Raw genomic sequence first — 115343 nt, 5'->3', positions numbered from 1 at the left:
TGGGCGAACGCTGGGGTGATCTTGGATTTGCCGAAGCGCTTGCGTTCTTTAGCCAACCCGAAGCCAAGACGCTTCAATTTGTAGCGCTGGCGCTGGACGGCGATGATGAAGACAACCTGACACTGATGGGTGAGATCATCACTCAGGCCAAGGAAAAAGGCATCAAAGTTGTCTTGATCGCCGAGGATGTCACCCCTGCCGCATTGCATCAACTGCTACGCAGAGGTGCGGACGAGTTTGTCCCCTACCCGCTTCCCGAAAATGAACTTCAGGAAGCAATCGATCGTATGCAACAACCCGATCCGGTTGTGGCACCACAAGCAGCGCCTACTGCGACGAACGGCTCCTCGAAAGAAGGGGCGCTTTTTGTCGTACAGGGTCTGGCAGGTGGTGTCGGTTCTACAACCATGGCGGTCAATCTGGCATGGGAACTTGTAACGGTTTCAGCCAAAGAAGCCCCGAAAGTGTGCCTGATCGACCTGGATCTGCAATACGGCACTGTTTCGACCTATTTGGATCTGCCTCGTCATGAAGCCGTGTTCGAAATGCTCTCAGACACGGATTCGATGGACGAAGACTCCTTTGGACAAGCGCTCCAGACGTTTGAAGAGAAGCTGCAAGTTCTAACGGCACCATCTGACATGGTGCCGCTGGACATCATCACGCCTGAGGACATTCAGCGTGTGATCGACACCGCACGCGCGAATTTTGATTATGTCGTCATAGACATGCCAAAAACACTTGTTCACTGGTCAGAAACGGTTCTGCAGGCCGCCCATGTCTATTTTGCGTTGCTTGAGCTGGATATGCGCTCGGCCCAGAACGCATTGCGTCTGAAACGGGCACTGCAGGCCGAAGAATTACCCTTCAACAAACTGCGGTTTGCTATGAACCGGGCTCCTAAATTTACCGATCTCAACGGTAAAAGCCGGGTTAAACGTATGGGTGAAAGTCTGGGTATTTCCATTGATCTGCTTCTGCCCGATGGCGGCAAACCCGTCATGCAAAGCGGCGACCACGGTTTACCGCTGGCAAATTCAGCGGCCAAGAACCCGCTGCGCCGGGAAATCGCCAAATTGGCTCAATCGCTTCATAGCCTTGGCAGTAGTGACGCCGAAGCCGCATAACTCAAAGGGGAGCTGCCGTGTTTTCAAGATACAAAAAACAGCCTTCGGCACAGCCGGTTGAAACCCAGGCGTCGAAAGTCGAGGCCCCGGCAGCAGCAGCTGCGGCACCAGCTGCCAACGCAATTGCGCGCAAGCCGGTCAAGAAAAAGGCGGCAGAAGTTGTTGGAAACGACAAGGAACGCAAGCGCAAGGAACGGCTGGGCGAAATCAAGCTTGAGCTGCACCGCGAGCTTCTTGAAAACCTGAACCTCGCAGCCCTTGAAAAAGCTGAAGAATCAGAACTGCGGACAGAAATCAGCGCGATTGCCAGCGAAGTTCTGGAAGCCCGCAACATCGTTCTGAACCGTGAAGACCGCAGCCAGCTAAACAAAGAGCTTTATGACGAGGTCACCGGTCTCGGGCCGCTGGAAGCGCTGCTACAAGACGACTCGGTCAACGATATTCTGGTCAACGGCCCCCAGCAGATTTTTGTCGAACGGGCCGGTAAGCTTGAGATCAGCGACATCACGTTCAAAGACGAAAAGCACCTGATGCGGATCATCGACAAGATCGTTTCTGCCGTTGGTCGCCGTGTCGATGAATCCAACCCGTATGTTGACGCCCGCTTGGCTGATGGCTCACGTTTCAATGCGATGGTGCCGCCGATCGCGGTGGATGGTTCGCTTGTTTCCATTCGTAAGTTTAAGAAAGACAAGCTCGGCATCGACGATCTGGTCAATTTCGGTGCGTTTACCGAAGAAATGGCAGCCTATCTGCAAGCCGCCGTGTCGACTCGTCTGAATATCATTGTTTCGGGCGGTACCGGTTCCGGTAAAACGACAACGCTGAACGCGCTGTCGAGCTTTATCGACGACGCCGAGCGCATTCTGACCATTGAGGATACCGCGGAACTTCAGCTGCAGCAGACCCATGTGGGTCGGATGGAAAGCCGTCCGCCCAACGTTGAAGGCAAAGGCGAGGTCAGTCCACGCGATTGTTTGAAAAACGCCCTGCGGATGCGCCCCGACCGCATCATCGTGGGCGAGACCCGTGGCGCCGAAGTGATCGATATGCTGCAGGCCATGAATACCGGCCACGACGGATCAATGACCACGATCCACGCGAACTCGGCCCGTGACGGTATCTCGCGTCTTGAAAACATGATCGCCATGGCGGGGATCGAAATGCCGATCAAAGCGGTCCGCAGCCAGATCTCGTCGGCTGTGAATCTGATCGTTCAGGCCAGCCGTCTGCAGGATGGTTCGCGCCGGATGACATCAATCACCGAAATTACCGGCATGGAAGGTGACGTCATCTCGATGCAGGAAATATTTAAATTTCAACGTGTTGGCCTGACCCCCGACAACAAGATCATCGGTCATTTCACCGCCACAGGTGTGCGCAGCCACTATTCCGAGCGCTTCCGTCTGTGGGGCTTCGATCTGCCCGCCTCGATCTACGATCCAACCACGATGTAGGAGAACCAAGATATGCAACTGCCTGTCGAGGCGCTCATCTACATCGTGATTTTCGTCGGGGTCTTTGCCCTGGTCGAAGGTATCTATCTCGTCGCATTCGGAAAATCGATCAGCCTGAACAGCCGCGTCAATCGCAGGCTGGACATGATCGATAAGGGCGTCGGGCGCGAGCAAGTACTGGAGCAGCTGCGCAAGGAAATGCAGCAGCACATGAAATCGCAGAGCATACCGCTCTACTCGCTATTGGCAGACAAGGCGCAGAAGGCGGCGATCGCCTTCTCTCCTCGGCAGTTGATTGTGATCATGGCACTGGTTTCAGGGCTGGCTTTTGTAGGTTTGAGCGTAGGAACAGCGACCGAACCGACGCTTCGGGCGGCTCTATCGGTCGCGATCGGGGTCGGAGCGGTGTACGCTTGGGTCAATAACAAAGCCAATAAACGTATGGCCTTGATTGAAGAACAATTGCCCGACGCGGTGGAACTGATGGTTCGGTCACTTCGCGTCGGAAACCCATTTGTTTCCTCGATCCAAATCGTTGCTAACGAGGTCGAGGACCCCCTTGCGACAGAGTTCGGTGTTATCTCGGATGAATCCGCTTATGGCCGGGATGTCGGTGAAGCACTCAAAGATATGGCAGAGCGGCTGGACATGCAGGATTTACGGTTTTTGGCCGTCGCCGTTTCGATCCAGCAGCAATCGGGGGGTAACCTTGCCGATATTTTGGCTGGATTGGCCAAGGTGATCCGCGCGCGTTTCCGACTGTTCCGCCGGGTGAACGCTATCACCGCCGAAGCCAAATGGTCAGGTAAATTCCTGTCGGGTTTCCCGGTCGCCTGTCTTTTGTTCATCATGGTTAAGGACCCGAACTACTACGACGCCGTAATCGACGATCCGCTTTTCATTCCGGCATGTTTCTTTGTCGGCATCACGCTGACCCTGAACCTGATCGTCATGCGTATCCTGACCGACATTAAGGTTTAAGAGGCCCAAAGATGGAATTTTTGAACCAGATCAATGAGCTGTTGAAGCAGAACTTGGGTGAATTCGGTCCGCTGATTGTCGTGGGCGTTTTGGGATTGTTCATGATCCTGGTCACAATCCCGCTGATGCTGAACCAGCCGGAAGACCCACTAAAGAAGTTGCAGCGGTCAAATTCACCGCCAAAAAACAACAAGAAAGAAAAGAAAGAGCGTCTCAGAACAGCCAGCCGGAACGAACAGCTTGAGAAATTCGCCAACTTTCTAGAACCAAAGAACGAAGAAGAGTATACCGCCGTTCAACTCAAGTTGAGGCAAGCCGGCTATCAGTCCAAGGACGCGGTTCGTTTCTATCACTTCGCTCAGTTCGCATTGGGCATAATCGGGATCCTGATCGGCGTCTCGCTGGTTACCGTGTTTGCGGGCGATCAGGAATTTGACTCGACACAAATCCTCATTCGCGTTCTGGGACCTGGTATTGCGGGTTACTTCGTGCCCAAATACTGGATCACGCGGCGCGTAGAGGAACGCAAGGAAGCGATCGTAAATGGTTTCCCTGATACGCTCGATCTGATGTTGGTATGCGTCGAGGCCGGGCAGTCCTTGGATCAGGCCATTGTACGGGTCGCGTCTGAGATGAAAGCATCTTACCCAGACATCGCGCTTGAGTTCGAGGTTGTCGCCTACGAAATGAAAGCCGGTAAAGAAAAGGACACCGTTTTGCGCGACTTCGCGACGCGATGCGGCGTTCAGGACGTTAGTGCGTTCGTCACCGTGATGATCCAATCAGCGACATTCGGGACATCCATTGCCGAAGCGTTGCGGGTTTATGCCGATGAAATGCGTGACAAACGCGTGATGCGCGCCGAAGAGGCAGCGAATAAGTTGCCAACCAAAATGACGCTTGCGACAATGATGTTGACCGTCCCTCCTCTGCTGGTCATCCTTGTTGGACCTTCGGCAAAAGGTATTATGGAGTTTGGAAACCGATAACGCCTTCCCGCTTCTTCGCTGGGTTGCCAAATCAGGTTGTTGGCACCTTCGTATGACAATTCAGGCCGCCATGGTTTTCACCATGGTGGCCTCTTGCACTGAAACAGGCGCGACAGACGATCCGTTTGCCCCTGGCGTCGACCCTGATGGGCCTGCGGTAGATGAGGTGACGGTCGGAAACCGATTGATGGCGGCGGGCGAATATGAGCTTGCACTTGAATCCTTCACTCGTGCCGCGTTGCAACAGGGTATGACCCCGCAAATCCTGACTTCGCTTGGGACAGCTAATTTGGGATTGCGCCGGATTGGCCAAGCTGAACCGCTATTGCGTCGTGCTGTCGAGGACGATCCCGAGTGGCCTGTGGCATGGAACAACCTGGGTGTTTTCTTGGTGGAAACGGGCGAATATGCCGAAGCCGCGCAGATGTTCCGCAGAGCCTATGCGCTGGACAATGGCGAAAGTGACGCAATCCGCGACAATCTGCGGTTAGCACTCGCAAAAATGGAAAATCCTGTTAATAATACCCCACAAGAACAAGAATTTGAACTGGAGCAGCGCGGCAACGGGCAATTTGTTCTGCGTAAAATCCAGTAATAGAGGCAGAGCAGTAAAGGACGCACAAAAATGCGCCAACCCTTCTTGATTCCGACGATGCTGGCGTGCGGGCTGGTTTTGGCCGCCTGCGCAAAGGAAACCGAAGAGGAAAAGGTTGAACGTACTTTTCAGGAAGTGAACGTCATCGACGAGACCAACCTGAATGACGTGATGCTGAATGCGGCCGATCCCAATGAGGCGGTGACCTATTTCCAAAGTGCGGCCGCCAAGAACCCTGACCGCATCGACCTGCAACGAGGACTAGCGATCACGCTGACCCGTGCCAAGCGCAGCACTGAAGCTTCCGCCGCGTGGAAACGAGTGCTGAGCATGAAAGGGGCCAACAACGCCGACCGTGTCGAATACGCTGATGCGCAGATTCGCAGCGGCAACTGGGACGGCGCAAAGGCGACATTGGACAAGATCCCCCCTACATATGAAACCTTTAAACGGTATCGGCTTGAAGCGCTGGTGGCAGATGCCAAAAAAGACTGGAATCGCGCCGACCATTACTACGAAACCGCGGTGGGCCTGACGACCCGCCCTGCCGGAGTCATGAACAACTGGGGCTATTCCAAACTAACGCGCGGGCAATATGCGGAAGCCGAGCGGCTGTTTACCGACGCCATTAGGCAGGACAATTCTATGTTCACCGCCAAAAACAACCTTGTTCTGGCGCGCAGCGCACAGGGCAACTACAGCGTTCCTGTTGTCCCAATGACGCAGACCGAACGGGCGAAACTGTTGAACACCATGGCCATTTCAGCCGTGAAACAGGGGAATATCAACCTGGCCAAGAACCTCTATCGCGAGGCGATTTCCACCCACCCGCAGCATTATGACGAGGCGGTCCGCTCGCTTCGGGCCCTTGAGGACGCCTGATCCATGATCATACCAGCGGCAGCGGCGGCGTGGTTTCTACCTTTTGTTCTGCCGATCTGTTTCTACGTTGCCTTTACGGATATGCGTGAGATGCGGATCAAGAACCACGCTGTCGTCGCGCTGGCGGTTGTTTATCTCATCGTCGGGCTTATCGCATTGCCACCGTGGTCCGGTCCGTGGATCCCCGGCAACATCGGGCCGTTAACCCTGACCCTGCCTGTCTACGGATGGCAGCTGCTTCACATGGTTGTCGTTCTTGTTATCGGCATCGTGCTAAATGCAGCTGGTGTGATGGGGGCCGGAGACGCGAAGTTCTGTGCCGCAGCCGCAGCGTTTGTCTGGGTCGGTGACCTGATGTGGGTCATGGTGATTCTGACGGCAACTCTGCTGGGAGCGTTCTTTGCCCACCGGTTGGCGAAATACACCCGGCTGCGCCAGATCGCACCACATTGGGAAAGCTGGGATCGCGGCAAACAGTTCCCTATGGGTCTGACGCTGGCTGGCAGCCTCGTTGTTTATTTGATTTTGGGCATAATCCACGGATCGTGAACAATCATCAGCGCGCCTTGCCCGCGCCTTTGTCCTGCCACAAATCCGCGCCAAATTCTTCCAAAGCGGCCCCGCAAGGGCCTTTTGCGTGATTTTTGGATGGACGAGCCCCGCTCATGAATATGCAGACCTCCTCTGTGATTGCCCCCCCCGCCCCTAAAGGCCTGGGAGAAATGCAACTTCCGCTGGTGATGATGCGGGACATTCTGTTGAAGACCGTCTTTCGCAAGAACGTGGATACGGTCAGCGAAATCGCGGGTGCCATCTGTCTGCCCGGGTCCGTGACACAGGAATTAGTTGATATCGCACGCGAGCAGAAACTGCTTGAAGCGACCGGGACTCTGAACGCCAACTCCGGCAATGAAATGGGCTATCAGCTGACCGATGCAGGCAAGGCCCGGGCGCTGGACGCGTTGAGCCAGTCTGAGTATTTCGGCGCGATGCCCGTGCCGCTCGATGTTTACCGCGAGCAGGTCAAGCGCCAGTCGATCCGCAACATTCAAGTCACCCGCGACCAGCTAACCGGCGCGATGGGCCATCTTGTTCTGCCCGACAGCCTGCTGGATCATCTGGGCCCGGCGGTCAGCGCCGGTCGCTCAATTCTGATGTATGGCCCTCCGGGCAATGGTAAATCCTCGATCTCGAACGGCATTCGTGATGCTTTGGGGGACAACGTCTATGTTCCGCGTGCAATCGAATATGCCGGTCAGGTGATTACGGTCTACGACCCGATCGTGCACACCGCGATCGAGCAAGAAGAGGACGATCCCAACAGTCTGCGCCGTCGCAAGCGGTTCGACACTCGCTATGTTCAATGCGAACGTCCCACCGTTGTGACTGGTGGTGAACTGTCACTGAGCATGCTGGATTTGGTCTACAACCCCACTGCGCGTACTTATCAGGCGCCTCTGCAGCTGAAATCCACCGGCGGCATCTTCATCGTGGACGACCTTGGACGTCAGGCAGAGCCCCCTCAGGCCCTGATCAACCGCTGGATTGTTCCGCTTGAAGAAAGCAAGGATATCCTTGGCCTGCAATCGGGTGAGAAGTTCGAAGTACCATTCGACACGCTGGTTATTTTTTCGACCAACTTCCACCCGAATGAGATTTTCGACCAAGCGGCCCTGCGCCGGATTTTCTTCAAGATCAAAATCGACGGCCCGAACCAAGAGAACTTCCTGAAGATCTTTGCCATGGTCGCCCGCAAGCGCGGTATGCCACTAGACGAGGCGGCGCTAGTGCATTTGCTGAAGGTCAAATACCCGACCATTAACAACATCTACGCAAACTATCAGCCGATCTTCCTGATCGACCAGATGATCTCAATCTGCGAGTTTGAGGGTATCCCGTATCAGATGAGTCCGGACCTGATCGACCGAGCCTGGGCCAACATGTTCGTGAAGGAAGAAAAGATCATTCACTGATCCCCTTGTCCTGGTTTCCATGGCCTGAGGGCTGCGCTAGGTTTGCCGGATGGTGCAGATTCCCCCGGCAATCCAAAACTGGTTTTCGAACAAAGGCTGGTCGATTCATCCGCATCAGCAGGAAATGTTTGAGCGGGCGAATGATCCCGCGACCCTTCTTATCGCTCCAACTGGTGGCGGCAAAACCATGGCCGGTTTTCTGCCTTCCTTGGCCGAGTTGGCGCAGGGGCAGCATGACGGATTGCACACGCTTTATGTGTCTCCTCTCAAGGCGCTGGCAGCGGATATCAGGCGCAATCTGCGCGTTCCCGTCGAGGAAATCGGCCTGCCAATTCGGATCGAAGATCGCACCGGCGACACATCGGCCACGCAGAAGAAACGCCAGCGCGCCGATCCTCCACATATCCTGCTGACCACGCCCGAAAGTCTGGCGTTACTTACTTCATACGAAGATGCTCCGCGCATGTTTGCTGGGGTCCAGCGCATTGTTGTCGACGAAATACATGCACTTGCAGAAAGCAAACGGGGTGATCAATTGATGCTGGCGCTCGCACGATTGCAGACACTCTGCCCCAATCTGCGCCGCGTAGGCTTGTCCGCCACGGTTGAAGACCCCGAAGGCATCGCACGATTTCTAGCCCGCAATCCCGATCCTTGCCGAGTTATTCAGGCTTATCCCGGCCCTGACCCCGATATCTCGATGCTGCAAACACAAGAGATGCCGCCATGGTCGGGCGGTGGCGCAGCCTATTCCATCCCCGCTGTGATGGAGCAGATCAAAAAGCACAAGACGACACTTATCTTTCACAATACTCGGGCGCAGGCCGAGATTTTCTTTCACAACCTCTGGCTCGCCAACGACGACGCTCTGCCCATCGGCATTCACCACGGCAGCCTGGATCGGCAACAACGCGAACGGGTCGAGGCTGCGATGGTCAGGGGTGATCTGAGGGCAATTGTCTGCACCGGCAGCCTCGATCTGGGGATCGACTGGGGCGATGTGGATCTGGTGATCCAGATCGGCGCGCCGAAGAACGTCAAGCGGCTGGTGCAGCGGATCGGGCGCGCAAATCACCGCTACAATGCCCCTTCCAAAGCTATTCTCGTCCCAGCCAACCGGTTCGAAGTGGTCGAATGTGTTGCTGCACTGGAAGCTGTGCAAGAACATGATCTGGATGGCGACCCCCGCGGGCCAGGACCCAGGGACGTTTTGTGCCAGCATATTCTGATCGCCGCCGCAGCGGGACCGTTTGATGCAGATGCACTCTACGCCGAAATGACGGCTGCCGGGCCTTATGCGCAGATCACCCGTGCTGAATTCGATGCCTGTTTGGAATTCTGCGCCACCGGTGGATATGCCCTGCGAGCCTATGATCGGTGGCAGAGGCTACAGCAGCGCCCGGATGGAGCCTGGCAATTGCGCGACCCGAGGGCGGCACAACGTATCCGCATGAACCTTGGCACGATTCAGGACACCGACACGCTGAAGGTTCGGCTTAAGCGCAATCGCGGGGGCAAGCCACTGGGTGAGGTAGAGGAGGGATTCGCGGCCTCGCTAACCCCTGGTGATACCTTCCTGATCGGTGGTCAGATCGTCCGCTATGAGGGTCTGCGAGAGATGGTGGTCGAAGTCAGCCGCCGCGCTGACCGCAAGCCCAAGATCGCGACCTTTTCGGGTACTAAGTTCGCCACGTCCACCCAGCTGAGCGACCGAATCCTACGGATGTTCGCACAGCCGGATTGGCCTCAACTGCCCGGACATACTGCCGAATGGCTGGGTCTTCAGCGCGAGATATCACGCCTGCCGCAAAGTGACCGCCTGTTGATTGAGAGCTTCCCTGACAGGGGGCGCGAGCATATATGCGTCTACGGATTTGCCGGCCGCAATGCGCAACAGACGCTGGGCTTGCTGTTGACCAAACGCATGGAGGAAACCGGCCTTGCGCCGCTGGGATTTGTAGCCACTGACTATGCCACCTTAATCTGGGGGCTGGATGCGGTGACCGATCCGCGCCCACTATTTCAGTTGGACGCGCTACGAGAAGGATTGGAGACTTGGCTGGCGGGTAACGCCGTGATGAAACGCACATTTCGTGCTTCGGCCACAATCGCGGGGTTGATCGAACGCAACACTGGTGGGCAGCGCAAGAGTGGTCGGCAGGCGACATTTTCGTCAGATATCCTCTACGACACCTTGCTGAAATACGATCCTGAACATCTGCTGATGCAAATCACCCGCGAAGAGGCCATGCGCGGGTTGGTCGATTTCGGACGGATCGAAGCCATGGTCGCCCGGATCGGAGACCGGATTGACCTGCTGCGGCTAGACCGCGTCTCACCCCTGGCGGCGCCTCTGTTCCTCGAAGTTGGCAAAGTCCCCGTCAAGGGTGAAGGCGAGGAACGCCTGCTTGCGGAAGAAAGTGCCCGGTTACTGCAGGCCGCCGGATTGCAACCGGCATAAACCACTTGCGCAATCCGCAAAATCGTATGAAGAACGGATCATGAACAAGATCGCGTTTTCATTTGCTGGCCAAGACCTGACTGCGCTTGGGTCGGGCGCACTATGGTGGCCGGAACAGGGCTTGCTCTGTGTTTCCGATCTGCATTTAGGAAAATCCGAACGGATCGCCCGCAGGGGCGGCCCGACCTTGCCGCCGTATGACAGCCGCGAAACATTGACCCGATTGGCAAGTGATCTTGCCCGTACCGGTGCCACGAAGGTCATCTGTTTGGGGGACAGCTTTGACGATCTCGATGCCTCGGGCGCGTTGGCTGCTGAGGATAGGCAACAGATCACCGCAATGCAGGCTGGTCGACGTTGGATCTGGATCGAGGGGAACCATGACCCCGGCCCGGTAGAAATGGGCGGCACACATCTGTCCGAGTGGGCTTGCCACGATCTGATTTTTCGCCATATCGCCCAGCAAAACAGCGCAGGTGAAATCTCGGGCCACTACCACCCCAAAGTTAACCTGAATGCCCGAGGGCGCTCGATCACCCGCCCGGCTTTTTTGCTGGATCAATCACGTCTGATCCTTCCAGCTTATGGCGCTTACACTGGGGGGTTGCGCAGTTCAGCAGAGGCTCTGAGCGGGATCATGGCGCCGGATGCGCGGGCAATTCTGACCGGTGCGCAACCTCAACTCATCCCGATGCCCAGATAGGTTCTAGAGCAACCCGTCGTCCACGAGCTGTTGCTTGTATTTCCTGCTGACAGGAACCAGATCGCCGTTGCTGAGGTGCAAAAAGGATTTTCCCTTTTCTTTTTCGACCCCAACAATCGCTGTATCCACGACCCAGTGTGAACGGTGCGTACAATGGCCGTGTACCGGCTCCATCTCGGCAATCGCGTCGGTAAAGCGCGAGCGGATTGTAAACGTGCCATCGGACGTGACCACGTCGACATAGTGATCGCGCACGGTCAACCGATAAACCTGCCCCTCGAACTTGGCAGGCAAACGATTGAAAAGACGTGGTCTGGGTTCGTATAGCGGTGCTGCGGTTTCTTCCCGCTGACGCACCAGCAAAAGTCCGGTGGCGAAGAGAAGACCATAAGGGGCGACTTTCAATATGCCCGGTGCCATCAATCCATTCAGCGTGAACAGAATCCAGGTCAGCAACCACAGTGATGGTGCAAACAATGTCAGGATCAACAGGACGAAGGCAAAATCACGGACCAGCAATCCGGATCGATTTAGCCGTTCGCGTACCAGCTTTCCAGCCGACCAAGTCGCTGCAAGCGCGAGCAGCATAACACCTGTCCAGAACACCATCCGCTGACTGAATGGCAGTGTCATATCCCGAAAGGGGGCAAAGGAATACGCCAATAAAGGAATAAAAACGAGGCCCGCCACTACCCGTTGAAGGCTTATTAACGAGAAGATCGGACTCAGCTTCATCATACCAGGTAACGCACCCCGCCAAAGGTAAAACCATGAAACACGAACAGACAGGATTATAACCCCTTAAACGGCTGGAATAGAAGGATTATCACCGACCGACGCTAGGTCAAGTCAAGATGTAGTTATATAAATATCCTAATCTAATGAAAAAGGCCGGAGAGCTTTTCGCTCTCCGGCCAATTCAATCATGGAGGTTGCGCCCGGATTGAACAGCGAGGCTGCTATTAAGCAGTCAGACCTTCGGGTTCAGGCAAGCCGTTTGCGCGGCAAGCCGCGGTGAGCGTGTTCGCAAGGAGGCAGGCGATCGTCATAGGGCCAACTCCACCGGGAACAGGGGTAATCGCACCAGCGCGTTCTGCCGCAGTGGCGTAGTCAACGTCGCCAACCAGCTTGTTCTTGCCGTCGCGTTCGATCCGGTTGATGCCGACATCGATCACAGTTGCGCCTTCCTTGATCCAGTCACCCGGAACCATCTCGGGGCGACCAACTGCGGCGACCACAATATCAGCACGGCGTACAACATCGGGAAGATCTTTGGTGCGGCTATGCGCGATGGTCACGGTGCAGCTGTCGCCCAGAAGCAACTGCGCCATCGGCTTACCCACGATGTTCGACCGACCGATCACTACAGCATCCATGCCGGACAAAGAGCCGTGGTGATCGCGCAACATCATCAGACAGCCCAGCGGAGTGCACGGCACCATTGACTTCTGACCTGTTCCCAGCAGGCCCACATTCGAGATGTGGAACCCGTCCACATCCTTTGCCGGATCGATCGAGTTGATCACCAGATCTTCGTTCAGATGCTTGGGCAGCGGCAGTTGCACCAGAATGCCGTGCACCGCAGGGTCATTGTTCAGTTTGTCAATCAGCGCAAGCAGGTCCTCTTCGGAGGTCTCTGCATCCAGCTTGTGCTCGTACGAGTTCATGCCGACCTCGACGGTCATCTTGCCCTTAGAACGGACATAGACCTGGCTGGCCGGGTCTTCGCCCACCAGAACCACCGCCAGACCCGGGGTGATGCCGTTCTCTTCTTTCAGCTTTGCAACCTGGTCAGCCACCTGCGCGCGCACTTTGGCGGCAAAGGCCTTTCCGTCGATAACCTGCGCTACCATTCTTTGATCCCTTCTTTCACAAAACGGATCGGGCGCACTAGGCGCCCGTTTCTTCAGTCTGGGCCGAGCACGCGTTCTTCGCGGGCAATCGACCAATCAATCAGTATACGCCAGAGCTTTTCGGCAAGATCGGGGTCCATACCCAACTCATCCGAGCTCTTGCGGACGCGCTGCACCACATCTTCGACACGTTCCGGGATGCGGGCTGGCAGGCCCTCGCCGGGTTTCAGCTGCGACGCGCGGTCGATATAGGTTGCGCGCGTTACCAGCAATCCAATCAATTGGCGGTCCAGCTTGTCGATCTGAGGCCGCAATTCCTGCATCGAATGACAGTCTTGCGGAGGTATCAGAGTGGGCATTTTGGTCTCCTGCGGCCCGGGGATATCCCCGGACCACGAGATGTCTTATTTGAGCGCTTAGAACAAGCCCTCGATCTCACCTGCGTCGTTAAGGCAGATGGTTTCGGCGGCCGGTTTGCGCGGCAGACCGGGCATGGTCATGATCTCACCGCAGACAACGACGATGAAACCGGCACCAGCGGAAAGGCGAACCTCACGCACCGGAACCGAGTGTCCGGTAGGCGCGCCGCGCAGGGTTGGGTCGGTCGAGAACGAATACTGGGTTTTCGCCATGCAGACCGGCAGATTGCCATAGCCTGCTTCTTCCCATTCGCGCAGCTGGTTGCGGATCTTGTTGTCGGCCAGAACTTCGTCGGCGCGATAGATACGCTTGGCGATGGTTTCGATCTTCTCGAACAGCGACATGTCGTCTGGGTAGATCGGTGAGAAGTTCGCGGCACCATTTTCGACGATTTCGACAACTTTTTCGGCCAGAGGCGCAGAGCCATCCGAACCCAGCTCCCAGTGACGCGACAGGATTGCCTCAACACCATGCTCGCCGCAGTAGTCCTTGACCGCCTGAACTTCGTCATCGGTGTCGGTGACGAAGTGGTTGATCGCGACGACAACCGGAACACCGAAGGATTTGACGTTTTCGATGTGGCGACCCAGGTTGGCACAACCTGACTTCACAGCGTCAACGTTTTCCGCACCCAAGTCAGCCTTGGCCACTCCGCCATTCATTTTCATCGCGCGCACGGTGGCCACCAGCACCACTGCCGACGGAGCAATACCCGCCTTGCGGCACTTAATGTTCATGAACTTCTCGGCACCGAGGTCAGCACCAAAGCCCGCTTCGGTGACAACATAGTCGGCCACTTTCAGAGCGGTTTTGGTTGCGATGACTGAGTTACAGCCGTGCGCGATGTTCGCGAACGGGCCGCCGTGGACGAAGGCCGGGTTGTTTTCCAGCGTCTGCACCAGGTTCGGCTGCATAGCGTCTTTCAGCAGAACGGTCATAGCGCCTTCTGCCTTGATGTCGCGGCAGTAAACCGGGGTCTTGTCGCGGCGGTAAGCAACGATGATATCGCCCAGACGCTTTTCCAGATCTTTCAAGTCGTTTGCCAAGCAGAGGATTGCCATGACTTCGGACGCCACAGTGATGTCAAAACCTGCCTCACGCGGGAAACCATTCGACACGCCGCCCAGAGACGCCGTGATCTGACGCAGAGCACGGTCATTCATGTCGACGACGCGGCGCCATGCAACGCGGCGTGTGTCGATTTCTTGCTCGTTGCCCCAATAGATGTGGTTATCGATCATCGCCGACAGCAGCGAGTGGGCCGAGGTGATGGCGTGGAAGTCACCTGTGAAGTGCAGGTTCATCTCTTCCATCGGAACAACCTGCGCGTAACCGCCACCCGCGGCGCCGCCCTTCATGCCGAAGTTCGGGCCAAGCGAAGCTTCGCGGATACAGATCATCGCGTTCTTTCCGATGCGGTTCAAGCCGTCGCCCAGACCTACTGTGGTGGTGGTCTTGCCTTCACCTGCGGGGGTTGGGTTGATCGCGGTCACCAGGATCAGCTTGCCGTCTTCGCGGTCCTGTACCGAGTTGATGAAGTCCTGGCTGACTTTGGCCTTGTCATGGCCGTAAGGCAGCAGATCATCGCTGGAGATACCCAGCTTCGCGCCGATTTCCTGAATCGGCTTTTTGTTCGCCTCGCGGGCAATCTCAATGTCGGATTTGTAGCTCATTGGGCAGGGTCCCTGATTGAATTCCGTGCAAAACCGACGCACGGGCGTCGGCGCTGCGCAACATATACTGATGTACACAACACTGATGGCTAAGGATTCCGACATTTTCATGCCGCGAAACGGCGTTGCGAGAAATCGTAATGCGCAAATCGGAAACGGATTGAACCTATGGGTTCCAAAGGGGCTGATCCGGCACAAACAATTGCATCTTGTCGCCGCGTTTCAGAGCCCCCGGGCGTTCGACCCAAGCCGTTATCCCGCGTCGCCCTTTGGCCGCAGGTTTGAATGCCGCCCCGTATCCAGTGTGATCCGCCTCGATCTCACGGCCCGGAAGAACGCAGGGGGCATTTTCCATGTCCACAGTGATCGTTAAACCGCTCTCGGCCTGCAACCGCGAAGATGGAGGGATATGAGAGAAATCGGGAATGCCCTTCAGGACAATCGAAGCCCCAAGGTAAGACGGATCAAGCGTTGCCAACTCCATCTCAGCCGCAATATCACCCAATTCCTCTGCCGACAGCACTGACAGTTGCCGCACATTCCGGATCTCGGTGCCCTTTGGATAGAGATTCGCTACCCGAACACAGGACGCCCTATTGAGCCCCTGATGCCGTTCCCCCTGAACGCCATCGAAGCTCAGGTCCAAAACATTGACAGGCTTGGCCCGCAAAGACTGGCCTGCTGGCACATGGCCCAGCCATACTACCTCGGCCGAATATTCAGTTTCACATAAGAACGGCATGAGATGCCCCCATTCATCTGCAGGTTTGTAGGCATAATGCCCGGCAACGCCCTGATGAAAAGAGAAAACCCGGAGGCTGGCTCCGGGTTTTGCAATTATGCGGTGGGTTCTGGTTCCATCCCGCCATCTGGCGGCGATTTCTTGGACTTGGTCTTCGGGATGGCAGTTACGCTGGGAGCGTTGCCCTCATCGGGGCTGTCACCCTCATCATCGCTTTCGGTGGGCGGTTCGCCATTCATGACGCGCTTGATCTCATCGCCGGTCAGGGTCTCATACTCAAGCAGGCCTTGCGCCAGTCGCTCCCATTCCTCGTTCTTGTCGGTCAGGATCTTGTGCGCGCGTTCATAGCCTTGCTGGATCAGGCGCTTTACCTCTTCTTCGATCAGCTCTTTGGTATGAGCCGATACCGAGAACCCGGCGGTGTTGCCCTGATAGCCTTCATGCGCCTCGGCATAGTCGATGTTGCCGACCTTGTCCGACATGCCCCAGCGCATCACCATGGCGCGGGCCAACTGGCTGGCCTGCATGATATCGCCCGCAGGGCCGTTCGACACGTGATCTTCGCCGTATTTAATCACCTCGGCGGCCTTGCCTGCCATAGTCATGGCCAGCTTCTGCTCACACTCATCGCGGTGATAGTTCAGACGATCCATTTCGGGCAGTGACACAACCATACCCAGCGCACCACCGCGCGGAATGATGGTCGCCTTATAGACCGGATCGCACAGCGGCAGTTCCAGACCCACAACGGCATGGCCGGCCTCGTGATAGGCGGTTTTCTCCTTCTGGTCCTGCGTCAGCACCATCGAACGGCGCTCGGCCCCCATCATCACCTTGTCTTTGGCGTTTTCAAAGTCCTCCATGGTGACAAAGCGACGACCGACGCGAGCGGCCATCAATGCGGCCTCGTTCACGAGGTTCGCCAGATCAGCACCCGAAAAGCCCGGCGTGCCGCGCGCGATGATGCGCAGATCGACATCGGGACCCAGAGGCGTCTTGCGCGCGTGAACGCCCAGAATTTTTTCACGGCCTTTGATGTCGGGGTTGCCGACGGTCACGTTACGGTCAAACCGGCCCGGACGCAGCAGCGCGGGGTCCAGAACGTCCTTCCGGTTGGTGGCAGCCAGAATGATCACGCCTTCATTGGCCTCGAAACCGTCCATCTCAACCAGCAGCTGGTTGAGGGTCTGTTCGCGTTCGTCGTTTCCGCCGCCATAGCCAGCACCACGATGGCGCCCCACGGCGTCAATTTCGTCGATGAAGACGATACAAGGCGCGTTCTTCTTGGCTTGTTCGAACATGTCACGCACACGCGATGCACCAACACCAACGAACATTTCAACGAAATCGGAACCCGAGATCGTAAAGAACGGCACACCCGCCTCGCCCGCAATCGCACGGGCAAGCAGCGTCTTACCAGTGCCCGGAGGGCCAACCAGCAGCGCGCCTTTGGGAATCTTACCGCCCAAACGCGAAAATTTCTGCGGGTTGCGCAGGAATTCCACGATCTCTTCCAGCTCTTCCTTGGCCTCGTCGATGCCCGCAACGTCGTCGAACGTCACCCGGCCATGCTTTTCGGTCAGCATCTTGGCCTTGGACTTGCCAAAACCCATCGCGCCACCTTTGCCGCCACCCTGCATCCGGTTCATAAAATAGACCCAGACACCGATCAGCAGCAGGAAGGGCAGCAGCGTGATCAGGAACGACTGGAAACCCGATTGCTGCTGTTTTTCAGCACGTACGGGGATGTTCTTGTCGATCAGCAGCTTCGTCACCTCGGCATCGGTGGGTTTGATGGTGACAAAGTCCTGATTCTCATTCGTGCGATAGCGGATCTGTTCGCCATCCAGCGTGACGCTGGTGACGTCTCCGGCGTCCACGGCGCTGACGAATTCGGAATAGGTACGTTCATTGTTCTGAAGCGACCCGCTGGGTCCACTGAACAGGTTGAACAGTGCCAGGATCAGCAGAAACAGAACGACCCAGAAGGCGATGTTGCGAGCGTTGCCCAAGGAAAATCTCCCGAAAGGTTTCGGCAGGTGGGGACCTGCCGGGGTTGTTCCTTAAAATAGAGAGGATTGTGGCAGGTTCAATGAGATAAAATCACCGCATCGAAGTCGGACCTTTCTGGAAGCAGTTCGGCCCGCCATTCGTTTGCAAAACCGGCCAGAGGTGCAGCCAGTAGAGTGCCTTCGGCCCAGACCGAGGGCGTCGACAACACTGCAGCGCGAGGTTTGCCCACAGAGCGCCAGTTTTCCAGCTGCAATATACCATCCTCACCAAGCGCCCGGATTTCCGCAACTTCAGTTTTTGGCCCGGACATAATCCAACGCCTGTCCCAAGGTTCTGAGGCGCGCGCGAGCTGATTGCTGACGGCGTTTAGCTCTCTGCAAATCCAAGTTTTTTTGCCTTCCGGGATTAAAATGCATCCCCCCAGGGTGGCCGTCTGAGCAGACGAAATCGCATCCAGCACTTGATCCACCGCTTTGTGTCGCGGCGGGTATTCTCCCCCTGCGATCCATGAAACAGACGCGGTCACAAGCCGACGACGGATTTCTTCGGGCAGAGTTTCGAAACCTTCGCGATCAATGCAAAGATCGCCATCCGTCACCGTCATGCACCGGAAAGCGGATTCTTGCGCGTATTGCGCCAATGCTTCACGCGCTTGTGCCATATTTTCAGCGACCCGTGATAATGACCCTGCCGTGATCCCGATTTGATTTAATCCTAACAGGGCCTGGCGGGCTTTGATCCGGTCAAAACGAGGGTCCTGATTCGACGGATCATCAATCCACGAAATACCTTGCGCAGTCAGATATTCCCGAAGATCGGAGCGTGTCGTGGACAGCAATGGGCGCAGCAATGTGACCCGACCTTCTTTTCGCGATACAGCCATGGCCGAAAGCCCCGAAACGCCCGAAGCACGGGCCAGCCGCATCAGTACCGTTTCAGCCTGATCATCCTCCGTGTGGCCCAGCGCAACTGCCTCTAGGCCCTTCGATTCGGCCCACGCGACCAGCAACCGGTATCTCGCACGCCGCGCCTGATCCTGCAGATTTCCGGATCCATCCCACCCCTGCCATTTCAGCGTTTCATGAGGAATGCCTAAGCGCTGCGCCAGTGTCGCGACGGCCAAGGCCTCTGAGGCAGATTCAGCTCGCAGACCGTGATCAACGGTCGCCGCAAACAGCTCGATCTGCTCTTGTCGCGCGATATCAAACAGCAAATGCAACAGGGCGGTCGAATCGCTGCCCCCTGATACCGCCACCCCCAGCCGGCGCGGTGGTGGATCCGGCAGACCCGCCCGCAGATTTGCCCGAAGCGTATCGGCGTCAGAGGTCAAGAACAGCCCAGCGTTGCCATTTCCTGTGTGGCCGAAGCAGCTGGTGCCGATGCCGGAAACCGAACGCCAACTTCGCCGAGAGTTATGCAAGCCTGATCGGTTTGGCCCAGCTGTCCAAGCGCCGCGCCCAACTCAAACAACGCCTCGGGTGCCAGAGGCCCTTCGGAGTCGCCCGTGAAGCTGGCCAGAAAGGCGCGCGCCGCTTCGCGTGTATCGCCCACCCCTTTCAGCGCCTGCCCGCGCCGCAGGTTGGCTTGGCTCGCCAGCGGGCTGCCCGGATAGGACTGGTCGAATTGCGCAAACAGATCGGCCGCGGTCTGGAAATCTCCATCCACCAGGGCCTGCGAAGCGGCATCAAAATCCGCTTGTTCACCGACTGCAAGCTCACCCTGATCAGTGACCGTGGGTTGCGTAGGGTTGGGGGTGGGTGCCACAGCCACATCGGTCGATGTCTCACCACCCAGCGTTGAGGTTTCACCCAACGCGCTCAGATCACCGCCTTCAAGTTCAACCAGACGAAACTCCAAATCACCGATACGGTTGGTGCCATCGGTCACGACATTCTGCACCCTTTGGTTCAACTGCTCGGTCTGGCGTGTCAGGCGCTGCAATTCTGCCTCGATCGCATCAACGCGCTCAAGCACGGAACTGCCAGACAGGTTTGGCGCGGGGGACCCAGTGGTTGAAAACTCGCGCTTGAGACGCTGAATTTCCACATGCAGCACGGTTAATTCCTGACGGATATCCGCCAAAGTCTGCTGATCCTGTGCCTGTGCCATACCAGCGACGGTCACGACCGCCGCCAGAACCAAACCTGCAATTCGCATCATCTTACCCCAAGGTTGAACCGGTCAGCACCGTCACCGCGCGGCGGTTTTTCGAATAGCAATCCTCGGTGCTGCAAATTTCGATCGGGCGTTCCTTGCCATAGCTGACGGTGGTCAACCGGTTGCCTGCCACCCCGCGCGAGATCAGATACTCCCGCGCCGCATTGGCCCGACGAGCTCCAAGCGCAAGGTTGTATTCGCGCGTGCCCTGCTCGTCCGCATGGCCTTCGATATTGGCGACAAAATCCGGATTGGCGAGCAGCCAATCGGCCTGCCCTTGCAGAATCGTCTGCGCCTGCGGGCTGAGCGTGGACTGATCGACCGCGAACAGAACCCGGTCACCAACTGTTTGCTGGAAATAGGCTGGCGAACGCGGATCACTGGGTGAGCCCGGAACCAGTGCGCCGCTGCCACCAGCGCCGCCACCCAGAGCCGACGGATCATTATTGGAACAGGCCGCAATCAGGGTCAGCGCCCCAATTGCCGCGACTTTGCTCAACAGTTTCATCTCAAGTGCCTCGTGTTTCGTTGTTTATTGCCGCGCTTCTATCACATTGCGGGTTTGTTGTGAACTTTACCTGCGGTCTGTTCCAATCAATTCTGCAGTGGCCCCCAAGACGGGTCGCTACCGCCATCCGGCGTTCTAACAGGACGCAAGTTACGGCCCGAAATATCCACAGAGTAAAGCGTCGATCGACCGCTTGCCCCCTGAGTTTCGCGGGTGAACATTATGACCCGCCCGTTTGGCGACCAAGTGGGACCTTCGTCCAGGAACGAGGCGGTCAAAAGGCGCTCTTCGCTGCCATCTGTGCGCATAACACCGATGTGGAAGCGACCTTTGTTCTGCTTGGTAAAGGCAATCAAGTCACCACGCGGAGACCAGACCGGCGTGCCATAGCGGCCTTGCCCAAAACTGATCCGCGTTGCCTCGCCTCCGTTGGCGGGCATGATGTAAAGCTGCGGAGTGCCCGACCGGTCGCTTTCAAACACGATCCGACTGCCATCCGGCGCATAGCTTGGTGCAGTTTCAATCGCGGGCGTATTGGTCAGTCGCACGCTTTGGCCCGAGGCCAGATCCATTTTCCACAAATCCGTGTTTCCGCCTTGGGTCAACGAATAAACAATTGAACGACCATCCGGAGAGAAGCGCGGTGAGAAACTCATGGTGCCTTCCTGCGTTTTCAACTCTTGCCGCTCCACGCGGCCGACATCCAGAACGTAAATACGCGGCTGACCGGTCTCGTAGCTGGTATAGAGCAACTGGTCGCCCGTCGGTGAGAACCGAGGCGCCAGAACAATCGCTGCGCTGTCGGTCAGATACTGCACATTCGCGCCGTCATAATCCATGATCGCCAACCGCTTGCGCCGCTGATCCTTAGGGCCGCTTTCCGACACGAACGCGACTCGGCTGTCAAAGTAAGCACCCTCGCCGGTGATCCGGGTATAGACCTGATCGGCCACCTTATGCGCCATGCGACGCCAGCCGTCGGTGGTGCCCGCAAACTGCAATCCATTGCCCAGTTCCTGACCCGAGAACACGTCCCAAACCCGGAACCGCACCGTCAGCCGTTTGCCCGAAACATTGACCGCCCCTGTCACCAGTGCCTGCGCGTTGATCGCTTTCCAATCGGCAAACTGCACCGGGGCATCAAAACTACTGACCCGGCTGATGAATGCATCCGACGAGATTTCGCGGAACAAACCCGTTCCCGTCAGGTCCGATACCACCACGCGCGAGATGTCTTGCGCATATTGTGCGGCCGAAGGTCCGTCCGGCACAAAGCTCGGTACCGCAAATGGCATCGGCTCGATGATCCCTTCATCGATTTCCAGACGCAGCGGGCCACTTTGGGCGTAGGCCGAGGTCGAAAGAAGGGTCAGGCCAATTAAGAGGCTGGTCAGAAGTTTCATCATTTGATCCGCATCCTCTCGGGATTGAATGTAATCTCAATATCCTGCCATTGATCGTATTTGTCAGCAGGTAGGTCATATCCTTTAGACCCACAGCGCAAAATTGCGCGGCGCGCGGCTTCGTAGGCTTGTTTTGCTGATGCGGCCGAGCCGCCTGTACTGTCGAGTAGCTGCAAACTGCCGCCAACCACTTTGCCATCTCTGGTCAACGAAAACCCGACAACAACCACGGTTTCCAGCGCATCCGTCGACAGGGACCCGACATTCCAACACCGCGACACCGCAACCCGCATCGCGTCTTTTTCACCGCTTGTCAGTGGTGGGCCCGAAGGTTCGGTGCCATTGCCCAATGCTTCGGCCAAGGCGTCATTTATCGCTTGCTCGTTTTGCGCAGGTTCAGTCGGCGCGGGCTCGGGCGTTTCTGCAACCTCAGGCTCTGGCTGGGGTGCCGGCCGGTTCGGGCGCACGCGCGGACGAGGAGAGGTTCGCGGGGCCGGATCTTCGACTTCTTCCGCCTCGGTCACAATCTCGGGCGCGGCCTCTTCCGGTGCCGTTTGATCTTGCTGTTCTTGTTGGATTTCCGCCCCTTCATCCAGCGAAACCGGAGGGGTTTCAATGTCATCCGGCTTGGCCTCGGGCGGAGGAGGAGCAATCTGCTCGGGCGCGATCTTATCCGCAGGGCTTGGTTCGGCCTCTGGGCCCGGAGGCGCAGGAAGCGCCGCCAGCTCAGGCTCGGGCTCTTCAAGCGTCGGAGGTTGTTCGATCAGTTCGGGCTCGGGCGGGACTTCCACCGTTTCCGGTTCCGGCTCGGGCTCAGGTTCCGGCTCGGGCTGGGCAACCGGCTCAGGTTCGGGCGTTTCTTCCGGCGTCGGGTCCAGTATTTCGATCTTATCAGGTTCTGCAGGCTGTTGCAGTTCAGCCGGGTCAGTCGGCACCTCGGGTGCCTCGCGTTGCGCGGTCATGGCCGCAAACTGCTCAGCCGAGATCACCGAGACATCCTGTACAGCCATCGGCAACGGCTCGGACCGGAAGGTCCCGCCGATCAGCGCCCAGCCAATCAGGCTGACATGCGCAATTGCCGAAATCTTGGTGCCGGTATCCACCGCGCAGCCTCACTCTCACCCTTCGTCCAGCGTTGGCCCGCCGGTATCGGTCACAAGGCCAACGTTGGAAAACCCGCCCGCGTTCAAAGCACCCATGACCTGCATCACTTGCGCATATGGAATCGCGCCGTCAGCACGCAAGAACACGCGGTCGCTGCTGCGCTCAGCTGCGATCGCGCGCAGCTTACCGATCAGTTCTTCGCGCAGCACATCCGTGGTCTGGATCTGCACGCGCCCATCTGCGGTCAAGGTCACGGTCAGCGGCTCTTCGTTGTCACCGGGTAAGGCACTTGCGGCAGTCTTGGGCAGATCGACAGGTACGCCGACGGTCAACAATGGGGCCGCCACCATAAAGATGATCAGCAACACCAGCATGACATCAACAAAGGGCGTCACGTTGATCTCGGCCATCGGTTGGGCGCGCCCGCGCCGCCGTCCGCGCCTGCGTCCGTTCCCGCCCGAGCTTTGCTGAACTGCCGCACCCATCGTCAGCTATCCAACTGACGCGACAGGATAGTGGCGAATTCATCGGCAAAGGCCTCGTAGCCGCCGACGATGCGGTCACTGTCTGCGCTGAGTTTATTATAGAATATCACCGCCGGGATCGCGGCCAGCAAGCCAAGACCGGTGGCCAGCAACGCCTCGGCAATACCCGGGGCCACAACGGCGAGGTTTGTGTTCTGCTGCTCGGCAATCTCGATAAAGGCATTCATGATGCCCCAAACGGTGCCAAACAGGCCGATAAACGGCGCTGTCGATCCGACAGTGGCCAGAATGGGCAACCCTTTTTGCAGACCCTCAGCCTCTTTCGCGATCGCCACGTCCATCGAGCGATCGATCCGCGCCGTCGCCCCTGCGATCAAGCCGCCATCGGTGCGGTGCGAGCGTCGCCACTCGATCATCCCCGCCGCGAAAATCTTTTCGGAACTGCCATCGGGCTGGGTTCCGATCTGCTCGAACAGCTCATCCAGCGGATTGCCAGACCAGAAGCTTTCATCGAATACCCGCGCCTCGCGCCGCGCGGCTCGGTAGTTGATCAGTTTCTGAATGATAATGCCCCAGGACCAGATGGATGCACCGATCAGCATCAACATCACCAGTTTGACGATAAAGGTCGCGCGGGCATACAGCCCCCACATGGAGAAATCGATCTCCTGCGCCAGCGCCAGCGTTTCAGCTTCCATGAACCTGCTCTTTGTTTTGCCTGATGGCCATTTGGCCTTGTTTTGCCAAACGCTAACGCAGATGGAGATGAAAAGCCAACAGAACCACCCCGGAGGCTGAAAATGTTACATCAATGCGCGAATCTCTGCCGGAAGACGAACGGGCTTACCCTGCGCATTCATGCAGACAGCCGTTACCTCGGCGCGGAAAATCTCGGTCTCGCCACGCTTGACCAATTGCGACATTGTCAACCGAGCGCCCGATAGCGAAACCATCTCGGTCTCGACCATCAGCTCGTCTTCAAACCTAGCGGCGGCGAGATAATCCGCCTCGATCCGCCGCACGACCCAGACAATGCCTGCGTCCCGCATCGCGTTCTGATCATTACCCAGTTTACGCACCCAGTCCGACCGGGCGCGTTCGATGAATCTCAGATAATTTGCGTGATAGACCACGCCTCCCATGTCGGTGTCTTCGTAATAAACACGGACCGGGTAGTGATGCTTCATTGCGACGGCTCCAATCTGGCGAACAAGCGCAGCGCATGAGAGGGATCCTGCGCGGCACCGGGCAGAACAGGATCGTAGGCGGCGCGGATCAAGGCCGCAATATCAGGCCGCAAGATCGTCGCGTCACCAGCAATCGCCAGAGGTGAGGCGCTGCGAAAAGCTGTGTCGGACCAAAGCAGGATCGTTTGTACAACCTGGCTTAACGCCAGCGTTTCTGCCGGCACTTTCGACAGCTCTTTGTCCATGCGCAAAAACACAAATGCCGCGCGGATGGCGCCGTCTTCTTCGAACCGGAAAATGCGATACTGATTGGCATCGGCAGCCACCAGCCGGTCAACCAGTGGGGCCAGATCCGGGATCAGGCGATCCAGATCGGGCACGTCCAACAATTCCTGCCACTCACGGAAGAAGAACACCATGCAATTGGCACCCAGTTCGGGATCCGTCTCGGCCATCTTGTGATTTGCCAGAGTGACAACCGCCTCGAACGCACCTTTTACGGTCGACAGCGTTTCATCCTCGACACCAAACACGATGGGCACGATGGGTCTGCCCCAGCGCGCAAACAGAAACTCACCGCTATCGCGTGTGAACAGCGCCTCAATCTCATCGGGTGTCACGCCCCAGTCCTTCTTCTCGATTTAGATACGACCGCCTGAGGCTTAAAATCTAATGCGCCCCACTTCAACCAAACAGATCGCTCTGTCCTTTGGGTGCAGCCATCCCCAGATGCGTCCATGCCTTTTGCGCCAGCATCCGTCCGCGCGGAGTGCGCTGGATCAGGCCTTGCTGCAGGAGATAAGGCTCGATCACCTCTTCCAGCGAATCCCGGCTTTCGGACAACGCCGCCGAGAGTGTTTCAATCCCTACTGGCCCGCCCGCATAGTTCTCGGCAATCAGCTTCAAATACCGGCGGTCGGCCCCGTCCAGACCAAGGTTATCGACCCCCAGCCGGGTCAGTGACCCATCCGCCAAGTCGCGCGTAATCCGCCCATCGCCTTCAACAATGGCAAAATCCACCACGCGTCTCAGCAGACGACCGGCGATCCGTGGTGTTCCACGAGACCTGCGCGCGATCTCACGCGCGCCTTCGTCATCCGCAGGTGCGCCCAGTTTGCGGGCATTGCGGGTGACGATCTCGTGCAACTCGTCGACCGTATAGAACTGCAGCCGGGTCGGGATGCCAAACCGATCGCGCAACGGCGTGGTCAGCAACCCCATCCGCGTTGTCGCCCCGACCAGCGTAAATGGCTGCAGCTCGATCCGTACAGTCCGCGCCGCCGGACCTTCACCAATGACAAGATCCAGCTCGAAATCCTCCATCGCGGGGTACAGCACCTCTTCGACCGCCGGGTTCAGACGGTGAATCTCGTCGATGAACAAGACATCCCGCGATTCCAGATTGGTCAGAATCGCCGCCAAATCCCCCGCCTTGGCCAGAACCGGCCCCGAGGTCATGCGGAAATTCACTCCCAACTCGCGCGCCATGATCTGCGCAAGCGTGGTCTTACCCAATCCAGGTGGACCATGGAACAGCGTGTGATCCATCGCCTCACCGCGTTGGCGGGCCGACTGGATGAAGATGCGTAGGTTGGCCCGCGCCTCGGCCTGACCAATGAATTCATCCAGCCCCTGCGGGCGCAGGGCGCGGTCATTGTCCTCGGGCATCGGTTCGGGTCGCAGGGCGGGATCAGCGTCTACCATTCAGTTACCCTTTCACTCAGCCCTTGGGAGCCAGTAGCTTCAGCGCGGCGCGTATCAGATCGGCCTCGCCCGCATCTGGCATATTAGCCGCTGCCTCGGCCACGGCCGATGCCGCCTCGGACGGTCCATAGCCCAGATTGCCCAACGCCGACAGCGCATCCGCAGAAGCAGCGCCCAAGGTCGGTTTGGCCACCCGTTTCGGAACAGGCGCAGGCTCGGTCGTCTCAACTACTTCAAGTGCCGGGCCATCCATCGCTTCGGTCACCGTGCCGCCCATCGCCATCACACCCGGGGCCTTGTCCTTGAGGTCAAGCACGATCCGTTGCGCGGTCTTGGGGCCGACACCCTTTGCGGCCTTCACGGCCCCCCAATCACCCAAGGCAATCGCGCGGCTGACACCATCGGGCCCCAGCGCACTAAGAATGGCCAGCGATACCTTCGCACCCACACCCTGAACCGAGCACAGCAGACGGTGCCATTCCTTCTCGACCAAGGACAGAAAACCATAAAGCTGCATCAGGTCTTCGCGCACGACCATATCGGTGTAGATTGACATTACCTCACCCACCCCCGGCAGGGCCGCCATGGTCCGGTCCGAGCAATAGACGATATAGCCGACCCCCCGCACGTCGATCAGAACGTGATCCGCCGCGCGGTAATCCAGCCGTCCAGTGAGCTTGCCGATCATGCGCGTACCTCTTTCATCCGAGCCTGCGGTGCGGCGCCATAGTAGGAATGGCAGATGGCAATCGCCAACGCATCCGCAGCATCCGCCCCTTTGGGGGAACAACCGGGCAGTTGAAGTTTGACCATATGCAGAACCTGCTCTTTTTCAGCGTGGCCGACGCCCACCACCGTTTTCTTGACGCGGTTGGGGGCGTACTCGCCAACCGGCAAACCCGCCTGCGCAAGCGTCAGAAGCGCAACACCACGCGCCTGACCCAGTTTCAGTGTACCGGCCCCATCTTTGTTGACGAAGGTCTGTTCAATTGCCGCCTGATCTGGATTGTGCTCGGCGATGACTTCGACGATTTGATTGTGTAGCGACAGCAGCCTTTCCCCCAGATCATCACCATCGGATTTGCACAATCCATTCGCAACGTGGCTCAGGCGGCTGCCATGCGATTCGATGACGCCCCATCCCAAGGTTCTAAGCCCTGGATCAATGCCCAGAATTCGCATGTTTTGTCTCGGCCTGCTCGGGTTTGTGTGATCTTTTTTCATCGACTAGCACGAAGCGTGAACATTTTCCAAGGAAATCAACTCAGGGTCCAAAACCGACATTCATGTCGCCTCCGGTTCCTCGCGGCCTGTTTGCGACCGGGTTAGGTTCGTTTTCGACGCTTTTCCGATCGAACTTTAACCAATGATTTAAGGGGTTTTCATCAATTTCGAGCGTTGCAAAAAATGCATAGGACACATGCAATTTCTGCGCTTGCGCACGGCGAAACTCATCACTAGATGCCGCTCAGATCGCAAGATCAGAGTTTAACACAAACCAGAAGGAAACAGGATATGGCTGCACTGGATACCACCCGCACCACCACTGGCTCATTCGGCCTCGTCGGCCGTATCGGCGCACTTTTTGCATCGGTTGTAAACGCCGTTGTTGAATGGAATGACGCCCGCGCAACCCGTAACGCGCTGAACGGTCTTTCTGACCGCGAACTGGACGATATCGGACTATGCCGCGGCGACATCGACGTTGTCGCCGAAGGCCGCCGTTACTGAGATAACGGACTACCGCATAAGCCCCTTCCTCCTCCCTGTGGGGCAAACAGAAACACCGCACGCCGTGAGGCATGCGGTGTTTTTATTAGGAGGGTGCAAGATATCCGGTTAGAACCATACCTTGTTCAGTTGGCTCGAGAAAAACGCGGTCACCGGATCGGCCTGCATGATCCAGGCGCCCGCTTTCTCAACCGGCGTGCCCTGATTCAGGCTTTCAACACGCGTTTCGTACGCAGTCGGGCCAAGGTGAGACAGTAAAAAGGCCTTGAAGGCAAAGAAGCCAACCAAACACAGTAACAAAACCCTCGCTGGAACTGCTGAACGCATACGCTGTGGTTTCATCACCACCAGCCCGTCTGAGCGCAACGTGGCGCGATAGCCGCGGCTGAGTTTCTGGTGCTTTTTGTTCAAACGCGAGATGCGTTGATCGAATTCGAGTTGTTTTCCTGTCATGGCAGCCTCCGAAAACCGCCCCCCGAGTGCATTGAAAGACGGTAATTAGAGAATGCGACAAAAACGTGGCAAAAATCCACAAAACTCCCGTAAATGGCCTAAATTCAGCCCTGTTTGCTTAAGATTAGCGTCGCCCACTCACCAATCCGATCCTGGCGAACCAGATTGAAGCCGTTTTGGAGATAAACCGAGATCACGTCATCGGCCTGTTCATTGAGGATTCCCGATAGAATCGCTTGTCCCCCCCCCCGCAGGTTCGCCGAAATTTCAGGCGAAAGGGCCACGAGCGGACCTTTTAGGATATTGGCGAATATCAGATCGTAAGGCGCACGCGCCTTCAGATCCGGGTGATCGAAACCTGCCGCTTCAACGCATTTAACCGCACCCGCCATACCGTTCGCCCGAAGGTTGGCCTCGGCCACGTCGACGGCAACCTCATCAATGTCGCTGGCGACAATATCGCCCTCCCAGACCCGCGCTGCGGCCATCGCCAATACGGCGGTGCCACAGCCGATATCGGCAACCTTGCTGGCCGTGAACCCATCATCCAGAAGATGGTCCAAAGCCTTGAGGCAACCAAGCGTTGTCCCGTGGTGCCCCGTGCCAAAGGCCATCGCAGCTTCGATCAGCAGCGGAATGCGGCCTTCGGGCAGTTTGTCGGCATCATGGCTTCCATAGACAAAAAACCGACCGGCCTCGACCGGGGCTAGTTCGCGGCGGACATGGGCGACCCAATCCGTTTCGGGCAGTTCCGAGACCACAAAGGGCTTGGCCTCGAACGCGGCGGCCAGAACCGCCAGCGCGGTTTCATCCGGGGTTTCGGTAAAATAGCCGCCGACCTCCCACAGGCCCGAGCCATCCTCGACCTCGAACACGCCGACGCCGGTTGGTTCCGGGTCCAGCCGTTCCATCGCCTCGCCCAATCCTTCGGCGGCTTTCTTGCCGTTCAAAGTGGTCAGAGCAGTGAATGTTGGCATGGGGGCCTCCTGTTTCGATCGAAACAGCGCCTAGGGGCACCGACCGCCAAGGTCAAGCGGAGTCGCTTATTCGGCGGGCGCGGGGGCGTATTTCGACAGGATGGTTTCGTTGCCCGGTTCCGGATGACGCGGGATCAGTAGTGACAGCAGAAGCGAGATGATCGCCATTGCAGCGGCCAAACCAAACACTGCGCCGGGCGAAACGACCCATAGCAGACCTAAAAGTGCTGGCAGGAAAACAGCGGCGATATGATTTATGGTAAATGCCACCGCCGCAGTGGGCGCAATATCCGCCGGGTCGGCGATCTTCTGGAAATAAGTTTTCAAAGCCAACGCCAGAGCAAACAGCACATGGTCGATCACATAGAGAATCGCCGCCAGCAGCACGCCCCAGCTAAACCAGTAGATGCCGCCATAGGCTGCGAAAACGATGGCGAGCCCGGCATATTCAAAGATCAGAGTGCGGCGTTCGCCAAACCGCGCGACTGCCTTGCCCAGCAGCGGAGCCGCCATCATGTTGATCATAAGGTTGATCAGGTAAAGGCTGGTCAGTTCGTGTACTTCAAAGCCGAATTTCTCGACCATCATGAAACCGGCGAACACGACAAAAATCTGCCGCCGCGCGCCCGCCATGAACTGTAATGCATAATACAGCCAGTAGCGACGGCGTAGGATCAGCTTCTTGGTCTGCGGCGTCGGTGCGTCGAATTGCGGGTAAGCAATCAAGCAAAACACTGCCAGCAAAGTTGTCACGCCGCCTGCCGCCATGAACACGAAGTTATAGGACAGGTCGAAGCGGTCCCATGTCAGGACGATCAAGCCATAGACCACAGCCGTCGCAGCCGAGCCCATAGCCACCAGCCAGCCAAGCACCTGCGGCGCACGGTCTTTAGGCAGCCATTGCAGCTGCAGTGACTGGTTCACCGTCTCATAGTAGTGAAACCCGATCGAGCTGAACAGCGTCACAAACAGCAGCCCGCCAAGGCTGGGAAACCAGGCCGTCACCGCCGTCGCCACGCCCAACATCATCAATGAGATCATGGCCAGTACCTGCTCGCGGATGAAAATGATCACCGCAATCACGCCAACGGCCAGAAAGCCCGGAATCTCGCGTACCGTGTGCAAAAGCCCGATATCCGCCCCGTCGAAGTTCGCCGCCTCGATGACGAAATTGTTCAGCAATGCACTCCACGCGTTAAACGCGATCGGCATGGTCAACGCCATCACGAACAAGAGCGTCATAGGGCGGCGCCAGAGCGGAAGACTCTGCGCCTCAGACAAGGGCATGGGTTTCAGCATGAGGATGCTCTACGCCCATTTGTACTTTTTGGCGAGGGGAAAGCGGCCGGCGCACAGCGGCTCTGCACTGATGCAGGGGTCAGTAGAAGCTTTGCGGATCGATATCCACGGTCAGGCGGATATCGCCTTTCAACTTCAACGGGGCGATCCAGCGGGCTATGGCGTCCTGAATAGGCGCACCTTTCGGGGCTTTGACTAACAGCCGGACGCGGTGACGCCCGCGTATGCGCGCGATCGGGGCTGGAGCAGGGCCAAATACCTGAGCACCAACATCGCGCAACGGCGCATCGTTGCGCGCCATGGCGTTGCCGATGTCGAAGACCGGCCCGACCTCGGGGCCAGACAGGACAATCCCGGCCATTCGACCATAAGGCGGCACCCCGGCGGCCTGACGCCCGGCGGCTTCAGCCTTCCAGAACCCTTCTTCATCGCCCGATAGAGTCGCCCGGATCACCGGATGTTCCGGCTGGAATGTCTGCAACAACGCCTGCCCCGGTTTTTCCGCACGACCTGCCCGGCCCGCTACCTGCCGCATCAATTGAAAAGTTCGTTCCGCCGCGCGCAGGTCAGCACCATGCAGGCTAAGGTCCGCATCGATCACCCCAACCAGCGTCAGCTTTGGAAAATTATGTCCTTTGGCCACGAGTTGCGTCCCGATAACGATATCCGCATCGCCTTCGGCAATCTCTTCGATCTTGGCCTTCAGGGCACGAGCCGAACCAAACAGATCAGAGCTGAGCATAGCGATTTTGGCTTCAGGGAACGCCGCCTCGGCTTCTTCTGCCAGCCGTTCAATCCCGGGTCCGACCGGTGCCAGTTTACCCTCGACCCCGCAGGATGGGCAGGCCTCTGGCATTGGCTTGGTCTCACCACATTGATGGCACATCAGACGCTTGAGGAACCGATGTTCAACCATTCGCGCGTCGCAATGATCGCAGGCAATCTGCTCCCCGCACGCCCGGCATAGTGTCACGGGCGCATAGCCACGGCGGTTGATGAACAGCAGTGACTGCTCTTCGCGTTCGATACGCTGTTGCACCGACTGCCGCAGCGAGGGGGAAATCCAAGTCCCGGCCTGCATCTGCTCGGCGCGCATGTCGATCGGCTTCATTTCGGGCAGGACTGCTGCACCAAAACGCGAGGTCAGGTCCAGCCGTTCGTATTTACCCGCCTCGGCATTGGCCCAGCTTTCCAGTGAAGGCGTCGCGCTGGCCAGAATCACCCGCGCTCCGCAGATGGCCGAACGCAGAACGGCCATATCCCGCGCACTATAATGCACCCCATCTTCTTGTTTGTACGAGGTGTCGTGTTCTTCATCGACAACTACGAGACCAAGATCGCGAAATGGAAGAAACAGTGCTGACCGGGCCCCAACGACCAGTTGCGCATCACCCTGACCGACCATCCGCCAAACCCGGCGACGTTCAGTCATGGTCGCGCCCGAATGCCATTCCGCCGGACGCGCACCAAATCGCGCCTCGACACGGGTCAGAAATTCAGCCGTCAGCGCGATCTCGGGCAGCAAGACCAGTGCTTGCCGCCCCAAGCGCAGGGCCTCGGCGACCGCCTCAAGATAAACCTCGGTCTTGCCCGAGCCCGTCACCCCTTTCAGAAGAGTCGTTCCATAATCTCCCGTCCGTTGCCCGGTCTGAAGCCGCATCACGGCCTCCGCCTGATCTTCGGTCAGGTCCTTTCCCGGCAATTCTGGATCAAGATGAGGATAGGGAAGATCACGCGGGCTGTCCTCTTCACGCACAGCGTTCTGTTTGACCAACCCCTTAATGACCGAAGATGTGACCCCCGCTTGCTCGGCCAGTTCCTTCAGCGTAAAGGCCAAGCCGCCATAGTCTCGCAAAACTTCAAGTACCCGCATTCGTGCGTCGGTCATTCGGTCCGGTTGACCACCGCCCAAACGATAAACCTTGCGCATTGAGGGCGGATCGCCCAACCCCGGCGCGCGCGTTGCTAGCCGCAGCATCGCAGGCATCGGCGTCAGGGTGTAGTCAGCCACTTTCCCCAGAAACACCCGCATTTCTTCACGCATCGGCGCGACCTCAAGCACCCGGTTCACCGACCGCGCCTTGGCCAGATCAAAACCACCCTGCCCCGGCCCCCAAACCACACCCAAGACTTTGCGCGGGCCCAAGGGCACCTCGACAAACGCCCCAAGAAAGCACCCGCCCTCGGGCGCTTTGTAATCCAACGTCCGGTCCAGCGGCTGCGTGGTCAGCACCGCAACCAGCTCTCCTTCGTCGAAAAATCCGTTAGCGCTCACGGCATATCCTTCGCAGGGGGTTCCAGCATGGGTCTCTTTGAGGTAAAGCCATCCGCGACCAAGGCCAACCCATCAAAGGACTGCCCTCATGAAATTCTTCGTAGACACCGCCGAAATCGACGCCATCGCCGAACTGAACGATCTGGGCATGGTGGACGGCGTAACCACTAACCCCTCGCTGATCCTGAAATCGGGCCGCGACATTCTGGAAGTCACCAAAGAGATCTGTGATCTGGTCGACGGCCCCGTCTCGGCCGAAGTTGTCGCCACCGAGGCCGACGACATGATCGCCGAAGGCCGTAAGCTGGCCAAGATCGCGCCCAACATCGCAGTCAAAGTGCCGCTGACATGGGCCGGTTTGAAAACCTGTAAAACACTGACCGACGAAGGCCAGATGGTCAACGTGACCCTGTGCTTCTCGACCAATCAGGCCATTCTGGCCGCCAAGGCGGGCGCAACCTTCATCTCGCCGTTCATCGGACGTCTGGATGATATCAACCTCGATGGCATGGACCTGATCGCAGATATTCGCCAAGTTTATGACAATTACGGGATCGAGACCGAAATCCTCGCCGCCTCGATCCGCACCGTAAACCACGTGACCGACAGTGCCCGCATCGGGGCTGACGTGATTACAGCACCTCCGGGCGTGATCAAAAAACTGGCCGACCACCCGCTGACCGACAAAGGCCTTGAAACTTTCCTGGCCGACTGGGCCAAGACAGGTCAGAAAATCCTCTGATCCCAAGCATTGCCGCGCGGTGCCATCAGGCACCGCGCCCGGCCCAACGGCAAAAGCTGATCATTGATCAGCGCCGGGCAGGCGGGAGCGCCCGCCACAGCAGCGACGAAATTCGCCTTTCGCGTGCATTTTTCCCAAGCCAAATCCAGCAACCCATGTTATAAGCCCGCCAAACAAAAAAAACGACCGGACGGGACATGAGCAGCGATCCTAAACTCAAGGACAATCTCCGCGCCGCAATTCTGGCTGAGCCTGACGCCGTGCTGGATGACAAAGACCTGATGCAGGCCTTGGTGGCTGCAAATGAGCAGGCGCGTGGTGACAACGTTATCGACCTGCGCGGTATCGCCATGCAGCGGCTTGAGGCGCGTCTTGACCGCCTTGAGGACACTCATCGCTCAGTCATCGCAGCGGCGTATGAGAACTTGGCGGGCACAAATCAGGTGCATCGCGCCATTCTTCGCCTGTTGGAGCCCACCGTGTTCGAGGATTTCCTGCGCGCGCTAGGCAATGACGTGGCCGAAATCCTGCGAGTCGATCACATCACTCTGGTCCTCGAAACAACCGTCGTACGTGATGATCCGGTGGTGAACCAGCTCGGCGGCGTGCTGACTGTGGCTGAGCCCGGCTTTATCGATAGCTATCTGACTGCTGACCGCAACGGTCAGCCGCGCGAGGTTACCTTGCGCGAAATCCGCCATCCCAATCCGCAAGTTTACGGTAAACAAGCCGATCAGCTACGATCCGAGGCCTGCCTGAAACTCGATCTTGGCACTGGCCGCCTACCCGGCATGATTGTCATGGGCGCGCGCGACCCGAGGCATTTCTCACCTCAGCTTGGCACTGATCTTCTTGCCTTCTTTGCCGGCGTGTTCGAACGCTCTATGCGCCACTGGCTGTCGTGAGCCTGATTTCCCCAGCCTGCCGCGATGCACTGCAGCATTGGCTGGACAGTCTGGGGGCGCTGGCGGGGCGGTCTGAAAATACGCTCAACGCCTATCGCGGCGACGTGACAGAATTCCTGTCCTTCATGACCTTGCATCACAGCGAGCGCCAAGGGCTGGCCGCGCTGGAACGCATCAGCGTTTCTGACATGCGGGCCTGGATGGCAGAGCAGCGCAATTCTGATGTCGGCGCGCGATCTCTGGCGCGCAAGCTTTCTGCCGTCAAAACCTTCTATCGCTGGTTGGCCGAACGCGAAGGGTTCGAACCTACTGCGGTGCTGTCCACCCGAGCGCCCAAATTTACCAAGAAACTGCCCCGACCTCTGGCCGAAGATGCCGCGCGCGCAATGATCGACACGGTCAAGCTACAATCCTCATCGGACTGGGTCGCTGCACGGGATGTTGCAGTTGTGACGCTCCTCTACGGGTGCGGGTTGCGGATTTCCGAGGCGTTGTCTTTGACCGGTGTGGACGCTCCTCTGCCAGAAACGCTGCGCATATCGGGTAAGGGCGATAAGGAAAGAATCGTACCGGTCTTGCCTGGCGCTCGGGCTTCGGTGGATCGCTATCTTCACCTCTGCCCACACCCGCAATCCCCCGATAAGGCGTTATTCCGAGGTGTCAGGGGCGGCCCGCTCAACCCCGGAATCATTCAGGCTGTGGTCGCCAAGGCACGGATGCAACTTGGCCTGCCCGCGACGGCCACCCCACACGCGATGCGCCACAGCTTTGCTACCCATCTGCTGTCTGCGGGTGGTGACCTGCGCGCGATACAAGAGCTTTTGGGCCACGCCTCGCTTTCCACCACACAGACCTATACCGCAGTCGACACGGCCCGGTTGATGGAAGTCTATAACCGCACGCACCCAAAAGCCTGAAGCAAAGACCCTTTTTGCTTTGCATCTGCGCCTTGCTTCCGTCATGACACCACCATGACACTCAGATTCAAAGCGCTTTCCGTTCATCTCTTCACCGCCACAGGTGCCGTTTTCGCAATGCTCGCCATGTTGGCCGCAGTCGAAGAGAAATGGAGCCTGATGTATCTCTGGCTCGTTGTCTCGTTCATCGTCGATGGCATCGATGGCCCGCTGGCGCGGCACTATCACGTTAAGAAGAACGCACCCGAGTTTGACGGAGTCTTGCTGGACCTGATCATCGACTATTTGACCTATGTTTTCATCCCTGCCTTTGCCCTGTTCAAATCGGGTCTGATGGACGGTTGGACCGGCTGGTTCGCAATCATCGTCATCACCTTTGCAAGTGCGATGTACTTTGCGGATACACGTATGAAAACCAAGGATAATTCCTTCTCTGGCTTTCCAGGTTGCTGGAACATGTTCGTCATTGCGATCTTCGCCCTGGAGCCCAACTTCTGGGTCATCCTGCTGCTGGTCACCTTGCTGGCTGTCGCAATGTTCCTGCCGCTGAAATTCATTCACCCAGTCCGGACCGAGCGTTGGCGCACCCTGTCATTGCCTATGGCTTTTGCGTGGACATTTTTTGCAGGCTGGGCCGCCTGGGTCGACTTTCACCCCGAAAGCTGGGCCCATTGGGGGCTGGTGATCACCAGCTTGTATTTGGTCTCGGCCGGTATTGCGCAGCAGATCATTCCGCCGCGCAAGGCCCGGGATTACAAGACTTCCTGAACCTCAAACTCTGTCCCGTTATGGGTGAACACGTCACCCTCTTGCAGGCCAACCATAGCCAGATAGATCGGGCTTTGGGTCGAAATGCCCATGTAGGTTTTGCCGTCCACCTCAAACCGAGTCGTTGAGACACATACGACGAAGCGGCGATTGTTGAACTTGATTACGGCGCCGGGCTGCACCGTATCCGTGAGGCCAAAATCGGTGTTCTCGATCACGTCAATCTTGGCGTGATGCGCATGAACAGGCGCATCAAAGGCGGCCGCCAGATCTGCATTCTCGCGCGAGGCAGCGATGTCGTCCTTGTCATGCCCTTCTCGGTCATCCAACTGTGAGTCCTTAAGGAAGGCATCATAATGTGCCTGTGCGGTTGCCAGTTCCTGTTCTTCCAAAGACATCAGATGATCGATGATGGCTTTCTTACGTGCGGCGGGGTCTATCTGGCCGGTCATTCAATTCGGTCCTTCAAATTCACTATTCGATATAGGTTGGGGCCGTGCCGCTCCGATTGCAACAGATAAGTACCGATCAGATCAACAGGCTGGCAGCACCTTCGTGACGCAGCAGAGCCACTTTGGTCTCAACACCGCCGTGACCTGAAAACCCAACCATCTTCCCATCAGCACCCAGAACCCGGTGACAAGGAATAATTATTGGGATGGGATTTCCCCCGCATCCGCGCCCAACCGCCTGCGCCGAGTAGCCAAGGTCGTTAGCCAACTCGCCATAGGTGCGCGTATCACCAAATGGGATAGCATACATTGCATCGCACACCTGACGCTGAAATTCCGATCCCTTGATCCGGTAGGGCAGTTCGAACTGCTGCAAACGCCCTTCGTCATAGGCACGCAACTGCGCCGCCGCTTCTCGCAGAACCGGGGTGGCCAGACCTTCGTCACGGCCATTCCAGACAAGACGCGTGATGGCGCCGCTGGTCTCTTCGACACCAAGGCAACCAAACTGAGTTTCTACGGCGATCATCGGCATAAGAGAACGGTTGCAGATGTTTCACCACACCTGCAACCCGAATCCTGACGATCCGCCTCTTCATCTGGCCAAAAATACCTCGGAGCGCGAGGCAGAGCCTCGCATCAGCGATCTCTCTCTCGCGCTCCGTTCGAATGTCAGCTCAGCGCCTCGTTGCAGCGCCCGCATACGCCCGGATGGGCGTGCAGCCCAACATCAGGAAGGATTTTCCAGCAGCGCTGGCATTTGTCGCCTTGGGCTTTTTCGAACACTACAGCTACGCCCTCGATTTCCGGCACACGGAACGCCTCGGCCGGAGCCGGATCGCCTGTGACGGCCAGACCAGAAGTGATGCACATGTCATCCACGTCGAAGGTCGCAAGCAGATCGCGGGTTTCCTGATCTTCGACATGCACGATCGGTGCGGCCTCAAGGCTGGATCCGATCACCTTGTCCTGACGTTGAATTTCCAGCGCAGCGGTCACGGCGCGGCGAACGCGGCGGACTTTGGCCATGCTGGCTTCCAGTTCTTCATGGCGCCAATCAGCGGGCGTTTCAGGGAAATCCATTAAATGGACCGAACTATCATCGGCCGGGAACCGTTCCAGCCAGACCTCTTCCATGGTGAAGACCAGAACTGGGGCCAGCCATGTGGTCAGACGGTGGAATAGGATATCTAGCACAGTCCGCGCGGCACGGCGGCGTAGGCTGTCACCGTCGCAATAAAGCGCGTCTTTACGGACATCGAAATAGAACGATGACAGGTCAACCGTGGCGAATGTGAATACGGCGCTGAATACACCCTGGAAGTCAAATGCTGCATAACCTTTGCGCACCTGCTCATCCAGATCGGCCAGTCGGCTTAACACCCAGCGCTCCAGGCGCGGCATATCTTCAGGCGCAACCCGATCCGCTTCGGTGAAGTCCGCCAGCGAGCCCAGCATGAACCGCATGGTATTGCGCAGGCGGCGATAGCTGTCGGCTGTCCCTTTCAGGATCTCCGGTCCGATCCGCTGGTCGGCGGTGTAGTCGGTCTGAGCCACCCACAAGCGCAGGATATCGGCGCCGTATTGTTTAACGACCTCTTCCGGCACGATGGTGTTGCCCAGCGATTTGGACATCTTGTTGCCCTTGGAATCCAGCGTAAATCCGTGGGTCACTACGTTGCGGTATGGTGCACGCCCCTTGGTGCCGCAAGCCTGCAGCATCGACGAATGGAACCACCCGCGGTGCTGGTCGGTGCCTTCCATATAGACGTCAGCGATACCGTCCGCGGTCCCGTCCTCACGATCACGCAGCACAAAGGCATGGGTCGAGCCAGAGTCGAACCACACATCCAGCACGTCGAACACCTGATCGTAGTCGTCGGGGTTCGCGATACCGTCGAGGATCTTCTCCTTGAACCCGACCGTGTACCAGACGTCTGCGCCATCCTTCTCAAACGCGGCTTTGATGCGGGCATTGAGTTCGTCATTGCGCAGCAGGTAGTCCGCGTCGGTCGGCAATGCCCCCTTCTTGGTGAAGCAGGTCAGCGGCACTCCCCAGGCGCGTTGGCGCGACAGGACCCAGTCCGGGCGTGCTTCGATCATGGAATACAGACGGTTGCGGCCGGTCTGCGGCGTCCATTTCACCAGTTCATCAATCGAGCGCAGGGCACGTTCACGGATGGAATCGCCCATCTCGCCCATGCCGTCCTCCAGCTTGCGGTCGACCGAGGCAAACCACTGCGGCGTGTTCCGGTAGATGATCGGCGCCTTCGAGCGCCACGAATGCGGATAGCTGTGCTTGATTTTGCCACGCGCCAGCAGCCCGCCAACCTCGGCCAACTTGTCGATGACGGCCTTGTTCGCATCGCCTTCACCGCCCTTACGGGACAGGATGTATTTACCGCCAAAGAACGGTAGATCGGCGCGGAAGCTGCCATCATCCATCACGTTGTAAGTGATGACCTGTTCCAACATCCCCAGATCACGGTAAAGCTCGAATTCCTCCATCCCGTGCGACGGCGCGCAGTGGACAAAGCCAGTGCCTTCGGTGTCGGTCACAAACTCAGCGGCGCGGAAATCGCGGATGTCGTCCCATTCGCCATTGCCACCTTCGGCCCCGGCCAGCGGGTGTGCCAGTTGGATCTTGGCAAGATCCTCCTGCGTGACATCACACAGGCGGCGGTACATCGTATCGTCCAGACGCGCGCGGGCAAACACATCCGCCGCACGGTCATCAGCCAGTAGATAGCGTTCACCGATCCGCGCCCAGCACTCCTCGGGGCGGCCGATGACTTCGTAGAGACCGTAGGAGATATCCTCGCCATAGACCACGGCCTTATTCGAAGGCATCGTCCATGGGGTCGTCGTCCAGATCACCACATAAGCGTTGTCCAGCGTCACATCGCCGGTGTTCACAACCTTGAACTTCACCCAGATGGTGAAGCTTTCCTTGTCGTGATACTCGACCTCGGCCTCGGCCAGAGCCGTCTTCTCGATGGGCGACCACATCACGGGTTTCGAGCCTTGATAAAGCGTCCCATTCATCAGGAACTTCATGAACTCATCCGCGATCACGGCCTCGGCGTGATAGTCCATCGTGATGTAGGGATCGGGCCAGTTGCCGGTGATACCCAGACGCTTGAACTCTTCACGTTGGATGTCGATCCAGCCTTCGGCGAACTTGCGGCATTCCTGACGGAAGTCGACGATGTTCACCTCGTCCTTGTTCTTGCCCTTCTTGCGATACTGTTCCTCGATCTTCCATTCGATGGGCAGACCGTGGCAGTCCCAGCCAGGTACATAGCGTGAATCGTAGCCCATCATCTGATGGGACCGAACGATCATGTCCTTGATGGTCTTGTTCAGTGCGTGGCCGATATGCAGGTGGCCGTTCGCGTAAGGAGGGCCGTCATGCAGGGTAAAAGGCTTGCGGCCCTCTTTCTCGCGAAGGCGGTCATAGACGCCGATCTTTTCCCAGCGGTCGAGCCATGCGGGTTCGCGCTTGGGCAGGCCTGCACGCATGGGGAATTCGGTTTTCGGCAGGTTCAGCGTGTCTTTGTAGTCAGGTGTTTCGGCGCACATTTGGGGCGTCCTCAGGATGTTCTGGTCGTGTATGGATCGAAGCGGTCAGTGCGATAACTCAAGCACCTTTGCCCGGCGTCTCGCGATATCAGAGCGCCGGGGATATAATTCGAATAATGATGGCCAGCCGGTCAAACATGGCCGCGCTTATAGGACGCCTGCTCTCAATGGTCCAGAGGTTCCGGGTCTTGCGACGAATGGCGCAGCTTGGCCCAGCGATTGAGCCATGCGAGACCCGCCAGCGCCAGACCCAGCGCCAACAGCGAAAACACCCGGATCAGCCCGCCCAATCCGGCAATATCGATCAGAAACACCTTGGCCACCGCGAGGCCAATCACGGCCAAACCGGCCTTGCGCATCAAATCGGACCGGCGGGCCAGCGACTGATAGAACAACCCTGCGCCGACCACCAACAAGGTGATGGTGTATGAATAAAGCTCGGGCTGGGTGACGCCGTTGCCTTCATACATGCCACCCGCCCCCTGCCAGACATGACGGATTGTAAGCCCCAGCCAAAAAGCGATCAGGGCACCTGCGACCCCATAACTGATTTGCTTCAGTAGCACGGGCTGCGTCACGACGCGCCAAGCCGAGAAGCCGATGGCCAGCGCAGGCAACAGATAGGCCACCGCCAACGTGTTCAGCACCGGCGGGCCGAGCACGGGATCGGCAAATGGGTCGAGCAACGGGTTAGCCTCAGACAAAGCCTGAACCAGACGCATCATGCCGTGTGCCGCAAAGAACGCCGCGAGCGCGTAACGCGCGTAGTTCAACTTACCGCCAAGCTCGAACCGCTGTATTTGTGCAAAAGCCAGCAGCAGCCAGATCACCGCCAGCAGCCCCAGCCCCCAGTGGCTGTCTGTAGCGCCGCCTTCTCCGAAGCTTTCCAGCCAGCGCAGCAACAAGAGCGATAGCAGTATTCCCGCCGTTGCCCAGGCCGCGCTTTCAAGCAGCAATGAGGCAATCGGGCGGTCCAAGGACCTTAGCAACGCCCACCCCATGATGAACCCGGCAACCGCTACCGCATAGACCAAGGTCATTTCGATCAACGGCGCGGTTTCGGCCCAATCGAGCCCCGGGTCGAGCACAAGCCGTACGGTCACCGTGAACACACCCGCCCAAATGAACCAACTCATCGGAGCCAGAACAAATCGCCGGTCCAGCGCCGCGGCCACAACAATCATGGCGACAAGTGCTACCGTCAAAGCGGCAGAGCTGAGTACGATGATGCAAGCAAAGCTAAGGCACGATAGCGCAGACAGAGTTGCCAGGGCAGGCCGCATCCGTTTCTCACCATCGGCCCGCGCAAACCGTTCGGCCAAAACCACCATCATCGCGCCTATTGCGATTGCGTGTAAGGCCCACGCATAAGCTCCGATCACGTTTGCAGGCTGCCAACCGACTTCAAGCGCGATCGCCAGCGTCGGAGCATATAGGGCTGCACCCCCGGCCCAGACCACAGCGTAGCGCCCGGCGTGGAAGGACCGCCACGCAGCGAGCACGCTGATCAAGGCCCCGAGGGCAACCAATAGCGTGACTACCCAAGGATAATCGGCCTCGGCCGTTTCCACGTATGTGTCGGCAAAGCCGCGCCACACGGAGCCACCGTCCAACCCGTGCAGCAGAACAAACCAGATCAGACCCAACGCAGGCAGCACCGTCACATCCTGCAACGCACGCGCAGCTTTTGTCCAAAGGATCAGCGCCAGTATCAAAGCGGTAAACAGTGCAACGCCCAGCCAAAACTCACAGCTTGAATCCGACCAATGCAGCGACAGGATGATGGAACTGGTGAGAACCGCACCAAAGGCAATTCGGGTTGGAAACTCGGGCCATGGATCCCCTTTCCGTCGCCGGATGACCTCGGCAATCATCGGGCCGGTGTGGTCGGGCCAGATACTGCGCACGGGTATCGCCATCGCAATCAGCGCCAGTGCTGTCACACAGGTCAGATACCCCGGTTCCGTGGAGGGGGAAGACAGCACCAGCAAAAACGCCGCCCCGTATGCACCCACTAGCGTCAGAATAGAAATCCATGCCCAACGCCTGACGGTATCGATACCCAAGCCCAAAATGGCGATGATAAAGAAATAACCATAAAGCCAACTGGGATCGTCCGATGCGCCTCCAACCATAAAGGGCGCGGCAAAGGCTCCGATTAGGCCTACGGCGGCGAGCAGCGGCCCGTGGAACCATCCCAAGACCAACGCAAACAGAGCGATGATAACGAGACCGGCCAGAGCGGCCTCGGGGCCGATCAGATCATAAAGCTGGCGCGCGGCCAGAACCCCTCCGAACAGGGTCACCAGACCTGCGCCCGAGAAGACCGATGGTAAATAAGCGGTCGACGCGTCCTCGTCATCGCCAAAGCGGCGGCGGATCACTTCACCTGACCCAATCAGCAGAAGGCCAAAGATCAGGGCTGCGGCGACCCGCGCGGCGGGTGGCAACAGCCCGTTCTCAACCCCGTATTGCACCAGAAATATCCCGGCCAAGGCCAGTGACAGCGCCGAAACCGCATAGAACCAGTTCTCACGCAACCACGCGCCCAGCGCGGCGATCTTTTCCTCACGAAAAACGATGGTGGCAGGAGGATCGGCGGCCTCAACGGCCTGCGGCGCATCCGATGGGCTTTCGTCAGTGGTAGACGAGGTTTTCGCCGCGGCCCAGGGATCATGCTTGGTTTGCGTCGTCTTCGGCTCCGGCCTTGATGTCTTGGAGGTTTCGGCGCTGCTTTCCGGTATTTGCCTGGCCAATTGCCGCTCAAGCTGATCGACGCGCTTACGCAACCGCGATTGACCAATCAGCAAAGCGATGATCGAAACAGGAATGGCCAGAACGATCAGACCAACGAGGACAAGCAAGGATTCCAACCGAAACCTCCGGGATGCGATGCGCCAAACGTACCGTGCAGACAGGCTGGTTTATAGTCTGGAAATGCGCATGGATACCGCCTGCTGCACAGGTAATCGGCCTATAAAAGCAGGATGTGAGGGCGTGCCCGCATCAGGCAAGGGATCGCCAGCACTGCGGCAAAGGCCGAAATACCGCAAGCGAACCATCTGCGGAACAGTTTGTCGTAACTGCTTGGCAAGGAGGTACCATCCCGATCAGCCTGCCTTGCATAATCCCTCAGACGCACCTGAATCCAAACCACCGGCAGCCAGAACAGGCCGGTCAGTACGTAAAGCAGCAGTGATATCGCGATCCGACCCTCCGACAGCAACCAGCCCAGTTGCCAGGCCAGCAACACGCCGGTGATCAGCTGGAAAATGACTGAGGTGGCCGTAATAACTGTGTCGGCCAGCACCACGATTCCCGCCGTATGAGCAATCACCCGTGCATCTGCCGTGCGGTGCGCCATCAGCATGAAAAAGGCGATCCCTGCGCAAGTGCCCAATAGAACGCATGCTCCGATCACGTGAAGCCAACGCAGGATCAGGTCCGGGTTCATCAGCGGCTCTCCAACATGGGTCGCGCGATCAGTGATAGCATCAAAGCCGGCGCTATCTTGACCAACGGCCCCAAAGGGTCGAGCCACAGTTCAGGCACCGTCAACGTGGCGGCGATCAGATAGAAAGCGGCGATTGCAGCCTGCGCGAGGCAAGCGCGTGCGGCCCACGGAAGCCACAAGATTGCCAGCCCCAGCGCGATATTGATCATCGACCAAAACACCACGCTCGCGTTGGCAATCCCAACGGGCCAACCATTGCGCGAGAGTATCTCGGCTGCCCGCGATAGCCCCGTCAATCCGCCGCCGACTTGAAATCACGTAGATCCCCCGAGATCAGCGCAATATCCGGAAGGACCCTCTCAGCCGTCTTCTGGCTGCGCACAAGCCCCTTCACACAGGCGCCATCCGCATGCAGCGACCGAACGACCGCAGCACCGATGAAGCCATAAGCGCCCAGCACCAAAACAGTTTTTTCAGGACGATCCGTTGCCACGAATTGCCTCGCATTGGTTTACAACACCCTAGCGGATCAGATTCTGAGGATCAGCCTGATCACCCCGTCCGCAACAACAGCACCATTCAGGGGTGAAACAACGAGCCAACCCAGAAGGCGATAGCTGCCGCCGCACCCCCGATCAGCAGGGTTTCTCCGCCTGATCGCCACCAGGGGGCAAGCGACCACCGGCTTTTCATCGCGCCAATGGCAAAGAATACGCCCGCAGTCATCCAGGCTGATACCGTGAACGCATTTGCAACGGATAAGAGGAACGGCAACAACGGAATCATCCCCGCGATCAGAAAGGCAAAGAACGTCGCCATCGCGGCTTTGAGGGGATGCGGGTCGACGCTGCCCAGCCCGTATTCGCCCTCGATCATCAGGTCGACCCAATTGTCGTGATTCGAAGTGATTTCAGCCGTCGCGTCATCCAGAACGCTGCCTGAAAGGCCTTTTTGTGCGAGGATTTCGCGCACCTCCTTTCGCTCGCCATCCGGATACAACTTGATATGCCGTTCCTCGATAGCGCGAATACGGTGGATGTTATCGAGCTCGGCCTTGGTTCCCGAGTAGTTGCCCGCCGCCATCGAAAAACCATCCGCCAGCACGTTGGCCAACCCAAGTGCCACGATGACAAAAGGCGACAAACCTGCCCCGGCCACCCCGGCAACGATCGCGAATGTCGTGACTGAGCCATCGATGCCGCCATAAACCACATCGCGCAGAACCCCACGACCCGGAGGCGCATTGATCCGTTCGAAAATCTCTTGCTGGCTGTGGCCGTGTTCGGTCATGGCTGGCTCCGTCCTGTTTATGCAGGACAGGTTCAGGCACGGCCTTGCGCCAGATCAAGTCCTGGAGAACAACCCGCTGAGCGCGCGTTTGATCATGCCACGGGTCGAGGGCTGGTGGCGTTTCGAGAAAGGCAAAGGTCGACAGACCTCCATCGCAGCGACACCCACGCGGGCGGTGAGCGCGCCGTTGACCAGCCCCTCACCGAACCGGCGCGACAATTTGCTGAGAACCGAGCCGCCTAAAATCGGCTCCAGAAGATCATCCCCCACTGCCACCGCGCCAGTTGCAATCAGATGCACGAATACCGCGCGGGTTAGGCGCCAACTGCCCAAGAAACCGGCGCGACCGCCATAGATTTCCGCAATGCGTCGGATCATTCGCAATGAGCTTGCCAGCGCGGTCGCGACATCGGCCAGCGCGAGCGGAACCAAAGCGGTAACGGTGGCAACCTGCCGGGCTGCGGCCTCGACCTCGCGGCTGGCGGCAGCGTCCAGCGGGGCCAGCAATTCGTCTTCGGCCAAACTCAGCAGGGTTGCCGCATCGAATTGCTCTCCCATGCGTTCGGTCAAACGGTCGCGACCCCAGCGTGTTTCGTCGCGTCCCTTATAGAACGCAATCAGCCGCGTGGTTACCGCGCGGGCTTGCGACAAGTCCTCGTCTGATAAAGCTGTGTCCGCCGCGCGCCGCAGCCCGTCGACGCGAGACAGACGGCTGATTGCGGCCAACTCGCGCAGTGCAATGATCAGGACGACCAGCAACAGCGCAGCGATCAGACCGGTGACGATCCAACCCAGAATTGGTGCGCGTTCCAGCAGAGAGATGGCAAAATCCCATGCGGCGACCGAGACCACCGCCCCCACAACGGCTAATGCCAGCCCCCAGAACCAACGCGCCAAAACCGAAGGTTTCCGCGCTACAAACCGTACCGCTGCCTGCATCGCCTGCCCCTGCGGAGGCGCGATGTCCGGAACAGGAGGCGCGGTCGAGACATCAACTGCCGAGGCATCGTCTTCCAGATCAATCAAAACGGGGCCTTTAGCCATCGACCAACTCCTCGCGCGTCCAAACATATCTGATGTCGGGCAGGTTTTCGTCGTTCTCGGACCCATCGCCGCGTGCGACCTCGACAAAGCCGTTACGCTCATAGAACCGGCATGCGGAAGGATTGGCCTGAAACGCATACAAGTTGAGCGTGGGACGCTGCGCTTTGGCACGATCCAGCAATCGCTGCCCGATCCCCTGCCCGCGCGCCGAGGTCGCCAGATAGAGCGACTGTACTTCGTCCCCATTCAACGCCAGAAATCCGGCCACCTGCCCCTGCTTTTCGGCCACCGTGACCCAGCCGAGATCAATCATCCTGCCGCAAAACGCAATGGTCTCGGCCTCAGAATGCAGTTCAGGCATCCAGTCGTTTTCGCGGGCGAACCCGTGCAGAATAGCGCCTATGGTTCCGGCATCGGTACTGCGAGCGGGGCGAAGGATCACGTTCACAGCCGGTCTCCGATCAGAAACTGCGCAGCCCGGTCCAGCCGAATATGTGGCGGACCGTCACCGGGATTCAGGGTCAAATGTGCGGGTGCAAAGGCCATATTGCCATAGTCCTCGCCCAGCCATCGCTCGGCCCCATTGCGCGCGGGGCCCAGCAGATGGGCAGGGTCCTCTGGCAAATCACCGGGGTAAAAGGCCGCCTGCTTACCGCTATCTAGCAGAGTGCCGCGCACGCATGGCAGTTCTACGCCGTTATGGCTGCGCATCTCTTCCGTCGTTGTCCGAAGTGAAGCCAACGATAAGGCCGCAGTTTCAGCCCCGGCAAAGCTGGCGCGGTCGCGGGCCTCACGGGTCAGGGCCTCAATGATCGCGGTCAGGCGCGGGTGCTGCAGATGGTGCAGATGGTCCGCTTTGGTGGCCGCAAACAGGATACGCTCGACCCGCTTGCCAAGCAGCAGCCTGTTGAGCCATGCGTTGCGACCGGGGCGGAAGGCCGACAGGATATCGGCCATCGCGCGGCGCATATCCTCGACCGCTTGCGGGCCTTTATGGATTGCCCCCAACGCATCTACCAGAACGATCTGCCGGTCGATCCGGGCAAAGTGGTCGCGAAAGAAAGGTTTGACCACACGCGATTTGTACGCCTCGTACCGCCGCTCCATCTCGCGGTGTAGTGAACGCCGAATTGACGCCCCCGACACCGGGAGCGGCGCGAATGTCAGCACAGGAGACCCGGCCAGATCGCCCGGCAGAAGAAACCGTCCGGGAGTGCAGTCATAGAAACCGGCATCACGCGCGGCATTCAGGTAATCGGTGAAGCTGCGGGCGAGGTCCTGCGCCTGCGGCTCATCATGTGGCGCGGTTGGGTCGGTCGCCTGAACCTTTGCCAGAAATGCCCCTGCTTGTGGGCGACTGGATATGTGTTCGAGCGTGTCCCGCGACCAATCTTCATAGGATTTGTCCAGTAGGGCCAGATCCAGCAGCCACTCACCCGGATAGTCCACAATGTCCAGATGCAATGTTCGAGGGCCCTGCAATCCCGAAAGCAGACCTGCGGGCTTGACTTTGTAGGACAGGCGTAACTCGGAAACAGCACGCGTGCTGTCCGGCCAGTGCGGCGCTGGTCCGGTCAGCGCGGACAGATGGGATTCGAAATCGAACCGGGGCACGGTGTCGTCGGGTTGCGGCTGCAGATAGCTGGCGGTGACACGCCCCTCTTGCTGCGCCACAAGACCGGTCATGCGGCCCCGATCCAGCAGGTTGGCGACCAGTGATGTGATGAACACTGTCTTACCAGACCGCGCCAATCCCGTGACGCCCAGCCGGATGACCGGTTCGAAGAATGTCTCGGACACACGGTCGCCCACGGATTCGACGCCGCGCACCAGACTGTCTGCCAATGATGAGATGACCAAGCTGTCGCCCCGCAATTATCGTTTTGCCCAAGATAGGTAGCGGTTGCGGCACTTGCCAGAGCTTTCGCCCCCTTGCCCGTCCGACCAAGGCGCGATACCAGCGCCCCATGCCCAGATACGCGCTGCAAGTCGAATACCAAGGGGAACCGTTTGCCGGATGGCAGCGGCAAAAGGAGCTGCCTTCGGTTCAGGGCGCGATCGAACTAGCGCTTTCGCGGATCGAACCCGGAGACCACACAATCGCCGCCGCCGGTCGTACCGACGCGGGGGTTCACGCGCTAGGACAAGTGGCGCATTGCGATCTGGTCAAAGAATGGGACCCATTTCGCCTGTCTGAGGCGTTGAATTATCATCTCAAGCCGCAGCCTGTCGCCATCGTGAAAGCCGCACGGGTGGATGATGACTGGCATGCGCGGTTCTCGGCGCTTGAACGGCAATATCTGTTCCGTATCCTGATGCGCCGTGCACCCGCCACCCATGACAAGGGGCAGGTCTGGCAGATCAATCATTCTCTGGACGTTGCAGCGATGCGGGCCGGGGCTGATATGCTGATCGGGCGGCATGATTTCACCACCTTCCGTTCATCCATCTGTCAGGCCGCCAGCCCGGTCAAAACACTGGATGAGTTGCGTGTGGAACAGATTCAGGGCTTCTCTGGCGCCGAAATCCACTTCCATGTTCGCGCCCGATCGTTCCTGCACAATCAGGTACGTAGCTTCGTTGGCACGTTAGAGCGCGTGGGGGCCGGAGCTTGGACGCCCGAGGACGTTCGCGATGCGCTTGAGGCGGTTGACCGAGCGGCTTGTGGGCCGGTTTGCCCGCCGCAAGGATTGTATCTGGCACGGGTAGGATATCCCGAACCGGTGTTTGGCTAAGTCTACAAGGCCCGCAGTAGCAGCCCGCTTGCAATCACGGCGATGATAAGACCCGCAACCAGTTCGATGGTCGGGGCCAGTACCGATGCAAAGCGCGTAGCCGAGGCTGAGGCCAGCAACCCGCCGCGCAACCCAAAAGATGTCCAACCGACCAGAGTGGTGACGGTTGCGGTGCCTAAAGCCATGGCGAATGCGCCTGCGATGCCGACCATTGCGATACCCATCTGCCATGTCAGGATCAGCACAAACAACGCGCCCGTACAGGGGCGTGCGGCTATACCAGCGATCAGGATCAACGCCTCGCGAAAGCTGCCGACCTGAGCGACCTCATCGGCCGTCGGGCCATGGCGGTGGCCGCAGTCAGCGCAAACCTCGTGGTCGTGATGATGATGGTCATGATCATCCGCATGGTGATGGTGGTCGTGGGTTTGAGACGCCTGATTTTTGTGACGCCGGGCAAAACTGCGGATGGCGCGGAAAATCAGCCACAGGCCAATTGCGGCGATTGCGCCGTAGCTGATCGGTGCCATGACCTGTTCGGTCGTACCGACAAGCGACTCGCGCGACATCTGGAATACCAGCGCGCCCGCATAAACCAGCACAACCGCAGTCACTGCTTGCCCTAGGCTCGACAGGACACTGATTGCAGAAAGTCGCCAAAACGCAACACGACGGCCAAGCCCATATCCTCCGATCAGAACCTTGCCATGGCCCGGTCCGATGGCATGAAAAAACCCATATGCAAAACAGACCGTCAGTAGCGTTGCCACAGCTTCGGGCTGCTCGGCGCGTGCTGCGCGAAGGGCGCGGGCGATCTGGTTCTGGAATTCGCGTTGCTCTCCGGCAGCCCAAGCGGCCAGATGGTCAAAACCACCGCTGCCCCAGAACCACAGCAGCACCCCGCAGGCGATGGCAACGGGAACGATCAGGTATTTGGACATGAAAGCCGAATCTCGGTTGCGAATTTCTCACCGACCAGAGGGATATCGTTTTCTTCAAGGTCATACTCGGCATCCAGCGTCAGCAAAAAAGCCTGCATCTGGGCCAGTTCGTTATCGATATCCGGATCGCTCCGTTCGATCTCACAGGTCGTGGGGCCCGAAACCAGAACCGGGCGGGTCACTTCGTATGCGGTATAAAAGCTCTCATCAAAGGCTTTGATCGACAGCGCATCCGCCGGAACAGGGTCTCCTTCGACCGCGCGCAGATGTGTGGTCACGATGCGGGCATCCTCGGTCGTGGCCTGCGGTTCAAGCGGGCCGGATAGCGAGATCACGGTTTCGCCCAGGCGAATGACCAGATCGCCATTGTAACCTTCGACCCACTGCGCGTCGAAGCCGCTTAAAAACTGCTCTTCGGCCTCGGTCAGCACGCCATCTGCATCCTGATCCAGTCGCATGTCTTCCAGAACCAGCAATGAATAGAACTCATCATAGGCCCAGGTCACACGCACATGGGTCAGGTTGCCTGCGTCATCGACCATGAACTCTAGCCCCGTGTCGATAAAAACATGGGGATGAGCCAGTGCCGGTGTCGGCAGAAGGCAGGTCAAGGAGAAGGCAAGCCAGCGCATGTTGCAAAGATAGACTGCGCAGCGGGTATCGGCAATCCGACTAAACACCAGGCTGCAGAATCCCGCCATTTACTCCGGCGGGAACAAGACCAATGTCTGCAAAGCCGTCCCAACTGGCCCCTGTGTATCAAAAAGAACTGACTGCGACATACCGATCCCCGAGGGTTGCCAGTGCGAGATCGAGTCAGAGGCCAGCCAGTCCGAGACAGGCTCGCGGTGGACTTGCACAGTCAGGTCGGTATTCATGAAACCCATCTCAGATGTGGGCGCGTTCCACGATATGCCATTGCCGCAATCTGCAAGCGGGCAGAGCGCTTGGATCGGCGATGGGTCCTCTCCTTCCAGCAAGGCAGGTGTGCGCATCCAGACGGTTTTCGGACCTGCCCCTTGCTTGCCATCAGCGGGATAGCCGATCTGGGAGTGATGGGCAAAACCGGGCAACTGATGGCGCATCTCACCGATCGGAAACGGGCCATCGACCATATCTTCGACCCTGGGCGCGGGCAGTTCGACATTAGGCACGGCCCCAAGGTCTTTGCGCACCATATGCATGGTTGTGGCGGTGGCGCAAAGCGTATCGTCCAGATCATGTACGGTGACCCGTGTGGTCGCCAGCGTCTTGGTATGGCGTGTCGTCTCTGCCGCGACTCGCAAACCAGCCAGAGGCAATGGACGCAGCAGATCGACGGTCAACCGGGTCAACATCTTCTCAGGGCCAACTTCGGTTTCTGCCGCCCGCACGATCAGTCCGCTGACTGGCCCAGCATGGCAATGATCGGCTGACCAAGGCCCGCGCGCGGGGTCATTTCCGACAAACACACCCTGCGCATTTTGGTGGAAATACGCCTGCCCCAACACATCCGATGTCATTGTGGTTCTGTCGCCTCAGACTTTTTCCTGCGTGTATTTCTTCAACTCGGCGCGAGCGACCTGACGGCGATGCACGGCGTCAGGACCATCCGCCAGGCGCAGCGTACGCACATGGGTCCATGCATTCGCTAACGGTGTATCCTGACTGATCCCCTGCGCGCCGAACATCTGCACAGCCTCATCGATCACCTTAAGCGCAACCTTGGGCGCAACGACCTTGATCTGGCTGATCCATGGGGCCGCTGCCCGTGCATCGCCCTGATCCATGTACCAGGCGGCCTTGAGGCACAGCAAACGGGCCATTTCGATCTCCATCCGACATTCGGCGATGATGTCGTAGTTTGCCCCCAGCTGCGCCAGTTTCTTCCCAAACGCCTGGCGCTGTAGCGAACGCTTGCACATCTGCTCCAGCGCAGACTCGGCCTGACCAATCGCGCGCATGCAATGGTGAATACGGCCCGGCCCCAAGCGCCCCTGCGCGATCTCGAACCCGCGCCCTTCGCCCAGTAGAATGTTTTCGGCTGGGACCCGGACATCGGTAAAGCGGATATGCATGTGACCATGGGGCGCATCGTCGTGGCCATAGACCTCCATCGGGCGCAATACCTCAATACCCGGCGCATCTGCTGGGACCACGATCATCGACTGGCGCTGGTGCTTTGGCAGATCGTCCCCGCCGGTTTTGACCATCACGATATAGACCTTGCAACGCGGATCGCCCGCCCCAGACGACCACCATTTCTCGCCGTTCAGAACATATTCGGCCCCGTCCCGCACGCAGGACATCGAAATGTTGGTGGCATCTGATGAGGCCACATCGGGTTCGGTCATCAGATAGGCCGAGCGAATCTGCCCGTCGAGCAAAGGCTTCAGCCACTGCTCTTTCATCGCGCCTGACCCGTAGCGTTCAAACACCTCCATATTCCCTGTATCGGGCGCGGAGCAGTTGAAAACTTCGGCCCCCAAGGGCGTCTTGCCCATCTCCTCGGCGAAATAGGCGTATTCAACTGTGCTGAGGCCAAAACCTTTGTCGCTGTCTGTCAGCCAGAAGTTCCAAAGCCCCGCCGCCTTGGCCTTGGCTTTCAGCCCCTCGAGAATCTCGGCCTGTCGCTCGGTATATTTCCAACGATCGCCTTTATTGATTTCTGCCTGATACTCATCTTCAAGCGGCATGACCTCGTCGTGAATCATATCCCTCACCCGCTGTAACAGGGCGCGGTTTTCCTCACGCAATCCGAAAGTCATGGTCATGTCTATTCCTTCCCTGTGGCGCAATGCGGGTCTTTGGCTTTGGTCCGAGGATGGCTTAGTGGCCATGAGCGTGTCCAGCTAAGTGACGGAACGTCATTCACGCAAATTGAGCCCGGTCCAGCATCAATGCGATGCCCAGCAGGGGGCCTGCAGTCAGATTAGCTGGAGCAAATCACAAGGGTGCAGCTGTGCTAGTTCGGGTGCTGGCCAGTGCAACGGCCTTTAAGGTGTCAGGATCCAGTTCCCATCAGCGGTCTTGCAGCGGCGCGTTCTGATATCGCGGGCCTGTGCAGCACCTTCAGGCTGCACAAAGTGCTGAAGTATCACACAATTGCCCTGAACGCTTTGCACGCGGATTGTCCCCTTCGAGCCGGTGTCCTGATTGAGCCAAGCCCTCTCCTGCCCCACGGATGGAGTGCCCGTCGACAGCAACGCGTTTGAGGTGTCGTTCAACACCTCAAAGTCAGCGGGGCTCAACCCCATTTCCGCGATGATTCGGGAAAGTGGTTTAGCCTGTGCTATTCCACCCACCCCTAGAAAAAGTGCAGCAACCAGCGCTGTGTAAACAAAGGCTTTCATCAAAGGGCCTCGCCGATTTGAATGACTTTCACGTCCATAGATATACCTCTATGCGTGTGCGGCCAAGCCCCACTTGGCCACCTTCAAATTATCCCGAACAAACCTTTCGCAAGGCGGGCGCTAGGTCCGCCCGTGAGATCGCCTCATATTGTGCCCAGACGAAGCAGAGGCATTTGATGACACATCCTAAATATTATGCACCGACAGGCGGACATCCGGGGCAAGAGCAACTGTTGACCGACCGTGCCATGTTCACCGATGCCTATGCGGTAATCCCCAAGGGCACGATGCGCGACATCGTCACCAGCTTTCTGCCTTTCTGGGAGAATACACGTCTTTGGGTCTTATCCCGGCCTTTGAGTGGTTTTGCCGAGACATTCTCGCAATACATAATGGAGGTGCAGCCCGGCGGTGGCAGCGATACGCCTGAAACCGACCCAAATGCGCAAGGGGTGATCTTCGTGGTCGAGGGCAGCGTTACGCTGACCCTGAACGAAGCGGATCATGTTCTTGAGATCGGTGGATATGCCTATATCCCCCCGGGCAGCGACTGGACGCTGCACAACCATGGCGATTCAGTTGCCCGGTTCCATTGGGTGCGCAAGGCTTATGATGCAGTGCCCGGCCTGCCCGCCCCTGACCCGATCATCACCAATGAACGCGACGTGGTACCCAACGAAATGCCCGGCACCGAAGGCCGCTGGTCTACCACCCGCTTCACCGATCCGCAGGACCTGCGTCACGACATGCATGTCAACATCGTCAATTTCGAACCCGGTGGCGTGATTCCCTTTGCCGAAACCCATGTGATGGAACACGGCCTTTATGTGCTTGAAGGCAAGGCTGTTTACCGGCTCAATCAGGATTGGGTCGAGGTCGAGGCCGGTGACTACATGTGGCTGCGCGCTTTCTGCCCACAGGCCTGTTACGCAGGCGGACCGGGACGGTTTCGCTATCTGTTGTACAAGGATGTGAATAGGCACATGCCGTTGTCTGTACCGTCTAGGTAGCTGACGATCGGGGCTTTACCGGGTCAAGTTCAGGTAAAGGGGTTCACAGAATCGCTGGAATCTGATGAAATCAAATGAGTTTTCAGCACTGGAGATTGTTCGATGTTACTGCGCGGTACGATGATTGCACTGGTTGCCACCCTTGGCCTTTCGGCGTTCAACGCCGCCCCGGTCGCAGCCAAGGAAGAAACCAAATCCGTTTTCGTCATGAGCCGCACATGGGCGGTGACGCAGGTCTCGGACGCGCCTGTGGTTTATCGGGCGACGCGGGATAATAACAATCTGAACCCCTTTGGCCCGCCGCCACGTCTTCGCACCATCCAGGCAATGGCCGCGATACAGAAGGCGACCGGCTGCAAGGCGATCTATTCCAGCATGTATCAGAACATTTCGGGCCAGTTCTTTTCGCAGGTCAGCTGCAACTGAAATTGGTACAATACTTTGATTGAGATCGCCTGATCTGCCTGCCATAGCTTGCGCATGAAACTCGCGATCAACGGATTCGGCCGTATCGGCCGCACCATTCTGCGTCAGGTCTTAAGCCTGCCGCAGCATTCGGATGTAGAACTAGTGCTGATCAACGATATCGCACCGCTAGAAACATGCGCATACCTGTTCAAATATGACAGCACGTTTGGCCCCTATCAGGGTTCGGTCACGACCGAAGGTGAAGCACTGAATATCGATGGCCGCGTTATTCTGATGTCTCACAGCGCCGATTTGGCACAGGTCGATCTGTCCGGCGTCGATGTCATGCTCGATTGCACCGGCATCGCGCGAACATCCGACGTGGCCAGCCGGGGCTTGACTGCTGGGGCGGATAAAGTGTTGATTTCCGGTCCGTCACCCGCTGCCGAAGTCACACTGGTGCTGGGGGCAAACGAAGATCAATTGGGCAGCGCACGGATCGTTTCAAATGCATCCTGCACCACCAATGGTCTGGCACCGCTCGTCAAGCTGATTGATGAAATCGGCGGGCTTGTGTCCGGGCACATGACCACCATCCACTGCTATACAAACAGCCAGCCGATGGTCGATGCACCACGCGGGGATTTGGCCCGATCGCGCGCCGGGGCATTGTCGATGGTGCCCACGACCTCGAGCGCGACGCATTTGATTGATATCGTCTTGCCAGACCTGGCCGGTCGTGTGTCGGGGGCCGCGGTGCGTGTTCCGACGGCCAGCGTATCTGCCGTTGATCTTGTCGCCACGCTTGAACGTGGCATGAGCGCTGAGCAGTTCGACCAAGCCTTTCGCGACGCGGTCGCAGCTTCTGCCGTGCTGGGATGGACCGATCTGCCCTTGGTGTCATCTGATTTGCGGTCCCGCCCTGAGTCACTGGTGGTGGCGGGGCCCGAGACGCGCATGATTGGAGAGTGGCAGATCAGGGTCTTTGGCTGGTACGACAATGAATGGGGGTTTTCAGCCCGCATGCTGGATGTCGCGCGCCTGATGGCAAACGCCGGGTAATCCGCAGCGCTGAAGCACGCTGCGGATTACTTCAAGACTTCAATCGTGAGGTAGGCTACCCGCCCCGTGACCGGCCATACCCCCTGAAACCTCTTCAGTCGATTCTTCGGCCAATTCTTCTGGCAGGACCAGATTCAATACAATGGCGATCAGAGCTGCGGGCAGCAGGCCGCTAGTCATCAGGATACGAAGTGTATCAGGCAGGTGCTGAACTGCGCCGGGTTCCAGCTGTAACCCCAGACCGATCGACAGTGAAATCGCGAAAATCACCATGTTGCGGCGGTTCCAATCCACGTCCGACAGCATCGAGATACCTGCCGCAACCACCATACCGAACATAACGATCACACCACCGCCCAGAACTTCGATAGGCACGGTGCGGATAATCGCCCCGACTTTTGGCACGAGACCGCACAGGATCAGGAACACGGCCCCGCAGGTCACCACATGTCGGCTCATCACGCCGGTCATCGCAATCAAGCCGACATTCTGGCTGAACGACGTATTCGGGAATCCGCCAAACATACCTGCGACCGCTGTTCCGAAACCATCTGCATAGGTGGCACCAGCGATCTCCTTGTCAGTCGCTTCACGACCCGCACCGCCCTTGGTGATTCCCGACACGTCACCGACGGTCTCGATGGCCGATACGAAGGACATCAGGCAGAACCCGATTACAGCGGCCAATGAGAACTCAAAGCCATATTTAAAAGGAACGGGCAGCGCAAAGGCCGAGGCGCGCGACCAGCTTGTACCAATGGCTTCGAACGTCACCATGCCAACCATCAGGGCATAGACGTAGCCGACGGCCAACCCGACCAACACCGCAGAGACCGAAAGCATGCCGCGTGCAAAGAACTTGAGGCCCAGTGTCACGACCACCACGACAAGTGCCGCCGACCAGTTGAGTAGCGATCCATATTCCGGGGTGCCAATCGCGGGAACGCCCCCGGCCGCATATTGAATGCCCACCTTGACCAGCGCCAGACCGATCATTGTGACAACCAATCCCGTCACCAGAGGCGGCAACGCAAAACGTATTTTGCCGATGAAGAGACCAAGAAAGGCGTGAAACAGGCCGCCAACCAGGACGCCGCAAAACAGCGCCCCTAAGGCATCCACGCCTTTTCCGGCGACCAGAGGGATCATGATGGGCAAAAACGCAAAGCTCGTTCCTTGTACAATCGGCAGAGCCGCTCCGACCGGGCCAATCGTGATAGTCTGCAGCAGGGTCGCCAGCCCAGCGAACAGCATCGACATCTGGATCAGGTACAGCAATTCGGGAAAATCCGGGGAGTTCGACCCAAATCCAAAACCGGCAGCACCCGCCACGATGATGGCCGGTGTCACGTTCGAGACGAACATCGCCAAAACATGCTGAATGCCCAGCGGTATCGCCTTGTGCAAGGCGGGTGTGAAGTTCGGGTCCCGAAGCTGTTCGGGCGTCCCTATCGAAGTTTCAGCCATGATCTCATTGTCCTCCCTAAGATCCAATGGGGTTCTTACCGCTTCTCTGGCGGCTTCGGTTCTGGTTTCAGCGGTTGACCACCTCGTACGGTGTGCTGAACCAGTATTCCTCCAAGTTCGGGCCTTCCCCGATCCGATCAACGACTGCGAACAGACCGGGTCCATGCAAGGGTGTCAGGACTCCGTGCCATGTTCCCCGGTGATAGTTCACCGCCTGTCCTGGCTGTGTAATGAACGCGCGAGGACGACCCGGTTGCCCCTCCTCATCCGGGGCGACGATCACGAGAAAGGGCTGGTGAGTCATCGGAATGAACGCCTGGCTGCCGTCGGGATGACGCTCAACCATCGCTAGCTGATAAGGCAGTTCGCGTGGGTTTGCATTGAACAGGCTGATGCCCGCTTGGGCATCACCGAAATCCAGCCTTGCCCGATCATGATACCGCCCGCACTGGCCCTGGTTGATGATCTTGTCGGCCTCACCTGACACATCAATCAGATCACCAAACGGTGCGAAAGCTTCGGCCGAGATCGGTTCAGCGACAATCCGTGTCATGAGGGCAGCACATCGCGAAGACGGAACTCGGCAATCCGCTCGACCTGTCGGCAGGCCTCGGCGAACTCGGTTTCGCGATCCTGTTCGATGCGCCGTTCGAATGCGTTTAGGATCGAAGCCTTGTTGTGGTCCCGCACGGCAACGATGAACGGAAAGCCGAATTTTTCCGTATAGCGCTGGTTCAGTTCGGTGAAGGTGGCGCGTTCCTCATCCGTCAGCGCATCAAGCCCTGCCGAGGCTTGCTCGGACGTACTTTCCTGTGTCAGCCGCTTAGCCTGCGCCAGTTTGCCTGCCAGATCAGGGTGGGCCGTCAAAACGCCCAACCGTTCCTCGGTTGAGGCGGACCGAAACATGCGGGTCAAAGCATTGTGTAATCCGCCTGCCGTGTCATGCGCCGCGCCCAATTCCAGATCATAGGCGCGCTCGGCGATCCAAGCGGAATGCTCGAAGATACCTCCATACTCAGAGACGAATTCTTCGCGGCCCATTTGCGAGGGTTGTGGACGCTCAGCCGCCGGGTGCTTTTCGGCCCAATGCTCGGCAATCTGCAATCGCGTCGCGAACCACACGTCCGAGAACCCGCGCGCGTAATCCAGAAACCGTTTCAGCGCCATGACGCGTCCCGGTCGCCCGATCAGGCGACAGTGCAAACCGATCGACAGCATCTTGGGTGCACCAGCCTCGCCTTCCGCATAAAGCGCATCGAAACTGTCTTTCAGATATGAATAGAACTGATCCCCGGCGTTGAACCCCTGTGGCGTCGCAAAGCGCATGTCGTTGCAATCCAGCGTGTAGGGAACAATCAACTGATCCCGACCACCGGTTTGCATCCAGTAGGGTAGATCGTCTGCATAGGTATCGGCAACATAAGCAAAGCCACCTTCCTCGGCGACCAGACGCACGGTGTTGTCCGAACAGCGCCCAGTGTACCAGCCGCGCGGGCGATCCCCTACGACTTCGGCATGCAGACGGATCGCTTCGGCGATCTGGGCCCGTTCTTCCGCCTCGGGCATATCCTTGTGCTCGACCCATTTCAGGCCATGGCTGGCAATCTCCCACCCGGCCGACTTCATCGCCGCAACCTGATCAGGCGAACGCGCTAACGCGGTAGCAACACCATAAACGGTAATCGGTAGGTCTTTCATCAAGCGATGCAGGCGCCAGAACCCCGACCGCGAACCGTATTCATAGATCGATTCCATGTTCCAATGACGCTGGTCCGGCCACTGCGCCGCCCCAACGATCTCGGACAAGAACGCCTCGGACGCAGCGTCCCCGTGCAGTACACAGTTCTCGCCGCCTTCTTCGTAGTTCAACACAATCTGCACAGCCAGTTTCGCCCCGCCAGGCCATGCGGCGTCAGGTGGGTTGGCTCCGTATCCGATCATATCGCGGGGGTAACGAGGCGGCTGCATAGGGTCTTCCAGTCCGATTAGGTGTTTTGACAGCTTTACCGCAGAAACGGTCTATTGATTATCAAATCAATCCGAACACTGTTTCCACTTCTTTCGGCATTTCAACCATTTTGCGGTTTGGCCCAGACTGTGGCACACCAAAAGAAACACATAGGAGAGACCCTTGGCTGGCTATCTGACAACCCACGTTCTCGACACGGCGCGCGGCTGCCCCGCTGAGGGGTTGAAAATCGCGCTCTACAAAGTGTCAGGGAACTCGCACCGTAAACTGGTCGAGATGGAAACCAACGCGGATGGCCGAACCAATAGCCCGATCTTACCGCAGGACGACTTTAAAACCGGCACTTATGAGCTGATATTCTTCGCCGGAGATTACCTGCGCGCGACGGGTCAGGATGGCGATGATCCTCTGTTTCTGGATCAGGTGCCGATCCGCTTTGGCATGTCCGATGCGGACTCGCACTACCACGTTCCGCTGCTGTTGTCCCCCTACGGCTACTCGACCTACCGGGGCAGCTAGCCCTAGACTTCGGCGCTTCGAACCACTTTGCCGATCCGGTCAATCATGAAATCCATAAACAGCCGCGCCTTCGGGTCCTGATGGCGGCGATGCGTATACAGGCAGGCCATTTGCACGGGAACCGGAGGCGTCTTCATCGCCACCGGGATCAGCCTCCCCGCCTTCAAGTGCTCTGACACCTCAAAAACGGGTTTCATGGCAATACCTTGCCCGGACAGCGCCCAATCGGTCAAAACATCACCATCGTCACATTCATACCTGCCCGAGACAGCAAATCGTTTCGGGCCATCGGGTGTTTCCAGCATCCACTGAAACTCTGCCGCGCCGGGGAAGCGCAGGTTCAAGCATTCATGCTTGCCTGAAATCAGATCGGATCCAGCTTCTGGCATCCCACATCGGCTCACGTAATCAGGGGCTGCACATAGCACACGCTGGCAATCCGCAATCTTGCGAATGCGCAATGTACTGTCTTCGGGCTGACCGATGAAAAAAGCCAGATCCAAGCCTTCAGTGGTCAGATCAACCGAGCGGTCTGTCAGTCTTAAACGCACATCGATCTCAGGGTATTCTGACAGAAAATCAGGCACATGAGGCGCCAATAACCGGCGCCCGACGCCCAAGGGCGCAGCAACAAACAGAGACCCGCGGGGGGCTTCGGTCAGATGCGTGACTTGGGCCTCTGCCTCATCAACTGCATCCAGAACCGCAACCGCGCCGGGGTAGAACGCCCGTCCCTGTTCCGTTGGTGTCAGGTTCCGGGTTGTGCGCTGAAACAGGCGCACTCCCAGATGATCCTCCAACTGCGAAATTCGCGCCGACGTCACCGCAGGTGAAATTCTCATATCCCGCCCGGCGGCTGACATGCTGCCCAAGTCATAGACCCGGACAAAGGTTCGAATGTTGTCGAGATAGGACATCTTATCGTTTTTTTTGATACAGTTTGACAATATACGGGAATACCGAAGAAAAGCCCGTTTGCCTAGTGTGGCGCAACGCAATCGGAGACATAAGCATGTACGACTTCGCCGTGTTCTGGGATTGGATTGGTTTTGGCGTGCGCTGGTTGCACGTTATCACCGCGATTGCCTGGATCGGATCATCCTTCTACTTCATCGCGCTGGATCTTGGTTTGAACCGCGATATCCCCGGACCGGCGGACGGCGAGGAATGGCAAGTCCATGGCGGAGGATTCTATCACATCCAGAAATATCTCGTCGCTCCGGAGCGTATGCCCGACCACCTGACCTGGTTTAAATGGGAAAGCTATGCCACATGGCTCAGCGGTGCCGCGCTACTGATGATCGTCTACTGGGTAGGCGGAGAGCTCTATCTGATCGATGCCCAAAAGGCGGATCTGGCGCTATGGCAAGGCATATTGATCTCGGCTGCCTCGCTGACTGTCGGTTGGCTGGTCTACGATTTTCTCTGCAAGTCGGGATTGGGCGAGCGTCCGACATTGCTGATGGTTCTTCTGTTCGTGCTGCTGGTGATTATGGGCTGGGGTTATAACCAGATATTCACCGGTCGCGCGATGATGCTGCATCTTGGGGCCTTCACGGCCACAATCATGACCGCAAATGTGTTCTTCATCATCATGCCAAACCAGCGCATTGTGGTGGACGACCTAAAGAACGGGCGCACACCTGATCCGAAATACGGCAAAATCGCCAAGCTGCGTTCGACCCACAACAACTATCTGACATTGCCGGTCGTGTTTCTGATGTTGTCGAACCACTATCCGCTGGCTTTTGCGACCGAGTATAATTGGATCATCGCCGCGCTGGTCTTCCTGATGGGTGTCACGATCCGGCACTATTTCAACACCCGCCACGCGCGCGCTGGAAACCCAACCTGGACCTGGCTGGTAACGGCTTTGCTGTTCATGACCATCATGTGGTTGTCGACCGCTTCGATGAACGACCCGTTGGAAGAGGCCGAAGCGCGGCAACTAACTCCCTACGAACAGAAATTCGCATCAGCGGATGGCTTTGAAGAAGCACAGGACATAGTTCTGGGTCGCTGTTCTATGTGCCACGCGCGCGAACCTGTCTGGGAAGGCATCATGTGGGCACCCAAAGGTGTCCTGCTGGAAACAAAAGCTGACATTGCTCAGAACGCGCAGCAGATTTATCTGCAATCCGGCGTCACACATGCCATGCCTCCCGCGAACGTGACCTATATGGAACCTGAAGACCGGGATGCGATTGTTCGCTGGTTCCGAAATGCTGGTCTGTAGCGGATTGGCACACGAGTTTGCCAATAAAAACACCTGAACTTTGTTTAGTTCTTCCCCTAAGCGCCGTCAGATGCTCTAAATGAATTCAACACGCCGCATTCGTTTTGTTTCGCGGCCATAGCGATTTCGACTTGGGGCAGTTGGAGCCAGACAATGACAGGGAGCAGACCGCGCAGCGATCTGAGAGGCTGGCTTTTTGGTGCGTTTGTGGCCTTGTCCCCCAATCTTGCTACCGCGCTAGAAACGACCCTATCCGCCCCTGGTGCATCTGAAGATCTGGTCGATCGCTTGGAAGAGACTTCATCCATCTTCACCTCGGAATCGCGTGGTCTTGATACGTCACTGGAAATACTGTCGGCAGCTTTGTCCGACTACCGCACCATCGTTCAGATCATGTACGATGAAGGCTATTTCAGCCCCGTCGTCAGCATCAAGCTTGACGGGCAGGAAGCCGCCAAAATCAATTCGCTGAACGTTCCAGCCCAATTCAAACGGGCGACTATCCTTGTCACACCAGGGCGGAAGTTCAAGTTCGGAACGGCTGTCGTGCAACCGCTGGCACCGGGCACGGAACTGCCCGAAGAGTTCGCCACGGGTAAGACCGCGACCACCGGAGCGATCCAACAGGCGGCTTCGGCCGGGGTGCAGGGCTGGCGCGATACAGGCCATGCCAAGGCGGAAGTGGAAGATCAGAAAGTAATAGCGCGCCATGCGCAGGCACGGCTGGACGCGACAATTGATCTGGCTCCGGGGCCAAGGTTGCGGTTCGGCAAAATGATCATTCAGGGCGATACAAATGTCCGCCATCGATCGATCGAGAAAGTCGCAGGCTTCCCGTCGGGTGAGGTTTATTCGCCTGAACAGGTCCAAAAGGTTGGCACCCGCCTGCGGCGCACCGGCACATTCGCTACGGTTTCGCTCAAGGAACATGAAGAACCCAACCCGGATGGCACGCTTGATTTCGACGCAACTTTCGAAGACCTGCCACCGCGCCGCCTGACCTTTGGGGCCGAGATTGCCTCGCGCGACGGGGTTGATCTTACCGCTACGTGGACCCATCGAAACGTTTTCCGGCGAGCCGAAAGGCTGCGGTTCGAGGCGGCAATCCGCAATATCGGCGGTGCCGAGGATATCGATGGACGCATTGGTCTGCGGCTGGATCAACCTGATCGTCTGGGCCCTGACGACAATACATTCTGGAGCGCACTGTTGGAGCGGCGCAATACCGAAAACTACAACGTCACCGTCGCCTCGCTTGCATATGGTGCACGCCGCACATTCTCTGACCGCCTCTACGCCGAAGCCTCGGCAGGTTTCCAATGGTCGGACGCAGATGACGCCTATGGCGATGGGCGCAAGTTTCGATACTTCATTCTTCCGTTCCGGTCAGAATGGGATGAACGCGACAGCAAGGTCAGCGCGACGCGCGGCTATTATCTAGACTCGCAAGTCATGCCCTTTGTCGGGTTCTCCGGATCGGATACCGGCCTGAGAATGTTCTTTGACGGTCGCGCCTATAACGATCTGGGCACCGCCGGTCGGCTGGTGTTGGCAGGCCGGGTGCAGTTGGGATCGGTCCTCGGACCTCCGGCAGATGGTGTGACTCCAGATTTCCTGTTCTTCTCGGGTGGTGCCGGTACAGTACGGGGTCAGCCATTTGAAAGCCTAGGTATCCCCATCGGGGATGGTGTCGCCGGTGGCAAATCTTTTCTGGGGCTCTCAGCCGAGGTCCGAGGCAAAGTCACTGACGCAATCTCGTTGGTTGGGTTTTATGACTACGGTGTGGTCGACACGTCCTCATTCATCGGCAGCGGCGCGGAAGAGCATTCTGGCGCGGGCCTTGGGATCCGTTATGATCTGGGCGGCTTCGGGCCCTTGCGCTTTGACCTTGCGGTGCCGGTTCAGGGCGATACGGGTGACGGGCTGCAATTCTACCTCGGGATCGGGCAAGCCTTTTGATGCGTCGCGTTGTATATCCCCTGTTGCTAAGTTCAGCAGCGATCACCGTTCCCATCGCGGCGACCGCTCAGGACGAGGGCGGCAGCATGATCGAGCAGTTACTGCAAGATACCCTGTCCGGTGATGATCAGAATGTGCGGGTGATCGGCCTTGAAGGAGCTCTGAGTTCGCGTGCGACGATTCAGGAAATCACAGTCGCCGATGACGACGGCGTCTGGCTCACCATTAAAAACGCTGAATTGGACTGGAACCGATTGGCACTGCTGCGCGGTCGGTTCTCGGTCAACACACTATCGGCGCAGGAAATCGATATCGCCCGCGCACCTGGTACAACAACAAAGGACACGCCGCCCCCTTCAGCCGAAACCCAACCCTTCCAACTGCCTGAACTTCCGGTCTCGATCGAAATCGGAGAGCTGCGTGTCGATGACCTGTCTCTGGGTGAGCCGCTGATCGGCGTCGCTGCCGAGCTTGCCGTGAACGGCAACCTATCGCTGGCTGATGGAACACTGGATACTACGCTGGATATCGACCGACTGGACCGCGCCGGGGACACGATTGATCTGAAAGCAGGCTTTCAGAACGACAGCCGCCAGATCGATCTGGACTTGACCGTAGCCGAAGCATCAGGCGGTCTGATCGCAACGGCCCTGTCCATCCCCGATGCCCCGCCGCTTGAGCTGACTGCAAAAGGCTCGGGGCCGATAACGGATTTTAATGCTGATATCGGTCTAAGCAGCGATCAGCAGCTTCGCGTGTCCGGTCAGGTACGACTGCGCACGGCCGAAGAGAGTGGCAACGCCTCCGATGGAATCGCGTTTACTGCCGATGTCGGAGGCGACCTGACGCCGTTTCTGGCCGAAGAGATGGACACGTTCTTCGGTACCGACACACGGCTGTTTGTAGATGGGCGCACCCATTCTGACGGGGCGCTGGATATATCGGATATCGAGATTACCTCGGAAGCGCTGGACCTCAAAAGCGAACTCAGCCTTGCTTCGGGTGGTGTTCTGAAACTGGTCGCCCTGCAAGGTCGTATCACGCCGCCGGAAGGTGACAAGGTCGTTCTGCCCGTCAGCGGCGGCGATACGTCAATCGGCGCGGCTCAGATTTCGGCCTTGTACAATACCGAGAATGGCAATCTCTGGGACCTGAGCCTGACGACCAACAAGATTGAAACCCCCAACCTGAACCTCGATCATGCACGGATCAGCGGGCAAGGCACGCTAGATCAATCCAGCGGGCTGTCGGTCGATGGCGATCTGCAGGCTGTGTTGGATGGCATTGATCTGACAGATGCCGCACTGAATGCCGCCGTCGGAAATCAGATCACACTGGATGGACAGTTCGAGTACGGCAGCGACCAGACATTGCAATTGTCCGGGGTCGAACTGGTCGGCAGCGACTATACCCTAGACGCTGATGCGTTGATCAGCGGGCTTGCGACCGGGTTGCAGGTTGATGGCACGGCACTGCTGCAGGCGACCGACCTGTCGCGTTTCTCGGACCTGGCACAGCTTCAGCTTGGTGGCGAGGCTTCGATCCAGGTGGTTGGCAAGGGCTCACCACTGGAACGCAGCTTTGACGGCAAGGTCACGGTGAATGGGCGTGATCTGGTGACCGGGCGTGACGATATTGATCCAATGATCACGGGTGAAACCGAAATCGTTCTGGATGCCAAACGCGACACCGATGGGGTAACAATTCGCGATTTCACCGTGAATGGCGACGCTCTGACAGCGCAGGCCAGCGGCACGGTCACGACGCCAAATGGCAATCTGACAATTGACGGTCAGGCCAGCGTGAACGCCCCCGATCTGGCGGTGTTCTCAGGCATCGCACAGCGTGATCTGGCGGGCGCATTACAGGCCCGGCTGGATGGCAAAGGCACCGTACAGACGTTGGAATTCGACGGCCAAGCCAGCGTGATCGGAACAAATATCGAAACCGGGATGAGCGAGTTCGACCCGCTGTTGAAAGGCCGGACATCAATCAATCTGGACGGTGCGCATTCGGGCAACCAAATCGTTATTCGAAACGCCACGATCAAAAGTGCTGCTCTTACTGCCGAGGTGGGCGCAACCATCGATGACCCCACCGGAAACATCGCGGTGGATGGAAGCGCCAAGCTGAACGCCCCCGACCTGTCTTTGTTCTCCGGCCTCGCCGGGCTTGATCTGGCCGGGTCGATTGATGCCGACGTCACCGGTCGGGCCGCGCAAAGCAGCAAGGCCTTTGATATCAAAGGCAACCTGAGAGCAGACGACCTTGCCACGGGTATCCAAGCCGTAGATGCGTTGGTACAGGGACGAACCACGCTGAACGTGGATGCCGCCAACGATGATCAGGGGCTGAACATCCGCACTTTCAGTCTGAACGGAACCGCGCTGACCGCAGATGCATCGGGCCGATTGGATCGGGAGGCCGGTGGCCTCGATTTCTCGGCCATGCTGGACGACATCGGCCGTCTATCCTCGACATTGTCCGGGCCGCTCACGCTGGATGGCAACGTCGCCCCTACAGGGTCCGGTTTGGAAGGCAATGCGCGCCTGCAGGGACCTGATAGCTCGTACGCCAATTTAACCGGAACCGTAGAAACCGGTGGCACCGCGGATCTAAATTTTGACGCCCGCCTGAATCGGGTCGAACGTTTTGTGCCCGATTTCCCCGGAACCGTCGCCGCCAGTGGTGCCGCCCGCCGCGACGCCGGGATGTGGACCATCGACGCAAAGGCTAATGGCCCCGCCGATATCAGTACAACTGTTGCCGGGACCTTTAACGAAACCAGCGGCGAAGCGGACCTGAAGATGCAGGGCGGTGTCAACATCGGTATCGCCAATGCATTTATCTCTCCCAACAATCTGGCCGGTACTGCCCGGTTCGATCTGGCCCTGAAAGGGGCACCTGCGCTGGATGCGCTTAGCGGAACGATTTCAACATCCGGCGCGTCGATGGCCTTGCCCGATGTGGGACAGACAATCACTGGCATCGGGGGTTCCGTAAACATCGCGCAAAGCCGCGCCACGATTGCACTGCAGGGTGGGTTACGAGCGGGCGGAGGGTTTACCGTCAACGGCCCGATTGATCTGACGCCACCCTTCAACGCCCAGATAACCACAGCGCTCAACAATCTCGTGCTGACAGACAAGCTGCTCTATGAAACCACATTGAACGGTCAGATCGCCCTGACCGGGGCATTGGCCGGGAACAGTTCGCTGGCCGGGCAGATCAACTTTGGCGAAACCAACATCAATCTTGCAGCCGCCGCAGGAGCAGTCGGCGCAGCACCAATTCCGACGATCCAACACCTGAACGAAAGCCGTGCCGGTTTCGTAACGCGGGAACGCGCCAATCTGGTGGAAACCGAGGATGAGACTAAAAGCAACTCGCGCATGTCGCTCGACATCGGATTGCTTGCACCCAAGGCAGTCTTTGTCCGAGGACGCGGCGTGAACGCGGAACTGGGCGGTCGCATACAGATTGGTGGAACTACAACTTCTGTTGTGCCGTCAGGCCAGATTGAGCTTATCCGCGGTAATATCGATATCCTTGGTCGCCGCCTTGCGCTGACTAAGGGTGTGGTCACCCTGCAGGGTGACCTGACGCCATATATCGAGTTTGAATCGTCCTCCAGCACCTCGGACGGCACCGCAACGATCGAGATCGCCGGGCCGCTGGACTCACCCGAGGTCGACGTATTCTCAGATCCTGAACGCCCGACCGAGGAAGCGCTAGCAATGCTCTTGTTCGGCAACCGGTTCTCAGAACTGTCACCGTTTGTCATTGCGCAGATGGCGGCCTCATTGGCCCAACTCAGCGGCGCCGGCGGGGATACTACCAAAGGGGTGCGCGAGGCCACGGGCCTGGACACTATCGACCTTGGCGCGACTGAGGGCGGTGGGGGCAGCCTTGGTGCGGGCGCATATCTAAGCGACAATCTCTACACCGATTTCACCGTCAATACCGAAGGTGACACCGAGGTGAACTTGAACCTCGACGTCACCGACAGCTTCACGGTTCGCGGCACGGTGGATGGCCGGGGTGAGACGGGCTTGGGTATCTTTTTCGAACGCGACTACTGAAAAAACAGGCGACCCCAAAGGGCCGCCTTTTTTTCAGTTGATTGAAGACTATTCCGCCGCGACGGCGTCTGCGATCTTTTCGACGCGAATTGCCGAGAACTTGAACTCGGGGATCTTGCCATAAGGATCGATGGCCGAGTTGGTCAGGATATTCGCCGCCGCCTCGACATAAGCGAACGGGATGAACACCATATCTTCGGCAATCGCCCGGTCGGCCCGCACCATGATTTCAATCGAGCCGCGGCGAGTAGTCAGACGAATCATATCGCCCGGCTCAATCCCCATCAGTTTCAATGTACGCGGGTTCATCGAGCAATTCGCTTCAGGTTCCACGGCATCCAGAACGTTGGACCGGCGGGTCATCGACCCCGTATGCCAATGCTCCAGCTGGCGCCCAGTGGTGGCGATCATCGGGTATTCATCATCCGGGGCCTCATCCGGTGGGATGACACTGGCTGGCGTGAACCGGGCGCGACCATCCGCACGTGGGAAACCATCGCCGAACACAATCGCCTGACCTGGGTCTGTCTCGGACAGTGACGGGTAAGTGATCGTCTCCGTCTCAAGCCGTTCCCACGTGATGTTGTCGAGCGAATTCATCGTCAGCTTCATCTCAGCAAAGACCTGAGAAACATCGGAATAATCCCAGTTCAAACCGATCCGCTGCGCCAGCTCAACGGTGATCTTCCAATCCTCGCGCGCCTCACCCGGAGGGGTCACGGCGGGCCGCACACGCTGTACCTGACGGTTGGTGTTCGACACAGTGCCGTTCTTCTCATAGAGCGCTGAGGCGGGCAGAATGATGTCGGCATAGTTCGCCGTTTCGGTCAGGAAGATATCCTGCACGATCATCAGTTCCAGCTTGGCCAGTGCGTCGCGCGCGTGATTCACATCGGGGTCGGACATGGCGGGGTTTTCCCCCTGGATGTACATACCCTTGATGTTGCCCGCATAAGCCTGATCGATGATCTCGGTGACGGTCAGCCCCTTCTCGTTCGAGAAGTCGCGGTCGTCATTCCAGACGTTGGTGAACTTGGCCCGAATGCCGTCGTCGGTAACGGACTGATAGTCCGGCAGGAACATCGGGATCAGGCCCGCGTCTGAGGCACCTTGCACGTTGTTCTGCCCGCGCAACGGGTGAAGACCCGCACCGGGTTTACCAACATTGCCGGTCATCAGAGCCAACGAGATCAAGCAGCGCGAGTTGTCGGTGCCATGGATGTGCTGGCTGACACCCATACCCCAGAAAATCAGACCGGCCTTGGCTTGCGCAAAGGTGCGCGCCACTCGGCGCAGTTGATCCGGTTCGATGCCACAGATCGGCGACATAGCCTCAGGCGTGAACTGGCGCAGGTGTTCTTTCTCGGCTTCCCAGTTCTCGGTCCAGCGGTGGATGTACTGGCTGTCATACAATTCCTCTTCGACGATCACATTCATGATCGCGTTGAGCATTGAGACATCCGCGCCGGGACGGAATTGCAGCATCTCATCAGCGAACTTGCGCATCCCAACGCCGCGCGGGTCCATCACAATCAGCTTGCCGCCGCGTTTGGTGAACTGCTTGAAATAGGTGGCGGCGACAGGGTGGTTTTCAATCGGGTTGGCCCCGATGATGATCGCCACATCCGCGTTTTCGATCTCGTTGAAGGTCGCGGTCACAGCGCCCGAGCCCACATTCTCAATCAGGGCCGCAACAGATGACGCGTGGCACAGACGGGTGCAGTGGTCGACGTTGTTGTGGCGGAAGCCCTGACGGATGAACTTCTGGAACAGATAGGCTTCTTCGTTGGTGCACTTGGCCGAGCCGAAGCCTGCAACGCTGCGCGGGTCTTTGTCGCGCAAGTCCATCAGCTTGGTCGCGGCCAAATCCATCGCCTCTTCCCACGTTGCTTCACGGAAATGGGTATCCAGGTTGCCGGGATCGACGTTCAATCCCTTGGCTGGAGCATCCTCGCGACGGATCAGCGGCTTGGTCAGGCGATGCGGATGGTGAATGTAGTCAAAGCCAAAGCGGCCTTTGACGCACAGACGACCTTCGTTTGCGGGGCCGTTGATGCCCTCGACATACTTCACCTTACCGTCTTTGACCTTGAGCGAAACCTTACAGCCCACGCCGCAGAACGGGCAGACGCTTTCCGTTTCCGAGTCGTAGTCCTTGCTGTCGCCTCGCTGCTGGTCATCCAGTACGGTTGCTGGCATCAAAGCACCGGTCGGGCAGGCCTGCACGCATTCACCACAAGCCACACAGGTCGAAGCACCCATCGGGTCGTTCTGGTCGAACACCACCTGCGCTGTGTGGCCACGACCGGCCATACCAATCACGTCGTTGACCTGCACGTCGCGGCAGGCCCGGACGCAGAGGTTGCAGTTGATGCAGGCGTCCAGATTGACGCGCATCGCAACGTGGCTGTCATCCAACAGCGGGATTTTCTCGGCCTCTTTCGCCGGGAAACGGCTGTCGCTGACATGGTTCAGCTTGGCCATATCCCAGAAGTGGCTGGAGGCGTCGTGCGCTTCCTCAGGCTGATCCGCGACCAACAGCTCCATGACCATCGCGCGCGATTTCTCGGCCCGGTCGCTGTCGGTCTTAACCACCATGCCGTCGGCTGCCGGACGGATGCATGAGGCGACCAGCGTGCGCTCGCCTTCTACCTCGACCATGCAGGCACGGCAATTGCCGTCGGGTTTGTAACCGGGTTGCGGCTTGTGACACAGGTGAGGGATGGTGAACCCCTGCCCCTTGGCCGCTTCCCAGATGGTCCAGCCCTCGGGCACGGTGACATCTTCGCCATTCAGGTTGAAGGTGACGGTCTTGGTTGGGCTTGCATCAAGCATGGCTCTGTCTCCCTCAGATTTCGTCTGCGAAGTGTTTCATGACAAGGCGGATCGGGTTCGGGGCCGCCTGCCCCAGACCGCAGATCGAGGCATCGCCCATGACCTGGCACAGATCTTCCAAAAGATCCTGATCCCATTTGTCAGCCTGCATCAGCTTCACCGCCTTTTCACAACCGGCGCGGCACGGCGTGCACTGGCCGCAGCTTTCATCCTCGAAAAAGCGCAGCATGTTCAGCGCCGCATCACGCGTGGTGTCCTGATCGGACAGAACCACAACCGCAGCGGATCCGATAAAGGTGCCATGCGGTTGCAGCGTGTCGAAGTCCAGCGGGATGTCATCCATCGATGCAGGCAACAGACCCGAGGATGGACCACCCGGCTGATAAGCCTTGAAGGTCTGGCCCCCGGCCATGCCTCCGGCTGCTTCGATTACGTCCAGAATGGTCGACCCAGCGGGCAGCAGATAGACGCCCGGCTTCGCCACCCGGCCCGAGACCGAATAGCTGCGCAGGCCCTTGCGGCCGTTCTTTTCGGTGCTGTTGAGGCATTCCGGCCCCTCACGACACACTTTGGTGACCCAATAGAGCGTCTCGACATTGTGCACCAAGGTCGGACGGTTAAAGACCCCAACCTGCGCCACGAACGGAGGACGGTGACGCGGCAGGCCTTTTTTGCCCTCAATTGACTCGATCATCGCGGATTCTTCACCGCAGATGTAAGCGCCGGCACCGCGACGCAGGTCGATATAGCCGGGCTCAACAATCCCGGCCTCTTCCAGCGCGGCGATCTCACGGCGCAGAATCTCCAGTACAGCCGGGTATTCGTCACGCATGTAAATGAAGCAGGTTTCCGCCTCGACCGCCCAAGCGGCGATCAGCATGCCTTCAAGGAAGACGTGCGGCGTACGCTCCAGATAGTAGCGATCCTTGAACGTACCGGGTTCGCCTTCGTCGCCATTCACGGCCAGATAGCGCGGACCTTCATTCATGCGAACAAAGCCCCATTTCTTGCCGGACGGGAAGCCAGCGCCGCCCAGACCACGCAGGCCCGAAGACAAGACGTCTTCCTGCACCTTCTCCCAATCGCCGCCGTCGCGCAGCTCTTTCAGCTTGGCGTAGCCGCCGTTGGCCTCATAAGTGGCAAAGGTTTCGCAGTCGGGCAAATGGGCGTGGGTGTCGTTGGCAGCAATCGCGGCCTGCACCTTTTCGGGGGTCGCGTGGTCAATGTGGTTGTGACCGATCTCCAGCACTGGAGCGGTGTCGCAGCGTCCCATGCAGGGCGCACGGACAACGCGGACCTGCGAGGCATCCAAACCCTCTTCCAGCGCTTTTTGCAGCTGCTGGGCACCGGCCATTTCGCAGGACAGCGAATCGCACACACGGATCGTCAACGCCGGAGGAGGCGTTTCACCCTCTTTCACTACATCGAAATGGGCATAGAAGGTTGCGGTTTCGTAAATCTCAGCCTGCCCGATCCGCATCTCAACCGCCAGAGCGGCGATGTGGTCGGCGCTGATATGGCCGTGTGCGTCCTGAATCAAATGCAGAAATTCAATCAGCAGGTCGCGACGTCGCGGGCGGTCACCCAACAGTCGTGCAATTTCCGCTTGTGCCTCGTCCGAGAATTGACGGCCTTTGGGCGTGTGCCGCCCCTTGCCTTTACCTGACTTCCAGACGCCCTTTGGCGCGCCTGATGGCTTGGTGTCTAATGGTGCCATGATGCCCTCCGATTGAGGCCCCGTGTCTCATCAGACTAGCATATCGTCAAATCGCATATTTCAATCGCACGATAACGACAGTTTATCACCGCAAAGACGCCATCACTGTGCGCAAGGCCGCGACCGTGGGTAATTCCGGGTCACGAGTGAGCGTGGCCAGACAAATCGGCTTGCTCACCACGGGTTCGATCAGGGACAGCACCCTTGTGTCCTTCAGGTCGCCCAGCGCCCGCACCAGCACGCGTGGAATCACGGTGGCCGCTAGCCCCTCGCGTGCCATGACCATCGAGGCAGTGAATCCGCTGGTCTCGGCCACAATATCCGGGTGCAAGCCCTGTTCGGCGAATATCCGATCCAGAATCCGCCGGTTCTGCATCTGTGGTTCCAGCAGGCTCAGGGGAAACTCGGCCACGCGGGCCCATGGGATCGGGCCTGTCTCATCGGTCATATGCGAGGGGACCAATAGGACATAAGTTTCTTCGTACAAGCGCTGCACTTGCCGTAGATCGGTACCGATACTGTCGCCATAAGTGATGCCAGCATCCAGACTTCCTTCGTCCAACCGGTGCTGAATGGCCGTTGCAGACATTGTTTCAATCCGGGTCACGATACGTGGATGCGCATCGCGCAACCGCTTCGTGAGACGTCCGGTGAAGGCAATCGCTGTTGGGATCACACCCAAAATAAGCGTGCCGGTGATCTCACCCTTTGCAGCGAGCACCTGTTGTTCCAAAGCCTTGGTGTCGTCGAGAATGCGCCGCGCGCGCTGGACAATCATCTCGCCCTCTTCGGTTAGCCCCTGAAATCGGTTTGCGCGGCGAACGATGGAGACACCCAGCCGATCCTCCAGGTTTCGGATTCGCATCGAGAACGCAGGCTGTGAAATCCCGCATTCCTCAGCTGCCTTGGCGAAATGACGATGCCGCGCCAATGCGCTGAGCAATTGCAGGTCGCGGATTTCGATCATCTAGAGCTGTCTCAAGTATCAGGTCAAAAACCAAACTAACCACATTTCTGCACAAGAGAAATGTGCGAGATGCGAGCATCGTCAATTTGTTGGCTGCCACAGGATCGGCGCTTCAGATACATGCAATACTCGGGTGGTTGAGCCTGCCGAACTGCTGCTCCAGCCCAAATGAAACTAACAGGATCGCATCTTGCCACCTGAGCGGTTTTGACACTTCGCCTTAACGCGCGATATGCCGGTTCAACAACAACATAGAACCGAATTATTCCATGAACCTTACGAGAAACCAAATTGAGGACTTCTTGGTGCGTGAATGCGTCGATTTTGATCCTCTCGATTCCAAAGAAGGTGGTGAGGTTGTTCAATGCTGGCATCAGACATTCGCCGGGAACGTAAAGAAATCAACCGGTTCCTGGATTCACAATCGCTTCCGCTGGCATGGTTTCAGTTACGGGTTTCAAATCGCGCGGGCGGGCGATGACGCTTTAAATTCCTATAAGAACCAGTGGCCTGCCGCGTATGTTATCTTTGATGAAGATATCAAATGGTCGTATAGCTGCCTCTCAGAATCATATCCAGATTTCACATCTTTTGGCGCGGATATCTACGTAGCCCACCACAACATGAAGTGGACAATGGCATTCACACACGAGCAACCCGATATCGGCCCGTTCTTCGCAGAAAATCCGAGGTTATAAGCTGAGCAGTGACTGCTTTGGTGGCTTCTCAGGTGTTGAACAAAAAGTGCATCACATCGCCATCCTTGACGATGTAGCCCTTCCCTTCGGCCCGCATCTTACCCGCCTCTTTGGCACCTTGTTCGCCATTGGCAGCAATGTAGTCGTTATAGGCGATAGTCTCGGCGCGGATGAAGCCCTTCTCAAAGTCTCCGTGGATGACACCTGCGGCCTGTGGTGCGGCGGTGCCGGTGCGGATGGTCCAGGCCCGGGCCTCTTTCGGGCCGACGGTGAAATAGGTTTCCAGCTTGAGCAGGTCGTAACCGGCACGGATCAGACGGTCGAGGCCGGGCTCTTCCAGACCCATTTCCTCTAAGAACATCTGTGCCTCGTCGTCTTCCAGAAGGCTGATCTCTTCCTCGATCTTGGCACTGATAACGACATGAGCATTACCTTGCGCGGCAGCCATCTCAGCGACTTTGGCAGAGTACTCGTTGCCTTCGGCGGCCTCTTCTTCGGACACGTTGCAGACATAAAGCACCGGCTTGGTGGTCAGAAGTTGCAGCATTTTCCATGCCTTGGCGTCTTCATCAGACACTTCAACCAGACGCGCTGGCTTGCCGTTTTCCAGCATCTCCTGCGCCTCGGCCAGCAGGCGGTCCTGCTGTTGCGCTTCTTTGTCATTGCCCTTCAGCTTGCGCACCAGATTGGCGCGACGCTTTTCGATGCTTTCCAGATCGGCCAGCATCAGCTCGGTTTCGATCGTATCGGCATCGGCCACCGGATCAACGCGGCCATCCACATGGGTCACGTCACCATCTTCGAAACAACGCAGCACATGGGCAATCGCGTCGGTCTCGCGGATGTTTGCCAGGAACTGGTTGCCCAGCCCCTCGCCTTTCGAGGCCCCTTTCACCAACCCCGCGATATCCACAAAGGTCATGCGGGTTGGAATGATCTGTTTCGAGGTCGCAATCGCCGCCAGTTTATCCAGCCGGTCATCAGGAACGGCGACATCCCCCACATTGGGTTCGATGGTGCAGAACGGGAAATTCGCCGCCTGAGCTGCCGCAGTTTTGGTCAGTGCGTTGAAGAGAGTCGACTTGCCAACATTCGGCAAACCCACGATTCCCATTTTAAAGCCCATGACGGCCTCCTGATACCATTCGAGCGCCGCTTCTAGGCAGGTCCGGTGCAATGCGCAAGGCAAAGTGCCTGAACACTGCCGCGAGTCTATTCTGCCACATCACAAAATCGACATCGATTTGTGTTCTTGCGTCCATTGAAAACATGCACCTACATTCCTCAATAAAACCAATACCAACGAACGACGGACATAGTAGGTAAAAATGAAATCCCTTGTTATTCTGGCTTTTGCGCTGACAGCCGCTACTGCAGCACAGGCCCAATCCATCATTTTCGGAGCAGGCTACGCAGATTATTCCAGCGCTGAGAGCGAAGATCAGGCGATTGTTTCGCTGGAATACCAGCATCGCTCTTTCTACGAAGCGACCCGTTTCAGCGCCACCTGGGGTGCGTCCCTGTCTGTTGATACCGACGGTGACACGCATGTCGGCGCGGGCCTGATCGGGCTTTACACTTTTGCGGACCGTTGGTTCATCGAGGGCAGTGTCATGCCGGGATACTATAGTGAATCCAATGAACGGAATGATCTGGGCGGCAGCTTTCAGATACGCAGCTTACTGGGCCTTGGCTATACGCTGGAAAGCGGCAACAAACTGTCTGCCGCTATCACTCATATATCCAACGCCAGCACGCAGGAAGACAACCCAGGCGTAAATGCACTTTTGCTGAGATACCATTACGCCTTCTGATCGGAAGCCCACCAAGCGGGATTGATTTTCAGCGAAAGTTTCTGCACATCAGGTCCAAACCCGAGTGCAAGGACTTCCGATGACCCGTATCGACGCCAAATTCGCCGCCCTGAAGGAACAGGACAAAAAGGCATTTGTAGCTTATGTCATGGCCGGGGATCCCGACTACGACACATCGCTGGAGGTCGTGAAGGGTTTGCCCGGCGCAGGTGTCGACGTCATCGAGTTGGGCCTGCCCTTTACCGATCCGATGGCCGATGGCCCGACCATTCAGGCTGCTGGCCAACGGGCGTTGGATGGTGGAATGACATTGCAACGCACTCTGGATCTGGCCCGCGCCTTTCGTGAATCCGATGACACCACACCGATCGTGCTGATGGGATATTACAATCCGATCTACAGCCGAGGTGTCGAGAAATTCCTGGCAGATGCAAAATCAGCGGGGATCGACGGGCTGATCGTCGTCGACCTGCCCCCCGAAGAGGACGAAGAGCTTTGTCTGCCCGCGCAAGCTGCCGGGCTGAACTTCATCCGCTTGGCGACGCCGACGACCGATGACCAACGCTTGCCTCGCGTACTGCAAAACACATCCGGCTTTGTGTATTATGTATCGATTACCGGCATAACCGGTGCTGCCGAAGCGCAGGCAACCGATGTTGGGCCCGAGGTCGCTCGGATCAAAGCTGCAACTGATTTGCCCGTGATCGTCGGTTTCGGCATCAATACGCCAGAAAAGTCTCGCAACATCGCGAGTGTATCCGATGGCGCGGTAGTTGGATCTGCCATTGTCAGCCAGATCGGTTCCGGAAAACCGGTGACCGAGGTTCTGGATTTTGTCAAAACACTGTCAGATGGCGCACACTCCGCCTAACAATTTCTTTCCATTTTCAGATGGTTCTTCACCGCAGCAGGCGCGCCGCCTACTGCGGTGTTTTTAGTTTTGGCCACGCGGCAACCAACCGCAGAAAGCGGGCATTGCGGTGCTTCAAAATAATTGGTAAAGAAACTTAACCAATCCTGCGAGAACCTGATCAATGCCAGTCATTACTAATATCGAAGACCTCAAACGGATCTATGAGCGTCGCGTACCCCGCATGTTTTTTGACTATGCAGAAAGCGGCAGCTGGACCGAACAAACCTTCCGCGAGAACACGTCGGATTTCGAAGATATCCGCCTGCGCCAACGGGTCGCCGTAGACATGACAGGGCGCTCGACCGCATCGCAGATGATCGGGCAGGATGTATCCATGCCCGTTGCATTGGCTCCGGTAGGCCTGACAGGAATGCAGCACGCGGATGGCGAGATCAAAGCGGCCAAAGCCGCCGAAGCCTTTGGTGTACCCTTCACACTGTCGACCATGTCGATCAATTCGATCGAAGATGTCGCTGAAAACACTTCGGCCCCTTTCTGGTTTCAGCTCTACACTATGAAAGATCAGGATTATGTCGGGCGACTTATCCAGCGCGCGAAGGATGCGAAATGCTCGGCCCTTGTCATTACGCTTGATCTGCAAATCCTTGGCCAACGACACAAGGACCTGAAGAATGGCCTATCTGCGCCGCCAAAGCTGACCCCCAAGACCATCGCCAACCTGATGACGAAATGGGCCTGGGGCATCGAGATGCTAGGTGCCAAGCGCCGAGAATTCGGGAATATCGTCGGTCATGTCGACAGTATAACCGACACACGCTCGCTGGGCACATGGACCGCCGAGCAATTCGATCCCAGCCTCGACTGGGGCAAAGTCGAGAAACTGATGGAACAATGGGGCGGCAAGGTGATCCTTAAGGGCATTCTTGATGCCGAAGATGCCAAAATGGCTGCAAAGCTTGGCGCAGATGCAATTGTTGTCTCAAACCATGGTGGACGGCAGCTGGATGGTGCGCTCAGCTCGATCCGGGTTCTGCCCGAGATCATGGATGCCGTCGGCAGTGATGTCGAAGTGCATCTGGATAGCGGCATCCGTTCAGGGCAAGACGTGCTGAAAGCTCTGGCGCTTGGGGCCAAGGGCACCTTTATTGGTCGCGCCTTTGTCTATGGGCTGGGTGCAATGGGTCAGAAAGGCGTGACAACGGCATTGGAAGTGATCCAGAAAGAGCTCGATACAACGATGGCACTTTGCGGTGAACGTAACGTAGCCGATCTTGGGCGCCACAATCTTCTAGTCCCCGAAGACTTTGGCGGTCGCTGGCAGGCTTGATCCTACGCCTCCCACGTAGATGGAGACGCCGCATGGCCGCCCATTGAGCGTCTCGTTCAAGGTACTTGCAGCCAGATGAAGCAGAGGATCCGTCCTTCATCTGGCCGTAAATACCTCGGAGCGCGAGGCAGAGCCTCGCAAAAATCCTCGGGCTACAAAAAGCCCTTTCCAAACCAACTGAATCAAGCTAAGGACGCGGCTTCACGCGGGCATACAGCCTTGGAGGATGCCCGCCCTAACATTGGAGAATTATCATGGCTGGAGAGATTCCTGATCTCGTAGCTCTGGAACGGACGGGGACAGGCAAGGGCGCCGCTCGTCAAGCACGCCGCGATGGCATGGTTCCGGGCATTGTTTTTGGTGGCGATAAAGAGCCGCTGCCGATCCAGATCCCGTTCAACGTACTGTTCAAGCGCCTGAAAGCAGGCCGGTTCAAGTCGACCCTGTGGAACCTGAAAGTCGAAGGTCACGAAGACGTGCGCGTCATCTGCCGCGATGTCCAGCGTGACGTTGTCAAAGACCTGCCGACCCACCTGGACCTGATGCGCCTGCGTCGGACCACCAAGATCGCGCTGTTCATCCCCGTTGAATTCATCAACGAAGAAGAAGCCCCCGGTATCAAAAAGGGTGGCGTTCTGACCGTTGTCCGCCCCGAGGTTGAACTGCTCTGCACCGCCGGTGACATTCCTGAGAAGATCACCGTTGATCTTACTGGCATGGAAATCAACGACGTTGTCACCATCTCTTCGGTTGTGCTGCCCGAAGGCACCAAGCCCACCATCGATCGTGACTTCGTGATCGCCAACGTCTCGGCACCCACCGGTCTGTCGACCAGCGACGACGAAGAGGGTGATGAGGAAGAAGTGGCTGCAGATGAAGTTGAAGTCATCGGCCAGGAAGAAGAATAAATCCGGATCAAATCCAGATTTGAAACGGGGCGCCTTCTGGGGCCCCGTTTTCTTTTGCGTGTACGGGGCTGGAAAACATCCCCTGATCCATGCAATGAGATAACGACGCGAGACTGTAAGGGACAAAGCGATGAAACTGTTTGTCGGTTTGGGAAATCCGGGATCAAAATACGCTCGCAACCGGCACAATATCGGTTTCATGGCGTTAGAGCGAATTGCCCAAGATCACGGGTTTGGTCCATGGAAGTCCAAGTTCCAGGCTGAAATTGCCGAAGGACGTCTAGGCGGCCAGAAAGTGCTGCTAGTCAAGCCGCAAACCTTCATGAACCGCTCTGGCCAGTCAGTGGGAGAGGCAATGCGCTTCTACAAGCTCGACTCGACGGACGTGACCGTCTTCCATGATGAGCTGGACTTGGCACCCGGTAAAGTGCGCGTTAAAGCAGGCGGTGGCCACGCGGGCCATAACGGGTTGCGGTCGATCCACGACCATATCAGCCCGGCCTATGATCGCGTGCGGCTGGGTATCGGTCACCCGGGCCGCAAAGAAATGGTCTCGCCTTATGTTCTAAGCGACTTTGCAAAGGCGGATGCGGACTGGCTGGATGACGTACTGCGCGGCGTCTCGGACGGTGCCACTTATCTTGCCGATGACAAAAGCGGGAAATTCATGAATGCCGTTGCCCTGCGCACTGCTCCGCCCAGATCATCGAAGCAGCCCACTAAACCTGAAACGCCCCCCAAAGCTGCCGCCGAAGCCGTTTTAGCGCCCGATGAGCGTTCGGCCATGCAAAAGCTGCTGGATAAATTCAGATAATCATTCCGCAACGTTGCGCTTGCGCAAAGCCTCAGGCCAAAGTCCAATGTCAGAGGCAAAGGGAGGTGTCGAATGAAAACAGCGCTCAGATGGCTGCTGCGTATCCTGTTGACCTTGGCATTGGCAGCGGCGGTTGTTGGATTTTGGAAACACGAGGAAATCCAGCGCCTGATGGCGGTGAATTCGCTGTTTTCAGAAGAAAAGATCGTCCACAACTTTTCGCATATGGACGAAGCCTTTCTGACGGTCACTCTGCCGCGTGGCAATGGCCCGACCTGGGAGCTGCCGTATGGGCCTGGCTTCGATCTTCCCGATGTAACAGACCAGTGGATCGAAGATCGCTCGGTAACATCCCTGTTGGTGATGCAGGACGGAGAAATTCGTTTCGAAGAATACTATCTGGACACCGGGCCGGATGATCGCAGGATCTCCTGGTCAATTGCTAAAAGCTATTTGTCTGCCTTGTTCGGTATTTTGCTGGATGAAGGCGCGATCAATTCGCTCGACGATCCGGTTGTGCAATACGCACCCGACCTCAAGGGCAGCGCCTATGAGACCGCCACGATCCGCAACGTGTTGAACATGGCCAGCGGCGTGACCTTTGACGAGGATTATCTGGACTATAATTCCGACATCAATCGCATGGGCCGCGTCGTGGCGCTGGGAGGTGAACTGGACGACTTCGCGGCTTCGTTGACGGACAGTTTCGTCGCGCCGGGTGAAACGTGGCAATATGTGTCGATCGATACTCATGTGATCGGAATGGTCATCCGGGGGGCAACAGGACGCAGCGTTGCAGAGTTACTGACCGAGAAAGTGATCACACCGCTGGGATTGGAGCGAGAAGGCTACTACATCACCGATGGAGCAGGCGTTGCATTTGTTCTGGGTGGTCTCAACTTCACAACGCGCGATTTTGCCCGGTTCGGGCAGTTGATTTTGCAGGATGGCGAACGCGATGGACGGCAGATTGTACCCGCGGATTGGATCGACGCCGCTACTTGGCCAAGCGCACCGACCGAACCGGGCAAGATAGGGTATGGCTATCAATGGTGGATTCCGATCGGTGCCCATGAAGGTGAATTCATGGCGCGGGGCGTGTATGGGCAGTACATTTACTTCGACCAGCCACGTGGTGTTCTGATTGTCACGACGGGCGCAGACCGAAAGTTCCGCGATCCAGGTGTCGGTGAGCAGAACATAGAAATGTTCCGCAAAATTGCGCGAAGCCTGTAAGATACCATCATGCAGAAGCAAGACAGCATCAATGTTCTGGGCGGCGTGCTCGCGCCCTGTTCGCGCAAACCACTAACCGGTTTCTTTCGCGACGGTGCCTGCAACACCTGCCCCGAGGATCAGGGAAGCCATACGGTCTGCGCCGTGATGACGGCAGAGTTTCTGGCATATTCGAAATATGTCGGAAATGACCTGAGCACACCCCGGCCTGAATTCGATTTTCCTGGGCTCAAGCCTGGTGATCGCTGGTGCTTGTGTGCGGGGCGCTTTTTGCAAGCCCATGACGAGGGATGCGCGCCCAAGGTGCACCTTGAAGCCACGCACCAGAGGGCGCTGGATATCGTACCTCTCCATATTCTAAAAATGCAGCGCGCTGAAGACGAGCACTAGATGGCGATCGCCCGATATCCGCGAGACGTGCGCGACGGCGGCCCGGTTGGAAAGCCATGCTCGGCCTGCAGATCCCAGCCCGAACGCGCGAGCATCTCCGCCACAATATCCGGTCGATAGGTTCGGTGCCGCCATTGGAACCAGATGATCGCATTACACCAATGTGGCTTGCTGACTACCAACCAAAGCGTTGCACCCGGTTCAACCAGATCGCGCATGCGGCGCAAAGCATCTATCGGATCAACGCAATGCTCCAGAACATGCGCAGCCAACAGGCAGTCAAAACGGGATGCCGGATGGAACTCTTCCAAGCGCGATTGGACAGTCTCGGCGTTTCCACCGCGCCTTTGCAACGCTGACCCTGCCAGTTGCAGCATTCGGGCCGAAGGTTCCAAAAGCGTCACATGCCCTTCGCGCCGGATCACGGCGCGTGCTTCGGCAAAGGCTCCCGTACCGCACCCGATATCCAGTGCGTTACGGCCCAATTCGACCTGCGGGTCCGAGGACAGAAAACCCAGATAGGCATCGAAATACCCCAGCAGACGCATCTTGTCTGCCCAGCCCGGGGCGGCCTGATCGTATTTCTGGTCAAGTCGGTCGGGTCCGGCCTTTGAGGAAACACTGCACATGCAATGTAAACTGGCACAGTTCCTCAAAGGCGCAAAGCCTGTTAGGCCTAATCAGTCCGCTGCGCGACCTTCGGTATCCGACATATCAAAGTTCAGGTACCGTGCGACGGTCTGCACATCCTTATCCCCCCGGCCACACATATTCATGCAGATCAGGTGGTCCTTGGGCAATTCCGGCGCGATTTTCATAACATGCGCCAGCGCATGGCAGGGCTCCAGCGCAGGGATGATACCCTCGGTGGCGCAGCACAACTGGAACGCTTCAAGCGCTTCTTTATCCGTGATCGAGACGTAGTTCGCGCGACCGATGTCGTGCAGCCAGGAATGCTCGGGGCCAATGCCCGGATAGTCCAGACCGGCCGAGATCGAATAGCCTTCGAGAATCTGCCCGTCATCATCCTGCAGCAGATAGGTGCGGTTGCCGTGCAGCACGCCCGGACGACCTCCAGTCAATGAGGCGCAATGCTCCATCTTCTCGTTCACGCCCTTGCCGCCCGCTTCAACACCGATGATATTCACATCCTTGTCGTCGAGGAACGGGTAGAACAGGCCCATCGCATTCGAACCACCTCCGATGGCGGCGATGATGGTGTCGGGCAAACGGCCCTCGGCCTTTTGCATCTGTTCCTTGGCTTCCTTGCCGATGATCGACTGAAAGTCGCGCACCATCGCCGGGTAAGGATGCGGGCCAGCAACGGTGCCGATGCAGTAAAAGGTATCGCGCACATTGGTCACCCAGTCGCGCAGAGCGTCGTTCATCGCATCTTTCAGCGTACCCCTGCCGGATGTCACCGGGATCACTTCGGCTCCCAGCAGGCGCATACGGAACACGTTCGGGGCCTGACGCTGAACGTCATGGGCACCCATGTAGACAATGCACTTCAGGCCGAACTTGGCGCAGACGGTGGCTGTGGCCACGCCGTGCTGCCCTGCCCCGGTCTCGGCGATGATCCGGGTCTTTCCCATGCGCCGCGCCAGAATGATCTGGCCCAGCACATTGTTGATCTTATGCGCGCCGGTGTGGTTCAGTTCGTCACGTTTCAAGTATATCTTTGCGCCGCCCAGATGTTCGGTCAGGCGTTCCGCGTAGTAGAGCGGCGAAGGGCGACCCACGTAGTTTGCCCACAGATCGTCCATCTCGGCCCAAAATGTGGGGTCATCCTTGGCTTTGTCATATTCCTCTTCCAGTGACAGGATCAGCGGCATCAGCGTTTCGCTGACAAAGCGCCCGCCGAAGATGCCAAAGCGGCCTTGTTCATCGGGGCCGGACATGAAGGAATTAAAAAGATCGTTGGCCATGGAAGTCTCCCTCGTCGTACCCGATGTTCATAGGAGGTGATGGAGTGATTTGCCATCGCAAAACGTATCATTCCGCCGCCTGAGCGCGCTGTTCCCATACCTGAAGTGCCTGAACTCGACTTGGAACAGCAATGCAGGGAAATTGACAGAACACATTGATATCTGCCAGACGGGTCGACGCGCGTACTACACGACGATGAGGGCCGGAATGTGCGAATGTCAGCATAGCTTCGACATCATGCCAGACTGTGTATGAAAAATAACAACCTTGACGCACAAATACCTCGGCATGCAGGCACAGCGCGTCACCGCGTGCCTGCCGCAAGGATTGATGAGCGCGCCAGAAGAACTCGGGCCCGTGATACCATCGTTTAAGTGAAACTCCGCCGATCACTGCCAGCATGCTCTCCCCCATTTTGAGGAGATACGCAGGTTCGTGCAGATCAGATCAACTTGCCGCGTCGATAAAGGCGCGGATCAGCCCGGCATCCTTTACACCCGGAGAGCTTTCGACGCCGGATGAGACATCCACCTGCTGTGCGCCGGTCATTCGCACCGCTTCTGCGACATTGTCAGGGGTCAGACCTCCGGCCAGCATCCATGGCCTACGCCAGTATTTACGACCTGCCAGCAGGCGCCAATCAAAAGACAAACCGTTACCACCAGGCAGCTCCGCGTTTCGCGGTGGCTTTGCGTCGATCAACAGCTGATCCGCCACATCTGAATAGAGATCGATGGCCGCGAGGTCTTCGGCCTCGGCCACACCAATGGCCTTCATTACTGGCAGGCCGAAGTGGTCTCGCACTTGCTGCACACGCTCAGGACTTTCTTTGCCATGCAGTTGCAACATATCCAGAGGCACGATCGAAAGAATGTGATCCAAATCCTCGTCCGTCGCATTCACTGTCAGCGCCACCTTGGCGACGCCCGCAGGCACCTCCTGTGCCAATGTCGCAGCTGTCTGGGGCTCAACATGCCGCGGGGATTTGGGGAAAAACACAAAACCAACATAACCCGCGCCCGCATCCACAGCAGCGCGCACGTGGTCAGGGGCGGTCAGGCCGCAGATTTTAACTCGGATATCAGCGGGCATCGTAGGGCCTCAGCTTGCCTCATCCAGAATGGCCAGCACATCATCCTGACCTTCATTCTGCTTTTTCTTGAGCTTCTTAACTTCACGCTCAAGCTTGCGCACTTCGCCTTGCTTCACGGTCACATCCTTGCGGTGCTTGTGCTCGCGCAGCCATTCCCACAGGAAGCCGATGACCAGGCCGGCAACAACCCCACCCAGCACGACCAGAAACAGCGGCAAGGAGGTTGACAGGTTGAACCCCAGCAACTCGGACAAAGCATCCGGCATAAGCTTAAGTTCAACAATTTGGCGATTGGCCAGCGAAACCGAGACCAGAACGATCCCCAATGCAGCCAGAAAAGCATAACGAATGTAGCGCATCATGAGGCTAGGCTTTACCGTTCAAACGGTCCCTTAGCAACTTGCCAGTTTTGAAAAATGGAACACATTTTTCTTCAACCTGCACAGTCTCACCAGTGCGAGGATTGCGGCCTACACGTGCGTCACGCTTTTTCACCGAAAACGCGCCGAAACCGCGCAGCTCTACACGGTCGCCGCGTGCCATGGCGTCGGTCACTTCTTCAAAAACGGTATTCACGATCCGCTCGACGTCGCGTTGATAGAGATGCGGGTTTTCGTCGGCAATTTTCTGAATCAATTCTGAACGGATCATACGCAATACCCTCCCAGGCGGACGATGTGACAAGCCTATAGTTCTGACAGTATAGGAAAAAACCCGGATCGGGGGAACGGATACTCTGCCAGCAAAGGCGGCATTTTGCGACAATCTCACGCGAATTTTTGCCCGTTGGCCTGATTTCCACACTTCATGCGCGAACGATAGGCAAATTAAACCGACTATTTGGAAGATATTGATTCGCAACAAAAACGGCCCCGCACCATGGTGCGAGGCCGAATTTCATGTTTGGGATACGCCCCGGACTTAGTCGCCCGACTTCAGTGCTGCACCCAGGATATCACCCAGCGACGCGCCCGAGTCGGAAGAACCGTACTGTTCCACGGCCTCTTTCTCTTCGGCGATCTCACGTGCCTTGATCGACAGGCCCAGACGGCGGGTCTTGCTGTCGACGTTGGTGACGCGGACGTCGACCTTGTCGCCGACCGAGAAACGCTCGGGGCGCTGCTCAGCACGATCACGCGACAGGTCCGAACGACGGATGAACGACTTCATGCCTTCGTACTCGACCTCGATGCCGCCATCTTCGATCGCGGTCACTTCGACGGTGATGACCGAACCACGCTTCACGCCGCCCACGGCTTCGGCGAACTTGTCACCGCCCAGGGCTTTGATCGACAGCGAGATACGCTCTTTCTCAACGTCAACTTCCGAGACGACGGCCGAAACCATGTCGCCTTTGCGGTAGTTCTGGATCGCATCTTCGCCACGCTCGTCCCAGGACAGGTCGGACAGGTGAACCATGCCGTCGATGTCGCCTTCGAGGCCAATGAACAAACCGAATTCGGTGATGTTCTTGACTTCGCCTTCGACCTCGGTGCCCTCGGGGTGCGTTTCTGCAAACACTTCCCATGGGTTGCGCTGGGTCTGCTTCAGGCCCAGAGACACGCGACGCTTGGCGCCGTCGATTTCCAGAACCATGACGTCGACTTCCTGGCTGGTCGAAACGATCTTGCCGGGGTGGACGTTTTTCTTGGTCCAGGACATCTCGGACACGTGCACCAGACCTTCGACACCGGCTTCCAGCTCGACGAACGCGCCGTAGTCGGTGATGTTGGTGACGCGACCCTGATGGACCGAGCCCAGCGGGTATTTCGCAGCAACCAGATCCCACGGATCTTCCTGCAGCTGCTTCATGCCCAGGCTGATGCGGTGGGTTTCTTTGTTGATCTTGATGACCTGAACCTTGATGGTTTCGCCGATCGTCAGGATCTCGGACGGGTGGTTCACACGGCGCCATGCCATGTCGGTGACGTGCAGCAGGCCGTCAACGCCGCCCAGATCAACGAATGCGCCGTATTCGGTGATGTTCTTGACAACACCCTCGACGGTCTGACCTTCGGACAGGTTGCCGATAACTTCGGCACGCTGTTCGGCACGCGATTCTTCCAGGATAGCGCGACGCGAAACAACGATGTTGCCACGGCGGCGGTCCATTTTCAGAATCTGGAACGGCTGCTTCAGACCCATCAGCGGGCCAGCGTCGCGCACGGGGCGAACGTCAACCTGCGAGCCGGGCAGGAACGCAACTGCGCCACCCAGATCGACGGTGAAGCCACCTTTGACGCGACCAAAGATTGCACCTTCGACGCGCTGGTCGTCGGCATATGCTTTTTCCAGACGGTCCCATGCCTCTTCACGGCGGGCCATCTCGCGCGAGATGACGGCTTCGCCACGGGCGTTTTCTGCGGCGCGCAGGTACACTTCGACCTCGTCGCCTACAGCGATTTCAGGGGCTTCGCCGGGATTTGCGAATTCTTTCAGATCAACGCGGCCTTCCATTTTGTAGCCTACGTCGATGATGGCTTGGCCGGCTTCGATCGCCAGAACCTTGCCTTTGACAACAGAACCCTCTTCGGGTGTGTCCATTTCGAAGCTTTCATTCAGGAGGGCTTCGAATTCCTCCATGGATGCGTTAGCCATGTGGCGTTGTTTTCCTTTACATAACGTTTTTGCTGGCCGAGCGGTTGTCTCCGCCGGTCTTGTTTCATGATGCCTGAATGCGTGATCCAGAACGCGCCCGAGCTAACAAACACAAAGGGCCGAGGTAACCCGGCCCTGCTCAGATACGTCATCCGGACGTTAACCGCCCTTGTTCAGACAGCGCGCGTATAGGCGGATTCCGTGTCATGTGCAAGAGCAAAGCCCTTAAACACTGGCCAATCCCACAAAATCCGAACATCGGGTCCGGGCATCGAAGCAAACGCGATCCGATCCCCGGCCTTCTTTGTCAGTTCTGCCGAATGATACCATGCGGCGCTAGAACAGTTGCAGATCCTTCTTGCCGCTTTGAATCTCAGCGAGGTTTGGCATGTTCTCGATCACCACGGGTGCCGGTTTCGCGCCCGGCATTGCGACAGTCGGCTGCCCCATTGCGGCCTTGCCAAAGGCAGGCTTCTCCAACTCGCCCCGGATATCTCGCAGCAGGGTTTTGTGATCTGGCATGGTCTTGAGGATCTGCGCAAGGTCCATTTTTGCCCCCTTCCACCACTGGAACCAAATCGGTTTCTTCAGCGGTCGCAGACGATCACGGATACCTTCGCCATAGCCCGTATCATACACCTGTTTGCCCAGAAGAACCGTCTGATAGACGCGGAAATTGAACAGCGTCGCAAACTCGATATCGTGTTCCATCGGCAGACGATGCTGCCACAGCTCAAGGTTCTCGGCCAACCGATCCGGAATCTTCATCTCGGTGCGGGCGTCGATCCAATATTGATCATCGGTGCGGTTACCCAACCGGTAGTGCAGGCAGATAAAATCCAGTACCTCGTCATAAAGCTTGTTCATCTGCCGGTTATATCGGTTGCGCAGCGCGGGCTCGATATCGCGGGTCGGCAGATGCTCGGCAAACCAGCGGATCGCGTGATCGATCATGTGGATCGCGGTACTTTCAAGCGGTTCGATAAATCCACCAGACAAACCGATCGCCAAGCAGTTCTTAACCCAGGCATTGCGTACACGACCAACACGCATTGGGATCACGCGCGGTGTCAGCCCCTTGCCGCTGTCGCCCAACCACTCAAGATATTCGTCGGCCGCCTGATCATCGGTCCGATGCGCGGATGAATACACATATCCCGTACCTACACGATTGTAGAGCGGCACACGCCACGTCCAACCCGCACCAAGCGCGGTCGAGCGTGTAACGCTTTCGATCTTTTCGGGGTTAGGGTGCTCGATCTGCAAGGCCATGGCACGGTCGTTGGGCAAGTAGTCCGAGTAATCCATGAACGGCTCGCCCAACGCTTGATTGATGATCAACCCCCGGAAACCGGTGCAATCTATGACCATCTCAATGTCATGGCGTCCCTTGCGCTCTAACATCAGGTGGCTGACATTGCCCTGCTCGTCCAGTTCGACCGATTGCACCTCATCCTGAATATGCTCGACGCCGCGCTTGGCGCAGACCTTTGTCAGCATGCCCGCAAATTTCACGGCATCCAGATGATAGGCATAGCCAAACCGCTGTTCGAACTCAGGTGCACCCAACGGGCGCGCACCCTTGCACAACCGGGCCAGATCATCATGCGGTGAGATTGACTGCGTGAAATCCCGATCCCCGTTACCAAAACGCAGAAAATACTCGGCAGCCTCCAATCCCTCCAGCAATTGACCATGGGCAAACGGGTTTACGTAGTCGATCCGATTGCCCTTGGCGTCGTTGTTCCAATTGCAGAACTTAACTCCCAACTTGAACGATGCGTTGGTTTCGCGGAAGAAATCCCGCTCTGATATGCCCGCCTGACGGAGCGTGACCGGCATACGCGGCACCGTCGCTTCACCGACACCCACAGTCGAGATGTTGGGGCTTTCGATCAAGCAAATGCGTGGGCGATCCTTGGGTGCTGACGTGCGGGAGAACACCATGTCCAGGATGAGCGCAGTCATCCAACCTGCCGTACCACCACCCACGATGGTGATCTTACGCAAACGATTATTCATATTTTTTTGTCCCTGTTGGCTTGGGAATTATTAGCTGCTTCCCCCTTTTTTGAGTGTTGGGGATTTCGTAGCAGCTTTCCCTTATTTAGCTGTGGAAGGACTATAACAGCTTTCCAGCATCCAGCTAGAGCCTATGACGCCAAGGACCGCAGGCACATTCATCGTCAGATTTCTGGCTGCGCACCTGTTTTAGCGGAGTGTTAGATTTCCTCACCCTTTTTAAGTAGTTCTTCGATCAACTCACGCTGCAGATCATGGCTGTCGCCCCCTCCGAATTCCGCCGCGCCACCGGTGTACAATGTGCCATAGGTGTTGGCGATATTCACAGTCTGGGCCAGCCCCGAGATCAACTGATCCCTTTGCAACAGCGAAAGCGGGTGAATGAACGCAGCCCATAAGGTGCCATTTGCGATCGCATAACGCGCATCCAGCGTGCTGTCGAAATTTGCCTGCATCATCCGTTGCAAATCGGCTGGCGACAAATCCGCAGCACTGCCGATCGCGACCATCGCCCGCATGCGGTCAGCATTGGTATCGGTGACAACCAGCACCGTCACATCAGATATCGTCAACTCAAACCCCGGCCCGATCGGTTGCGCCTCGGGATCTAGCGCAAAGATGATTTTTCCCAGACGCTCGTAAGTCATTGGAGGTTCGGCCTCGGGCACCGGCGCGTCTGATTGCTGCGCAGCTACGCTACCTGCAAGAAAGAACAAAAACAGGGCTAGTCTGATCATGGGCAACTCCTACGGTTGTCCAACAAGCTTAGGCGGCCATCGGACAGGTGGCCAAACAAAGCTATGTGAACAGTTTTTGCAAAACGCTCTGATCTTTGGACGATCTGCAAAATCTCATGACCTATCTGCGATTACCCGTCCGAATAACCTTTTCTAACTTAGTTACATCGGCTTGGGGCGGACCCGAGCCTTGAACCAAAAAGGGAAAGGACCCCTACCATGAAATCGCTCGCACTTACTGCATTAGCCGCAACTCTGGCCCTGGCAGCTCCGGCTTTTGCCGCAGACGAAATCAACGTCTCCAAAGGCCTGTCGGCGGCTGGTGCACCCCTGGCAGCCCATGGCGTCGATCTGGTCGCGCTTGTCAACAATGGCAATCCGGTAGAAGGCTTCGCCAATCATTCGGCGACTTATGACGGCGCATCCTATTACTTCACCAGCGCGGAAAACCTTGAAGCGTTCGAGGCCAATCCGGCGGCTTACTTGCCCCAGCACGGTGGCTATTGTTCGTTCGGGGTGTCTGTTGGCAAAAAGTTCGACGGCGACCCGGATCAGTACCTGATCGCAGACGGCAAGCTGTATCTGTTCCTGAATGCTGATACCCGCGCTGCTTTCCTGAAAGACGTCACCGGCACCGCTAAAACCGCAGATGACCAGTGGGCCAATATCAAGAGCATCGCAGTTGGTGAATTGTAACTGACGGACCCTTGTCCGCAGCCACTTCAGGCTGCGGGCAGGTTCTGTTCTATCGTTTCGAGCGCCCGTGCCAAAGCGGCCTCGATGCTCAGGTTTGACGTATCAAGCTGCACGGCGTCATCTGCAGGTTTCATCGGCGCAGTGTTGCGATCCGCGTCACGTGAGTCACGCTCTTTGACATCCGCAAGCACCTGTTCGCGTGACACGTCCGAACCTTTGGCCGAAAGCTCTAGATATCGCCGTTCCGCCCGGACTTCGGGACTGGCGGTGACAAACAGTTTGACCTCAGCGTTTGGGCAAATCACGGTTCCAATATCGCGCCCGTCCAGCACGGCGCCTCCGGCGCGACGGGCAAACGCCCGCTGAAAATCAACGAGTGCGCTTCGGACTTCAGGAATGACCGCAACTTTCGAGGCCGCCTGTGCGATCTCAGCCGTACGCAGATCACCCTGCTGCAATTCTTCTGCTGTCAGGGACCCTGCCGCTGCAACCGGTTCGTCACCTTGCAGCATACGACGCCCCACCGCGCGATAGAGAAGACCGGTATCCAGATGCGCAAACCCGAAATGCGCGGCAACGCCCTTGGAAATCGTCCCCTTGCCCGCCGCCGCAGGGCCGTCGATAGCTACGGTGAATCTCATGTACGCTCGACCTTGGCACCGAGCGCGGCCATCAAAGGCTCAAAAATCGGGAACGACGTTGCGATCGGTCCGCCGTCATCCACCGAAACCGCCTTTTTAGCCCCCATCCCCATGACCATGAACGACATGGCAATGCGGTGGTCCAAGAAGCTTTCGCAGGTCCCACCACCGGGCACACCGCCGATGCCGAGACCGTCGACTGACCACCATTCGTCACCCTCGTTCACGGTCACACCGTTGGCGCGCAGGCCACGGGCCATTGCGTCGATCCGGTCACTTTCCTTGACGCGCAGCTCTTTCACGCCGCCCATCATTGTTGTGCCGGTCGCATTTGCGGCCACAACAGACAGCACCGGGTATTCATCGATCATCGACGCCGCGCGTTCGGGCGGGACGTTGATCCCCTTCATGTTGGGCGAGTATTTTGCACGCAGATCGGCAACCGGCTCACCCCCTTCTTCGCGCTCGTTTTCGTAGTTCAGATCGGCACCCATTTCGCGCAGCGTGGTGAACAGGCCTGCGCGGGTCGGGTTCAGGCCGATACCGGGGACCAACACGTCCGAGCCCGGTGTGATCAGTGCGGCACAGACCGGAAAGGCTGCACTGGACGGGTCGCGCGGCACGGCGATGACTTGTGGCTTCAGCTCGGGCCGACCGGTCAACGTGATAACGCGCCCTTCATCCGTGTCCTCGACCGTGATTTCTGCGCCGAAGCCCGCAAGCATCCGTTCGGAATGATCGCGAGTCGCTTCTTTCTCAATCACGATGGTCTTGCCGGGGGCGTTAAGCCCTGCCAGCAGAACGGCGGATTTCACCTGCGCCGACGGCACAGGCACCTCATAGCGCACCGGGGTGGGGTCCGCAGCACCGATAATGGTCATCGGCAGACGTCCACCGTCTCGGCCGACAGATTGGGTTCCGAACAGCGCCAGCGGATCGGTGACGCGCGCCATCGGACGTTTGTTCAGGCTCGCATCTCCGGTGAAGGTCGCTGTGATCGGAGAAGTCGCCATCGCCCCCATGATCAGGCGCACGCCAGTGCCCGAATTGCCACAATCGATTACCTGATCTGGTTCGGAAAAACCACCAACGCCCACGCCATGCACCGACCATTCACCACCGCCATGATCCGTTACTTCGGCCCCAAAGGCACGCATGGCCTTAGCGGTGTCCAATACGTCCTCGCCTTCCAGCAGGCCCGATATCTTGGTTTCTCCCACAGCCATTGCCCCCAGGATCAGGGACCGGTGCGAGATCGACTTGTCCCCGGGCACCTCTGCGGTGCCTGTCAGCGGGCCGCAAGGCTGCGAAGTCATCGGGATGGGCGTGCCGTGTCCGGACATGGGGGCTCCTGTTTTCGCTATCAGTCCTCAGGCCGATTAGCGAATTGGGGCCGGTTGGTCCAGCGACAATCAGTTTTTGCGGCGGAAGGTCAGGTAATGGGGTGTACGGCCTTCGCGCAGCGCCTTCTGTTCGTAGCGCGTGGAAATCCAGTCATCCCACGGCTCCCGCCAGTCGGCGGGGCGCTCGGCCAGCCATTCGAAGCCTGCCCGCGGCACCTCTTCCAGCGTTTGGCGCACATAGTCAGGGATGTCTGTGGCAACGCGAAAGATTGAGCCTGGCTTTAACGCGCGCGCTAAAGGCTCCAGATGTTCAGGTGTGACAAACCGACGGCGGTGATGCCGTGTTTTGGGCCATGGATCGGGATAGAGCAGAAAAGCGCGCGATATGCTGGCTTCTGGCAAAACGTCGAACAAGTCTCGCGCGTCCCCGGGATGTACGGCAAGGTTTTCAACACCGGCCTGACGGATTTTACCCAACAGCATCGCAACACCATTTATATAGGGTTCGGCTCCGATGATGCCGATATCCGGGTTTTGCTGAGCCTGATGTACCAGATGCTCACCGCCGCCAAAGCCGACCTCAAGCCAAACAGGCTTGCCTCTGAATAGACCGTCGAGATCAAGCGGATCGCGTTCAGGATTACCGTCCCAATCCACCGCACCGGGGGACAAGGCAGCAAGGTCTTCCGACAGATAAGTCTTTTGACTGGGCTTCAGGGTTTTGCCCTTAAAGCGGCCATAAAAATTTCTGCGCGGGCGTTTTGGGCTCTTTGTACTCATGGCGCAGCCCATACTGCGGGGCTGAAATTGTTGCAAGTGGTCGCCCGCTTGCAAAAAACGCGCCGAAACCGGCGCGTTTTTCTAATTTTTTGATCAGACCGCCTGTTTCAGCGCGTCCACTAGATCGGTGCGCTCCCAGCTGAATCCGCCGTCCGCATCGGGTTCACGACCAAAGTGGCCATAAGCAGCGGTCCTCTGATAAATCGGCTTGTTGAGTTGCAGATGTTGGCGAATTCCGCGCGGAGTCAGGTCCATCACCTGCCCAACTGCTTTTTCGATCACTGCATCGGCAATCTGGCCAGTTCCATGCGTGTCGGCATAGATCGATAGGGGCTTTGACACCCCAATCGCATAACTCAACTGAATGGTGCAGCGCTCTGCCATCCCTGCAGCAACGACATTCTTGGCCAGATAACGCGCTGCATAAGCCGCCGAGCGGTCCACCTTGGTTGGATCTTTGCCCGAGAATGCGCCACCACCGTGAGGTGCTGCACCGCCATAAGTGTCGACGATGATCTTGCGACCGGTCAGACCCGCATCACCATCCGGACCGCCGATGACGAACTTGCCGGTGGGATTCACGTGCCATTCGGTTTCGGCGGTCAGCCAGCCGTCAGGGAGGGTTTCACGGATATAGGGCTCGACAATGGCGCGAATATCACCCGAGGTCAGCGCCTCATCCATGTGCTGCGTCGACAGCACGATTGAGCTGACACCGACTGGCGTGCCGTCGCGATAGATAACAGACAACTGTGATTTTGCATCCGGGCCAAGGGCGGGTTCACTGCCATTTTTGCGAACTTCAGCGAGACGGCGAAGGATAGCATGCGAGTATTGGATCGGTGCAGGCATAAGCGCTGGCGTCTCGGTCGTGGCATAGCCGAACATGATGCCCTGATCGCCTGCACCTTCGTCTTTGTTATCGGCAGCATCCACGCCTTGCGCGATATGAGCCGACTGCTCGTGCAACAGGTTCGTCACTTCGACGGTTTCGTGGTGAAACTTGTCCTGCTCGTAGCCGATATCTTTGATACATGCCCGCGCGATATCGTCGATATGCGCCATATAATCATGCAGCTTGTCCTGATCCGACAGACCCACTTCGCCGCCAATAACCACACGATCGGTAGTGGCAAATGTTTCACAGGCCACGCGGGCCTCGGGTTCTTCGCGCAGGAATGCGTCTAGTACTGCATCGGAAATACGATCGCAGACCTTATCCGGGTGCCCTTCGGAAACGGATTCCGAAGTAAAAATATAATTCTGTCGGGACATGAAAGTGCTCCATTAAGATTTCCCCACCACGTCAGGAAGCCGTTGTGGCAGGCGTGTGATCGAATACGCTTAGCGTTTGACAGGGTCAATCGGAAATTGGTCGTTTACGCGCCGGGCGTACCGACATAGCAGCGCAAATAGCACCAACAAAGCTAAAAATACCGGACTGTCTCCAATTCGAGAATAAACGGTAGGGGCATGAGGACGCGGCAATTCGGCGTCGATAAACCCCGCCTGCCCAAGCGCCAGCGCCTCGGTGATCCGCCCCAATGGGCCAATCATTGCCGAAACTCCGGTATTGGCCGAGCGCAACATCGGTAGGCCTTGTTCGATTGCACGCATCTGCGCCTGGGCGAGGTGCTGATACGGGCCGGAACGCGTTCCGAACCAAGCGTCGTTTGTAATCTGCAAAAGAAAATCCGCACGATCCGGCGCGGATAAAATATCCTGCGTGAATACCGCCTCGTAGCAGATCAGCGGCAGCGCCTTGCCAAGCACGCCTACATCCATCAATGCGGCACCTGGCCCCGCGCTAAAGCCATTCCCTGTGGTTGCGGCCATCCCGTAGATACCGAACCGTGCCATCACTTCACCAAATGGCACGTATTCCCCAAAGGGCACCAGGTGATGTTTATCGTATAGCCCGTCTTGCTGACCCTCCTCATTTAGATAGATCATCGAGTTATAGATCTGCTGCCCATCGGCACGCTGAATGCCCAAGACTACCGGGGCGCCCTGTGCCGCTTCGCCAATTGCTGAAAGATAGGGCTGTGCGCTGCCCAGCCATGCTGGGACCGAGGTTTCCGGCCAGACGATTAGGTCTGGGCGGGGCTCGGCCGCTGTGAATTCAAGTTGGCGTGCGAAAAACACTGACGCATAGGCAGGATCCCATTTCTGGTGCTGGGGTGCATTGGGTTGAATCAGCCGCACGATATGACCAGAGGGCATGACTGGAGGTCGGTTCGCTGCATAGAGCAAAGCCAAGGCCGCACAGCCTGCGGTCAACGCGATAGGTACAACGATGCCGCTTCGGGTACGATTGCTGAACAAGGCTGCGCCCAATGGCACTGTGGCAAGCAGTGTCAGCGCTCCCAATCCATAAGGGCCGACAAGTGACAGAGTCTGGGCAAATGGCGTATCTACCCAAATCTGCGCGATGCCTGCCCAAGGAAATCCGGTCAGAATGTAGCCACGCGCAAACTCGACCAGCGCCAGCGTTACAGACAGCAATGCCCCCTGCAAGACGGGCGCTCCACCGATGCGTTTCGAAACTCCGAAGGCCAACGCCCAGAACAAGGCCAACCCGCCCGACAAGAAGATCAGAGCAAAAGGGGCCATCCACGCATGGCGTTGGACATCAACCAGAAACGGCTCGATAATCCAGCTTAATGCGTGCGCAAAATAGCCCGTTGCGAAGACCCAACCCAGCAAAACCGCTCGACGATTTGTCTCAGTGCTCAGATACAACGGCGCTATCAGCACCAGCGACAGCAAGCTTATTGGCCAATATCCCAATGGTGCCTGACCACTGGCCGCTGCGACACCCAACAGCGCCGCCAGCACCAACCGCAGCCAAAAGGGCCACCCCTCGGCAGGGTTCATGCAACAATATCCGGCAGCATGACACGCAACCGTTTTATGCGGCGCGGGTCTGCGTCAATGACCTCGAACTCGGGCCCTTCGGGGTGGCATACAACCTCACCACGCGCCGGAACCCGCCCCGAGAGCATGAAGACCAAACCGCCCAATGTGTCGATCTCTTCTTCGTCTACATCTTCGTGGCTGGTCAGAGAGCGGCCAATCTCGGCCTCGAACTCTTCAAGTGGTACACGCGCCTGAACCACGTAGCAGCCGGGTTTCTCTTGTATCCATAGCTGATCTTCGTCGGCATCATGTTCGTCGGCGATTTCTCCGACAACCTGTTCAATCAGATCTTCGATAGTCAGCAAACCATCGACTCCACCGTATTCATCGATCACCAGAGCCATATGGCGACGTTCTGTCTGCATCTTGGTCAGCAAAACGCCAATTGGCATCGATGGTGGCACGAACAGCAATGTCCGCAGCATCGACCTCAGATCGAACTCGGAAGAGTTGCCGTTAAAGCCATGAGTCAGCGCAAAGTCCCTGAGATGCACAAACCCCAATGGCGTATCCAAAGTGCCATCGTAAACCGGAATGCGTGACAAGCCGCTGTCGCGGAAAATCTGGACAAGTTCGTCTTTCGGGGTTGTCGAGGGGACCGATACGATTTCGGCTGTTGGGATCGCAACATCTTCGACCCGCATTCTGCGCAGGTTGATCATGCCCCTTGGCTGAGCGCTGACGACCTCTGCCCCGTTTAGCTGGCTGGTCTCTTCGCCCTGAGAAGAAAATACGTCGATGAGTCGAGAAAAAAGCCCGCCTCTTTCGTCGCTGTCATTGCTGCTGTTCTGAGAATGCGCGCCATGCGCCGCCCTAGAACTGCCGTCTGTTTCGCCCATTATCCTGTTCCAAATGATCGGGCAAAGGTGCCCATGTCATACATTATATGGGTCATCTATACCCAGTTTGCCAAGTATCTCGACCTCGACCCTTTCCATCAAAGTGGCGTCGAGGTCACGAATGTGATCATACCCCAGCAAATGTAGTGTACCGTGAACGATCAGATGCGTCACGTGATCGTCGGTGCTTTTGCCGGCTTCAGCTGCTTCGCGCGCGCAGGTGTCATAAGAGATCGCAATGTCGCCCAGCACGATTTCGCCAGTAAAGTCAGGTTGCGGAGCCGGCGGAGTGTCTCCCGCCCGATCCGGGGCCAGTTCTTCGGCAGGCCAGCTGAGGACGTTGGTCGGCGTGGATTTTTCACGAAATTCAGCATTCAATTCAGCGATCCGTGCATCATCGCAGCCCAGCAAGCTGATTTCGCATTGATCCGCCTCAAGATCGCAATACTCCAGAACAGCAGCAATTGCGCGCGTGGCCAAAGGCTCCAGCCCGCGCCAGCGATCATCCTCAAGCGTGATTTCCAGATTCATACCTTTGGCTCCGAGCCCAGCTTCAATCGGCGCCTTGAAAGTTATCCGGTTTCGCGCCCCGCATCGGCCTCATACGCCTCGATAATGGCGGCGACAAGCGGATGGCGGACGACATCTTTCGAGGTGAAATAGTTGAAGCTGATATTCGGGATCGTTTTCAGCAACCGTTCGGCATCCTTGAGACCCGATTGCACACCGCGCGGCAGGTCAACCTGAGACCGGTCGCCGGTGATAACCATCCGACTACCTTCACCAAGCCGGGTCAGGAACATCTTCATCTGCATCGTTGTGGCATTCTGCGCCTCGTCCAGCACCACAAATGCATTTGCCAGCGTACGACCGCGCATGAAGGCAAGCGGAGCAATCTCGATCCGCTTTTCTTCGATCAGCTTGGCAAGTTGTTTTCCGGGCAGGAAATCATTCAGCGCATCATAAAGCGGCTGCATGTAGGGATCGACCTTATCCTTCATGTCACCGGGCAGGTAACCGAGCTTTTCACCGGCCTCGACCGCCGGACGGCTGAGAATGATGCGGTCAACGTGCCCGCCAATGAACATGGACACCCCGACCGCAACGGCCAGATAGGTTTTGCCGGTGCCCGCGGGTCCAATGCCAAAGGCCAGTTCGTTGTTGAACAGCGACTGCACATAGGCCTTCTGGGCGTCGGTGCGCGGCTCGACCAGTTTTTTGCGTGTCTTGATCTCGACCGTGCCACCCTTGAACATCTCAAGCTGGTCACCATCGCGCGTGCCAGTTCCGACCTCGGAATTGCCCATGCGCAACTCGCGGTCGACATCTGCGGCTTCCACATCACGCCCACCTTCGAGCCGTGTATAGAGGGCCTGTAGAACCTCAATCGCCTGCTTTTGCGAATCCTCGTCGCCCAGCACGACAAGCTGATTGCCGCGTCGCACAATCTGCACCGAGAGCTTCTGTTCGATATCGGTCAAGTTGCGGTCATACTCTCCGCACAAATCGATCAATAATCTGTTGTCTGGAAATTCAACAAGCGCCTCACGCTGGGGCATGTCATCTTGCGGTGGGGTCAGGGCACCGATGGCCAATCCGTTCTCCTGTCTTGGCGGTTCACCTTGAGCGTAGACAAACTGAAGAGGTAGACGCAAGCGGCAGTTTCAAAATTTGCACACCTCATGACAAATGCGCCGATGAACGCTGAAACAGCCAACTTTAAACGCCAATCGCGCGGATATCAGAATGTATAGTTCAACCCGATCCGCAGTCCGCGATAGCTTGGCGTCGATTTGGTCGAGAATGACGGACCCAGTTCGACCGTTTTTGATTCGAACTGCAGGTACTCGATCTCGCCGGTGATCGACCAATTTTCGTTCAGTTTGTGTTCAGCGCCCAAGCTGGCCGAGAAACCTTGTCGGCGGTCCTCGCTCTCAAATCGGCTTGTCCCGCTTGCATCAGTTAGTGAGCCTGACGTGGTGATATCGCCGCGGACATAACCCACAGTCACGAAATAGAGGACACTGCCGCTGCGGTTGGTAAGCCCGTTCCGCAGGCGGATGGACAATACATCCGATATCGCGGATCTGCCGCTGACCTCTGCCCCGCCGGATCGGGACGAGGTGATGTCATCGAGCGTGCCAAAGTCATAGCCGACTTCCAGCCCATACACATAGTCGCGCCCACCTCTGGCTGGCAGAATACCGCGCCAGCCACCGCGAAAACCTGCGAAATTTCCGCTTGGCTTAAGGTCGCCCGCAGCAAACGTGTCTCCGTCGTTCACGCGCAGGCCAAACTCGTCCGAACCGCCCGAGGCATGTCCGGCGCTGACCCCCAGATAGAACGCATTGACGTCGCGCGCGAAACGCTGAGACGAGATTACGTCGGGCTCAGTGACTTCCCCGACGACATCGCCGGCCAAAGTCGGGGCAGCGCAAGATAGCAACACGACAGTCGCCGACAAAACACGGGAAAGGTTTACACTCGGAAAACGTATCCAGCTCACTACTCGTACCCTCCGCAAAGGCGGGCCGTCAGGCGGGGTCGGTGCGTTTGTCGACACCCAAAATTCGGCCCAGAAAAATCTAGCCTTCCTCGGAACATAGTTCCAAGCCATAAATCAAGGGTTAAATTTCAAGGCGAAAACCCTTTGCGGGCAAGCCACAAGGGATCAGACCAACTCACCACCCAGCGAGTTCGCGCCAGACGATTTTATCCTTACCTTACGTAAGTCGCCGCTCGTGATATCAGCGTCCGCGACGTGAACCGCATGCAGATACTCGGATTTTCCAACCATCTGGCCCGGTTGCCGCCCAGGCTTTTCAAACAGGACATTAACTGTCTTTCCGACCATCGAGTCCTGAATCTCGCGCTGGTGGCGCGTGATCAACCCTTGCAAGCGCTGCAGGCGTGCATCCGCCACTTCGGCCTCGACCTGTGGCCGTTCTGCTGCAGGTGTGCCGGGTCGCGTCGAGTATTTGAAGGAATAGGCGTAGCCGTATTTGACCTCTTCGACCAAATCCAGAGTGGCCTGAAAATCCTCTTCCGTCTCTTCCGGGAAGCCCACGATGAAATCGCCGGACATCAGAATATCGGGGCGCGCTTTTCGGATACGCTCGATCAATCGCAGATAGCTTTCAGCCGTATGGCTGCGGTTCATCCGCTTTAGAATTTTGTCCGACCCCGACTGCACCGGCAAATGCAGATATGGCATCAACTTCTCACAGGTGCCATGCGCTTCGATCAGCGCATCATCCATGTCGTTCGGGTGCGAGGTGGTAAAGCGTATGCGCTCTAGCCCGTCGACCTTGTTCAATTCCCAGATCAGACCAGCAAGGGTCATGTCTCCGTCCGGTCCAGCCCCGTGATAGGCATTGACGTTCTGCCCCAGCAGCGTGATCTCACGCACACCGCGTTCAACCAGATCGCGGGCCTCACGCAGGATGCGATCTGCCGGGCGGCTGACCTCGGCCCCGCGTGTATAGGGCACAACGCAGAAGGCACAGAACTTGTCACACCCCTCCTGCACGGTCAGAAATGCCGTCGGTCCGCGCTTGGCCTTGGGGCGGTTCTTGAGCTTTTCGAATTTGTCTTCTTCGGGGAACTCGGTATCCAGCGCCTTTTCACCCGCGCGCGTCTTCGCCTCCATCTCGGGCAGGCGATGATAGCTTTGCGGCCCCACCACCAGATCGACAAGCGGCTGGCGGCGGATGATTTCCTCGCCTTCGGCCTGAGCGACGCAACCTGCGACACCGATTTTAAGTTCCGGCTTTTCCGCCTTGAGGCCCTTGAAACGGCCCAGTTCGGAATAGACTTTCTCAGCTGCCTTTTCTCGTATGTGGCAGGTATTGAGCAGGATCATATCCGCATCATCGGGCGATTTGGTCTCGACATAGCCCTGTCCGCCCAGCGCTTCGGCCATGCGTTCGCTGTCATAGACGTTCATCTGACAGCCATAGGTCTTGATAAACAGCTTTTTCGGTTCAGACATGGGTTGGCCTTTGCAGTCGCTGGGTCGGCGTCGTCTATACGTATCGAACGCCGCTTGCAATGCTGGCGCAATTACCCGAATTTGGCGGGAATTTCCAGCAAGGCGGCAACGAAACCAACGATGCAGTACGAATCCCTTGATCACCTTCTGAAATCCGATCGGTCGATCCTGAGCAAGGGACCCGTGGCACTGATATTTGCCGAAGATGATGTCGAGCTAGAAGGGACGCTGCACCATCATTTGAAGCTGGGGTTCAAATCCGTGATCACATTCCTGCCCCAGGAATTCACGCTGGATGAAGCGCTGGGGGAAAGGGTTCATCGAGTGACGATGACCTGCGCGCCCAGAACCGTCGTATTTGAGGCCGTCAATCGGATCATTCAGGCGGCTCAAGGCACGTGGGTATACTACTGCTACAACTCTGAATATCTGTTCTACCCTTTCTGCGAGACCCGCTCGGTCGGAGAGTTGCTGGCCTTCCATTCTGAAGAACGGCGCCAGGCCATGCTGACCCATGTGATCGATCTTTATGCGAATGATCTGACGGCCTATCCAAATGGAGTGGCCCCCGACCACGCAATGCTGGACAAGACCGGATACTACGCCCACACGCGGCATGACGCATCTGGCAAGCCGCTAGAGCGGCAACTGGATATGTCCGGTGGTCTGCGCTGGCGGTTCGAAGATCATATCCCGTATGAACGACGCCGGATCGATCGGATTTCGCTGTTCAAAGCAAAACCCGATCTGAGACTTCTGCCTGATCACACTTTCAATGAGCCGGAATATAACACCTACGCCTGCCCGTGGCACAACAACCTGACCGCGGCGATCTGTTCGTTCCGGGCGGCCAAAGCATTGAAGACGAACGCCGGATCGACGTTCGATATCTCCAACTTCTGCTGGAACCATTCAACTCCGTTCGAGTGGGATTCGCGCCAATTGCTGGATCTGGGCCTGATCGAATCGGGCCAGTGGTTCTAGGTTCTAACGCTGTAGCAGAACTGGGAACCAGTCCTCACGCAGCCTTTGCCCAGGCACCATTTCATGTCCCGGAAATGGCGGCGAAGTCCGGCCTGGACGCTCGACATAACGTGCATCATCACCAACCAATCGCAGCGAAAATGCCCTGCGTCGGCTATCGGAAGTATTGCCTCGGGCCCCGTGTAGCGTGCGATAGTTGAAGGCCACTGCATCACCGGGCTCCATTTCAAATTCTACAATCTTCATCCTTTCGGCATCTGGGTCCGGAATCGGCATGTACTGGCCCTCGTCAGGGAAGAAACCTTCTTCCGAGACCCAGCGGGTAGGTAGCACTTCTTTTTCCCAGCGGTGCGAACCGGCAACGCAGCGCAAGGTCGCTTGTTTCACCGGATCCAACGGTGACCAGAAGCTGATATTCTGTTGACCATCCACAAAATAGTATGGCCCATCCTGATGCCACGGCGTTGCCATCGAGGTTCCGGGTTCCTTCACCAGAACATGGTCATGGAACATCTGCACAGATTGCGACTGCATGAGGTCGGCCGCTACTTCAGCAGCAGGAGATTTTTCGATCACTTCACGAAACTGCGGGATACGGGACCAGTTGCAATAGTCGTCAAAAAAACGGCCGGTTTCGCCATCTTTCCTGTTCTCCGAAGCATAAGGACCCGGCTCGGCCATATTCGCGGCAACCCCGGCCCGTAGGGTTTCAATATGATCGGCGAACAGGCCTTTAACCAACACAACGCCGTCCGTCTGGAAGTTGTCGATCATGGCCTGAGAAACAAGAGGGTGAGTCATTGCGGTCTCCTTAGATTTGTCGCCCGATCTGCGCATGAATAAGACATCTGTTCAAATCATATCTTTCAATTTAGGTATTAACTCTATGTTATACCTCACTCTGCGCCAATACGAATATGTTTGCGCCATCGGTCGGCATGGCAGCCTGTCTGCTGCGGCACAACGCCTAAATGTCTCGCAACCTGCCTTGTCCAATGCGCTGACCCGGGTCGAATCACGTTTGGGATATCCACTGTTTGCCCGAAGACGGGGTGCCGCGATGGCGCTGACCCCGCAGGGCCGCAAATTCATCGAAGAGGCCGAGGCCTTGTTGAAGCGAGCTGCGCATTTGGAACAGTCAATGCAGCCGATAACCGGCGAGCGCCGATTACGCCTGGGATGCTTTGTCGATCTGGCACCCTTTCTTCTGGCCCAATCTCTGCACCGCCTGCAAGAAGCTTTGCCCGACGTCGTCCTGACACACGGGGTTGAGACGTTCGAAGGCCTGATTTCCGGCCTGATCGATGGCAGATACGATTTTGCACTCACCTATGACCTCGGCATGGATGCCGGTTTTTCCTGCAAGAAGTTGTTCGACAGCACCCCACACGCACTGCTTTCACCTGATCATACACTGGCGGCGGCCAAGCAGCTAACCCTGACCGAGCTAGCGTCATATCCACTGATTCTGTCTAAAGAGGGTTTGTCTGCACAGCATGTACTCGCGCTTTTCAGACGCAAAGGTTTGAACCCCACAATCTCGCACCGAGCGGAATCATTGGAGCTTTCGCGCAGCCTGGCCGCTCATGGGGAAGGCATCGGGATAAGCTATACCAGCCCTAAAAACGGCTTCAGTTATGATCAGGTCCGCGTGATAAGCCTGCCGATCACCGATCCAGATGCAACCGAATCTGTTGTATTGGCACGGCATGGCACGGGGCCGACAGATCCAATGATCATGCAGGCTGAGCATGCGTTGGTTACGTTGTTATGTAAGGATTAGAGGTTACTTCTTCCGCAGGCGGATCACCACATCGACCGATGCGATTTCGACGCCTTCAGGAGCTTCCGGCAATTGTTGGATCACCAATTGGTCGGATGGTGCATCGCTCAGACGGCTTTCGTCTTCCCAATAGAAATGCGGATGGTCATGCGTGTTGGTGTCGAAATAGCTTTTGGACCCGTCAACAGTTATCTCTTGAAGCACCCCGGCATCGCAAAACGCCCGCAATGTGTTGTATACGGTCGCCAGCGAAACCGCGTCACCTTTGGCTTTTGCGGATTCAAACAGGCTTTCCGCTGTCACATGACGATGCAGACCGTCGCCCACAAGCAATTCGGCCAAAGCAACCCTTTGGCGCGTGGGGCGCAAACCTGCGTCAACCAACCAATTTGCAGCGATCTCACGGCTCTGAGGTGTCATGAATCCGATACCTGTGTTTTGCTGCCCTTAATATAAGTGTGCCCTGCCTGCAATTTCAAATGAAATTCATTCGCAAAGAATATTGTAGTCACAACAAGATATGGAGTGCTGGTCTTGCAGGACCTTGCATACGGGTGATAGACGAGGCCAGATGTAATAAACGGACCCAGGCAGGAGAGGCGGCAGAATGGCCCAATTCCCGAGCAGTTTTGACAAGGACGATCTGCTGAAATGCGCCCGCGGCGAACTATTTGGCCCTGGCAACGCGCAGTTGCCGGCTCCGCCGATGTTGATGATGGACCGCATTACCGAGATTTCCGGCGACGGTGGAGCGCATGGCAAGGGTCATGTGCTGGCCGAATTCGATATCACACCTGAGCTTTGGTTCTTTGACTGCCATTTCCCTGGCAATCCGATCATGCCCGGCTGTCTGGGCCTGGACGGTTTGTGGCAACTGACCGGCTTCAACCTCGGCTGGCGCGGCTGGCAAGGACGTGGCATGGCAGTTGGCGTCGGAGAGGTCAAGTTGACCGGCATGGTGCGCCCGGACCGGAAGATGCTGACCTATAAGATTGATTTCAAAAAGGCGATCCAGACGCGCCGCCTGACCATGGGTGTGGCAGATGGCATCGTCGAAGCCGATGGCGAATTGATATACGACGTCAAGGATATGAAGGTCGTTCTGTCAGACGCCTGAGCCTGACCGGCCGCAATAAGGAGTACGCACATGCGTCGAGTAGTCGTCACCGGTCTGGGGGTTGTGTCCTCGATCGGGAGCAATGCCGAAGAGGTGCTCGCCTCGCTCAAAGCAGGCAAATCCGGCATCGTAGCAAGCGAACAGATGGTCGAGCACGGCTTTCGCAGCCAAATCGCCGGTTCGCTGAAAATCGATGTGGCCGATCACGTGGACAAGCGGACCCTGCGGTTCATGGGTCCGGGTGCTGCCTATGCCCATATCGCGATGAATCAGGCCATCGCGGACGCCGGGCTGACCGAAGATCAGGTGGTCAATCCGCGCACAGGTCTGGTGGCAGGTTCGGGTGGACCATCGACCAGCGCGATGTTGACCGCGCACCAAACCGTGCTGAAAACCGGCGCAACCAAACGGATCGGCCCGTTTGCAGTGCCAAAGTGCATGTGTTCGACGATTTCTGCGAACTTGGCGACCGCGTTCAAAATCAAAGGTATCAACTACTCGATCACCTCGGCCTGCTCGACCTCGCTGCACTGCATCGGCAATGCGGCTGAACAGATCATGCTGGGCAAGCAGGATGTGATGTTCGCAGGTGGAGGAGAAGAGTTGGACTGGACCCTGTCCTGCCTGTTCGACGCGATGGGTGCGATGTCGTCCAAGTACAACGACACACCTGATAAAGCCTCGCGTGCATTCGATCAGAACCGCGACGGATTTGTGATTTCCGGCGGTGGCGGCATCGTGGTTCTGGAAGACCTCGAGCATGCGCTGGCACGCGGTGCGAAAATCTATGCCGAAGTAACCGGCTATGCCGCGACATCTGATGGGCACGACATGGTGGCACCATCCGGCGAAGGCGGCGAGCGCGCGATGCGTCTGGCGCTGTCGACTGTACCCGAAGGCCGCAAGGTCGGCTACATCAATGCCCATGGCACCTCGACCCCAGTGGGCGACGTCGGAGAAGTCGAAGCCGTACGCCGTATCTTTGGTGAAGGCAGTGTGCCTCCGATTTCATCGACAAAATCGATGACCGGTCACGCGCAAGGCGCAGCGGGCGCGCTTGAGGCGATCTTCTGCCTGCTCATGCTGGAACATGATTTCATTACTCCGTCGATCAATGTCGACACACTTGCCGACGGCATCCTGCCCGGTGAAATTGCAACTCAAGTGGTTGAAAACGCAGGCTTGGACAGCGTGATGACCAATAGCTTCGGCTTTGGCGGCACCAACGGATCCATGGTTCTGTCGAAGTATAACGGGTGAACAAGATGTCGGATATTCTCAAGGGTAAACGCGGCCTGATCATGGGCGTGGCTAATGACCGCTCTATCGCGTGGGGCATCGCCAAAGCCATGCACGAAGCAGGCGCTGAGCTGGCTTTCACCTATCAGGGCGAGGCGTTTGGCAAACGGCTTGAACCGCTGGCCCAAAGCTTGGGCAGCGACTTCATGGTCGATGCGGATGTGACCGATGATGATTCACTGGATCGCGCGTTTGGCGAGTTGTCCGCCCGCTGGCCAACAATAGATTTTGTTGTCCACGCTATCGCTTATTCGGACAAGTCCGAACTGACCGGTCGATTCTTGAACACCACGCGGGCAAACTTCAAACACTCGCTGGATGTGTCGGCCTATTCGTTCATCGAAGTTGCACGTCGCGCCTATCCGCTGATGAAGGACAATGGCGGCACATTGTTGACCCTGACCTATCAGGGATCGAACAAGGTTGTGCCAAACTACAATGTCATGGGCGTCGCCAAGGCTGCGCTGGAATCGGCGACGCGCTATCTGGCGAACGATCTGGGCCCCGAGGGTATTCGCGTGAACGCCATCTCGCCCGGCCCGATGAAAACATTGGCGGGTGCGGCTATTGGTGGTGCACGCAAGACCTACAAGTTCTGCGACCAGAACGCACCGATGCGTTCGAATGCCACGCTGGAGGCCGTCGGAGGCACCGCCGTGTATCTTGCGTCCGACGCCGGCAGCTATACTTCGGGTGAGATCATCCGCGTCGACGGCGGGTATCATATTCTGGGCATGCCCCAGCCAGAGGCCATGTGACTATATCTTTCCCTGCGGGTGCCAAGATTTGAACATCTTTGCCCCGCAGGGATTACGATATGAGCAAACTTGAACAGATCCTTGCGAGCAACACGCGCTCGCCAGCTTTGAAACGCAAATCAGGAAGCGGACGTGCGCGTCTTTTGCTGCTGATTCTCACATCGCTGCTGATTGCCTTTGTGTTTCTGACCCAACCGCCCGTGCGCGATGCGATTGAGCCGTTGTTGTCACATATGCCGGGCCTTTGATCCAATCAGCATCAGTTGATCGAAACGATTTCGATATCGAAGACCAGATCTTGCCCCGCTAGTGGATGATTTGCATCCAAGGTCACTGTCGCCTCATCTACCTCGACGACAGTCACTGGCAATGCCTGACCGTCAGGAGTTTGCATCTGTAACTGCGTGCCGGGTTCAAGCGGAATGTCATCCGGGATGCCTTCACGCGGGATCTGCTGCCGCATGCCCGGATTGATCGGGCCATAGGCGTCAACGCAATCGATCTCGACACGCTTCTTCTCGCCAATCTCCATGCCCGGCAGGGCAGCGTCCAGACCGGGTATGATCTGCCCGGAACCAACCGCAAACTCCAACGGATCGCGCCCCTCGGAACTGTCGAAGACTTTGCCGTCCAGCAGAGTTCCGGTGTAGTGGATGCGAACCGTGTCGCCTTGTTTGATTGCGGTCATGATGGCCTCCGGCCTGAAAAGAAATGAACGGCGCAGCCTAGAGGCTGACACAGCATTGTAAACCCTGCCCTCTTTAACCCCGGAACCGGTTGTGATTATCTGCGCCCGATCAGGGGAGGATCGGATGGCTATCACCACGTGTGTATTCGACGCTTATGGTACTCTGTTTGACGTGGCCGCCGCCGCCAGGCAGGCCGCAACAGAGCCCGGATTTGAAGCGTTGGCTAGCAAATGGCCCGAGTTGGCCAATCACTGGCGTCTGAAGCAACTGCAATATACATGGTTGCGTGCTGTCGCTGATGCGCATTGTGACTTTTGGGATGTCACGCAAGATGGGCTGGATTGGGCCTTGGAAGCGGTAGGCCTTCAGGGGGATAACACCCTTCGGCAGCGTCTGCTCGATTTGTATTGGGAGTTGCAGGCCTATCCCGAGGTCCCCGATATGTTGAAGGCGCTGAAGGCCGGTGGGTTGCAGACCGCCATCTTGTCCAACGGTTCACCCCCGATGCTGAACGGGGCGGTGCAGTCTGCCGGGATCGGTGATGTGCTGAATGATGTTCTGTCGGTCGAAAGCGTGGGGGTCTTCAAACCCCATGCCAGCGTATACGATCTGGTGCAGAACCGCTTCGGCTGCGCGCGCGATGAAGTGCTGTTCGTCAGCTCAAACGGGTGGGACGCTGCCGGGGCAAGCGGCTATGGATTTGTCACAGCTTGGGTCAACCGCGCTGGCGAACCAATGGATCGCCTGCCGTGGAAACCTGCACATGTGCTGCCGGACCTGACGACGATCCCGCAATTGGCAGGACTTTGATGGCATATTTCACCACCTCGGACGGCAAACGCCTGTACTATGAAGATACCGGCACGGGCCATCCTCTGCTTTGCCTGGCCGGTTTGACGCGCAACTGCCGCGACTTTTCATTTCTTGCGCCACATATGAGTGATCTTCGTATGATTGCGATGGATTATCGCGGGCGCGGCAAGTCCGATTTTGATGCGAACTACATGAATTACAACATCCTGCGCGAGGGGCTGGATGCGGTTGAACTGCTGGATCAACTGGGCTTGAAGAAAGTGACCCTGTTGGGCACATCACGCGGGGGGCTGGTCGCCATGGCGCTGGCCGCCAGCCATCCTGACCGGCTGGCATGTGTTATCCTGAACGACGTTGGCCCGGTGATCGAACCCGGTGGCATTGCCAAGATTATGGACTATGTCGGCAATCCCCCAAGTTCACAATCCTATGATGAGGCTGCGCAGGTCCTGCACGCGATGATGGCACCTCAGTTCCGGGGCATCGCTCAGGACGTCTGGAAACAGCAGGTAGAACATCAATACATTCAAATCGATACCGGGCTACAGCTGCGTTATGACCCCGCATTGCGACAAGCGCTGATCGAGCAGGCCGCCATCACCCCGGCACCGGACCTGTGGCCTTTGTTCGACGCCCTGAGCACGATCCCCACCGGCGTGATCCGCGGTGCAAATTCCGACTTGTTGAGCAAAGCCACGGTGCAGAAGATGCACGCACACCACCCCGAATTGATCTCGACAGAAGTGCCGGGCCGAGGACATGTCCCGTTCCTGAACGAGCCTCAATCCCTAGACCTGATCCGCAAGATACTGGACGCCAAATGAGCAACATAGACATGATCGAAGCCGCCGCCGAGCGGCTGAAAGGTCACGTACGCGAGACGCCGCTTCTGTCATCACCCTTTCTGGATGAAATCGCGGGTCGCCGCGTTCTGATCAAACCCGAATGCCTGCAACACACCGGCAGCTTCAAATTTCGCGGCGCGTGGTCAGCTATTTCGGCATTGGATGAAGCGGCGCGCAACCGGGGCGTCATCGCCTATTCCTCGGGCAATCACGCACAGGGTGTTGCCTATGCAGCGGCTCAACATGGAATCTCGTCCGTCATCGTCATGCCCTCGGATGCGCCGAAGCTGAAGATTGAAAACACCCGCGCGCTGGGCGGTGAGGTCGTCCTTTATGACCGCGCCAGCGAAAGCCGCGAAGACATCGGCGAGGCATTGGCTGCCGAGCGCGGTTTGACCTTGATCAGGCCTTATGACGAACCGCAAGTGATCGCTGGCCAGGGAACAACGGGACTGGAGCTGGCACGTCAGGCACGGGCGCTGGGCGTGACCGAAGGTGACGTGCTGATCTGCTGTGGCGGCGGCGGGCTGACATCTGGTATCGCGCTGGCGTTAGAGCGTCACGCGCCCGGTCTGCGCCCTCGTCCATGCGAGCCTGAAGGGTTCGAAGACGTGAAACGCTCGCTGGCAAGCGGGACGATCCAAAGCAACGACGCTACTTCGGGAAACATCTGCGACGCAATCCTGACGCCACAGCCGGGGCAGATAACCTTTCCCATCCTGCAGCGGCTTTGCGGCCCTGGTCTGTCGGTATCTGAACAGGAATCCCTACGCGCCATGGCCTTTGCGTTTCTGCGTCTGAAGATCGTGCTGGAACCCGGAGGAGCGGTTTCGCTGGCCTCTGCCCTGTTTCGCAAGGATCAGATTGATGGGAATGCGGTGATCGTAGTCGCCTCGGGCGGCAACGTGGATCCGCAGATCTTTGAACGGGCGTTGGAATTCCTTACCTGACAATCGCTTACAGCCGGTGCAAAATCCGGTTGTAGTCGTTTTAACGGAAACCCTGAGCAGACGGGGACGCTAAACATGCATATCGCTGACCTCAAAGATGTTCGGATACATTACCGAATTGATGGCGACGACGCTGGCGCCCCCATCGTGTTTGCTAATTCACTGGGCACAGATATGCGGCTGTGGGACCCGATATTGCCGCTACTGCCCAAAGGCCTGCGCATCATTAGGTACGACAAACGCGGGCACGGATTGTCATCAGCACCCTCAGCGCCCTATTCCATGGGAAATCTGGTGCGCGACGCCGAGCAATTGCTGGATTATCTAGAGGTCAAGGATTGCGTATTCGTGGGTCTGTCCGTCGGTGGCATGATTGCGCAGGGCCTGGCGGTCAAGCGTATGGATCAGATCCGCGCGCTGGTGCTGTCGAATACGGCCGCCAAGATCGGCACTCCCAAGATGTGGCAGCAGCGTATGGATGCTGTCCGTACCGGCGGGATCGAGGCACTGGCGGATGCCACCATGGATCGGTGGTTCTCGAAATCATTTCGCGCCAGCGCCGAGATGACGCTTTGGCGCAACATGATGGTCCGACAACCGGTCGAAGGCTATCTGGGCTGCTGCGCTGCAATCTCGGGCACCGATTTCTATACGCCAACCAGCGGATTGCGCCTGCCGACCTTGGGGATTGCGGGCAGCGAAGACGGCTCAACCCCGCCCGATCTGGTGCGCGAAACGGTCGATCTGATCCCTGGTTCACGCTTTGCGCTGATCCGAAAGGCAGGCCACCTGCCCTGCGTCGAGCGCCCTCAGGACTTTGCCCAATTGATTGGTGATTTTCTGACCGAGATCGGACATATTTGAAGGAGGGATTGTTGGCAGATTTCTTGCTTGTACATGGCTCTTGGCACGGTGCCTGGTGCTGGCGCGATCTGATCCCGGAACTGACCACTTTCGGACATACCGCCCGCGCCATCGATATGCCAAGCCACGGCTCGGACCCGACGCCTATCCGCGATGTCACCCTTGGAACGTGCAGAGATGCCGTGCTAAAGGCTTCGACACCAAAGACCATCATCTTAGGGCACTCGTGGGGTGGATATCCCGTAAGTGCGGCTGCCGAGACCGACCCGAACGCCATGCGAGGTGTGATTTATCTAAGTGCCTATGTTCCGAAATCCGGGCTATCTATGGTCGAAATGCGCAAACGAGCCCCACGCCAACTGATCGGAAATGCCGTCGAAGTATCCGGCGACGGGTTGTCGTATTCGGTGGTACCGGATCAGGTGCACGACCTGCTTTATCACGACTGCGCGCGCGAGGTGGTTGCCTATGCATTCGCGCGCCTGTGCCCCCAGGCGATTGCACCGCAGACTACCCCCCTAGACGTCGGAGATAACTTCGCGCGCGTTCCAAAAGGGCACATCAGAACTACCGATGACCGAATCGTTCCGACCGAATATCAGGCCGAGATGGCGGGCTGCGCGGACCCTGATATGCACCTTACGATAGACAGCTCTCACTCGCCGTTTTTTTCGCATCCTGAGCATCTTGCCGGGTTGATGCACCAGATCTCGCAACGAATGTAGCCAGCCACCGTCGATGTCCCGACCCCGATACGCCGTGCGCCGATCTGTTTGGTTGTCGCACACTGAACCGATGACCCACACAATGCTTATCAATAGGTGGATTCTTTTGCGTCTACCCCACTTTGGCAGAACAACGACACATCCGTGACGGTTTCCACCTTGCAGGTCCCGCCGGGACGGGTCACCGTGATCCCGTTAGGGAGCGGGAAAACACATGCAAACCATCAAAGCAGCCGTATGCCGAGCCTTCGGCGAACCTCTGGTCATCGAAGACATCCTGATTGCACCGCCCGGCATGGGCGAGGTCGAGGTCACGCTGGATGCGGTCGCGATTTGTCATTCGGACATTTCCTTTGCAAGCGGCGCGTGGGGCGGCCACTTGCCCGCGGTTTATGGGCACGAGGCGGCAGGCTTCGTTTCTGCCGTTGGCGAGGGCGCAGGGGATTTCAAACTTGGTGATCCCGTCGTGGTCACGTTGATCCGCGCCTGCGGAAGCTGTCCGTCCTGTGCCGGTGGCAAGCCCACCATTTGTGAGACACCGTATGACACGGTCAAAGGCCCGCTGCAGACTGCCGAAGGTGATGCGCTGGAACAGGCCATGGCGTGCGGGGCCTTTGCCGAAAAGGTAGTTGTCAGCCACCGACAGATCGTCCGCATACCTGAGACCCTGCCCAAGGACCTTGCCAGCCTGCTGTCTTGCGGGGTGATCACCGGTGTTGGCGCAGCGGTCAACGCCGCCCAGCTTCGCCCCGGGCAGGACGTGGTTGTCATCGGCGCCGGGGGCGTCGGCTTGAACGCAATCCAAGGCGCACGTATTGCCGGAGCTCGCCGTATCGTTGCGGTCGATATGACACAGGATAAGCTGGATATCGCAATGGAGTTCGGCGCGACCCATGGTGTTTTGGCCAACCAGAAAGAGCCGTGGAAAGCCGCCTACAAGGCGCTGGGCGGACGTGGCGCAGACGCCGTCTTGATTACAGTTGGTGCAATCCCGGCCTATGATCAGGCCCCGCGTTACCTTGGTCGGGGCGGCAAGGCGATCATGATCGGGATGCCCCATTCTGGTGACATGTCCAGCTACGAACCCGTCGTGCTGGCCGCGCTTGGCCAGGGCATGGTGGGCTCAAAAATGGGCGATGTAGTGATCCAGCGCGACATCCCGTGGATGATCGATCTGTATGAACAGGGGCGGCTGAAACTGGACGAGTTGATCTCGGGTCGCTGGACCCTGTCACAGATCAATGAGGCCATCGAAGACACCAAGTCCGGTGCGGCCAAACGCAACGTGATCTTGTTCGATCGCGACTGAACCCGCAAAAGGAACGCCCGATGAAACTGCAAGATCTCGATGTCATCGTTACTGCCCCTCCGGCCCCGGGTTGGGGTGGGCGCTATTGGATTTTGGTCAAGGTCACCACGGATACGGGCGTGATCGGTTGGGGGGAATGCTACGCGTCCTCGGTTGGTCCCGAGGCCATGACCCATGTCATTCGCGATGTATTCGAACGGCACATGCAGGGCGAAAACCCCGAGAATATCGAGTTGATGTTCCGCCGCGCCTATTCCAGCGGCTTCACTCAGCGACCAGACCTGACCGTCATGGGTGCGTTCTCAGGGCTCGAAATCGCCTGCTGGGACATTTTGGGCAAGGATCGTGATCGTCCGGTCTATGCGCTGCTGGGTGGGCGGATGAACGACCGTATCCGGGCGTATACCTATCTCTACCCACTTCCTCAGCATAACCTGACGGACTTCTGGACTTCACCTGAGCAGGCCGGAGAAAGTGCTGCTGAAATGGTCCGGCGCGGCTATACCGCCGTCAAGTTTGATCCCGCCGGGCCTTATACGATCCGCGGTGGACACATGCCCGCGATGTCCGATATCTCAATGTCGATAGCGTTTTGCAAAGCGATCCGTGAGGCAGTTGGAGACAAGGCCGATCTGCTGTTCGGTACTCATGGCCAGTTCAACACAGCCGGAGCTATACGTCTGGGCCAAGCGCTGGAACCCTTTTCACCACTGTGGTTCGAAGAACCCACACCCCCCGACATGATCGAGGATATGGCCCGTGTGGCGCGCACTGTCCGTATCCCTATCGCAACCGGTGAACGGATGACAACCAAGGCGGAATTTGGCGCGGTCCTGCGCGCCGGGGCCGCCGAAATCCTTCAGCCTGCGCTGGGTCGCGCTGGTGGTATATGGGAGATGAAGAAAGTCGCCGCAATGGCCGAGGTTTTCAACGCCCAGATGGCACCCCATCTGTATGCGGGACCGATCGAGTGGGCGGCGAATATTCATCTTGCGGCGTCGATCCCGAACCTGCTGCTGCTTGAAAGCATCGAGACCCCATTCCACGATCAACTGATAAAGGGAAGCATCCGCGTCGAGAAGGGGTTCGTCACTCCTCCGATCGAGCCCGGCCTTGGTATCGAGGTCGATGAAGGCCTTGCCCGAGCCCATCCCTACAAAGGTGACGGGCTGCACTTACAGATGCAGGAAACACCATGTGACTATGCAAATGGGAATGCGTTTCAAGGCGGGGCACCCGCAACCGAAGGGTAACAATCGACAGGCGAGCAGGCCGATCAGTTCGAGACATACCCCGCGATGACCTGCAACAGTTTAAAGGCTGTGGCTGCATCGTTCTCGACGACCGCCAGAAATTCCTCCTCACCGATCCGTAGGCAGGACAGTTCCGTTTCAGCCACCATGCTCAACGCCCGAGGCTCTTTTCGGATCAACCCCAGCTCTCCCACCAACGCGCCCGCACCAACCGTTGTGATCAGTTGATCGGCCTCGCCCGAACGCGGCAGGTACAATCCTGCCTCGCCCTCAAGGATGACATAGGCGCCATCGGTTGGCTGATCATCCTTCAGAAACACCACCTGGCCAGGTTTCGCTTCGAACCAGCGCGCACCAAAGGCCAGCAGTCGAAGCTGGCGACGGTCGAGCCCAGAGAACAACGGGGTCTGCTCAAGCGCACGCAATTTGCGTACCAGATCGGCAGACGCCGCACCGTCGCCGTCGACGTCGGTTGGGCCTTCACCCGTCACGACCCGGCCCTGACGGATTTCAACATACATGTCGAAAACATCTGGATTTTCGAACGCATCATTTAGATAGATTACAGTAGTTTCGGGCAGCAATTCACGCAGATTTTTATAAACTGCGACCTGTGTCTCCATATCATAGCTGGCAAGCGCGGTTTCCAGGATCAGAATATCCGGCTTTTTGATCGCAGCGCGGGTAAAGGCCAGCGGTTCGGCAAATACCGCAGGCAAGTTCTGGCCGCCAATCGAGACCGGAACATCATAGATCAGTT

Annotated in this window: 114 protein-coding genes and 1 riboswitch (2 of these 115 cut by a window edge); of the genes, 45 read left to right on the top strand and 69 right to left on the bottom strand. The window is 57.7% G+C overall.

Features of this window, described 5'->3' with window-relative positions; translation table 11 throughout:
- The 10 genes from ACRZ96_RS10000 to pdeM form a co-directional block, all read left to right on the top strand.
- Window positions 1-1127: the 3' portion of an AAA family ATPase gene (locus ACRZ96_RS10000; RefSeq protein WP_170397347.1), read on the top strand. It extends 106 nt beyond the left edge of the window; 1127 of the gene's 1233 nt are visible here — the last part of the coding sequence; the start codon falls outside the window, past its left edge; its stop codon occupies window positions 1125-1127.
- Window positions 1128-1144: 17 nt separating this feature from the next.
- The gene (locus tag ACRZ96_RS09995) at window positions 1145-2584 is read left to right on the top strand and encodes a TadA family conjugal transfer-associated ATPase (RefSeq protein WP_170397349.1); all 1440 of its coding nucleotides are present in this window, start codon (window positions 1145-1147) and stop codon (window positions 2582-2584) included.
- Window positions 2585-2596: 12 nt separating this feature from the next.
- A complete protein-coding gene (locus ACRZ96_RS09990; protein WP_170397358.1) occupies window positions 2597-3565 on the top strand; it encodes a type II secretion system F family protein in 969 nt (322 codons plus the stop codon).
- 11 nt (window positions 3566-3576) lie between these two features.
- Window positions 3577-4554 (top strand): type II secretion system F family protein, encoded by a 978-nt coding sequence (locus ACRZ96_RS09985; RefSeq protein WP_170397360.1) that lies wholly within the window; start codon window positions 3577-3579, stop codon window positions 4552-4554.
- 52 nt (window positions 4555-4606) lie between these two features.
- Window positions 4607-5149 (top strand): tetratricopeptide repeat protein, encoded by a 543-nt coding sequence (locus ACRZ96_RS09980; protein ID WP_370644360.1) that lies wholly within the window; start codon window positions 4607-4609, stop codon window positions 5147-5149.
- Window positions 5150-5179: 30 nt separating this feature from the next.
- Complete coding sequence (locus tag ACRZ96_RS09975; RefSeq protein ID WP_170397362.1) at window positions 5180-6031, top strand: tetratricopeptide repeat protein; 852 nt, start codon at window positions 5180-5182, stop codon at window positions 6029-6031.
- Between the two features lie 3 nt (window positions 6032-6034).
- A complete protein-coding gene (locus ACRZ96_RS09970; protein WP_170404351.1) occupies window positions 6035-6580 on the top strand; it encodes a prepilin peptidase in 546 nt (181 codons plus the stop codon).
- Window positions 6581-6696: 116 nt separating this feature from the next.
- On the top strand, window positions 6697-8004 hold the full coding sequence (locus tag ACRZ96_RS09965; RefSeq protein WP_170397365.1) for an ATPase: 1308 nt from the start codon (window positions 6697-6699) through the stop codon (window positions 8002-8004).
- Window positions 8005-8053: 49 nt separating this feature from the next.
- Complete coding sequence (locus ACRZ96_RS09960; RefSeq protein WP_480814452.1) at window positions 8054-10465, top strand: ligase-associated DNA damage response DEXH box helicase; 2412 nt, start codon at window positions 8054-8056, stop codon at window positions 10463-10465.
- Window positions 10466-10505: 40 nt separating this feature from the next.
- The gene (gene pdeM / locus ACRZ96_RS09955; RefSeq protein WP_480705574.1) at window positions 10506-11168 is read left to right on the top strand and encodes a ligase-associated DNA damage response endonuclease PdeM; all 663 of its coding nucleotides are present in this window, start codon (window positions 10506-10508) and stop codon (window positions 11166-11168) included.
- Between the two features lie 3 nt (window positions 11169-11171).
- Here the strand turns inward: pdeM and ACRZ96_RS09950 are convergent, their stop codons facing one another.
- The 18 genes from ACRZ96_RS09950 to ruvC all read right to left on the bottom strand — a co-directional run bounded on the left by ACRZ96_RS09950 (window position 11172) and on the right by ruvC (window position 27599).
- Window positions 11172-11801 (bottom strand): LytTR family DNA-binding domain-containing protein, encoded by a 630-nt coding sequence (locus ACRZ96_RS09950; protein WP_480705576.1) that lies wholly within the window; start codon window positions 11799-11801, stop codon window positions 11172-11174.
- Between the two features lie 329 nt (window positions 11802-12130).
- Window positions 12131-13021 (bottom strand): bifunctional methylenetetrahydrofolate dehydrogenase/methenyltetrahydrofolate cyclohydrolase FolD, encoded by an 891-nt coding sequence (folD, locus tag ACRZ96_RS09945; protein ID WP_170511402.1) that lies wholly within the window; start codon window positions 13019-13021, stop codon window positions 12131-12133.
- Between the two features lie 53 nt (window positions 13022-13074).
- Window positions 13075-13380 (bottom strand): chorismate mutase, encoded by a 306-nt coding sequence (locus ACRZ96_RS09940; protein WP_170404363.1) that lies wholly within the window; start codon window positions 13378-13380, stop codon window positions 13075-13077.
- Window positions 13381-13437: 57 nt separating this feature from the next.
- A complete protein-coding gene (locus tag ACRZ96_RS09935; RefSeq protein ID WP_170397376.1) occupies window positions 13438-15114 on the bottom strand; it encodes a formate--tetrahydrofolate ligase in 1677 nt (558 codons plus the stop codon).
- 166 nt (window positions 15115-15280) lie between these two features.
- Window positions 15281-15856, bottom strand: a complete 576-nt coding sequence (locus ACRZ96_RS09930) for an MOSC domain-containing protein (protein ID WP_170404368.1) — start codon at window positions 15854-15856, stop codon at window positions 15281-15283.
- A gap of 95 nt (window positions 15857-15951) precedes the next feature.
- A complete protein-coding gene (gene ftsH / locus ACRZ96_RS09925) occupies window positions 15952-17868 on the bottom strand; it encodes an ATP-dependent zinc metalloprotease FtsH (RefSeq protein ID WP_170424311.1) in 1917 nt (638 codons plus the stop codon).
- Window positions 17869-17945: 77 nt separating this feature from the next.
- Window positions 17946-19199, bottom strand: a complete 1254-nt coding sequence (gene tilS, locus ACRZ96_RS09920) for a tRNA lysidine(34) synthetase TilS (protein ID WP_480705579.1) — start codon at window positions 19197-19199, stop codon at window positions 17946-17948.
- Window positions 19196-20026, bottom strand: coding sequence for a tol-pal system protein YbgF (gene ybgF / locus ACRZ96_RS09915; protein WP_170404791.1), 831 nt, complete (start codon window positions 20024-20026; stop codon window positions 19196-19198). Before ybgF ends, tilS begins: the two co-directional genes overlap by 4 nt.
- A 4-nt stretch (window positions 20027-20030) precedes the next feature.
- Window positions 20031-20534, bottom strand: coding sequence for a peptidoglycan-associated lipoprotein Pal (gene pal, locus ACRZ96_RS09910; RefSeq protein WP_170397385.1), 504 nt, complete (start codon window positions 20532-20534; stop codon window positions 20031-20033).
- Between the two features lie 86 nt (window positions 20535-20620).
- The gene (tolB, locus tag ACRZ96_RS09905) at window positions 20621-21940 is read right to left on the bottom strand and encodes a Tol-Pal system beta propeller repeat protein TolB (RefSeq protein WP_480705581.1); all 1320 of its coding nucleotides are present in this window, start codon (window positions 21938-21940) and stop codon (window positions 20621-20623) included.
- Window positions 21937-23040, bottom strand: a complete 1104-nt coding sequence (locus ACRZ96_RS09900) for a ribonuclease E domain-containing protein (RefSeq protein WP_170424318.1) — start codon at window positions 23038-23040, stop codon at window positions 21937-21939. Before ACRZ96_RS09900 ends, tolB begins: the two co-directional genes overlap by 4 nt.
- A gap of 15 nt (window positions 23041-23055) precedes the next feature.
- A complete protein-coding gene (gene tolR / locus ACRZ96_RS09895; RefSeq protein ID WP_170424320.1) occupies window positions 23056-23526 on the bottom strand; it encodes a protein TolR in 471 nt (156 codons plus the stop codon).
- Window positions 23527-23528: 2 nt separating this feature from the next.
- Window positions 23529-24224 carry a protein TolQ gene (tolQ, locus tag ACRZ96_RS09890; RefSeq protein ID WP_170736517.1) on the bottom strand — a complete coding sequence of 232 codons (696 nt, stop codon included), beginning with the start codon at window positions 24222-24224 and terminating at the stop codon, window positions 23529-23531.
- A 105-nt stretch (window positions 24225-24329) separates the two neighbouring features.
- On the bottom strand, window positions 24330-24713 hold the full coding sequence (gene ybgC / locus ACRZ96_RS09885; RefSeq protein ID WP_170404386.1) for a tol-pal system-associated acyl-CoA thioesterase: 384 nt from the start codon (window positions 24711-24713) through the stop codon (window positions 24330-24332).
- Window positions 24710-25333 carry a hypothetical protein gene (locus tag ACRZ96_RS09880; RefSeq protein ID WP_480705584.1) on the bottom strand — a complete coding sequence of 208 codons (624 nt, stop codon included), beginning with the start codon at window positions 25331-25333 and terminating at the stop codon, window positions 24710-24712. The genes ybgC and ACRZ96_RS09880 overlap by 4 nt, the downstream gene beginning before the upstream one ends.
- Window positions 25334-25397: 64 nt before the next feature.
- Window positions 25398-26417, bottom strand: coding sequence for a Holliday junction branch migration DNA helicase RuvB (gene ruvB, locus ACRZ96_RS09875; protein ID WP_170397397.1), 1020 nt, complete (start codon window positions 26415-26417; stop codon window positions 25398-25400).
- A 16-nt stretch (window positions 26418-26433) separates the two neighbouring features.
- Entirely contained in the window at window positions 26434-27105 is a 672-nt protein-coding gene (ruvA, locus tag ACRZ96_RS09870; protein WP_480705586.1) for a Holliday junction branch migration protein RuvA, read from the bottom strand.
- Entirely contained in the window at window positions 27102-27599 is a 498-nt protein-coding gene (gene ruvC, locus ACRZ96_RS09865) for a crossover junction endodeoxyribonuclease RuvC (RefSeq protein WP_170404395.1), read from the bottom strand. The genes ruvA and ruvC overlap by 4 nt, the downstream gene beginning before the upstream one ends.
- A gap of 333 nt (window positions 27600-27932) precedes the next feature.
- Here ruvC and ACRZ96_RS09860 point away from each other — a divergent pair, with 333 nt between their 5' ends.
- A complete protein-coding gene (locus ACRZ96_RS09860) occupies window positions 27933-28148 on the top strand; it encodes a DUF1127 domain-containing protein (protein WP_170397404.1) in 216 nt (71 codons plus the stop codon).
- 108 nt (window positions 28149-28256) lie between these two features.
- Here the strand turns inward: ACRZ96_RS09860 and ACRZ96_RS09855 are convergent, their stop codons facing one another.
- From ACRZ96_RS09855 to ACRZ96_RS09840, 4 genes are all read right to left on the bottom strand, one after another.
- Window positions 28257-28601, bottom strand: a complete 345-nt coding sequence (locus ACRZ96_RS09855; protein ID WP_170397406.1) for a hypothetical protein — start codon at window positions 28599-28601, stop codon at window positions 28257-28259.
- Window positions 28602-28705: 104 nt separating this feature from the next.
- Window positions 28706-29578, bottom strand: coding sequence for a 50S ribosomal protein L11 methyltransferase (locus ACRZ96_RS09850; protein WP_480705589.1), 873 nt, complete (start codon window positions 29576-29578; stop codon window positions 28706-28708).
- A 66-nt stretch (window positions 29579-29644) separates the two neighbouring features.
- The gene (locus tag ACRZ96_RS09845) at window positions 29645-30877 is read right to left on the bottom strand and encodes an MFS transporter (RefSeq protein WP_170397410.1); all 1233 of its coding nucleotides are present in this window, start codon (window positions 30875-30877) and stop codon (window positions 29645-29647) included.
- Window positions 30878-30956: 79 nt separating this feature from the next.
- Window positions 30957-33152 carry a primosomal protein N' gene (locus tag ACRZ96_RS09840; RefSeq protein ID WP_480814451.1) on the bottom strand — a complete coding sequence of 732 codons (2196 nt, stop codon included), beginning with the start codon at window positions 33150-33152 and terminating at the stop codon, window positions 30957-30959.
- 88 nt (window positions 33153-33240) lie between these two features.
- Here ACRZ96_RS09840 and fsa point away from each other — a divergent pair, with 88 nt between their 5' ends.
- The 4 genes from fsa (at window position 33241) to ACRZ96_RS09820 (ending at window position 36484) form a co-directional block, all read left to right on the top strand.
- Window positions 33241-33894 (top strand): fructose-6-phosphate aldolase, encoded by a 654-nt coding sequence (fsa, locus tag ACRZ96_RS09835; RefSeq protein ID WP_480612735.1) that lies wholly within the window; start codon window positions 33241-33243, stop codon window positions 33892-33894.
- A 197-nt stretch (window positions 33895-34091) separates the two neighbouring features.
- Window positions 34092-34799 (top strand): DUF484 family protein, encoded by a 708-nt coding sequence (locus ACRZ96_RS09830; RefSeq protein ID WP_170397417.1) that lies wholly within the window; start codon window positions 34092-34094, stop codon window positions 34797-34799.
- A complete protein-coding gene (locus tag ACRZ96_RS09825) occupies window positions 34796-35716 on the top strand; it encodes a tyrosine recombinase XerC (protein WP_480705594.1) in 921 nt (306 codons plus the stop codon). The genes ACRZ96_RS09830 and ACRZ96_RS09825 overlap by 4 nt, the downstream gene beginning before the upstream one ends.
- 54 nt (window positions 35717-35770) lie before the next feature.
- Complete coding sequence (locus tag ACRZ96_RS09820; RefSeq protein ID WP_480705595.1) at window positions 35771-36484, top strand: CDP-alcohol phosphatidyltransferase family protein; 714 nt, start codon at window positions 35771-35773, stop codon at window positions 36482-36484.
- Here the strand turns inward: ACRZ96_RS09820 and ACRZ96_RS09815 are convergent.
- From ACRZ96_RS09815 to ACRZ96_RS09765, 11 genes are all read right to left on the bottom strand, one after another.
- Entirely contained in the window at window positions 36469-36936 is a 468-nt protein-coding gene (locus ACRZ96_RS09815) for a hypothetical protein (RefSeq protein ID WP_170733273.1), read from the bottom strand. The genes ACRZ96_RS09820 and ACRZ96_RS09815 overlap by 16 nt on opposite strands.
- A 76-nt stretch (window positions 36937-37012) precedes the next feature.
- Window positions 37013-37471, bottom strand: a complete 459-nt coding sequence (locus tag ACRZ96_RS09810) for a methylated-DNA--[protein]-cysteine S-methyltransferase (RefSeq protein ID WP_170397424.1) — start codon at window positions 37469-37471, stop codon at window positions 37013-37015.
- Window positions 37472-37608: 137 nt separating this feature from the next.
- Window positions 37609-40518, bottom strand: coding sequence for an isoleucine--tRNA ligase (ileS, locus tag ACRZ96_RS09805; protein ID WP_480771636.1), 2910 nt, complete (start codon window positions 40516-40518; stop codon window positions 37609-37611).
- Between the two features lie 164 nt (window positions 40519-40682).
- The gene (locus ACRZ96_RS09800; RefSeq protein ID WP_480814450.1) at window positions 40683-43391 is read right to left on the bottom strand and encodes a DUF2339 domain-containing protein; all 2709 of its coding nucleotides are present in this window, start codon (window positions 43389-43391) and stop codon (window positions 40683-40685) included.
- A gap of 101 nt (window positions 43392-43492) precedes the next feature.
- On the bottom strand, window positions 43493-43972 hold the full coding sequence (locus tag ACRZ96_RS09795) for a DUF2269 domain-containing protein (RefSeq protein ID WP_170397431.1): 480 nt from the start codon (window positions 43970-43972) through the stop codon (window positions 43493-43495).
- Window positions 43972-44268, bottom strand: a complete 297-nt coding sequence (locus ACRZ96_RS09790) for a DoxX-like family protein (RefSeq protein ID WP_480503830.1) — start codon at window positions 44266-44268, stop codon at window positions 43972-43974. The genes ACRZ96_RS09795 and ACRZ96_RS09790 overlap by 1 nt, the downstream gene beginning before the upstream one ends.
- The gene (locus ACRZ96_RS09785; protein WP_170397433.1) at window positions 44265-44465 is read right to left on the bottom strand and encodes an NAD-dependent epimerase/dehydratase family protein; all 201 of its coding nucleotides are present in this window, start codon (window positions 44463-44465) and stop codon (window positions 44265-44267) included. The genes ACRZ96_RS09790 and ACRZ96_RS09785 overlap by 4 nt, the downstream gene beginning before the upstream one ends.
- Window positions 44466-44551: 86 nt before the next feature.
- Complete coding sequence (locus ACRZ96_RS09780) at window positions 44552-45262, bottom strand: VIT1/CCC1 transporter family protein (protein WP_170404431.1); 711 nt, start codon at window positions 45260-45262, stop codon at window positions 44552-44554.
- Window positions 45263-45316: 54 nt separating this feature from the next.
- On the bottom strand, window positions 45317-46306 hold the full coding sequence (locus ACRZ96_RS09775) for a YcjF family protein (protein ID WP_480771639.1): 990 nt from the start codon (window positions 46304-46306) through the stop codon (window positions 45317-45319).
- Complete coding sequence (locus ACRZ96_RS09770; RefSeq protein ID WP_480754500.1) at window positions 46299-46754, bottom strand: N-acetyltransferase family protein; 456 nt, start codon at window positions 46752-46754, stop codon at window positions 46299-46301. Before ACRZ96_RS09770 ends, ACRZ96_RS09775 begins: the two co-directional genes overlap by 8 nt.
- Window positions 46751-48166 carry a YcjX family GTP-binding protein gene (locus tag ACRZ96_RS09765; protein WP_480791105.1) on the bottom strand — a complete coding sequence of 472 codons (1416 nt, stop codon included), beginning with the start codon at window positions 48164-48166 and terminating at the stop codon, window positions 46751-46753. The genes ACRZ96_RS09770 and ACRZ96_RS09765 overlap by 4 nt, the downstream gene beginning before the upstream one ends.
- Before the next feature lie 107 nt (window positions 48167-48273).
- Here ACRZ96_RS09765 and truA point away from each other — a divergent pair, with 107 nt between their 5' ends.
- Window positions 48274-49041, top strand: a complete 768-nt coding sequence (gene truA / locus ACRZ96_RS09760) for a tRNA pseudouridine(38-40) synthase TruA (RefSeq protein WP_480814449.1) — start codon at window positions 48274-48276, stop codon at window positions 49039-49041.
- Between the two features lie 2 nt (window positions 49042-49043).
- On the opposite strand, the gene ACRZ96_RS09755 is transcribed toward truA, so the two are convergent.
- The 5 genes from ACRZ96_RS09755 to ACRZ96_RS09735 all read right to left on the bottom strand — a co-directional run bounded on the left by ACRZ96_RS09755 (window position 49044) and on the right by ACRZ96_RS09735 (window position 53314).
- Window positions 49044-49982 carry a nickel/cobalt transporter gene (locus ACRZ96_RS09755; protein ID WP_480814448.1) on the bottom strand — a complete coding sequence of 313 codons (939 nt, stop codon included), beginning with the start codon at window positions 49980-49982 and terminating at the stop codon, window positions 49044-49046.
- Window positions 49967-50614 carry a DUF1007 family protein gene (locus tag ACRZ96_RS09750; protein WP_480814447.1) on the bottom strand — a complete coding sequence of 216 codons (648 nt, stop codon included), beginning with the start codon at window positions 50612-50614 and terminating at the stop codon, window positions 49967-49969. Before ACRZ96_RS09750 ends, ACRZ96_RS09755 begins: the two co-directional genes overlap by 16 nt.
- Window positions 50615-50683: 69 nt before the next feature.
- The gene (locus tag ACRZ96_RS09745) at window positions 50684-51484 is read right to left on the bottom strand and encodes a thioesterase family protein (protein WP_170424351.1); all 801 of its coding nucleotides are present in this window, start codon (window positions 51482-51484) and stop codon (window positions 50684-50686) included.
- Between the two features lie 15 nt (window positions 51485-51499).
- Window positions 51500-52735: an acyl-CoA dehydrogenase family protein gene (locus ACRZ96_RS09740; RefSeq protein WP_480814446.1), complete on the bottom strand. Its 1236-nt coding sequence runs from the start codon at window positions 52733-52735 to the stop codon at window positions 51500-51502.
- Between the two features lie 222 nt (window positions 52736-52957).
- A complete protein-coding gene (locus tag ACRZ96_RS09735) occupies window positions 52958-53314 on the bottom strand; it encodes a hypothetical protein (protein WP_170404458.1) in 357 nt (118 codons plus the stop codon).
- Between the two features lie 176 nt (window positions 53315-53490).
- Here ACRZ96_RS09735 and ACRZ96_RS09730 point away from each other — a divergent pair, with 176 nt between their 5' ends.
- The 3 genes from ACRZ96_RS09730 (at window position 53491) to ACRZ96_RS09720 (ending at window position 55794) form a co-directional block, all read left to right on the top strand.
- Entirely contained in the window at window positions 53491-54324 is an 834-nt protein-coding gene (locus ACRZ96_RS09730; protein WP_170397455.1) for a bifunctional allantoicase/(S)-ureidoglycine aminohydrolase, read from the top strand.
- A 102-nt stretch (window positions 54325-54426) separates the two neighbouring features.
- Window positions 54427-54750 (top strand): hypothetical protein, encoded by a 324-nt coding sequence (locus tag ACRZ96_RS09725; protein WP_170397457.1) that lies wholly within the window; start codon window positions 54427-54429, stop codon window positions 54748-54750.
- Window positions 54751-54804: 54 nt separating this feature from the next.
- Window positions 54805-55794 (top strand): type I glyceraldehyde-3-phosphate dehydrogenase, encoded by a 990-nt coding sequence (locus ACRZ96_RS09720; protein WP_480814445.1) that lies wholly within the window; start codon window positions 54805-54807, stop codon window positions 55792-55794.
- Between the two features lie 39 nt (window positions 55795-55833).
- Here the strand turns inward: ACRZ96_RS09720 and ACRZ96_RS09715 are convergent, their stop codons facing one another.
- From ACRZ96_RS09715 to puuE, 3 genes are all read right to left on the bottom strand, one after another.
- Complete coding sequence (locus ACRZ96_RS09715; protein ID WP_480814444.1) at window positions 55834-57261, bottom strand: nucleobase:cation symporter-2 family protein; 1428 nt, start codon at window positions 57259-57261, stop codon at window positions 55834-55836.
- Between the two features lie 67 nt (window positions 57262-57328).
- Window positions 57329-57814 carry an ureidoglycolate lyase gene (locus ACRZ96_RS09710; RefSeq protein WP_170564627.1) on the bottom strand — a complete coding sequence of 162 codons (486 nt, stop codon included), beginning with the start codon at window positions 57812-57814 and terminating at the stop codon, window positions 57329-57331.
- Window positions 57811-59229 (bottom strand): allantoinase PuuE, encoded by a 1419-nt coding sequence (gene puuE, locus ACRZ96_RS09705; protein WP_480705619.1) that lies wholly within the window; start codon window positions 59227-59229, stop codon window positions 57811-57813. Before puuE ends, ACRZ96_RS09710 begins: the two co-directional genes overlap by 4 nt.
- A 163-nt stretch (window positions 59230-59392) precedes the next feature.
- Here puuE and uraH point away from each other — a divergent pair, with 163 nt between their 5' ends.
- Window positions 59393-59749, top strand: a complete 357-nt coding sequence (gene uraH, locus ACRZ96_RS09700; RefSeq protein WP_480705621.1) for a hydroxyisourate hydrolase — start codon at window positions 59393-59395, stop codon at window positions 59747-59749.
- A 2-nt stretch (window positions 59750-59751) separates the two neighbouring features.
- On the opposite strand, the gene ACRZ96_RS09695 is transcribed toward uraH, so the two are convergent.
- Window positions 59752-60666, bottom strand: a complete 915-nt coding sequence (locus ACRZ96_RS09695; protein ID WP_170511345.1) for a LysR family transcriptional regulator — start codon at window positions 60664-60666, stop codon at window positions 59752-59754.
- 95 nt (window positions 60667-60761) lie between these two features.
- Here ACRZ96_RS09695 and ACRZ96_RS09690 point away from each other — a divergent pair, with 95 nt between their 5' ends.
- The 3 genes from ACRZ96_RS09690 to ACRZ96_RS09680 all read left to right on the top strand — a co-directional run bounded on the left by ACRZ96_RS09690 (window position 60762) and on the right by ACRZ96_RS09680 (window position 68026).
- On the top strand, window positions 60762-61985 hold the full coding sequence (locus tag ACRZ96_RS09690) for a urate hydroxylase PuuD (protein ID WP_170799770.1): 1224 nt from the start codon (window positions 60762-60764) through the stop codon (window positions 61983-61985).
- Window positions 61986-62138: 153 nt separating this feature from the next.
- Entirely contained in the window at window positions 62139-63944 is a 1806-nt protein-coding gene (locus ACRZ96_RS09685; RefSeq protein ID WP_480705623.1) for an autotransporter assembly complex protein TamA, read from the top strand.
- Window positions 63944-68026: a translocation/assembly module TamB domain-containing protein gene (locus ACRZ96_RS09680; protein ID WP_480771649.1), complete on the top strand. Its 4083-nt coding sequence runs from the start codon at window positions 63944-63946 to the stop codon at window positions 68024-68026. Before ACRZ96_RS09685 ends, ACRZ96_RS09680 begins: the two co-directional genes overlap by 1 nt.
- Before the next feature lie 48 nt (window positions 68027-68074).
- Here ACRZ96_RS09680 and fdhF read toward each other — a convergent pair whose 3' ends face one another.
- The 3 genes from fdhF to ACRZ96_RS09665 all read right to left on the bottom strand — a co-directional run bounded on the left by fdhF (window position 68075) and on the right by ACRZ96_RS09665 (window position 73545).
- Window positions 68075-70861 (bottom strand): formate dehydrogenase subunit alpha, encoded by a 2787-nt coding sequence (fdhF, locus tag ACRZ96_RS09675; protein ID WP_480814443.1) that lies wholly within the window; start codon window positions 70859-70861, stop codon window positions 68075-68077.
- Between the two features lie 13 nt (window positions 70862-70874).
- Window positions 70875-72578: an NAD(P)H-dependent oxidoreductase subunit E gene (locus ACRZ96_RS09670; RefSeq protein ID WP_480814442.1), complete on the bottom strand. Its 1704-nt coding sequence runs from the start codon at window positions 72576-72578 to the stop codon at window positions 70875-70877.
- Window positions 72579-72663: 85 nt separating this feature from the next.
- Window positions 72664-73545 (bottom strand): LysR family transcriptional regulator, encoded by an 882-nt coding sequence (locus ACRZ96_RS09665; RefSeq protein ID WP_170404498.1) that lies wholly within the window; start codon window positions 73543-73545, stop codon window positions 72664-72666.
- A gap of 269 nt (window positions 73546-73814) precedes the next feature.
- On the opposite strand from ACRZ96_RS09665, the gene ACRZ96_RS09660 reads away from it, so the two are divergent.
- The gene (locus ACRZ96_RS09660) at window positions 73815-74243 is read left to right on the top strand and encodes a DUF4275 family protein (RefSeq protein WP_480705631.1); all 429 of its coding nucleotides are present in this window, start codon (window positions 73815-73817) and stop codon (window positions 74241-74243) included.
- 28 nt (window positions 74244-74271) lie between these two features.
- Here ACRZ96_RS09660 and ychF read toward each other — a convergent pair whose 3' ends face one another.
- The gene (gene ychF, locus ACRZ96_RS09655; RefSeq protein WP_480705633.1) at window positions 74272-75369 is read right to left on the bottom strand and encodes a redox-regulated ATPase YchF; all 1098 of its coding nucleotides are present in this window, start codon (window positions 75367-75369) and stop codon (window positions 74272-74274) included.
- 202 nt (window positions 75370-75571) lie between these two features.
- Between ychF and ACRZ96_RS09650 the strand changes: the two genes are divergently transcribed.
- The 7 genes from ACRZ96_RS09650 (at window position 75572) to ACRZ96_RS09620 (ending at window position 81606) form a co-directional block, all read left to right on the top strand.
- On the top strand, window positions 75572-76057 hold the full coding sequence (locus tag ACRZ96_RS09650) for an acyloxyacyl hydrolase (protein ID WP_170397488.1): 486 nt from the start codon (window positions 75572-75574) through the stop codon (window positions 76055-76057).
- Window positions 76058-76136: 79 nt separating this feature from the next.
- A complete protein-coding gene (trpA, locus tag ACRZ96_RS09645; RefSeq protein WP_170397490.1) occupies window positions 76137-76928 on the top strand; it encodes a tryptophan synthase subunit alpha in 792 nt (263 codons plus the stop codon).
- 163 nt (window positions 76929-77091) lie between these two features.
- On the top strand, window positions 77092-78258 hold the full coding sequence (locus ACRZ96_RS09640) for an alpha-hydroxy acid oxidase (RefSeq protein ID WP_170397492.1): 1167 nt from the start codon (window positions 77092-77094) through the stop codon (window positions 78256-78258).
- A 254-nt stretch (window positions 78259-78512) separates the two neighbouring features.
- Entirely contained in the window at window positions 78513-79166 is a 654-nt protein-coding gene (locus tag ACRZ96_RS09635; RefSeq protein WP_170397494.1) for a 50S ribosomal protein L25/general stress protein Ctc, read from the top strand.
- A 130-nt stretch (window positions 79167-79296) separates the two neighbouring features.
- Window positions 79297-79980, top strand: a complete 684-nt coding sequence (gene pth, locus ACRZ96_RS09630) for an aminoacyl-tRNA hydrolase (RefSeq protein ID WP_480705635.1) — start codon at window positions 79297-79299, stop codon at window positions 79978-79980.
- Window positions 79981-80052: 72 nt separating this feature from the next.
- Window positions 80053-81216 (top strand): serine hydrolase domain-containing protein, encoded by a 1164-nt coding sequence (locus ACRZ96_RS09625; RefSeq protein ID WP_480705637.1) that lies wholly within the window; start codon window positions 80053-80055, stop codon window positions 81214-81216.
- 9 nt (window positions 81217-81225) lie between these two features.
- On the top strand, window positions 81226-81606 hold the full coding sequence (locus tag ACRZ96_RS09620) for a DUF2237 family protein (protein ID WP_170397502.1): 381 nt from the start codon (window positions 81226-81228) through the stop codon (window positions 81604-81606).
- Here the strand turns inward: ACRZ96_RS09620 and ACRZ96_RS09615 are convergent.
- The 9 genes from ACRZ96_RS09615 to ACRZ96_RS09575 form a co-directional block, all read right to left on the bottom strand.
- Window positions 81603-82235 (bottom strand): class I SAM-dependent methyltransferase, encoded by a 633-nt coding sequence (locus ACRZ96_RS09615; protein ID WP_480705639.1) that lies wholly within the window; start codon window positions 82233-82235, stop codon window positions 81603-81605. The genes ACRZ96_RS09620 and ACRZ96_RS09615 overlap by 4 nt on opposite strands.
- Window positions 82236-82286: 51 nt before the next feature.
- Complete coding sequence (gene trpB, locus ACRZ96_RS09610; RefSeq protein WP_170397508.1) at window positions 82287-83534, bottom strand: tryptophan synthase subunit beta; 1248 nt, start codon at window positions 83532-83534, stop codon at window positions 82287-82289.
- A gap of 67 nt (window positions 83535-83601) precedes the next feature.
- Window positions 83602-83937: a hypothetical protein gene (locus ACRZ96_RS09605; protein ID WP_170397511.1), complete on the bottom strand. Its 336-nt coding sequence runs from the start codon at window positions 83935-83937 to the stop codon at window positions 83602-83604.
- Between the two features lie 45 nt (window positions 83938-83982).
- A complete protein-coding gene (locus tag ACRZ96_RS09600) occupies window positions 83983-84627 on the bottom strand; it encodes a phosphoribosylanthranilate isomerase (protein ID WP_170424387.1) in 645 nt (214 codons plus the stop codon).
- Between the two features lie 9 nt (window positions 84628-84636).
- Window positions 84637-84987 carry a LapA family protein gene (locus ACRZ96_RS09595; RefSeq protein WP_170397774.1) on the bottom strand — a complete coding sequence of 117 codons (351 nt, stop codon included), beginning with the start codon at window positions 84985-84987 and terminating at the stop codon, window positions 84637-84639.
- Between the two features lie 7 nt (window positions 84988-84994).
- Window positions 84995-85279, bottom strand: coding sequence for an integration host factor subunit beta (gene ihfB, locus ACRZ96_RS09590; protein ID WP_050603110.1), 285 nt, complete (start codon window positions 85277-85279; stop codon window positions 84995-84997).
- 270 nt (window positions 85280-85549) lie between these two features.
- Window positions 85550-87226, bottom strand: a complete 1677-nt coding sequence (rpsA, locus tag ACRZ96_RS09585) for a 30S ribosomal protein S1 (protein WP_039532111.1) — start codon at window positions 87224-87226, stop codon at window positions 85550-85552.
- A 336-nt stretch (window positions 87227-87562) separates the two neighbouring features.
- Window positions 87563-89248 carry a tryptophan halogenase family protein gene (locus ACRZ96_RS09580; protein ID WP_170404526.1) on the bottom strand — a complete coding sequence of 562 codons (1686 nt, stop codon included), beginning with the start codon at window positions 89246-89248 and terminating at the stop codon, window positions 87563-87565.
- 200 nt (window positions 89249-89448) lie between these two features.
- A complete protein-coding gene (locus ACRZ96_RS09575) occupies window positions 89449-89985 on the bottom strand; it encodes a hypothetical protein (protein ID WP_170397520.1) in 537 nt (178 codons plus the stop codon).
- 219 nt (window positions 89986-90204) lie between these two features.
- Here ACRZ96_RS09575 and ACRZ96_RS09570 point away from each other — a divergent pair, with 219 nt between their 5' ends.
- Entirely contained in the window at window positions 90205-90681 is a 477-nt protein-coding gene (locus ACRZ96_RS09570; protein WP_170397523.1) for a YHS domain-containing (seleno)protein, read from the top strand.
- Window positions 90682-90707: 26 nt separating this feature from the next.
- Here the strand turns inward: ACRZ96_RS09570 and cmk are convergent, their stop codons facing one another.
- From cmk to miaB, 10 genes are all read right to left on the bottom strand, one after another.
- The gene (cmk, locus tag ACRZ96_RS09565; RefSeq protein WP_170397526.1) at window positions 90708-91322 is read right to left on the bottom strand and encodes a (d)CMP kinase; all 615 of its coding nucleotides are present in this window, start codon (window positions 91320-91322) and stop codon (window positions 90708-90710) included.
- Window positions 91319-92665 carry a 3-phosphoshikimate 1-carboxyvinyltransferase gene (gene aroA / locus ACRZ96_RS09560; RefSeq protein WP_480814441.1) on the bottom strand — a complete coding sequence of 449 codons (1347 nt, stop codon included), beginning with the start codon at window positions 92663-92665 and terminating at the stop codon, window positions 91319-91321. Before aroA ends, cmk begins: the two co-directional genes overlap by 4 nt.
- 69 nt (window positions 92666-92734) lie before the next feature.
- The gene (gene trmB / locus ACRZ96_RS09555; RefSeq protein WP_480771656.1) at window positions 92735-93445 is read right to left on the bottom strand and encodes a tRNA (guanosine(46)-N7)-methyltransferase TrmB; all 711 of its coding nucleotides are present in this window, start codon (window positions 93443-93445) and stop codon (window positions 92735-92737) included.
- A 93-nt stretch (window positions 93446-93538) separates the two neighbouring features.
- Window positions 93539-94720, bottom strand: a complete 1182-nt coding sequence (metK, locus tag ACRZ96_RS09550; RefSeq protein WP_480561127.1) for a methionine adenosyltransferase — start codon at window positions 94718-94720, stop codon at window positions 93539-93541.
- A 5-nt stretch (window positions 94721-94725) separates the two neighbouring features.
- Window positions 94726-94774, bottom strand: a riboswitch (SAM-SAH riboswitch).
- Window positions 94775-94789: 15 nt separating this feature from the next.
- Window positions 94790-96322 carry an apolipoprotein N-acyltransferase gene (gene lnt / locus ACRZ96_RS09545; protein ID WP_170636459.1) on the bottom strand — a complete coding sequence of 511 codons (1533 nt, stop codon included), beginning with the start codon at window positions 96320-96322 and terminating at the stop codon, window positions 94790-94792.
- On the bottom strand, window positions 96319-97203 hold the full coding sequence (locus ACRZ96_RS09540) for a hemolysin family protein (protein ID WP_170397541.1): 885 nt from the start codon (window positions 97201-97203) through the stop codon (window positions 96319-96321). Before ACRZ96_RS09540 ends, lnt begins: the two co-directional genes overlap by 4 nt.
- 36 nt (window positions 97204-97239) lie before the next feature.
- Entirely contained in the window at window positions 97240-97734 is a 495-nt protein-coding gene (gene ybeY, locus ACRZ96_RS09535) for an rRNA maturation RNase YbeY (protein WP_170404552.1), read from the bottom strand.
- Between the two features lie 41 nt (window positions 97735-97775).
- Window positions 97776-98798, bottom strand: coding sequence for a PhoH family protein (locus ACRZ96_RS09530; RefSeq protein WP_170404555.1), 1023 nt, complete (start codon window positions 98796-98798; stop codon window positions 97776-97778).
- Window positions 98799-98944: 146 nt separating this feature from the next.
- Window positions 98945-99709, bottom strand: a complete 765-nt coding sequence (locus tag ACRZ96_RS09525) for an outer membrane beta-barrel protein (RefSeq protein WP_170397562.1) — start codon at window positions 99707-99709, stop codon at window positions 98945-98947.
- Between the two features lie 165 nt (window positions 99710-99874).
- Window positions 99875-101194, bottom strand: coding sequence for a tRNA (N6-isopentenyl adenosine(37)-C2)-methylthiotransferase MiaB (gene miaB / locus ACRZ96_RS09520; RefSeq protein ID WP_480814440.1), 1320 nt, complete (start codon window positions 101192-101194; stop codon window positions 99875-99877).
- Between the two features lie 120 nt (window positions 101195-101314).
- Between miaB and ACRZ96_RS09515 the strand changes: the two genes are divergently transcribed.
- Window positions 101315-102178, top strand: a complete 864-nt coding sequence (locus ACRZ96_RS09515; RefSeq protein ID WP_480814439.1) for a hypothetical protein — start codon at window positions 101315-101317, stop codon at window positions 102176-102178.
- A 3-nt stretch (window positions 102179-102181) separates the two neighbouring features.
- On the opposite strand, the gene ACRZ96_RS09510 is transcribed toward ACRZ96_RS09515, so the two are convergent.
- Window positions 102182-102979 carry a phytanoyl-CoA dioxygenase family protein gene (locus ACRZ96_RS09510; protein ID WP_223117640.1) on the bottom strand — a complete coding sequence of 266 codons (798 nt, stop codon included), beginning with the start codon at window positions 102977-102979 and terminating at the stop codon, window positions 102182-102184.
- 85 nt (window positions 102980-103064) lie between these two features.
- Here ACRZ96_RS09510 and ACRZ96_RS09505 point away from each other — a divergent pair, with 85 nt between their 5' ends.
- Window positions 103065-103961, top strand: a complete 897-nt coding sequence (locus ACRZ96_RS09505; protein WP_480771658.1) for a LysR family transcriptional regulator — start codon at window positions 103065-103067, stop codon at window positions 103959-103961.
- A gap of 3 nt (window positions 103962-103964) precedes the next feature.
- Here the strand turns inward: ACRZ96_RS09505 and irrA are convergent, their stop codons facing one another.
- Window positions 103965-104381, bottom strand: coding sequence for an iron response transcriptional regulator IrrA (irrA, locus tag ACRZ96_RS09500; RefSeq protein WP_170397577.1), 417 nt, complete (start codon window positions 104379-104381; stop codon window positions 103965-103967).
- A gap of 187 nt (window positions 104382-104568) precedes the next feature.
- Between irrA and fabA the strand changes: the two genes are divergently transcribed.
- Genes fabA through ACRZ96_RS09480 form a run of 4 tightly spaced genes read left to right on the top strand, consistent with a single transcriptional unit; the run spans window position 104569 to window position 107383 of the window.
- On the top strand, window positions 104569-105078 hold the full coding sequence (fabA, locus tag ACRZ96_RS09495; protein WP_170397581.1) for a bifunctional 3-hydroxydecanoyl-ACP dehydratase/trans-2-decenoyl-ACP isomerase: 510 nt from the start codon (window positions 104569-104571) through the stop codon (window positions 105076-105078).
- Window positions 105079-105108: 30 nt separating this feature from the next.
- Window positions 105109-106338 (top strand): beta-ketoacyl-ACP synthase I, encoded by a 1230-nt coding sequence (fabB, locus tag ACRZ96_RS09490; protein ID WP_480771659.1) that lies wholly within the window; start codon window positions 105109-105111, stop codon window positions 106336-106338.
- A 5-nt stretch (window positions 106339-106343) separates the two neighbouring features.
- On the top strand, window positions 106344-107135 hold the full coding sequence (locus ACRZ96_RS09485; RefSeq protein WP_170397587.1) for an enoyl-ACP reductase FabI: 792 nt from the start codon (window positions 106344-106346) through the stop codon (window positions 107133-107135).
- A gap of 59 nt (window positions 107136-107194) precedes the next feature.
- Window positions 107195-107383, top strand: coding sequence for a hypothetical protein (locus ACRZ96_RS09480; RefSeq protein ID WP_480705656.1), 189 nt, complete (start codon window positions 107195-107197; stop codon window positions 107381-107383).
- Window positions 107384-107394: 11 nt separating this feature from the next.
- Here the strand turns inward: ACRZ96_RS09480 and ACRZ96_RS09475 are convergent, their stop codons facing one another.
- Window positions 107395-107823, bottom strand: a complete 429-nt coding sequence (locus ACRZ96_RS09475; protein WP_170397592.1) for an FKBP-type peptidyl-prolyl cis-trans isomerase — start codon at window positions 107821-107823, stop codon at window positions 107395-107397.
- 124 nt (window positions 107824-107947) lie between these two features.
- Between ACRZ96_RS09475 and ACRZ96_RS09470 the strand changes: the two genes are divergently transcribed.
- The 7 genes from ACRZ96_RS09470 (at window position 107948) to ACRZ96_RS09440 (ending at window position 114583) form a co-directional block, all read left to right on the top strand.
- Complete coding sequence (locus tag ACRZ96_RS09470; protein ID WP_170511492.1) at window positions 107948-108634, top strand: haloacid dehalogenase type II; 687 nt, start codon at window positions 107948-107950, stop codon at window positions 108632-108634.
- Window positions 108634-109461, top strand: coding sequence for an alpha/beta fold hydrolase (locus tag ACRZ96_RS09465; RefSeq protein WP_480814438.1), 828 nt, complete (start codon window positions 108634-108636; stop codon window positions 109459-109461). Before ACRZ96_RS09470 ends, ACRZ96_RS09465 begins: the two co-directional genes overlap by 1 nt.
- Entirely contained in the window at window positions 109458-110432 is a 975-nt protein-coding gene (locus ACRZ96_RS09460; RefSeq protein WP_170424423.1) for a threonine/serine dehydratase family protein, read from the top strand. Before ACRZ96_RS09465 ends, ACRZ96_RS09460 begins: the two co-directional genes overlap by 4 nt.
- Before the next feature lie 75 nt (window positions 110433-110507).
- Window positions 110508-111296 (top strand): 3-oxoadipate enol-lactonase, encoded by a 789-nt coding sequence (pcaD, locus tag ACRZ96_RS09455; RefSeq protein WP_170511495.1) that lies wholly within the window; start codon window positions 110508-110510, stop codon window positions 111294-111296.
- 11 nt (window positions 111297-111307) lie between these two features.
- Window positions 111308-112021 (top strand): alpha/beta fold hydrolase, encoded by a 714-nt coding sequence (locus ACRZ96_RS09450; RefSeq protein ID WP_480814437.1) that lies wholly within the window; start codon window positions 111308-111310, stop codon window positions 112019-112021.
- 214 nt (window positions 112022-112235) lie between these two features.
- Window positions 112236-113330, top strand: a complete 1095-nt coding sequence (locus tag ACRZ96_RS09445; protein WP_170511497.1) for a Zn-dependent alcohol dehydrogenase — start codon at window positions 112236-112238, stop codon at window positions 113328-113330.
- A gap of 20 nt (window positions 113331-113350) precedes the next feature.
- Complete coding sequence (locus ACRZ96_RS09440; protein WP_480705668.1) at window positions 113351-114583, top strand: mandelate racemase/muconate lactonizing enzyme family protein; 1233 nt, start codon at window positions 113351-113353, stop codon at window positions 114581-114583.
- A 23-nt stretch (window positions 114584-114606) separates the two neighbouring features.
- On the opposite strand, the gene ACRZ96_RS09435 is transcribed toward ACRZ96_RS09440, so the two are convergent.
- On the bottom strand, window positions 114607-115343 hold the 3' portion of the coding sequence (locus tag ACRZ96_RS09435) for an ABC transporter transmembrane domain-containing protein (RefSeq protein ID WP_170511501.1). 2305 nt of this gene lie beyond the right edge of the window; only the last 737 of its 3042 coding nucleotides appear in the window; the start codon falls outside the window, past its right edge — the gene reads right to left on this strand; the stop codon is at window positions 114607-114609.

It is taken from the genome of Ruegeria sp. CF1 (genome assembly GCF_056537445.1).
This window is presented reverse-complemented; position numbering and strand designations above follow the sequence as displayed.

Coding starts and splice junctions, on each gene's coding strand:
- ACRZ96_RS09990 (WP_170397358.1), top strand. CDS start 2,597: ATGCAACTGCCTGTCGAGGCGCTCATCTACATCGTGATTTTCGTCGGG.
- ACRZ96_RS09985 (WP_170397360.1), top strand. CDS start 3,577: ATGGAATTTTTGAACCAGATCAATGAGCTGTTGAAGCAGAACTTGGGT.
- ACRZ96_RS09980 (WP_370644360.1), top strand. CDS start 4,607: ATGACAATTCAGGCCGCCATGGTTTTCACCATGGTGGCCTCTTGCACT.
- ACRZ96_RS09975 (WP_170397362.1), top strand. CDS start 5,180: ATGCGCCAACCCTTCTTGATTCCGACGATGCTGGCGTGCGGGCTGGTT.
- ACRZ96_RS09970 (WP_170404351.1), top strand. CDS start 6,035: ATGATCATACCAGCGGCAGCGGCGGCGTGGTTTCTACCTTTTGTTCTG.
- ACRZ96_RS09965 (WP_170397365.1), top strand. CDS start 6,697: ATGAATATGCAGACCTCCTCTGTGATTGCCCCCCCCGCCCCTAAAGGC.
- ACRZ96_RS09960 (WP_480814452.1), top strand. CDS start 8,054: ATGGTGCAGATTCCCCCGGCAATCCAAAACTGGTTTTCGAACAAAGGC.
- pdeM (WP_480705574.1), top strand. CDS start 10,506: ATGAACAAGATCGCGTTTTCATTTGCTGGCCAAGACCTGACTGCGCTT.
- ACRZ96_RS09950 (WP_480705576.1), bottom strand. CDS start 11,801: ATGACACTGCCATTCAGTCAGCGGATGGTGTTCTGGACAGGTGTTATG.
- folD (WP_170511402.1), bottom strand. CDS start 13,021: ATGGTAGCGCAGGTTATCGACGGAAAGGCCTTTGCCGCCAAAGTGCGC.
- ACRZ96_RS09940 (WP_170404363.1), bottom strand. CDS start 13,380: ATGCCCACTCTGATACCTCCGCAAGACTGTCATTCGATGCAGGAATTG.
- ACRZ96_RS09935 (WP_170397376.1), bottom strand. CDS start 15,114: ATGAGCTACAAATCCGACATTGAGATTGCCCGCGAGGCGAACAAAAAG.
- ACRZ96_RS09930 (WP_170404368.1), bottom strand. CDS start 15,856: ATGCCGTTCTTATGTGAAACTGAATATTCGGCCGAGGTAGTATGGCTG.
- ybgF (WP_170404791.1), bottom strand. CDS start 20,026: ATGCGAATTGCAGGTTTGGTTCTGGCGGCGGTCGTGACCGTCGCTGGT.
- pal (WP_170397385.1), bottom strand. CDS start 20,534: ATGAAACTGTTGAGCAAAGTCGCGGCAATTGGGGCGCTGACCCTGATT.
- tolB (WP_480705581.1), bottom strand. CDS start 21,940: ATGATGAAACTTCTGACCAGCCTCTTAATTGGCCTGACCCTTCTTTCG.
- tolR (WP_170424320.1), bottom strand. CDS start 23,526: ATGGGTGCGGCAGTTCAGCAAAGCTCGGGCGGGAACGGACGCAGGCGC.
- tolQ (WP_170736517.1), bottom strand. CDS start 24,224: ATGGAAGCTGAAACGCTGGCGCTGGCGCAGGAGATCGATTTCTCCATG.
- ybgC (WP_170404386.1), bottom strand. CDS start 24,713: ATGAAGCATCACTACCCGGTCCGTGTTTATTACGAAGACACCGACATG.
- ruvB (WP_170397397.1), bottom strand. CDS start 26,417: ATGGTAGACGCTGATCCCGCCCTGCGACCCGAACCGATGCCCGAGGAC.
- ruvA (WP_480705586.1), bottom strand. CDS start 27,105: ATGATCGGCAAGCTCACTGGACGGCTGGATTACCGCGCGGCGGATCAC.
- ruvC (WP_170404395.1), bottom strand. CDS start 27,599: ATGCGAATTCTGGGCATTGATCCAGGGCTTAGAACCTTGGGATGGGGC.
- ACRZ96_RS09860 (WP_170397404.1), top strand. CDS start 27,933: ATGGCTGCACTGGATACCACCCGCACCACCACTGGCTCATTCGGCCTC.
- ACRZ96_RS09855 (WP_170397406.1), bottom strand. CDS start 28,601: ATGACAGGAAAACAACTCGAATTCGATCAACGCATCTCGCGTTTGAAC.
- ACRZ96_RS09850 (WP_480705589.1), bottom strand. CDS start 29,578: ATGCCAACATTCACTGCTCTGACCACTTTGAACGGCAAGAAAGCCGCC.
- ACRZ96_RS09845 (WP_170397410.1), bottom strand. CDS start 30,877: ATGCTGAAACCCATGCCCTTGTCTGAGGCGCAGAGTCTTCCGCTCTGG.
- fsa (WP_480612735.1), top strand. CDS start 33,241: ATGAAATTCTTCGTAGACACCGCCGAAATCGACGCCATCGCCGAACTG.
- ACRZ96_RS09830 (WP_170397417.1), top strand. CDS start 34,092: ATGAGCAGCGATCCTAAACTCAAGGACAATCTCCGCGCCGCAATTCTG.
- ACRZ96_RS09820 (WP_480705595.1), top strand. CDS start 35,771: ATGACACTCAGATTCAAAGCGCTTTCCGTTCATCTCTTCACCGCCACA.
- ACRZ96_RS09815 (WP_170733273.1), bottom strand. CDS start 36,936: ATGACCGGCCAGATAGACCCCGCCGCACGTAAGAAAGCCATCATCGAT.
- ACRZ96_RS09810 (WP_170397424.1), bottom strand. CDS start 37,471: ATGCCGATGATCGCCGTAGAAACTCAGTTTGGTTGCCTTGGTGTCGAA.
- ileS (WP_480771636.1), bottom strand. CDS start 40,518: ATGTGCGCCGAAACACCTGACTACAAAGACACGCTGAACCTGCCGAAA.
- ACRZ96_RS09795 (WP_170397431.1), bottom strand. CDS start 43,972: ATGAACCCGGACCTGATCCTGCGTTGGCTTCACGTGATCGGAGCATGC.
- ACRZ96_RS09780 (WP_170404431.1), bottom strand. CDS start 45,262: ATGACCGAACACGGCCACAGCCAGCAAGAGATTTTCGAACGGATCAAT.
- ACRZ96_RS09775 (WP_480771639.1), bottom strand. CDS start 46,306: ATGGCTAAAGGCCCCGTTTTGATTGATCTGGAAGACGATGCCTCGGCA.
- truA (WP_480814449.1), top strand. CDS start 48,274: ATGCCCAGATACGCGCTGCAAGTCGAATACCAAGGGGAACCGTTTGCC.
- ACRZ96_RS09755 (WP_480814448.1), bottom strand. CDS start 49,982: ATGTCCAAATACCTGATCGTTCCCGTTGCCATCGCCTGCGGGGTGCTG.
- ACRZ96_RS09750 (WP_480814447.1), bottom strand. CDS start 50,614: ATGCGCTGGCTTGCCTTCTCCTTGACCTGCCTTCTGCCGACACCGGCA.
- ACRZ96_RS09745 (WP_170424351.1), bottom strand. CDS start 51,484: ATGACATCGGATGTGTTGGGGCAGGCGTATTTCCACCAAAATGCGCAG.
- ACRZ96_RS09740 (WP_480814446.1), bottom strand. CDS start 52,735: ATGACCATGACTTTCGGATTGCGTGAGGAAAACCGCGCCCTGTTACAG.
- ACRZ96_RS09735 (WP_170404458.1), bottom strand. CDS start 53,314: ATGAAAGCCTTTGTTTACACAGCGCTGGTTGCTGCACTTTTTCTAGGG.
- ACRZ96_RS09730 (WP_170397455.1), top strand. CDS start 53,491: ATGACACATCCTAAATATTATGCACCGACAGGCGGACATCCGGGGCAA.
- ACRZ96_RS09725 (WP_170397457.1), top strand. CDS start 54,427: ATGTTACTGCGCGGTACGATGATTGCACTGGTTGCCACCCTTGGCCTT.
- ACRZ96_RS09720 (WP_480814445.1), top strand. CDS start 54,805: ATGAAACTCGCGATCAACGGATTCGGCCGTATCGGCCGCACCATTCTG.
- ACRZ96_RS09715 (WP_480814444.1), bottom strand. CDS start 57,261: ATGGCTGAAACTTCGATAGGGACGCCCGAACAGCTTCGGGACCCGAAC.
- ACRZ96_RS09710 (WP_170564627.1), bottom strand. CDS start 57,814: ATGACACGGATTGTCGCTGAACCGATCTCGGCCGAAGCTTTCGCACCG.
- puuE (WP_480705619.1), bottom strand. CDS start 59,229: ATGCAGCCGCCTCGTTACCCCCGCGATATGATCGGATACGGAGCCAAC.
- ACRZ96_RS09695 (WP_170511345.1), bottom strand. CDS start 60,666: ATGTCCTATCTCGACAACATTCGAACCTTTGTCCGGGTCTATGACTTG.
- ACRZ96_RS09690 (WP_170799770.1), top strand. CDS start 60,762: ATGTACGACTTCGCCGTGTTCTGGGATTGGATTGGTTTTGGCGTGCGC.
- ACRZ96_RS09685 (WP_480705623.1), top strand. CDS start 62,139: ATGACAGGGAGCAGACCGCGCAGCGATCTGAGAGGCTGGCTTTTTGGT.
- ACRZ96_RS09680 (WP_480771649.1), top strand. CDS start 63,944: ATGCGTCGCGTTGTATATCCCCTGTTGCTAAGTTCAGCAGCGATCACC.
- fdhF (WP_480814443.1), bottom strand. CDS start 70,861: ATGCTTGATGCAAGCCCAACCAAGACCGTCACCTTCAACCTGAATGGC.
- ACRZ96_RS09670 (WP_480814442.1), bottom strand. CDS start 72,578: ATGGCACCATTAGACACCAAGCCATCAGGCGCGCCAAAGGGCGTCTGG.
- ACRZ96_RS09665 (WP_170404498.1), bottom strand. CDS start 73,545: ATGATCGAAATCCGCGACCTGCAATTGCTCAGCGCATTGGCGCGGCAT.
- ACRZ96_RS09660 (WP_480705631.1), top strand. CDS start 73,815: ATGAACCTTACGAGAAACCAAATTGAGGACTTCTTGGTGCGTGAATGC.
- ychF (WP_480705633.1), bottom strand. CDS start 75,369: ATGGGCTTTAAAATGGGAATCGTGGGTTTGCCGAATGTTGGCAAGTCG.
- ACRZ96_RS09650 (WP_170397488.1), top strand. CDS start 75,572: ATGAAATCCCTTGTTATTCTGGCTTTTGCGCTGACAGCCGCTACTGCA.
- trpA (WP_170397490.1), top strand. CDS start 76,137: ATGACCCGTATCGACGCCAAATTCGCCGCCCTGAAGGAACAGGACAAA.
- ACRZ96_RS09640 (WP_170397492.1), top strand. CDS start 77,092: ATGCCAGTCATTACTAATATCGAAGACCTCAAACGGATCTATGAGCGT.
- ACRZ96_RS09635 (WP_170397494.1), top strand. CDS start 78,513: ATGGCTGGAGAGATTCCTGATCTCGTAGCTCTGGAACGGACGGGGACA.
- pth (WP_480705635.1), top strand. CDS start 79,297: ATGAAACTGTTTGTCGGTTTGGGAAATCCGGGATCAAAATACGCTCGC.
- ACRZ96_RS09625 (WP_480705637.1), top strand. CDS start 80,053: ATGAAAACAGCGCTCAGATGGCTGCTGCGTATCCTGTTGACCTTGGCA.
- ACRZ96_RS09620 (WP_170397502.1), top strand. CDS start 81,226: ATGCAGAAGCAAGACAGCATCAATGTTCTGGGCGGCGTGCTCGCGCCC.
- ACRZ96_RS09615 (WP_480705639.1), bottom strand. CDS start 82,235: ATGTGCAGTGTTTCCTCAAAGGCCGGACCCGACCGACTTGACCAGAAA.
- trpB (WP_170397508.1), bottom strand. CDS start 83,534: ATGGCCAACGATCTTTTTAATTCCTTCATGTCCGGCCCCGATGAACAA.
- ACRZ96_RS09605 (WP_170397511.1), bottom strand. CDS start 83,937: ATGCTGGCAGTGATCGGCGGAGTTTCACTTAAACGATGGTATCACGGG.
- ACRZ96_RS09600 (WP_170424387.1), bottom strand. CDS start 84,627: ATGCCCGCTGATATCCGAGTTAAAATCTGCGGCCTGACCGCCCCTGAC.
- ACRZ96_RS09595 (WP_170397774.1), bottom strand. CDS start 84,987: ATGCGCTACATTCGTTATGCTTTTCTGGCTGCATTGGGGATCGTTCTG.
- ihfB (WP_050603110.1), bottom strand. CDS start 85,279: ATGATCCGTTCAGAATTGATTCAGAAAATTGCCGACGAAAACCCGCAT.
- rpsA (WP_039532111.1), bottom strand. CDS start 87,226: ATGGCTAACGCATCCATGGAGGAATTCGAAGCCCTCCTGAATGAAAGC.
- ACRZ96_RS09580 (WP_170404526.1), bottom strand. CDS start 89,248: ATGAATAATCGTTTGCGTAAGATCACCATCGTGGGTGGTGGTACGGCA.
- ACRZ96_RS09575 (WP_170397520.1), bottom strand. CDS start 89,985: ATGATCAGACTAGCCCTGTTTTTGTTCTTTCTTGCAGGTAGCGTAGCT.
- ACRZ96_RS09570 (WP_170397523.1), top strand. CDS start 90,205: ATGAAATCGCTCGCACTTACTGCATTAGCCGCAACTCTGGCCCTGGCA.
- cmk (WP_170397526.1), bottom strand. CDS start 91,322: ATGAGATTCACCGTAGCTATCGACGGCCCTGCGGCGGCGGGCAAGGGG.
- aroA (WP_480814441.1), bottom strand. CDS start 92,665: ATGTCCGGACACGGCACGCCCATCCCGATGACTTCGCAGCCTTGCGGC.
- trmB (WP_480771656.1), bottom strand. CDS start 93,445: ATGAGTACAAAGAGCCCAAAACGCCCGCGCAGAAATTTTTATGGCCGC.
- metK (WP_480561127.1), bottom strand. CDS start 94,720: ATGTCCCGACAGAATTATATTTTTACTTCGGAATCCGTTTCCGAAGGG.
- lnt (WP_170636459.1), bottom strand. CDS start 96,322: ATGAACCCTGCCGAGGGGTGGCCCTTTTGGCTGCGGTTGGTGCTGGCG.
- ACRZ96_RS09540 (WP_170397541.1), bottom strand. CDS start 97,203: ATGGGCGAAACAGACGGCAGTTCTAGGGCGGCGCATGGCGCGCATTCT.
- ybeY (WP_170404552.1), bottom strand. CDS start 97,734: ATGAATCTGGAAATCACGCTTGAGGATGATCGCTGGCGCGGGCTGGAG.
- miaB (WP_480814440.1), bottom strand. CDS start 101,194: ATGTCTGAACCGAAAAAGCTGTTTATCAAGACCTATGGCTGTCAGATG.
- ACRZ96_RS09515 (WP_480814439.1), top strand. CDS start 101,315: ATGCAGTACGAATCCCTTGATCACCTTCTGAAATCCGATCGGTCGATC.
- ACRZ96_RS09510 (WP_223117640.1), bottom strand. CDS start 102,979: ATGACTCACCCTCTTGTTTCTCAGGCCATGATCGACAACTTCCAGACG.
- ACRZ96_RS09505 (WP_480771658.1), top strand. CDS start 103,065: ATGTTATACCTCACTCTGCGCCAATACGAATATGTTTGCGCCATCGGT.
- irrA (WP_170397577.1), bottom strand. CDS start 104,381: ATGACACCTCAGAGCCGTGAGATCGCTGCAAATTGGTTGGTTGACGCA.
- fabA (WP_170397581.1), top strand. CDS start 104,569: ATGGCCCAATTCCCGAGCAGTTTTGACAAGGACGATCTGCTGAAATGC.
- fabB (WP_480771659.1), top strand. CDS start 105,109: ATGCGTCGAGTAGTCGTCACCGGTCTGGGGGTTGTGTCCTCGATCGGG.
- ACRZ96_RS09485 (WP_170397587.1), top strand. CDS start 106,344: ATGTCGGATATTCTCAAGGGTAAACGCGGCCTGATCATGGGCGTGGCT.
- ACRZ96_RS09480 (WP_480705656.1), top strand. CDS start 107,195: ATGAGCAAACTTGAACAGATCCTTGCGAGCAACACGCGCTCGCCAGCT.
- ACRZ96_RS09475 (WP_170397592.1), bottom strand. CDS start 107,823: ATGACCGCAATCAAACAAGGCGACACGGTTCGCATCCACTACACCGGA.
- ACRZ96_RS09470 (WP_170511492.1), top strand. CDS start 107,948: ATGGCTATCACCACGTGTGTATTCGACGCTTATGGTACTCTGTTTGAC.
- ACRZ96_RS09465 (WP_480814438.1), top strand. CDS start 108,634: ATGGCATATTTCACCACCTCGGACGGCAAACGCCTGTACTATGAAGAT.
- ACRZ96_RS09460 (WP_170424423.1), top strand. CDS start 109,458: ATGAGCAACATAGACATGATCGAAGCCGCCGCCGAGCGGCTGAAAGGT.
- pcaD (WP_170511495.1), top strand. CDS start 110,508: ATGCATATCGCTGACCTCAAAGATGTTCGGATACATTACCGAATTGAT.
- ACRZ96_RS09445 (WP_170511497.1), top strand. CDS start 112,236: ATGCAAACCATCAAAGCAGCCGTATGCCGAGCCTTCGGCGAACCTCTG.
- ACRZ96_RS09440 (WP_480705668.1), top strand. CDS start 113,351: ATGAAACTGCAAGATCTCGATGTCATCGTTACTGCCCCTCCGGCCCCG.